This window comes from Streptomyces sp. PKU-EA00015 (assembly GCF_013387495.1).
Lineage (GTDB): Bacteria > Actinomycetota > Actinomycetes > Streptomycetales > Streptomycetaceae > Streptomyces.
The window spans coordinates 1-111,005 of the sequence record NZ_JABZEE010000044.1 but is presented as its reverse complement, the minus strand read 5'-3'; the positions used below and the strand labels follow the sequence as shown (position 1 = coordinate 111,005).

The window sequence follows — 111,005 nt, the reverse complement described above, 5'->3', positions numbered from 1 at the left end:
CGCAGTCTCACCGCGCTGCTGCGTCGCCGCGGCGGCGGCGACCGGCTCCTCGCCTACTGGGAGCGGCGCTCCTGGCACGACGTGAGCGGCTCCGACGTCAACGCGTACCTCAGGGAGCTCGCCGGCCTGGAGATCACCGCCAAGGACTTCCGCACCTGGCACGCCACCGTCATGGCCGCCGTCGCGCTGGCCGTCTCGCAGTCCGTCGCGCGCAGTGAGAGCGCACGCAAGCGCGCCATTGCCCGCGCCTGCCGTGAGGTCGCCGGCTACCTGGGCAACACCCCCGCCATCTGCCGGGCCTCCTACATCAACCCGCGCGTGATCGAGCTGTACGAGGAGGGCGTCACGGTCGCCGGCGCGCTGCCGCGCCTTGGGGACGAGGGCGCGTACGGCATCCCCGCCACGCAAGGGCCCGCCGAACGGGCCGTCCTGCACATGCTCAGGACGGATCACCCGCCCCAGAGCGTCTGATCACGGCCGGGTTGGTCACCTGCTGCGGCGGATGCGCGCTGTCTGCACCAACGCTGTGTGACGTCGTGATCGGGACGCAGCCCGAGCCGGAAGCGCTGGGGAGGTCCATGCGCTCGAGTCTGCATCACGTCGGGCACAGCTCCTCGCCCAGACGGATCAGCGGCCGCCCTCAGCGCCGGCACTGGCGCCTCTGCCGACGACCAGCTGTGGTGGGGGACGGTGCAAGGGCCGACATGGTCGAGGGGCCGCTGGCAGACTTGACCGCATGTCCGAGCAGCTTCCCGGCGCAGCGCCGAACGATCCTCTGCACGAGTACGCGATGCTCTATCCCGAGGTGGTGCGGGCGGGTTCTCTGCAGAACGCTCTGCAGGTCGTGGCCGACGGTGCGGGCTACGGGCTCACGGTCGAGCTGACGTCCTCACCGGGTTGGCGTCACGTGGCGGCACAGGTGGCAGCCGACGGTTTCTCGGCGAATGTGTTGATGGCTCGCGGGGAGCGCAGCTTCTCCGTCGACTGCTCGGCCGGTGGAATCCGCATGGCCACCGGCAATATCGACGGCTTGTCCGAGGTTGCCGGGGCGATGCACTCCTGGCTGCAGGGGCCTCGGGTGCGTGAACTCGTCGCACAGTGGCCCTTTCTGCGGACCTGGGAACTCGCAGAGGCCCATGAGCGCGGCGAGGCTGTGCCGGTCCGGTGGCGCCAACTGCGCGCGGCTTCCGCCCGCATGCAGGACACCGCGCTGCACGAACTCGTCGAGGCCGCCTTCGAGCAGCCGCGACTTCGGGTTCTGTCGCCGGGGCGGAGCATGTACTGGCTCACCTTCAGCCGCCGGGCCTCGCCGCCCATCTGCCACGACCTGCCGCGGGCGATGCCGCTCGGGAACGGCCGCTACCGGGTGCGGTTCGCCGACGGCCGAGTGCAGGACGTGGACGGTGCGGCAGAGGCCGTCGCGGTGATCCTGGACCGCCCCTCAGCCTCGACGCCCAGCCGTGTGAAGTCGCACGCCGCTGGTACAGCTGCTTCGCTGGAGAAGAGGGCCGATGCGGTCGTGCCCGCAAGCATGAGGAGTGACTATGGCGGTCTGTGAAGTGTGTGGCAATGACTACGCCTTGTCGTTCGAGGTTCATACTGCAGGCGATGCGGTGCACGTCTTCGACAGCATCGAATGTGCCGCGCATCGTCTCGCGCCCATCTGCGATCAGTGCGGATGCAGAATCCTGGGCCACGGGTCGCAGGTTGCAGGGCAATTCTTCTGCTGTGCGCACTGCGCTCGACTTCACGGTCATACGGAACTGGCTGACAGCGCCTGAGCCCGCATACGCCGCTGACGAGCAGAGCAGACGGGCAGGGCTCGATCGCGAGTCCTGGAACGGCATGATGGCCTTCATGAAGTCGCCGCATCTGATCATCTGGCGCACGTTCCACAGGCCAGATGGGCCTTGGCCGGCTATCCGCCTCGCTGATCCTGAAGGGGGTCGCTGGCCGTGAAGGCACAGGGCACAGGAGTCAGCCGGGGTGCGGCCTGAGCCGACCCGGGCCACGGCGACGCCGGCCGCGGACCTCCTGTGGGGCGTGTGCTCCCTGAGGCGAGCGCGCGTCCGTGGCTCCCAGCCGAGTGAGGTGATCAGGCCGTTGCACGCCTGCTCGCAGTTCGTCGGCAACGGGCAGCCCGTTGTTGTCGGCGCGCGGTCCGCAGCCCGCTCCGTCATGGTGGTTACCCGTAACGAGCGCGGAGGACGTGATGACCGAAGCCGTCGGCAGGGACGAGGTCGTGCCCGGAGGTACCGAACGGATCTACAGGTGGTTGTCCCACGACAATGCGGACTGGTTCGACCAGCAAGGCGAAGCGATGCAACGCCGTCTCCTGGAGCACCTTGTGGAACTGGTGAGCAGGATGCCGGGTGGTGGCATGGGGTCGGAGGCAGCAGAGCAGGCGGTCAACGAGTACATCGCGGAACGTCGACGGCGTTGATCCATCGCCGCATGCATCCGGCCGGCTGTCTCGCACCGGTGCCGCGGGTCAGCGGCCGTCGGCCTGTGAGCAGGTCGCGGGCGCGGGCGCGGGCGCGGTCGACGAGGTCGGCTCCGGGTGCGAGGAGTTTGTCGACCGTGTCGGATCACTGTCCGTTCAGCCGACGTACCGTCGGGCGGTGGAGTGCCGTTGCGCCGTCTCGAGGAGCTTGAGACGCCGCTCGACGACGGGTGGCACGACTCGCTGTTCGCGCAGTACCCAGGGCATTCCGGCGAGGGCAGCGCCGAAGGCGCGCAAGGACGCGCGGTCGCGGGGAACGGTACGGGCGTGGTGCACGGTCATGGACTCCTCGTACGCGAGCCACCAGCCGATAGTGGACAGGTCCGCGGCCAGAAGCTCTTCCTCGCCGCCCAACCAGAGCCGCTCACTGAACCCGCCGGCTGATCCTCGTGAATCGAGCCGACGTGGAGCGGTGGGTCGGGGGTGATGCGGCATGCCGCCGCGGCTGTTACGGAATCACTGTTCCAGTTCATCCTCGACCGGTGTTAGTGCTTTGTTAGGTGGTGTCGTAGGGCTGCCATGGCACGGCCTGTTGGCAGGTGGGGCAGGTGCCGGTCCAGGTGGCGATGAGGTGTTGGAGGAGGTCCAGGGCCTGGTAGAGGGTCAAGCCCTGGCAGGGGCTTTTGGGCAGGTCCGCTGTTCGGTCAGGAACAGGTGGGCGGCGGTGACGAGGGTGACGTGCCGGTACCAGCCGGTGAACGAGCGGCCTTCGAAGTGGTCGAGTCCGAGCGTGGACTTCAACTCGCGGTAGTCGTGCTCGATGCGCCACCGCAGTTTCGCCAGCCGGACCAGGTCACGGGCAGGGATGTCGGCGGGCAGGTTGGATATCCAGTACTTGACCGGCTCGTCCTGGCCTTCGGGCCACTGGGCAATCAGCCGGCTCAGCGGGATCGTGCCGTCCTCGGCGGGTTTGGGCCGTCGCCCCGCGAGACGGACGCGCACGAGCACGAAGTGCGAGCTCATCGCGGCTTTGGAGCCCTTGCGCCAGGTCAGGGCCCGTCCCTGGTGTCGCCCTGCGGCCAGTACGTGTTCGCGCAGCGACACCGGCCGGGTGCGGTAACGCGGGAGGGGCCTGGGTCCGAGACCGCCGTAGGGCGGCTGGTGGGGTTGTGCAGCCTCACCATGGGCGGTCATTTCGGCCTTGGCCTGCAGGACGTAGGCAAGACCCCGGTCTTCCAGGCCGTGGCGGAAGTCGGCGTTTGCTCCGTATCCGGTGTCCGCGACCAGCACGGCGGGTCTGAGCCCGGTGCCGGCCAGTTCGTCGAGCATGTCCAGGGCCAGCTGCCACTTGGGCCGGTGATGCTCGTCGTCGGGGATGCGACAGCGTTCCCGTCGGGAGTCCGCCGCCGGCGTGTCCCAGCTCTCGGGCAGGAACAGCCGCCAGGACAGCGGGCACGAGGCAGTGTCGGAGGCGGCATGGACACTGACGCCGATCTGACAGTTGCCGACCTTGCCCAGCGTGCCGGAGTACTGCCTCGCCACCCCCGGCGAGGAGATGCCGTCCTTGGGAAAGCCGGTGTCGTCGACCACCCACACCTGAGGACGGACGACCCGCACCGCCCGCCATGCCAGCCGGGCCCGCACCGCGTCATAAGCCCAGGTGGAGGAAGTGATGAACTGCTGGAGCTGCTGATGGTCCACTCGGAGGCGCTCGGCCATCGGCTGCATCGACTTGCGTCGGCCGTCCAGCAGCAGACCCCGCAGATAAAGGGCACCCTTCTCACGTTGATCCCGCCGCACCAGCGGCGCGAACACCTCGGAGGCGAACTCCTCCAACCGGCTCCGACACGATGCGAGTTCCCCAGCCCTCATACGTCCAGAGAACTGCCAGACTCCCAACGTGACAAGGCAGCTAACAAAGCACTACTAGCTAGTCCTCCGCCCGTTGGGTGACGGGTGCCTCGGTGCGGTCTCCTGGGAACTCGTACCACCGGCGCTGTAGGCAGACGTACCGAACATCGGCTTCGACCAGGCGGAGGAAGGCCGCGACGGTCTCGGCAAGGCGCTCCTGCAGGCCGGAGTCGGTGAGCATGCCGTCCTCGGTGAAGCCCCGGTGAGCCTTGGCAAGGCTGAACATGTCCGGAAAGACGCGGGTGCCGAGGTGTTCGAGAGGAACCCTCAGCGCCCAAAGCCCGCGGTTGCCGCCGACCAGGGACGGGGATGCGGAAACGAGCAGCGCGTGCTTGGTCTTGAACGGCTGGGGTTGCACGCGGGAGACCCAGTCGATGGTGTTCTTCAGGACCCCGGGCATGGAGGCGTTGTACTCGGGGGAGGAGATCACGAAAGCGTCGCATCGCTCGAGCCGGTCGCGCAGCGCGAGAGCGCCCTCAGGCAGCCCCTCGGAAGCCTCTACATCGCCGTCGTACGGGGGCATGTCGAAGTCGCGCATGGTGGCGAGGTCGGCGGTGACGCCGGTGTCGGCGATCATGCGGGCCACGAGGGAGGCGAGGCGGGCGTTGGTGGACTCAGCCCGCAGGGCGGCGCCGAAGACGAGCACACGCAGAGGGCCGGGGTGGGCGTCCGTGGGCATGGGCGATGTCCTTCCGGCGTGAGGGTTCGCCCAGCCAGGGCGCTGCGGACCAGTGTGGTCCGCACAGGGCCGCCTCGCGACAGGGAGGGGCCTTCTGGGTATCACACTTGGCGCCCCGGCCCGCCGCGCACTTACGTGGCGGGCCGTGTTGTCCGCCACGGCGCCCAGCAGCTCCGGATGAGCCAGCGGCCGGCCACCGCGTCCGTCCCCAACCGCCAACCCCTCGACGAGCACGCCGCCGAATCGGTCCGCGCGTACGCGGCCGACCAGCGCGCCAGGTCGACATCATCGCCCGCGGTGCTGAGGGCATCGCCACCGACGGCTACCCGGCCCCGGAGTCCGGCGTGCTGTGGGAGGACGCCTGTGATGCCCACCTGGAGCGCCTCGCCGGCGAGCGGTCCCGTGTCGCCTGACCACACGCTGCGGCGCGCCCCGCGTCGCCCTGGTGGAGCCTGAGCTCACCCGGCTGTCGAAGCTCGCCGCCTCGGGACGCTCGCCTGAGCGTCCGACTTGGCGAACGGTGCCCACTCGCGTGCGCAATCACAGCTACAGCGGGACGTGGATGTCGAGGACGGGTCCGACGGTGCGAGGGGGTGGTGCGTCCAGGCTCTCCAGGACATGGAGCATCGGTACGTTCTGCGCGGCGACCGCCGCCGTCAACGTGTGGTGGCCCGCCCGGCGGGCCACCTCGGCCGCGTGTGCGGCCAGGGCGGTGCCCAACCCCTTGGACTGCCAGGCGTCCTCAACCAGCACGGCGAGCTCGCCCACCCCTTGCCGGTCGGTGCGCATCACGTTCGTCATGGCGATGATGTGGTCCGTGCGCTGGGCCGGGGTGGTCACCAACGTGGTGCCGCGCCCCGGGTCGGACAGCAGTCGCCATCCTGCGGGAGAGAGCTGGGGTTTGCCCGCGTGGTAGCGCAGGGCCCGGCTGCTCGGCGAGCAGCGGCGGTGCAGTGCCTGGATCGGTTCAAGATCCGCGGGGGTCACTTCGCGGGTCTGGGTGGCGGTACCGTCGGTCAACGTGATCGGGTGCGAGGTGTCTCGGCCGACGTCGGGCATGCGATGGTCTCCTGACAATGGCATACGTGACGGGCGTGCGGGCGGACCCCTCTCGGCGGGTGTCCGCTTCGGCACACGAGCAGTCTTTTGCCACTCCCCGCCCAACTCAAGGCGGGTTTACGCCAAAGCGATTACGCTTCGCACTTAGTACATCACTCAACGGAGTCAGAACGGTCAAGGAAGATCGCAGCCGACTGTCACCGCTCCACCATGGCGGTGCCCTCGCCGGCCGTCCGGGCGGCGGGGATGCGAGGAGCCCGGCAGGCCTGTTGCAGATCACCGACATCGACGTGGCGGCCCGGACGGTCGGGCTCGAAAAGCGACCCGACCGTCCCGGACGCCTGCCGGCCCTGCCGAAATCTTCTCGCGCAACATCCAACCGAACGTGAGGATCGACAACCGGTGTCCGACGCTCAGTGAAGGGAAAGCAACATGGTCGGTCGGGTGGAATTGCAGCAGATGGACGAGGGGAGCCTCGAAGTACTCCTCGCGGTGGCCGTCGACGACGCAGCACCCGAGGAGGTCATGCCTCCCGTGGCCGGTCCACCAGGGTGGACGCCTGAACGGCAAGAAGCGTTCCGGGCCTGGCACCGCGCTCGACGCCCTGGACTTGCCGGCCCACTCCGAGAGACCACCTTTGCGATCACCCACCATGGGAAAATCGTGGGCGCAGCCCGCCTGGCTGTCCGCGACAGCCACGAAGTCCTCGAAGCGGGCGTGTGGCTTGCCCGTTCCCAACGCGGCCGCGGAACAGGTACCGCCGTACTCCGCGTGCTGCTCGACGAAGCCGCCAGGTCCGGTGCGCGGGCCGTAGTCGCGGACACCAAAGCTCACAACACAGCGGCACTCACAGCGTTGCGTCGCAATGGCGCAACGCTCATCACAAGCCAGGACACCGCCGATGTCCACGCTGAGTTGATGCCGAGGATGATGCAGTCGCCTCCCACTTCCACCGTGAACCCGTGAAGATTCACAACACCTTGCACGGTTCACCGGAACGTCCGCGTAGGAGGACTTGTTGAAGGCGATGGCGACGCTGCTGGCGGGGCCACGGGATTTGAACTGCCGACGTTTGCTGCTGTTGGTGGCTGAGGCAGGATCCCCCGTTCCTGGGCTACTGGGCAGCCGTCAGGGAGGATTTCTCGGTGGCCTCGCTTCGTGCGTGTAGGGGATGCTGACCGGATGGTTGAGCGAGCGGACGCGGTCCGGGCAGTCGAGGCCTATCTGGGGGACGAGGAGCTGCGGCGCCTGGCGACGGGGGCTGACCCGCGGCGTGTGCTCCGGCTTGTTGTGGCGGACGTTGAGGAGCATGAGCTTGTCTGGATCGTCCGTGTGCGGTCACGGACGCCGGGCGAGGTTCTGGTGGGGGGTGGGCCGTATCTCGTCGACCGTGTCGATGGTGGGCTCCACGAGGTCGGCGTGGTCTCCTGGGTGACCGGGGCCTGGGAGGCGGATTACCGGGAGCGGATCCGGGGAGCGACCCGGCGCAGCGCAGTGGACGAACTCCATGAACAGCTGCGCGACATGGTGGCCGCGCGAGGAAGGCTGTATGCCGTGCGTCTGCTCCGGCAAAGGGTGCCGGCGTTGGATCCTGCTCAGGCGTTCGAGTACGTGCATGCTCTGCAGGGCGGCGACCTGTCGCCGGACCTGCCTGCCCTAGCCGTACGAGCACTCGTCGAACCGGTCGAGCATCACGTGGACACCCTTCGTCGCGGAAAGCTGCCCGTACCCAGAGGCCGCCTCGGAAGAAGCGAGTTCGGCTGACGCTCCGCGAGTACGGCCCCGGCCGGGGCGGTGCCACGGAACCACATGCAGCCTTTCCTGGAGGCGATCGGCAACCCACCGGGGCCACGGTGGCACCCGCCCCCTGTGCGGTCCGTGCGAGAAGCGGGCCGTCGCGGCCGACCAACAGGCCGACGGCGAGCGCCAGGAGCAGCCGGACTGGTCGGCGGCACACCTGACACACCGAGGATGAGCCACCGCCTTGCCGCACTGACCCGATGCGCCGGCTGACCGGCGATCCTCCACTTGCGACCCGGGGATCTTGGAGGGTTCCACCACCGCGCGGGGCAACCATGTCCGCCGACCGGCACCGCTCCAAGCGATGCCGCTCAGCCTCATCTGAAACGGCGGATGCTGACCGGGCGGTCCCTGGTGATCGCTCCGTCGGTACAGGTCAGGCTCAGCTCCAGCTCGGCGAGGGTTCGTTCGGATGGCCGTATGGCACTGGTCGGCCCGTGTACGCGTCGAGCAGGACTCGGTCGTGCACAGGCCGCTCCAGCTTCACTGTCACGTGCTTCGTCTTCGCCTGCGCGGTGCAGTTACCCGTCTTCGGGTCTTTGACGGAGGCTGACAGCACTACGCTGCCGCGTGTTTCCAGGACATCCACGGCGGGGCCGTCGTCGCATGCTCCATGAATGGCGATCACGGTCAGGGATCGCCGGTCTTCCTCGATCTGGACCAGCCGGTCGAGCGGAGCCAACTGGCCGGCGGGGATGTCGCGGGCCGGTCTGATCGGCGATCCGGGCAGCTTCGACGGGTCGGCAGCGGCGATCTTGAGGGGGGCGTCGTAGCCCCGCACAGTGAAGAGCCAGGCGGGGACCGTCGCGGGTCCGCGGCTGGTGGCCAGGGTCATCTCACCCAATTGTGCCCCGGTCACGGTGAGGTGCGGTTTTGCCTCGACCCGGGAGCGGGCCAGGGCCGTGTAGGCGGTCTTTGCCCCCAGCAACGGCCGCGTCAGCGACGTACCGCCCGCCCACGTGACTCGGCCGTCCTTCGGCCATGTGGTGGGCAACTCGCCTTGCAGGAGGAGGTTCTGGGCCTCGTAGGCGCGTTTGTCGGCCTGGCTTCGCAGGCCGCCCAGCGGCAGTTGGACCGCCCCTCCCATGGGGTAGTAGCCGGCCCGCCACGCGTCAGCCGCCTGTGAGCCGTCCCAGGCTGCGGCGACCTGCCGGGCGCGGTTCCCGGCTATCTCTGCCGTACTACCGGCCTCCCTCTCGCTGCCACAACCGAAGACGGCGCCTGTGCAGAGGGTCACCAGAGCAAGCAGGTCAGCGGCGCGTGATGTGCTGATGTGCATGTCATCTCCTGGAAGGACGGTGACGTGGCGGGATGTGCTGTTCTTCTGACGCGGCTGTCCCAGCACAGGTTTCATCAGCTGAGGCAGATGCGGGGGCGCGGCGTCAGTGGACGTGAAGGCCGCGTTCGTCCAGCACGTCTTGGATGTGATCGCACCCATGAACGCTTGCGGCATGGGCGGTGAGCAGACGTCTGGGGTCCTCAGGGGCCGGAGTGGGGGTCGGCGAAGCGGCAACGGTCGCGCGAACTTCCTTGCGATTGGTGGTCCTTGTCGCTGCCGTAGGTCGCATCTGCCGATGGGTGAGACGGGCAGGACGGCCGGGACAGAACCGACGGGCAAGGACGGTCAGCCCCAGGCCGGCAACATCGCAGCAGCGCCGCGGGCGATCTCGTCGCCCGGTACAGGGCCGGTGTGAGTCGGACGGCGAGCCCTGGTTCGCAAACTCCTCTGTCGTCCTGTGGGTGCAATGCCTGCACCACTACGGTCTGCGCGTCGACACCTGCGACCTGCTCCTCAACGCAGAGTTCCACGAGGAGGACGCCGTCCTTGCCGAACTCGAAGAACTCGCTGCCGAACTCAAGGAGTGCGACCCGGCCGCATTCGCCGGCTACCAGGGATTCATCTGGCCAGAGTTCCTCGCCCGCTGGCTCTGGTAGGAGGTGTCGGCCCGTAGTCCCGCTGAGCGTTGTCCCGTAAAAGATTTCCTCCAGCCGGTCGTCAACTCTGCTCTGGTGGCGTATCAAGCCGGTCGGCTCGTTCGGGGTGGAAGACGGTGTTCCAGGCCGCGGTCAGTACCGTGGCGGCATTGCTGTCCACCACGTGCGGCGCGCCGTACGCCATCGCAGTGTCGAGCAGTGCGCTGAGTGCTGAGGACCACGGCTCGGTAAGGACTCGTTCATCGTCCTCGTCCACGGTGAACGAGCCCGCGCTTCCGCGGTGTTCGGCGCTGTTCGTGACCATGTGCCAGATCAGCAGGAGGCCGTGCCCGACCGGAGAATCCGTCGCGCCGGCGCCGGTGATCGCCAGGGTCGAGGTGTGATCCTGGTCCTGGTAGTGCGCGAATTCTGGCTGCTGGGCGAGCCAGCGGTTCCATGCCTTGCTGTACTCGCGGTCGGCGGCGGGATGGCGGGCGGACGCGAGTTCGCTCGCGATCTGCTCGTCCAGGGCAAGGCCGCTCTCGATGACGCGGATCACTTCGTCGCCGTGGGAGCCGAAGAGCACCGACGGGGACAGCTCCTCCAGCACGTCGACGGCGATGGCACGCGTGTAACTCGCATCAGGCAGCAGTTCCTTCGAGGCACGTGCCATCGCCGCACGCTCCTCGTCCGACGAAGGCAGCGCCACCCTCACCCACAGGAGCCGCCCGGGCCACCGGGAGACCAGCACTCGCTCCACCGTGTGATGGACAACGATCCACGGCGGCGCAAGCACCGGCAACGCCACCCGCATCCCGACTCTTGCCGCCTGCAGGCAGTCAGGAGACCTCTCGCTGACGAAGACGAACCCTGTGACAGACGAATCTGTGAACGCCCCCACCCAACCACACGTGCCTTCACCGCTAGTTACGTCTCGACGACACGAACCTACTACTGGCCGTCTTTCAGACCTTCCCCACCTCAAGCTGTCGTCCTGCGCCACGGTCCCGCCCGTGGAGGGACAGTCGAACCTGCAGGTCTCATGAAGGTGAGAGGAGGCACAGGGCCACGCCGGGAACTGGCGGGGCCCTGTGCCTGAGGAGGAGGTTGTGTCGCAACTCTTCCCGCCTCCGACGTACCAGGCTGGTGGGAAGTCGGCCGGCGGACTGCCAGCCGGGAGGCGGGGGAGGGGCGGCCCCGAGCCCTGGCCGGAGACCAGTCAGCGAACCAGCCGGGCCCGGTGGATCTGCTGGGTCAGCAGGCAGGCAGGAGCTTCGTTCCCGCCACCCGAAAGACCTGTGAGGCTTCGCCGATGCTCACACCGTCGATCTCGGCCTCAAACCTGAGTTCTAAGTAGGGGCCTAAGTCTTCCAGCCCGTTTGGCGAGAACTGCACGTTGACGAGCTCGCCGCCCGCCAGTTCCAGTCCCCTGGACGACACGCGGATTCCGGCCCAGCCGTGCTCGCCCTCTTCCCATTTCTTGACCACGTGCCGGCCCCACTGCGAGCCCTGAACGTTCAAAGACGTCACGCGCAGTCCCGCCCTCCCCCAGGCCGTGCGGGGCCACATGCAGCGGCAGACGCGCCGGCGAGGGTGGAGACGGTCGTGCCGGTGCGCACGTATCGCAAAGGTGACCTCGGGGATGCCCCGGCGATCCGCGGGCTCGTAGTGCACATGGACATCGGCCCCTGCGGCCCTGCCACTGGCGTACATGCGGATCGTGTGCCCCAGGACGCTTGACAGCTTCAACACGGCTTCGCGTACTCCTTCATCGATCGGTTCACCCGCCGGAGGGGACCAAGCCAGGCTGATCACCCCTCAAGATGAAACCTCAGGAATCACTGGCCGCCGGGTTTGGCATGGCGAGAGTTGGCTCATACAGGCGCCGCTTACGGGCATCACGCTCCGGCCCCTCACCGATCCGGGTCTGTGTGCGCAATGGATCTCGTGACCGGCGTTGATGCCCTGGCCGCGTAGACGATCGGCGCGGGCGGGCGGGCCTTCCGCACCGCCTTCCACGCCTGCCCGCGCCCGAGGTCCGGTAGGTGTGCGAAGACGGTTCCCCACTCGGCGGGCACGGCCCGGGACGTCATCGGCTGCCGGCTGACGATGCGGCTGGGGGCGGCCTGGCCCGGCGGCCCCCGGGTGCAGGACGAGAACATACGGCGGCGTGGGGCTGATGAGGCGAAGCACGATGATCGGCACCACGACCTTGCGGACCACGACGACCGCAGCTGTGATCAGGGGACCTGCGATGGCCAGGCCTGCGACACCTTCATGAAGTTCTGCTGGGCCGGACGGTCGGCCGATCCGGCGGCGTTGGATCAGCGCTTCGCCGTCAGGGATCGCCACCAGGGGCTCGTGCTCGCCGCCGGCGCGGGAGCCGGGGCGGCCGTCGGCTCGGCCGGCGGGGCGACGGGTGGGAGCGGCTGAGCCGCCGTGCCGGCGCTTGTGGCGCCGGGCTCCATGCCCAGCGATCGTGGCGGGGTGAAGCGTACGGGCAGAGTGGCGGGCCGACGTGGCCCGACGGCCGCGCACGGCGGGTCTTACTGGGCATGACAAACCGGGCGCCGTCGTCGACCGTCCTTACCGCTGCGGGTGACTCTCACCAACAAAGCTTGATGCGGCGCGGCGCTGAACGGGTGTCATCGGCCGGCCGACAGAGGACACGGTCCACGGCGGCGCGCCGTGGAGCAGCGCGTTGCGGGCCGCCCTCGCGAACATCGGCGATCCTTGTGCGGCCATGTGGATGCTGCTCTTGGCCGTCGTGGTGCTCGCGGCCGCGAACGCGCTCAACGTTCTGCTCGCGCCCGGTTGGTACGTGCCGGTCTGTGCAGTTGCGGCCGTGCTGCTTGTGTTGATCGCCCGCCGGTCCGGACTCACTTGGGCCGATCTGGGGCTCGGCAGGGCGTCGGCCCGCCGTGGTCTGCGCTGGGGCCTGGTCCTGGCCGTAGCCGTTCTCGTGGTGTTTCTCGTGGGCGTGGCACTGCCGTTCACCCGGGAGGCGTTCCAGGACGAGCGGGCCGCGGGCCTGTCTGTTGAAGAACTGGTGTATCGCGTACTGGTCCGCGTACCGCTCGGCACGGTGCTGCTTGAGGAGATCGCATTCCGCGGCGTGCTGTGGGCCATGGTTCGGCGACGGTGGGGGCCTGTATGGGCCACCGTCGTTTCCTCGGTGCTCTTCGGGCTCTGGCACGTACAGCCGTCACGCGGGCTCACACGCGCGAACGCGGCGGCCCAAGCGGTCTTCGGAGCCGGCCAAGCCGGCGTCGCCCTGGCAGTGACGGCGGCGGTCGTCGGCACCGCCCTCGCCGGTGTGCTTCTCTGCGAGCTCCGCCGCCGCTCCGGCAGCCTCATCCCACCCGTGGCGCTGCACTGCGCCCTCAACAGTGCGGGTTACGCAATCGCCTGGGCGGCGAGTCGCTGGTGGACCTGATGGGCGCACGTCGGCGTCGTCAACGGGGCACCGACGCCCGTAGGAATCCGGACCAGGTCCACGAGTACTGGGGCCCGCGATGCAGGGCAAGGGCAGCGACCCCGCGTTGCATCGGGCGGTACACGCGAACGTGCACAACGCGCCATGGCCGACCTTGCGGGAGTGTCATGGACTGGCATTGCTACCTCGGCCGAGGTCCTCGAGGAACTGTCGTTGGCCGTCGAGGAACCGGTCCGCGAAGAGCGAGCGGGGGGAGAACAGCGCGGTGAGCGTGGTCTTGAGGTCCGACTGTTCGATGGACTGCTTGAGCAATGAATGGGCCGCGTCCGGGTAACGCTCGACCGTCAATGCACCGCCTGCGTCCAGCACCTTGCGGTAGGTGCGCTCCGTGTCTGCGGTGTCCACGTTGATGTCATGGCCTGCGAGGGCCAGAAGCACCGGTACGCCGCGCAGGGCGCGGAGGTCTTGCGTGGCGTCCGCGGTGTAGTTCTTGGAGATGAAGCCCCAGCGATCGGCGGTCATGCCGTCCGCGTCGCCGCCCATCGCCCTGACGTACTCCTCGAAGGTCGCGTGGCGTGCCAGCAGCCGGCGGGTGGTGTCGCTCTTGGCGATCTCGGCCTTGGTGCGGGATGCCGATGCGCCGTCGGCGCGCAGCTCGGCGAGGAGGTTGTAGCGGCCCTGCCGGAGCCAGTTGATCGCGGGCGAGACGGCGATGACGAAGCTCACGGGCGTCTTGGCGGCGACTTTCGGCAGGACCCAGCCCGCCTGGCTGGCGCCCCAGAGTCCGATCCGGTGGCCGTCGATGTCCGGGCGGGCGCGCGCCCAGGCGACGGCGGCGACTGCCTCGTCGGCCCGGTCGTCCATGGACTGCTCGAGCCAGTTGCCGGGTGCGCCCGCGACGCCGGGCTTGTCCCACGACAGGGAGGCGTACCCGGCCTTGGCGTTCGCTTCCCACAGGGGCTTGTAACCGTCGTCGTGAGTGGCGTCGACGGGGCCGTCGCCGTGGATGTACACGACCAGGCCGTGGCGCTTGCGGCCGTCCTTGGGGGTGGCCAGTACGCCGTTGAGGGTGTGGCCGCCGTGGCGTATCGAGACCCGCTGCTCGTCCATGGCGTAGGAGTTCTGCCACAGGACCACACCTGCGAGACCGGCGGCCACGACCAGGACCATGACGAGTGACCACGCGGCGATGCGAAGCCCGCGCCGTCGGGGCCGAATCTTCGGACTCATGAGATCTGACCGCCTTTGCTCGGGGTCCATGAAGCTATCATTGTCAGAACGATCGTTGCACGAATGATAGTTTTGAGCGAGAGACGACAAGCGCGAGGGGAGCACGGCATGGGACTGGACGAGACGGGCGCCGGTGGACCGGTGACGGTCCGGCGGGGCGTTCCGGCCGGAACCGAGCGGCGGGCGGCCGAGCTGTACTGGGACGCCTTCGGCCGCAAACTCGGCCCCGCCCTGAACCCGCCGGACAAGGCGGTGCCCTTCCTCGCCGCCCACCTGAACGCCGATCGCGCGGTCTGCGCGCTCCTCGACGGGCAGCTCGTCGGCCTCGCCGGCTACCAGCTCGGCGGCCGGGCCCTCACCGGAGGTTCGGCCTCCGAAGTGCTGCGGGCGTACGGACACCTGCGAGGACTGCACCGACTCCTGCTCCTCGCCCTGTTCGAACGCCACCCGGCCCCCGGGCAACTCGTCATGGACGGCATCGCCGTGGACCCCGGCATGCGCGGCCGCGGCGTCGGCAGCCTGCTCATAGAGGAAGTGGCCGCCGTCGCGGTGGAGCAGGACTGCCGGGAGATCAGACTGGATGTGATCGACACCAACCCGCGGGCCAGGGCGCTGTACGAGCGGCGCGGCTTCACGGCCGTACGGACCGAGCGCACGCCCTTTCTGCGCGGGCTGCTGGGGTTCGGCGCGGTGACCACCATGCGTCGCGCCGTCGGAACGAGGGGAGCGACAGAACTGTGAGCGCCGAGACGGACCGCGTCGAGGTCCCCACCCGCATGCTCGTCCACGCGCTGATCCGCGAGGACGGCACCGTCGGTGCGGACGAGCTGTACACCGTCGCCAACATCCTGGGCATGAGCGACCAGCAGGTGCGGCTGTGCGTCAAACGCCTGGTGGCCGAAGGCCGGTTCACCCACGAGGGCCGAGGCCGCAAGGCGGAGCTGCACGCGACCGCGGACACCACGCGTGCCCTCGCCCCCAACGCGGACTTCCTCCGGCACGCATTCCAGCAGGACGCCGGGCTCGCGCCCTGGGACGGTGTCTGGCACCTGGCCGCCTTCGCGGTGCCCGAATCGTCGCGCACGGCCCGGGACTCCCTGCGCGAGACGCTCGTCCACCTGGGCGGCGCCCCGCTCCAGGGCGGACTGTACGTCTGCGCCAACACCTGGGAACCGTACGTCGAAGAAGCTGCCCACCGCCTCGGCGCCCATGGCTCGCTCACCCTCCTCACCACGACGGACCTGCGCAGGGGCGACACCCGAGAGCCTGCCGAACTCGCCCGCCGCCTGTGGCCCCTGCAGGAGATCGCCGACCGCTACCACCGCCTCAGCCGCATCGCCCAGCCCCGCCTCGCCCGGCTCACCGGCCCTGCCGGACTCACCCCAGCCGCACTCCTCACCATCGCGGTCGAGCTGGCCGCCGAACTCACCCGCGCCATGGAGCCCGACCCACTGCTGCCGCCTCAGCTCCTGCCCCAACCCTGGCCCGGCACGCAGGCCCGGGAGCTCATCGCCCGGTGCTGGGCGGCCCTGCACGAACGAGAACGCGGCGAAGCCGGCCCTGCCCTCTTCCGCCTTTACGCCGACATCACCCGGGAAGCAGCAGATCGCGCCGCGCGCTGAGTGGCGCTACAGGTGACCAGCTTGGTGCTGCACCCTGCTGAACGCACGGATAGCCTCCCGGAATGGATTTGCGACTGGCGGCATACGCCGTCTGTATCGAGGACGGGCGGGTGCTGCTCGCTCATGCCGTGAAGCCGGACGGCAACAAGACGTGGACTCTGCCAGGCGGCAGGGTTGAGCACGCGGAAGATCCGTTCGATGCGGTGATCCGGGAGGTCGCTGAGGAGACCGGCTTGGACGCTGTGGTTGAGCGCCTGCTGGGCGTGGACTCAAGGGTGATTCCCGCGTCGGAGCGCCGACTCCCTGGTCGGCCCGAACTCCAGAATGTCGGCATCTTCTACCGGGTCCGCATCACTGGCGGCCAACTCCGTCCTGAACCGAACGGCGAAACCGCCGAGTCGGTCTGGACGCCGATCAGCGACGTCGCGCACCTCGGCCGCTCTTCGCTGGTCGACGTGGGCCTCGCCTTGGCTCAGTCCGTTCCAGCAACCGGCCACGTTGCCCCGGTCCCCATCGGCGGTCTAATCCAGCACTGAAGCCACCAGCAGCATCACAGGGAATCCGTTCCTCCCGGCTTCTTCGACCAGTCGGTGCGGGGGTCTCGCCGGGTGAGCCTGCGGGACATCAGTGTGATGAGCGCACGGGTGCTGCGTGGTCCTGCCGGCCCGGCCCACCGGTCAGCGACGGCGACCGGGTGCGGCATCTGCGAGGCGTCGAGGGGGAGAGGGCTGTGCCCAGTGTTCTCCCGGCCGCCGCTGATCTCGCGGTGCGAGGCCTGGACTCATTTGGTGAAGAGGGAGTTTGCGGCATTCCACGCGCGAGGAAGTCCGAACTCGGCCAGGCCGCGGATCAGGTCGCGAAGGGTTTCGTCGGTAGCGCCGTTCGCGCGTGCGAGAGCGGCGTGCAGGCGCATGGATTCGCCCAGGGTTTGATAGAGGACGTCCACGGTCAGGCAGGCGATGGCCCGTTCGCGGGTGGTCAGGTGCGGGCGGGCCCAGCGTTGGGCGAGTTGGTCTTCGGTGAAGGCGGCCAGGCCGGGATCCACCCCTTCCAGATCGCGGACCAGGTGGGCCAATGGCCCGGTGAGGGGTTCGGGTTCGACTGGCGTGGTGTCCTTTGCTTCGGGGAGGCCGAGTTCGGTCAGGCGCTGGAACGCGGAGACGAGGATGGGGTAGCCGACGTAGGGCGCCAGGTGGCGGTAGAGCTCCCTGACGGCCTCGGGTTCGACCCCGTTGGCCAGGGCCATCTGAACGTGCATGGCCAGGGGCAGGTCGAGGTGGGGGTGGCACAGGTCGGCGGTGAGGCAGACGAAGGCCTTCTCCCGCATCGTCAGGTTGGCCAGGCCCCACAGGTTGTGGCCCGCGCCCACGGCGAGCTGGGCGAAGACGGGGTCGAGCGCGGTCAGGGCCTCGGCTCCGGCGAGCTGGGTCATCGTGTGCTCCGTTCAGGACAGGCCCAGCACGCGCAGGCGCAGGCGGTCGAGGGCGTACTGGGGGACGACGCGGCCGAGCGTGCTCATCAACCGCGACTTCTTGCCGACCGGATAGCGGGCACGCGGCTTGCGCGCGGTCAGGGCGTGCAGGACGGCGCGGGCGACCACGTCGGGACTCGAGCCGGAGCGTTCCTCCTTCAGACCGCTGGTGACCATGGTCCGGTAGGCGGTGCCGTACAAGCGTCTGCCCTCGTCGCCGATGGCCTCCAGTCGTGGCTCGACCTCGCCTTCGAGCTTGTCGACGGCGGAGGTGTGGATGGAGCCGGGCTCGATGAGGACCGCGCGGATGCCCCAAGGTCTGACCTCCATGCGCAGCGCGTCGTTCAGCGAACGGATGGCGTGCTTGGACGAGCAGAGCGGACCCCCGAACGGGAGGGTGATCCAGCTGCCGACGGAGCCGACGGTGACGACGCGGCCTTGGGAATCGCGCAGCTTGGGCAGCATCGCCTGGGTGACCGCGATCTGGCCGAACACGTTGACCTCATACTGCCGGCGCAGCGTGTCCAGGGAAACGAACTCCAAGGGGCCCGTGACCCCGATGCCCGCGTTGTTGACCAGCGCGTCCAGGCGGCCGATCGCGTCCGCCGCCGCCGCGATCCGACCCGGGTCGGTGACGTCCAGCGTGATCGGCGTGACAGTCGCGCCCAGGGCGACGCCGTCGGAATCCTTGCGTACTCCCGCGAAGACGGTGAAGCCCTCGCGCGCCAGCATCAGTGCGGTGGCCCGGCCGATTCCGGTGGACGCGCCGGTGACCAGCACTGTCTTCGATCGTTCGGTCATGGCCGGAACCCTAGGAAGACCGCCATGGTGTGCGCGTCCGTCACGTGACTGATGAGTGTCCTGCGCACATCAGTCACCCGACGCAGACGGTCCGCAAGCCCTCTGGCCCGGCGCCTCCACCATCAGCTGATCAATGATCGGACGGCGGACGTCTCTTCGTGCTGGCGTGTGGCGCACGGACATCAGTCAGGTGACGGAAGCGGCGAGAACTCCCCCCAGGCTAGCGTCGGCCGCATGGAGCTGATCAACGATCACCTGGCCGTCAAGGCGCGGGTGCTGCCCACAACCGACGACGGCTTTCTCGTGCTGGCCGGCGAGGTCGGCGCCTGGCGCGGCCACCTCGCCTCCCCTCCCGCGCGGCTGCCCGCCCAGCTCAAGGCCCTGACCGCGAATGTCGAGGCGCGCGAGGCGAATGTGTTCCGCGCCGTCCTGCGCACGCCCGGTGAGGGCGACGAACTGCTGGCCGCCCGAGGCATCCGCCCGGCGCGCTATGACGTCGTCGTGCTGATCCGCACCGAGTCCGTGGACTCCTTGCGGGCACTGCGCGAGAGCGCCGCGTACAAGGAGCTGGCCGAAACCATGAGCGCGGCGGCGCGCAGGACCCACCAGTTCGCCGCGGGCAACGCCGGACGGCTCGGCGACGTGGACCATGGTCAGGACCATTGCTTCCTGTTCAACTACTTCTACGCCGACGATCGCGAGACCCTGCTGAAGGTGTGGGAGTACACCGCCGGGTGGTTCCAGGCCAAGACCGCGCTGCCCAACTCCGCGTTGATGCGGCCGCTGGAGGGCGAGCCCGCCGATTACGGGCTCGTCAACCACGCGAGCTGGCCGAATTGGCGGGCCTTCCTGCCCAGCCTGATATTCCGGCCCACCTTCCGCCGGTTCGTGCTGGCCAATTTCAAGGCCAATGGCATCGCCGCCCAGCCCATCATCTACCGCCGGGTGTGATCCGCCGTTCGTTATGCCCGCTCGCAGGTCACACCGGCTCTCAGGTCACACCCGGCAGCCTGATCAGCTCGGCGCGGGAGGAGACGCCCAGCTTGGGGAACGCCTTGTACAGGTGCGACGCGACCGTGCGCGGGCTCAGGAACAGCTGCGTGCCGATCTCGCGGTTGGATGCGCCGGTCACGGCCAGCCGTACCACCTGGAGCTCTTGGGGTGTCAGCACGGACAGCGGATCTCCGGTGGTCGAGCGGTCGGACAACGACTGGCCGGTGGCGCGCAGCTCGGCGGCCGCGCGGGCAGACCAGGGGGCCGCGCCGAGCCGGTCGAACGCCTCCATGGCGGCCTGGAGCTGGGAACGTGCCTCCGCGCGCCGTCTATGGCGGCGCAGCCACTCCCCGTAGGCCAGCCGGGTCCGTGCCTCCTCGAAGGGCTGCTGCCCCTCGGCGTGCACGGCCAGCGCCCGCACGTAGAGGTCCCCGGCGGCGCTCTCCTTGGCCAGGAGTGCGCGGACCCGGTGGAGGATGGCGAGCGGTGTGGGCTGGCCGGTGGCTTGCGCCCACTCGGTGTAACATCTCAGCCGATTTCGCGCACGCTGCGGATGCCCCACCCGGACGGCCGCCTCGATGTAGTCCGGCCAGGCATACCGCCACAGGAAGGCATGCCGTGTAGGGCCGGAAATCGCCCGTTCCATCCGGTCGAGCACTGCGTCGTAGCGGCCCAGCCCGAAGTCGAGGGTCGCCAGTGCGCACGCCGCCCAGCAGGCGGCCGGCATCCACCGGTGGTGATCGGCGCCCTGGATCGCCTGCTCCGCCATGGCCTCGCACTCCTCCTCGTTGCCGGCGACCGCCGACAGCCAGGCATGCACGCCCGCCGCGTAGTCGCGCCACATCGGCTGGCCGACATCGGAGGCCAGGGTCATGCCCGTGGTCACCGTGGCTCGCGCGGACTGGTGCCGGCCATCGAGGAGCTGGGCGATGGAGAGGAGCGTCAAGGCCTCGGGCATACGTCCCGGTCGTCCCTCTGCCCGGCAGTCCTCGGCGAGCCTGGCTGCCTCGTCGTGCATGCCTTTGTGGTCGGCGCGGGAGAGAGCCTGGAAGGTGACAAGGAACCGCAGCTCACCCGGCATGCGCTCGGCCTGCTCAGCAATGGGGTAGGCGATCGTCGTCACGTCGTCGCCTTCCAGAATCAGGCGGAAGGCGCGGTTGATCGTGCGTATGACCGACGGCAGCCCCTCGCCGTCCGGGCACAGCTCCTCGGTACGGCGGGCCAGCGCGGGCTGGTCGGGGTGTGTGGCACTGGCCCAGGTGTAGTAGCCCGCGAGACCCAGCAACGACAACTTGATGGGTAGGGCATCGGCCACCACGGCCCCTTCGTGCAGCAACCGCACGGCTTGCAGCGGGCGGCCCGCCTCCACCTCCAGCTTCGCGCGTACGTGGGCGAGTTCGCCCATCACCGTCCCCGGCAACGTCAACGCCTTGGCCCGTTGCCGCGCCTTGTCCACCAGCTCACCCGCGCGTCGCCACAGACCGGCCTCGGCCGCGGCCAACGCGGCGGCCGTCCACCGGCGTACGGCCTCGGCGGGATCGACGGACAGCTCGGCGGCACGCGCGAAGGCCGCCGACACCGCCGTCTGCCCGCCCCGGCACCGCGCGCGAACCGCCAGGCTCTCCAGCTCAGCCGCGACGTTCTCGTCCGGCCGCAGGGTGACGGCGGCCAGGTGCCAGGCGCGGCGGTCGTCGTCGGACGCCTCGGCCAGCGCCCGATGCGCGGCCATCCGGTCGGCGATGTCGCAGGACACCAGCACCGCGGTACGCACCAGCGGGTGGTGGAACGTGACGCCGCCCGGACCCACCCGGGCCAGACCCGCGCGTTCGGCGTCGGCGATGTCGGCCAGCGAGGCGCCGAGCAGACCGACCGCCCGCGCGAGCACGTCCAGCCCGTCGTGGTGATCGAGCGCCGCCACCAGCAGGCAGGAACGGGCGGCGGGGGAGAGCGCCGCGACCCGATCACGGAAACCGACCAGCACCCGATCCGTCACCGGCTGCGCCGTACCGAGGGAGAAGAACAGCGGCAGGAGGACGCCCTTGCGCTGCTCGGGAGTGAGCATGCGGGGCAGTTCGATCAGCGCGAGCGGGTTGCCTCGGGCCTCGGTGACGAGCTGGGCGCATACGGCGGACGGCAGGTCCGCCGCCCGTTCGGCGAGGAGTTTCTGGGAGGCGTCGGCGTCCAGTTCACCCAGCCGCAACTCGGGCAGGCCTCGCGCGGGAAACTCGCCCTCCCGCGCGGCGAACAGGACGGCGACGGGCTCGGCGTGCAGGCGGCGCGCGACGAACAGCAGTGCGTCGGCCGACTCACCGTCCAGCCATTGAGCGTCGTCCACCAGGCACACCACCGGGCCCTCCGCCGAGAGCTCCACCAGCAGGCTCAGCGTCGCGAGCCCGACGAGGAAACGGTCTCCCCGGGTACCGCCGCCGAGGCCCAGCGCTCCTCGCAACGCCTCCGCCTGCTGCGGCGGCAGCACCTCGATGTGATCGAGAACGGGACGCAGCAGCAGATGCAGAGCGGCGAACGGCAGGTCGGCCTCCGACTCGACACCGGTCACCCGCAGCACGCGGGCCCGTGCGTTCGTGGCGGCGTACTCCAGGAGCGCCGACTTGCCGATCCCCGCCGCACCGCACACGACCAGAGCGCCACACCGGCTCTCCAGCAGCTCATCGACGACGGACTGCTCCACCTGACGCCCGTACAGCATGGCACTCCTACGCGTATCCGTCATGACGTGCGAAGACAGGGGCCGCTCGCATTATCGATACCGTCCGCCGTGCTCAGCATCTGACCGGCTACGACCTGTCGACATCGGCTTGAAGGATGAGTTCGCCCTCGATGTGGCGATGCCGGTCACCCTCGCGCAGTTCGAACAGGTCGACCCGGCACGAGCGATGGCCGGCGGCAGCACCCGCAAGCCCCGTTGTGAACGCCGCGGTTGCTCGGTGGCCTGTGCACAGAACGCCGGCACGGCCTGGGCGATCTGTTCGGGCTGTTCGGCGACCATAGCGTGACTGGCGGCCAGTTCGAGCACGCGCAGGTGCGGCCGGTCGGCGGTGAGGAGGGTGCGCGCCGGTCAGCAGCGGTGCGACCGCGTCCCAGTGCAGCAGGGTGCCGCCCAGTCCGTGCAGCAGCAATACGGGAGTTCCGTGGCCCCGATGGTCGCGGACGGCGAGCTGGACCGGAATCGGGCCGAGGAGCTCATCAGAAGCCAGCAGGATCTCCAGCGGGTCGAGAATCCGGGTCTCCAGTATCTGGACCAGCTCGGTCACCAGCTCGACATGGTCATCCGTGGTCGCCACTTGACGGAAGACAGCAAGTACTTGCCCCCGAGTGTCAAGTAGTGCCGCCTTCCATGCGTCTGACAAGCGGGTGCTGGCGGTGGTCTCGGGCCAAGTACAGCTAGGCGCCGCGTGCGGCCTTGACCACGTCGGTGTTGCCTCGGCCCCAGGTGGCGGTCATGACGACCTTCTCGATCTTCCAGGTGCCGTCGATGCGGAGGACTTCGAAGCGGTAGTTGCCGCCGATGGTCCACAGCGGGTCGCCGTAGGGGTCGGATCGGCGGTGGGTCGAGTGGAAGGCCGCGGTCAGCGTTCCACGGTCGCCGTCGGCCTCGACGAGGTGATTGCCCAGCAGGTGCTGGGTCGCCTCGAATTCGGCGAAGAGGGGCGCCCATGCCTTGGTCACGTCGGGTGGGGTGACCACGTCTGGTTCACCGCCCCAGAAGCTGGTGAAGTCGAGGGTGACCCTGGGGGCGAAGACGGTCTCGAAGGTCTCCCAGTCGTGGGTGTCGACTGACCACATCATCCGGGTGCACAGGTCGATGATGTCGGCGCGGTCTTGCAGGTTCATGCTCGTACTCCTTGGCCGATGGGGGCGATGGGGTCGATGGGCAGCAGCCCGTGTTGGTCGAAGACCTGGCGGGCGATGGACATGGCGGCCAGCACCCGGGGGAAGCCGGCGTAGGGAACTGCCTGGATGACGGCTTCGACGAGCTCGGCCGGTGTGATCCCGGCGGCAAGGGCCGAGTTGAGGTGAGCCCTGATCTGTGGCCCGGCGTCCCCCAGCGCGATGAGAACGCCGAGGATGACCAGCTCGCGCCGGCCGGGATCCAGGCCCGGCCGGGCGTGGATGTCGCCGTAGGCGAACTCCACCGCCAATCGCGACAGATCGGGTGCGATGTCGGCGAGCTCGTCATACACCTGGCGCCGGGTTTCGCCCGGCCCGCCGAGCTCGGCCTGGCGCGCGGCGCCTCGCAGGTAGCGTTCGTTCACAAGGAAGAGCCTGCCGCCTGGCTGTGGTGTTCTCCCAGGCCCGGGTTGTACGGGTACTGCCAGTACCATCCTCAAGGGCATACTGGCCCGTATGGACCAGCTTGGGGAGTTCCTGCGGAGCCGCAGGGCGCGCGTGCGCCCTCAAAGCCTGGGTTTGCGCGGCGGAGCACGCCGCCGGGTGCCCGGTCTGCGCCGTGAGGAACTGGCCCAGCTCGCCGGGATCAGCGTGGAGTACTACCAGCGCCTGGAACAGGGCCGGGCCGCCAACCCCTCGACGGAGGTACTGGACGCCATCGCCACGGCGCTTTCACTGGACGAGGTGGAACGCGCGCACCTGGGAACTCTCGCGCATCCGGTGCGCGGCCGGGACGCGCGGGCTGCCGCTGAGGTCCGAAGCGAGCTTCGACGCATGCTCGACCTGATGGAGCGGATCCCAGCCCTGGTCATCAACGACCGCTTCGACCTGCTGGTCGCCAACCGGCTGGCGAACGAACTGTTCCCTGACGTGGCGAACCTGGCCCGGCATCTCTTCCTGGATCCCGCCGCCCGTTCGCTCTACCTCGAATGGTCCGACGTCGCGGCGGCGACGGCGGCTCAGCTCCGGCTCACTGCCGCTCGCTACCCCGCGGACCGTGAACTGACGGCTCTGATCGAGGAACTCAAGCGCTCCAGCGACGCGTTCGACACCTACTGGGCCAGCGGGGACGTCGAGATCCGTTCCTCGGGCACCAAGCGCCTACGCCATCCGTCAGCGGGCGTGCTGACGCTCAGCTACGAGAATTTCGATGCTCCCGGCGATCCCCGCCAGCGTCTGGTCGCGTTCACCGCAGAGCCTGGCAGCCCGACCGATGCCACCCTGCAACTCCTCAGAACCCGCCCGGCCATCGACTCGTGACAGGCACCCAGAACCGGGAGCACTCGACCGGCCTGACACCCTCGTCGGGCAGGGCGGCGCGCTGGCAGGCCGTCACCGGGGTCCGGTGAAGCGGATGCAGGACCGCCCCGACGGTCCGCAATACGAAACCGGCCGGGGCGGCGGGGCGTACGAAGAGGCCCTCGTGGGTCAGCAGTCGACCCTGTACGCCGTGGACGGCGAGATCGAGCCCAGGACACGAACCGCTGCTGGAGTACTAACGCCCGCCGTGCGCTGCTCAGTTCTGGCCGGGCGTCTGTGAGGGTGAGGCAGATGGGAAAGATGTGACGGCCTCGACCAGGGCGTCGCACCCTTCCCAGTTGAGCATGTGGCCGGCGTCGGGCACGGTGATCAGTCGTGCGCCGGGAATTCCGGCGGCGAGGCGCCGGGAGTGGATCGGCGGGGTGGAGCGGTCGGCCGAGCCGACCATCACGATGCTCGGCACCCTCACGTCGGCCAGGCGCGGGTAGCGGTCCTCACGGGCGAAGGCCCGCAGGATCGGCAGCAGCGGGCGATGGTTCTGGCGAAGGAACACCTCCCGGTAGACAGCGATCATTGCCGGCGAGGGCCGTTTGCCCGACTGCATGGCTCCGAACAGCACCCCGCCGGTGCGGGTACGCGCCCACCGCTGGAGGAGGCCGCTCTCCAGCAGGGGTATCTGCAGCCGGTTCTGCGGCGCCCCGTCGTAGATCCGCCCCGCCCACGTCGCGAACAGCACCAGGCCGCGAAGACGTGGAGCGAGACGGGGATGGTCGAGCAGCGCGCGGATCGCGACGAACCCGCCCATCGAGTGGCCGACCAGCACTCCGTCCTGTACGTCGAAGTGCTCCAGAACGGCCGCATAGTCCCCGGCCATGGCCCGGGAGCCGGCGCCGTCGTGGCCGAGCGTGGAGCCTTCATGACCGCGCTGGTCGAAGACGATGACGCGGCGCCCACGCGCGCGAAGCGCTTCAGCGACGAGGTTCCACTCCAGCAGCGACACACCGTACCCATGGGCGAGCACCACGGGCGGGCCCTGCCCCGCGACAATCACGCGGAGCACCGTCCCGTCAGGGCGACGAACGGACACTTCTTCACCCTCGGGCTCCCGCGAGAGCCGCTCGTAGGGGAAGGGATCCGGCAGGCGTTCGATCTCCGTGGCCACGGTACGCGCAGCGAGACCGCACCCCACGGCTGTGGCGGCCAGCGTGGCACTTCCCGCGAGTAAGCCCCTCATTGTTCCTCCTGTCGGCACTGATCAATTCCCGCACCATGCGTGTTCGTGCCCATGGTCCCCGCTTGAACCGCGGTTCCGCTGCGCGCAGTTCAGCCCTCTGTCGGGGCAGGAGCCCGCCGACCCTATCGTCAGCCGCAGACGCAGTGCCGGGCGCGGCCACGTGATCTGTGTCGCCGTTTCCTTCGGCTCGCGGCGCTGCGCGCCCATGGGGCGGCGTCGTGGCCCGCACAGTGCTCCGCGCACGGGGCCGGCAACCCGCTGCGAGCAGGGGAATGCCGCCGAGTCGGGACCGGGGCTGGGAACTGCGGACAGGTCACGGCTGCTCGCCGGCGCCCCCGAGGGCTTCGATGACGTCACTGACCTGATCGTCCTCGATGACATCGAGCGGTGCGCCCCGGCGCTCGAGTCTGCTGCCCAGGCGGGTACCTGCTCGTCCAGGACCGAGCCAACCCTGGGGCGCCGACGACCTGCTGATGGGTCTGTTCGATGCCGTCGGGCCCGCACCATGCCGCACACGGCTTCGGTTCTTGGCACGGACGACGGTTTCGATCACCACTTGTCGGCGGCGTACGGCTGGAGCCACAGCGCGGTCTGCAGCGTCACCGACTTGAACCAAGCTTGGTACATGCGCTCCACAGTCCCTTCGTCGTGGCCCTTGTTCGCCAGGAACGGGCGGATCGTGGCAGTGATTGGGTAGATGAACGCCACCATGTAGCGCAGGGGGATATGACGTACGGATGCGGCTCCGTCGGTTCGGTTCTTCTTGTCGTGTGTGTGGCGGAGTCCGATCTCGTGCGCGTAGGAGAGCCACTCCTCGTCGTGGGGACGATGGCAGGTGTCCATGATCCATTGGCCGAATCGCTGCCGTACACGCGCCAGGTAATCGTCCAGGACGCTTCCGTCCGGGGTGGCGAAATAGGCTACGAGGTGCGGATGCGAGGCCACGAATCCGTACCAGACGTCCAGGATGTCCTCAACCTGGTCCTCCAGCACCTCTCCCGCCATGCGCAGGTCCTGCACGTCATCGGCGGTGAACAGAACAGTCGCTTCCAGCTTGGCCAGCTCATCCCTCGAGACGGGACTGGGCGGAGTGGAGCCGTAGGCGTAACCGGCTGGTGGTTGCGTGGTCATGCGGATCACCTCTCATGTCCGTCGTGGTCCTATTGAATGCGTTGTCACACAGGGGATGGAGAACAGCCACCCAGTTGCAGCGTGTCGGACGACCTATTGACGCCTCCTGACATGGCGATGCGTGCCTCAGGTGGTCAGGTGATCAGGCGGCCGGGTCGTCGCTGGGTCTGACGCCGGGCCGTCGAAGGCCGGCCCGGACGGGGCGACGATTCGTCCGCAGCGTCTGCGTCAGGCCTACGCGAATCCGAAGGATCGCGCTGCTGTGGGACTGCTCGGGCTCGCCGCGGGCGTGGCTCTGATCGTCGCCGGGGCGGTCGCTTCAGTCGCTCGACGCCTACCCCACACAGTGACCCGGGCGCACTTGGTGGCCTTGTCGACCGCCGGCAGGTCACGTGGCGCTCCGCAGCGGCAGCCGCTGCCGGGTAAACCATCGGGTGCGGCAGGCAACTCATGTGGCGGGGCGTCGCACTGCCGGGCGTCCTGCCGTGTGAGCTGAAGGGATGTGCTGTGGAAGCGAATTCCGCGAAATCACCGGTTGATGCCGAGCCCGGCCGGCGGCCGGCCCCGGTCACCCGTCGCAGATTCCTGGCAGGCGCCGGGGCCGCCGCGGTGATGACGTCGTTCGCCGGCCGGAGCGCCGGCGCGGCTGTTCCCCGGACCGGCAGCGACGGCGGGCTGCGGCTGGGTGCGGGTACCACGTTCGGGGCGCGGCTCTCTCCGGACGGCCGGTGGATCGCCATGGACCTGCTGGGCGTGCTGTGGGTGCTGCCGGCCTCGGGCGGACAGGCGCGGCGGCTGACCAGTGACCTGTTCGACATCGCTCAGCCCGACTGGTCCCCGGACAGCAGCCAGTTGGTCTTCCAGTCCTACCGCGACGGCGTCTTCAACCTCTGGACGGTACGGCGCGACGGCAGCAGGCTGCGGCAGCTGACCACGGGCCCCTTCGACCACCGGGAGCCGCGCTGGTCGCCGGACGGGCGCACGATCCTGTTCTCGGGCGACGCGACGGGCAGCTACGCGATCCATCAGTACGACGTCGGCAGCGGACGCGTCGACGTGCTCGTCGACGGACCGGGCGAGGAGTACGAGCCGGCGTGGTCCCCGGACGGCAGCCAGGTGGCCTTCGTGGTGGGCAACACGCGCATCGACGTCGTGGACCGCGTGACCGGAGCGCGCAGCACCCGCCTCACCGTGCCCGCCGGCCAGGTGATCCACCAGCCGGAGTGGACCCCCGACGGGGCCGACGTGGTCCACCACCTGACGCACGACGGCCGGTGCGACCTCATGATGTCGAAGGCCCCGCTCGTGGACGACGAGGAGACGTTCCCCTTCCGCGTCTCGTGGCTCGACCACGAGCGCTTCCTCTACACGGCGAACGGCGAGATCCACGTGCGGTCGCTCACCGCCCCGGGCACGAAGACCGTCGGCTTCTCGGCCGCCGTCACCACCACACCGGCGAAGTACACCAGACGCCGGACGGACTTCGAAAGCACGCGGCCCCAGCCGGTGCGCGGGATCGGAAGCCCCGTGCTGTCGCCCGACGGTGAGCGCGTCGCGTTCCGCGCGCTCAACGACATCTACGTCATGAGGATCGGCCGTGCGCCGCAGGCCCTCACCAAGGACCACTGGTGGAAGTGCGATCCCGCCTGGTCCCCCGACGGCGGGCGCCTGGCCTACTCGACCGACCGGGGCGGGACGCTCGACATCTGGATCAGGGACCTGGAATCGGGGCGGGACCGGCAACTGACCGACCTCGGAGCCAGGGCGGCGCTGTCATCGGCCTGGTCGCCCAGCGGGAAGGAGATCGCCTTCCTGGACCAGGACGGCGCCCTGTGGACCGTCGACGTGGCGAGCGGCGACGTACGGCAGATCTTCACCGCGACCTTCGAGCCGGGCAGGCCGACCTGGTCGCCCGACGGCGAAACGATCGCACTCGCCGCGGTGAAGCCGTACTCGGCGCGATTCCGCGAAGGACTCAGCCAGATCCTCCTGGTCGACCGGACCACGGGGCAGGGCAGATACGTCGAGGCCGTGCCCGGCCGCTCGATCCAGACCCGGGGGGACGACGGACCGGTCTGGTCGCCCGACGGGACCCGGATGGCCTTCGCCGTCGCGAGCGTCCTGTACACCGTGGACGTCACCGAGGACGGAACGCCCACCGGGGAACCCCGGCAGATCACCGACGAGGTGAGCGACGCCCCGTCATGGAGTGCGGACTCGCAGCAGCTCCTCTACCTCAACAACGGCCGGCTGCGCCTCGTGCCGGCGAACGGCGGACCTCCGCGCACCGTGGCCGTGCCGCTCACCTGGACCAACGTCGTACCGCCCGCGCGCACCGTGATCCACGCGGGCCGGATGTGGGACGGCGTCCGCGAGGAGATCCGGCGCGACGTGGACATCGTCGTCGAAGGGCACAGGATCACGGCGGTCGCACCGCACGCCGCGGGCCGGGCGGGCCGACTGGTCGACGCGCGTGACCGGCTGGTGATGCCCGGGCTCATCGACATGCACCACCACAGGGAGATGCAGGGCTACGCCTACGGCGACCGGCAGGGCCGGCTCTGGCTCTCGCTCGGGGTGACGACCACGAGGTCTCCGGGAAGCCCCGCCTACCACATGGTCGAGGAGCGCGAGTCCACCCGGTCCGGCGCCCGGATCGCACCGAGGTACTTCGCGACGGGCGAGGCCGTCGACGGCCCCCGGATCTACTACAACTTCATGCGCCCCACCTTCACCGACGCACAGCTGAAGCTCGAGCTGGAGCGCGCGAAGAGCCTCGAGTACGACCTCGTGAAGTGCTACGTCCGCCTGCCGGTGGTGTGGCACAAACAGGTCGTCGCCTTCGCGCACGACATCGGGATCCCGGTCACCTCGCACTACCACTATCCGGCCGCCGCCTTCGGCGGCGACGCGATGGAACACACCGGCGCCACGAACCGATTCGGCTACTCGCGCACCGTGACGCCGCTCGGCACGGCGTACGACGACGTCACGGACCTGTTCGTGTTTTCGGACATGGCTCGGACACCGACCCTCTTCGGCTCGACGACCCTGTACCGGGAGGACAGGTCCCTGGTCGAGGACCACCGCGTGCAGACACTCAATCCGCCGTGGCGGATGTCTGCGCTGCGGGCCGCCGCGGATGCCGCCGGCGGGACCGACCAGACGGCGCGCCGCGAGAACCTCCGGGCACAGGTCCGGCAGGCCCTGCAGATCTTCCGGAGAGGCGGCCGGATCGTCCTCGGCACCGACGCGCCGATCGACCACGCCGCGGTGAGCCTGCACATGAACCTGCGCGCAATGGTCGCCTACGGTTTCACCTCGTACGAAGCCCTGGTGACCGCGACCAGCCTGGCGGGCAGAACCCTGGGCGAGGACCTGGGCAGGATCGAACCCGGGATGTACGCCGACCTCGCCGTGATCAACGGGGATCCCTTCGCCGACATCAAGGACGCCGCCAACGTCGAACAGGTGCTGGTGTCGGGGGTCGCGCACACCGTCGACTCGCTGATGCGGCCGTTCGACCGCACGTCTGATGCCGTCCCCGGGAAGCGGAGGGCCAACGCCGTGCTGGCTCCCGTCCCCGACCATCCGGCCAACAGCCCCTTCTGGTGGCACGGGCACGAGTACGTCGAGGAGGCACGGCACGCCTGCTGCAGCGGGTGAGGTCTCGCCCACCGGCCGGCGCCGGACCCGGTGACCGGCCGGGCGGTCACCGCCCGGCGTCGATGCCCTGGCCGGCCTGGACCACGTTTGCCGAGGTTCTCACGCTCTGCGCGTCGATCACGGCCGCGGTCGACTGCGGGCTGCGGCCGTGGGCTCGGCGGGTCTTGTCGCGTAACAGGTCGTGGACCTGCTGGGACCGCCATGCGCTTGCGCCCAGATCTGCTCGGTGGTGCGGTGGAGCCCCGGGCGAAGCCGGTCGCTGCCATGATCGGCAGCCAGGTGAAGCGCTTTGGCGCGCGGACTTCCGCGGACCCACTTACGATGATCCTGGATCACTCGGGGGCCGAGCGACGGGCCGGTCGAGAGAGCCGGCAGGAAGCAGGCTCACATGGCTGAGCGGCTCAAAAGGCTGGGGTTGGTCGGCGAAATGTCGTCCGAGTTCCTCGGCACCATGATTCTCATCCTCTTCGGTTGTGGCGTGGTTGCCCAAGTGGCCGCGGGCGGAGCGCTCACGGACCCCGCGGGCGGTCTCGGTGACCACGACAGCATCGCCTGGGCATGGGGCCTCGGCGTCACCCTGGGCGTCTATGTGGCAGCACGGCTGAGTGGTGCTCACCTCAATCCCGCGGTGACACTGGCCCTTGCCGCGTTCAAGGGCTTCCCGTGGAGCAAGGTGGCGCCCTACGCGCTGGCCCAGACGGCGGGTGCCTTCGTGGCGGCGCTGCTGGTGCGGTGGAACTACACCGAGGCGCTGGCGAAGGCGGACCCCGGCCACACCATCAAGACGCAAGGTGTCTTCTCGACGCTGCCCGCCAACGGCAACACGAATCTGCCGGTCTACGAGTGGGGCGCGTTCCGGGACCAGATCATCGGCACTGCGATCCTGCTGCTGCTGATCCTGGCGATCACCGACCTGCTGAACACACCCCCGGGCGCCAATCTGGCACCGTTCATCATCGGCCTGGTCGTCGTGGGCATCGGTATGGCCTGGGGCACCAACGCGGGCTACGCGATCAACCCCGCCCGTGACTTCGGTCCGAGGCTGGCGAGCTTCCTCACCGGATACGGCGGAGCGTGGCGAGATCAGTACGGGAACTTCTACTTCTGGGTGCCGATCGTCGGACCGCTGATCGGCGGTCTCCTCGGAGCCTTCATCTACAAGTTCTTCGTCGGCCGGTTCCTGCCGACCGCGGAGCCGGAGCCGCCCGGACGAGTTCCCACCCCCGAGGGGTGACAGGCCTCGCGTGAGCCCGGTCACTCCAGTCCATCCAGGAGAAGAGGCGAGATGCCATGGCGGACTTCGTCGGCGCGGTGGACCAAGGAACCACCAGCACCCGGTTCATGATCTTCGACCACGTCGGCAACGAGGTGGCGAGGCACCAACTGGAGCACGCCCAGATACTCCCTCGGTCGGGTTGGGTCGAACACGACCCGGTGGAGATCTGGGAACGCACCAACTCGGTGATCCAGAACGCACTCCGGCACGGGAACCTGTCGCCGGACGACCTGGCGGCGATCGGCATCACCAACCAGCGGGAGACGACCGTCGTCTGGGACCCCCGCAACGGCCGTCCGTACTACAACGCCATCGTCTGGCAGGACACCCGCACCGACTCCATCGCGGCCGCCCTCGAGCGTTCGGGCCGGGGCGAGGTGATCCGCCGAAAGGCGGGACTGCCGCCGGCGACGTACTTCTCGGCCGGCAAGATCCAGTGGATCCTGGAGAACGTCGACGGTGTCCGCGAGGCCGCGGACCAGGGCCACGCCCTGTTCGGAAACACCGACGCGTGGGTGCTGTGGAACCTCACGGGCGGGCCCGACGGCGGCATCCACGCCACCGACGTGACCAACGCCAGCCGCACCATGCTGATGAACCTCGAAACCCTCGACTGGGACGACGAGTTGCTCGGGTTCTTCGACATCCCGCGGTCGATGCTGCCCACCATCAACCCGTCCTCCCACCGAGAGGCGTTCGGTGTGACCCGCACCTCCCGGCCGCTGCGGGCCGCCATTCCCATCACGGGGATGCTCGGCGACCAGCAGGCGGCAACCGTCGGGCAGGTCTGCTACGCACCCGGCGAGGCCAAGAACACCTACGGCACCGGCAACTTCCTGGTCCTGAACACCGGCACCGAACTGGTCCGCTCCGAACACGGCCTTCTGACCACCGTGGCATACCAGTTCGGCGAAAATCCCGCGATCTACGCCCTCGAGGGTTCCATGGCGGTCACCGGGTCCGCGGTGCAATGGCTGCGCGACCAGCTGAAGATCATCAGTGACGCCGCCGACAGCGAGCGTCTGGCCGGCACGGTCGAGGACAACGGCGGCATCTATTTCGTCCCCGCCTTCTCGGGCCTGTTCGCTCCGTACTGGCGTTCCGACGCCCGCGGCGCGATCGTCGGTCTCGCCCGGTACAACGATGGCGGCCACTTGGCGCGGGCCACTCTGGAAGCCATCTGCTACCAGAGCCGCGACGTGGTGGAGGCCATGGAGCAGGATTCTGGCGTCCACCTGGACGTACTCAGGGTCGACGGCGGTGTGACGGCCAACGACCTGTGCATGCAGATCCAGGCGGATGTCCTCGGCGTACCGGTCAGCCGGCCCGTCGTCGCCGAGACGACCGCGCTGGGTGCCGCGTACGCGGCAGGTCTTGCCACGGGGTTCTGGCGGGACACGGATGAACTGCGTACCCACTGGCAGGAATCCAAGCGCTGGGAGCCCCAATGGTCCGAGGAGCAGCGCGCGGAGGGATACGCGGGCTGGAAGAAGGCGGTGGAGCGAACGCTCGACTGGGCCAAGGTGGAATAGACCCGCCGCCCGCGACTGGGCCTCGGGTACGTCCCAAAGCACCCTTCCCGACGTGCTCTGGACCGCAACGGGTACCGCCCCGCAACCAGAAGTGCACTGGCGGCGGGGCGGTCAAACACGAGGCTGTACGGCTGCTACCCGTCTGACACGGACTCGGCCGGCGTTCTGCTGTGGACCGACCACGAACTCGCCGCAACGCGGAACAACGACATGGTCTGCCTGCACACCGGCTCCCTCGCGCTGATACGTCAGCCCGGCGGCGGCCGCATCGAGGAACACTGGCATCACTGACCGGCGCCTGCGACCGGGAGGCGTGCCGGCCCGCAGAAGCAGACCATCGTCCAGAATCTGGGCATGGACGTCCCCAGGCTGCTGGAAGCAGCTTCCCTGCTGGTCCCGGAAGAGATCGCCACCGAGAACGACATCACGGTGAACGACGTCTGGGAGTACCTCACCCACGACGAGTGGGAAGTGGCTCTCGGTCTGCTGGAGGAAGTCGGTGATGTCCACCCGCTTCCGCTCACCTTCTGGCAGTCCCTCGCCATCGCCGCCGAGCAGATGCGGCTGGCGAGGAGCGCGGCCTGGTGCCACTGGCGCTGCTACGAAACCCGACACGGCGTCATCCGAGCCGACCTCACCCTCACACCTGCCGAGGCGGCCCGCCGACAGACAGCCTTCTCGGGAGCCGGCGTCCTTCGACCGATGTGGAACATCGGGCGTCGAACCGCGACAGACGAACCGGACCTCTGTATTGCCAGGCTTTGGGTGGAGTTCGTGCCGTTCATGGAGCCTGGCGGGCGGGCCACGGTGCGTCTCGCCCCACTCTGCCCGTCGAAGTGGCAGCACCTTCGGACCGGTCAAGTGATCACCATGCATGAGGACCGGACGGTCGCCGGAACGGCGGTCGTCCTGGACGTTCAGCGCCCTTCAGCCACGGCGGCCGCATGACAAGAGCTGCCCCAGTCCCAGTCTCACGCCGGTGGGTGCTGGGCGTCGATGACGTCGCCACCCGTCGTGGACAGCGCTACGGCACCGTGCGGCGGTCGGGTGTCAGCCCGCAGGCCCTGATCCGCCCGGGGCGTCAGGCACAGCCTCGAAGTCCTCGAGTGAGTCGGTTGCCTGGTACAGGCCCGGGACTCCCATCCGTGGACCACGGGGCGAAGTACGGGGTCTCCATGGTCAGCGCGCTGGATCGCGGACAGGAGTCCCAGGCCTAAGTGGTGGGTCCTCCGGTGCGGTCGTAGCGTCGATACAGGAGCAGCCGTTCGAAGGGGTCGGGAGCGCCTGTCGGGATGCGCTGCGAGGTGTGGGGCGCGCTGGGCGGTAGAGGTGCGTGTGGGCGTTGGGCCAGGTGGCTCGGGGAGAGACGGCTGGGAGCAGACATGAAGAGACGAAAGCTGAGGACCGCGGCCGTGATCTTTGCCGCGACGTCGCTCGCAGTAGGCCTTGCACCGGCAACCGCCTCGGCGTCCCCCTCCGTGGCGGCACAGCCCGGTGACCAGGTCGTGGTCGTGGACTGCTTCATGAAGGCGCAGGTGCGCCCGCGCGAGTTCCTGATCGCCTGCGGGGACGGCAACAGTGGGCTGACCGAACTCACGTGGTCGTCGTGGGGGCCGACGTCCGCTGTGGCCACCGGGCTGAACGTGGTCAACGACTGCAAGCCCTACTGCGCCGCGGGCACGTTCCACTCGTATCCCGTGAACGTCAGGTTCGAGCGCCCGGAGGGGTGGGAGAAGAACCCCGATCAGCAGCGGTACGGGCAGCTCCACCTCAGCTTCCCCGGCAGCAGGCCCGAGCACATGCCGCCCGAGGTGACGTACAGGCTGTGGGACTGACGGACGGCGAGGTGCGTTCCTACGCGGGGCCGGTCTGCGCGGTCGCGTCCGTGCCGCTGCGTGACGCGTCGCCGCCGGGACGATGTGCGCGCGGTGGAGGTGTACGACGAGGGGCTCGTGGGGTCCGAGGTGGGCCCCGGACTCCTGTCCGTGCTCCAGCGCGCTGACCATGGTGCCAGCCTGTGGCGGAGCAGATGGGTGCCTTGGGCCAGGCGACACTGCTGCCGGCAGATCGACTGGAAGCCGTCAGAGAAGCAGTGCTCAACGGCCCAGCCGGTGCCGGACGTTGGCCGACTGGGCGGCATCTACCTCGATGCAGTTCTCGTCGAGACCGTTGGCGATACGGAGGCGTCCCGCATCGAAGACGAACTCCACCGCTACAGTTCCAGCTGCCAGGTCAGGGCCTGATGGCCGCCAATCGAGAAGCGTGACCTCGCGCAACTCCTGGTCGACGAACGGTTCGAGCCGCTTGTCGCTGCGCGACCACTCGGGCGTGAACTCCGACCACTCCCATCCAGTGATCATCGCCGCGGTGTCGATCGTGTCCCAGCCGATCGAGAGCTCGTCGAGCTTCCAGTGGCATAGCTCCGCCTGGATGCCATCGAAGTCCAGGACCACCGGGCAGTCGGCGAACCACTCCCCGTCCTCGGCGAAACGCACGAGGGCAAGCCCCGTCAGCCGCCGGCCGACAAGCGCCGCCAGGCGTGTCCCGTGCGCCTCCCGAATCGCGTCGATCCCGACCAGGAAGGACGGCTCGAAACCAGAGATCCCCATGCTCACAGCAACCGAGTCTTGCGGCCATCAGCTCAATCGGCCAGCACATTCCCGAGGCAGAACCCCGTAACGGCGACGGCCGCCGGCGGTGGGCCCTCATCCGTCCTTGAAACGCCAGGCGTGCACGTCGACGAGGTCAGGGAACAGTCCGAGGAGCTCCACGAGCGGTTGCGGCACTCGCATGACCGCCTGTGTCGGCCTGGCGGCCCATGTAAGAATCCCCGGCTCCTTGACGACTTTGCGGGCCCGGCCCCGACCTGCCTCGCCCCGGCCGGGTCCGCCGCGGCTCAGCGCACGCCGTTCCAGCCCCATCGCGGGGTCGGACCCGGGTCGCCGAGGTCCGTGCCGGCCGGGTCCGCGGAGACCTCGCGGGCGATCTTCGTACCCCAGTCGAAGTACTCCACCACCCGGCGGCGCAGCACGTCGTCGTCCGGCAGCTCCTTCTCCACCGCTTCGGTCATCAGCTCCATCCAGCGCAGCCGCTGCTCCTCCGTGATCGAGAGCCCGAGGTGTACCCGGAGCAGCCTCTGGTGGCCGCCCAGCGCGGCGGTGAAGTCGGCAGGTCCGTCGAAGACCTCGGCCAACCAGACGGCGACATGCTCGATATGGGTGGAGGTGAAGTCGGCGAAGACGGGGGCGAGCAGCGGATCGGCGAGGACCGCCTCGTAGAAAGTGTTGCTCAGCCTGCGCAGCGCGTTCGTGCCGCCCACGGCCTCGTACAACGTCTCGGGACGCCCGTCGGGCCCGCTCATGACGACACCTCTTTCGTATGGAGTGGTGCTGCAAAGTGGTGCTCCGTCCCAGGATTGCCGCGGCACGGCGGGTGGCCCAAGCGTTTCTGCTCTCGGCGGAAGGGCGCCCAGCCCCCCGGCGGGGAGCCCCTGTCCTCCGGTGGAGCGCGGGAAGGGGCAAGAAAAGCGCGGCGATCGCGGCCGCCGGACCGTTGGCCACAGGGTTCCACCCGGGCGCGTTCCCGGGCGTCCGGGCAGGCGTTCCGGCAGGAGGTGACGGGGCCGCGCTCCCATTCCGTCCGCTGTGCCCCGGAGTCAGGTGAGTGGTGCGGCAGTTGGTACGGCCCTGTTCCCGGACGGGAGCGTGAGCTGTACGAGACGGTGTACGCGGCGCTGGAGGCGGCGTACCGCGAGGCGGCCCTGCGTCAGGTGGCGTACCGGCGGTGGCTGGTGCGGCTCAAGAGGCCGCTGCTGCAGCGTCCGTGGCGTGACCTCGAACGACGGTGGCACGGATCGGATAGGTATCGTTCCGCGCGTGTTCGGCCGCACAGGGCGCCGTATGCGGAGGGGGAGAGGCTGTGGCGACAGGCAGAGAACGTTCCCGAATGATTGCCACCGATGACAGTCATCGGGTGACGCCCGCTGAACTGTTCTTCGACTTGGTGTTCGTGTACGCGATTACACAGGTCACCGCGCTGATGGCGGCCGACCCGACGCCACTGCGGCTGCTCGGCGCGACCGTGGTGCTTGCCCTGCTGTGGTGGTGCTGGTGCTGCTTCGCCTGGCTGGGCAATGTGGTGCGGGCCGACTCCGGCGCGATGTTCACCGTGCTGGTCGCGGTGATGGTGGTCGTGCTGGTCGTCTCACTGACCGTGCCGGAGGTGTACGCGGACTTGTCCGGCGGCTTGTACGCGCCGCTGGTGTTCGTACTCTGCTACGGCGCGGTCCGGCTCCTCCACCTGGTCTCCTACTGGATCTCCAGCCCCGGTGACGACGCACTCCATGCCACACTGCGCCGGACCGCGCTGCTGTCCGTTGCACCGCCCTTCGTACTGCTTCTGGTCGGCAGCACCCTTACCGGCGTCGCGCAGACCCTGGTCTGGCTGGGCGCGGTCTTGATCGACTACTGCGGCATCTACGTCACGGGAGCGTCGGGTTGGCGGGTGGCGTCGCCCGCGCACTTTGCCGAGCGGCACGGCCTGATCGTGATCATCGCCCTGGGGGAGTCGATCGTCGCGATCGGAGTGGGCGTTTCCGGCCTCCCCGTCTCCGTGCCGGTGCTGGCTGCGGCAGCCGCCGGGGTGATGGTCGTCGCCGGACTGTGGCGACTGTACTTCCGGCAGATCAGCGAGAGGGCCGAGCACCGGCTGACCACGCTGCACGGCGACGCCCGCACGCGGCTGGCACGCGACGTCTACACCTTCCTGCACCTGCCGCTCGTCGCGGGAGTCGTACTCACTGCGCTGGGCATGAAGAAGGCGCTCCACCAGGTCGCCGACAGCAAGCACTACGACCTGTCCGAGCCGCTGCACGGGCTGGTGGCCTGGGCGCTCGCCGGGGGAGTGGGCGTGTTCCTGCTGGCGGCGGCGGCGATCCTGCTGCGCACCGACGGCCGCAGGTCCGCGGGCCTGGCGATCGGAGGGTTGGCCTGCTTGTGCGCGGGCGTGGTGGTCGTCCTGATCCCCGCACTGCTCGCCCTGGGGCTGCTGGCGGCCGGGGTGACGGGAGGGGCGGTCCGCTACAGCCGGAGGACGGGCGGGACTCTTCGTACGCCCGCCTGACGAGCTCGTGCATGGTGGGCGGTGGATCATGGTTTTCGTGGTGGGGGGACTCATGCGCGTGCAGCAATGATCCGGAGCCGGCGGATCACGGGCTTGTCGCCGGATGTGATTGCTGAACTCGTCGCCGGTGTCAGCCCGTTGTGGCACGAGCGGCACCAGGCCTCGCTCTCGTCGAGGCCGCGGCGCCGGGCGCTCGGGGCGTGCGCCGCCCGCCACCACGGCCGCCGCGCGCACATGACCGACACCGTCCAAGCCATCGCCGGACTGCTGTCACACCAGCAGACCGCCACCTCTCGGGGCCGGTCAGCGCATGTGAACACTGGGCGGAACGACACCTCACGACGCGCCGACCGCAACCATGCACGAGCTCGTCGGCCTCCGATCCGGCGGCCGTGCACGCCGGCCGCCGACGGTGCCTGACTGCCGCCCGGCTGCGGGGCCTGCGGGGAGTGGCGCGTGGACGAGCGCCCGTCCCCTTACGGCGTGTTGGTGAAGGAGCGGCGGTAGGAGCGGGGCGGCACTCCCCGGCGGCGCACGAACTGTTCGCGCAGGACGGCCGCGCTTCCGTATCCGACGCGGTGGGCGATCTCCTCGACCGGCAGGTCCGTGGTCTCCAGGAGTTCCTCGGCGCTGCTCAGGCGCAGGCTCCGCAGCCAGGCGTGGGGGGTGGTGCCGGTCGCGGCGGTGAAGCGACGGGCGAAGGAGCGTTTGCTCATCACGGCACGCCGGGCCAGTTCCGCGACGGGAAGCGGCTCATGGAGGTTCTCGCGGGCCCACGCGAGTACCTCGGCGAGGCGCTCGTCGCGGCAGTCTTCGGGGACAGGGGAGGCCAGGTACTGCGCCTGCCCGCCGTCGCGGTGGGAGGGCAGCACCACGTCCCGGGCAACAGCGTTGGCCATCGCGGCTCCGTACTCCCGCCTCAGCAGGTGCAGGCAGAGATCGAAGCCCGCGGCGGCTCCCGCGCCCGTGATGATGCGTCCTTCGTCGATGTAGAGGGCGTCGGGTTCGACGATGACGTCGGGGTGGCGGCGGGCGAGCAGTTCGGCGAACCGCCAGTGGGTGGTGGCCCGCCGGCCGTCGAGCAGTCCGGCGGCGGCGAGCGCGAAAGCGCCGACGCAGTGGGCCGCGACCAGTGAGCCGCGCTCGTGTGCGGTCGACAGCGCATCGAGCACGGCGGGAGCGGGTGGTGTGCGGAAGCCGGCCCATGGCAGGGCGATCACCAGATCGGCCAAGGCGAGCCGATCCAGGCCGTGCGTGATGGTGAGCGGCACGCCGAGGTCAGTGGGGACCGGCCCGGGCCGGTCGGTGCACAGGGCGAAGTCGAAGCCGGGCAGTGTCTCGCCGTGCGGGCCGAAGACCTCGGTGACGATGCCGACGGCGAGCATGCCGACTCCGGGCGGGGTGTACGCGGCGACGGTCACGAAGGGGGGCACACGTGCAGTGTGGCACTAATCCTGCGATCAGCGGCAGCTGTGCCACTCGTGAACGATCGGCCTGCCCGGAAGGATTGAGGCCATGACAGACGCACCGCTCGGCCGCAGCGCCGTGTACACGATCCTGACCACCGGATATGTCGGCTCCACCGGCCCCGGAGTCGCCGCCACCGTCTCCTACGTGTCCGACGCCGGCCGGCATGTGATCTTCGACCCGGGCATGGTGGCGAGTCGTGACCGCATCCTCGCCCCGCTCGAGGAGTTGGGGCTCGGCCCCGACGACATCACCGACGTGGTGCTCAGCCACCACCACCCGGACAACACCATGAACGTGGGCCTGTTCGGACGGGCCCGGGTGCACGACCACAACGTGGAGTACCTCGGTGATCAGTGGAGGAACCGGGATGCGGAGGGTTACGAACTCACCCCGTCGCTACGGCTGATCCGCACTCCGGGCCACAGTGCCGAGGACATCACACTGCTGGCGGGCACGGACTCGGGCGTGGTCGCCTTCGCCGGTGACCTGTGGTGGCACGCGCACGGCCCGGCGGACGACCCGGTAGCCCCCGACCGCGCGGTGTTGCGCGCCTCCCGGCTGAGGGTGCTGACCGCCGCGGACCTGATCGTGCCCGGCCACGGCGGCCCGTTCAGGGCCGACGACACCACGCCACGCTAGCCGCTCTGTCCGGTGTGGGCTGCGCAATTGCGTCCGGTCAGGCTTCGGCGACACCAACTGCCCGGTCATCGCACTTCGCTGACAAACAGTCATTACGGCCTGCGTGAGCTTCGGTCCTGCGCTGAGAGCCTGCGAGTCTGCGGTTTGCTGTCACTGGGGGAGGCGTCTGTTGTCACTGATCATGGAGTGTCGTTTCGTGCTGACGAGCTCGGCGTGGTGGAGCTGTTGACTTCTGTGAACCAAGGCCTGTCCCGCCTCCCGGCCCGTCCTTCGGGTCGAGGTCGGTGAGCGCGGTTCCCAGTCGACGTGCGCCTTCCGTCAGCTCGGTGTGGTCGGCGGTCGCGGCGAACCCGATCCGCAGGTGAGCGGCCGGCGGCTCGGTGGCGAAGTAGCGGCTGCCGGCGCTCACGGCGACGCCGCGTTGCCGGGCGGCGCTGGTGAGGACGGTGTCGTCCACGCCCGGCGGCAGGCGAATCCACAGTTGCAGTCCGCCCGTGGGCATCCCGGCCAAGGTCGCATCGGGGATCTCCTGGGTGACCGCGGCGGCCAGCACGGCGCACCGCTCCCGCAGCGCCGTACCGAGAGAGCGGAGGTGGCGCTCCCAGGTCGGGGAGCTGAGTACCTCCAGCGCGGCTTCCTGGAGCGGGCGTGTGACGAAGAAGTCGTCGACCAGGCGCACCGCCCGCATGCGTTCCATGACCGGTCCGCGGGCCACCAGTGCCCCGATCCGCAGACTCGGTGCGGCGGGCTTGGTGAGTGAGGTGACGTGGACGACCGTGCCGTCGCGGTCGTCGGCGATCAGCGGTCGCGGCACGGTGCCGCCGTGTCCCAGGTGCCGTGCGAAGTCGTCCTCGAGCACGAACGCGCCCGAGGCGCGCGCCACGTCGAGGACCTGGCGGCGCCGTTCGGGCGCCAGTACGGTGCCGGTCGGGTTCTGGAAGGTCGGCTGGCAGTACAGCAGTCGCGCGCCGGTCATCGCGAACGCGTCGGCCAGGAGGTCGGGCCGCAGGCCGTCGGCGTCGAGCGGTACCGGAACGGGCCGCAGCCCCGCGGCGCGGGCGGCGGCCAGGGCCCTGGGATAGGTGGGGGACTCGACCAGGACCGGGCTGCCGGGCCCGGCGATCGCCCGGAACGCGATCGACAGGGCGCTCTGCCCGCCGGCGGTGACCAGCACGTCCTGCGGCGCCACGCTCCCGCCGACGATGCGGGCGAACACGGTGCGCAGGGCCGTCAGGCCGCCGGCCGGGGCGCGGTCCCAGACGTCCGGACGGCGCGCCGCCCGCGCAAGTGCCGCGCTCAGGGCCCCGGTGGGCTGGAGCGAGCGGTGCACGTAGCCGCCGTCCATCGTGATCGTCCCGGCCGGTGGCGGGCCGAGCGGGTCGGCGATCAGGTGGGTGTCGACGGCGCGGTCGGTGAGGGCGACCGTCTGCCAGTCGGTATCCGTGTCGCTGCTGCCGACTGTGTCGCGGAGCCGCTGCGCCGCGAAGGTCCCGCTGCCCGGACGGGTCACCACCGCGCCCTCGGCGGCCAGTGCGGCGATGGCTCGCGCCACTGTCGCCGGTCCGACCCGGTACTTCTTGATCAGCTCCCGGCTGCTCGGCAGCCGGTCGCCGGGCGACAGCCGGGAGACCAGGGCTCGGAGACTGTCGGCCAACTCCACAGAAGTGCTACCGTCGTTCATGAGAGATCACAGTAGCGCTTCTGGTGCTGGTCGGGAAGCACTTCAGCTGGACGTCGCCGCTCTGCGGGCCGACACTCCGGGATGCCGCAGCGTCATCCACTTCAACAACGCGGGCTGCGGACTGCCGGCAGCGCCCGTGACGGACGCGATGGTCGGCCATCTGAACCTCGAAGCCCGGATCGGCGGTTACGAGGCGTCGGCCGCCCGGGCCGCCGAAGTCCGCGCGTTCTACACGGAGACAGCCGCCCTCATCAACACCGGGCCCGACAACATCGCCTTTGCGGGAAGCGCCACCCACGCCTACGCCAACGCCCTGTCCTCGATTCCGTTCCAGGCCGACGACGTCATCCTCACCACCCGCGACGACTTCATCTCCAACCAGATCGCCTTCCTGTCCCTGCGCAAGCGTTTCGGCGTACGCATCGTCCACGCGCCCAACACCCCGGAGGGCGGGGTCGACGTGGAGGCGATGGCCGCGCTGATGCGGACCCACCGCCCCCGCCTGGTGTCCGCCACCCATGTCCCCACCAACTCGGGCCTCGTCTCGCCGATTGCCGAGATCGGCCGGCACTGCCGTGAGTTGGACCTGCTCTACCTGGTCGACGCCTGCCAGTCGGTGGGCCAGTTCGTCATCGACGTGGAGGAGATCGGCTGCGACCTCCTCACCGCCACCTGCCGCAAGTTCCTCCGCGGCCCGCGCGGCTCCGGATTCCTGTACGTGTCCGATCGTGTCCTGCGCGCCGGCTACGAACCGTTGTTCATCGACATGCACGGCGCCCGCTGGACCGAGCCGGGCGGCTACGAGCCCGTAGCGACGGCGGCCCGGTTCGAGGAGTGGGAGTTCCCGTACGCCACGGTGCTCGGCAGCGCCGCCGCGACGCGCTATGCCCGCGAGGTCGGTATCGAGGCCATCGAGCAGCGCACCCCTGCGCTCGCGGCCCGGCTGCGCGACCGGCTCGCACCGATCGCGGGGGTGCGCGTGCTCGACCGCGGCCCGCGTCTTGCCGCGCTCGTCACCTTCGGCGTAGCGGGCTGGCAGCCGCAGCCGTTCAAGGCGGCCATGGACGTCCGCGGCATCAACTCTGCGCTCAGCTTCCGCGAGTTCGCACAGTTCGACTTCGGGGACAAGGACGTCGACTGGTGCCTGCGCCTGTCGCCGCACTACTACAACACCGAGGAGGAGGTGGACCACGTCGCGGACGCGATCGCGGACCTCGCCGGCCGGGGACGGCGATGACCGTCACGCAGACACGCACCGAGGAGCCGTCCACGGACAGCCTGTGGCGCAACGGCGACTTCCTCAGGTTCTGGCTCGGCGAAACCCTCTCGCTCCTCGGCACCCAGATCACCAACCTCGCCCTGCCGCTGACCGCCATCATCGCCTTCAACGCCACCGACGAGCAGGTCGGCATCCTGCGGTTCCTGCAACTCCTCCCGTACCTCGGGCTGGCCCTGGTCTTCGGGGTGTGGGTGGACCGGGCCCGGCGGCGGCGGATCATGCTCGGCGCCAACCTCGTCCGGATGATCCTGCTGGCTCTCGTCCCCGTCCTGTACTGGACGGGCGTGCTCGACATGGGCTCGCTGCTGGTGATCGCCTGCGCCGTCGGCGTCGCCTCGGTGCTGTTCGACGTGAGCTGGATGTCGTACGTACCCACCCTGGTGCGCGACCCCAAGCACTATGTCGAGGCCGGCGCCAAGATGGGGATGAGCTCATCTGCGGCCGATGTGGCGGGACCCGGGCTCGCCGGTGTCCTGATCGGCGCCCTCACCGCACCGGTGGCGCTGATCGTCGACGCGTTCTCCTATCTGGTGTCCCTGGTCTCACTGCTGCTCATCCGCTCTCCCGAGCCCCGCCCTCAACCTCCGGCCGTACGGCGGCACCTGCCGACCGAACTCCGGGACGGCCTGCGCTGGGTCCTGAAGAACCCGGTCCTGCGGTCCCTTGCGCTCATCGGGTTCTGCTGCAACTTCTCCATGGTCGCCGTGTGGACCATGTTCCTGCTGTACGGAACACGCGACCTGCACCTGGACGCGACCACCCTCGGCGGCATCTTCGCCACTGCCTCCGTGGGCGGTCTCATCGGAGCGGCGATCTCCCGCAAGGTCATCCGGCGCTTCCGGCTCGGCCTCGTCTACCTCGTCGCCCAGTCGGCCCTCCTCATCGGCCCGACGCTGATCGTCCTGGCCACCGGCCCCCGGCCGGTGATGGTGGCGATGTTCGTCCTCTCCTTCTTCACCACCTACCTCGGACTCGGCGTCGCCGGCGTCATCATCGTCAGCCTGCGCCAGGCCAGTACCCCGCAGTCGATGATGGGCCGGATGACGGCGGTCTTCCGCACTCTGCTGTTCGGCGGCGGCGCACTCGGCGGCCTGCTCGCGGGCCTGCTGTCCGGCCGGATCGGCGCCCGAGGGGCATTGACCGTGGCGGCGATCGGCTCCGCCACCGTGCTGATCGCGCTTGTCCTGTCCCCGGTGAGCCGACTACGGGGCCTGCCGACGCCACCGGAAGAACCCGTCACGACGCCGGACGGGCAGGCCGCCGGCTGAGACGCCAGAACGCCGAAGGGCCCCACCACAAGCGGTGGGGCCCTTCGACAACGCGCCCGGCGCTGCACTGGTGCGGATTCGAGATGTGTTCCTCCACGTCAGCGCGGTCCTCTCGCGTGACCGAAACCACCGAGACTTCCGGCGGATCAAGGGCCGCTGAATCCGAGACCTGTTCGCCAGCTGGGATCTGCTGCGCCGGCATCCGCCGCCCGAGATTCGATACAGCCATGCCCGCGTACCGAGCTCCACCGCCGCTGGGCTTGTTCTTCAGCCTCGATCCGGTCAGGTGAGCGAGTTGTTCAGCCCAAGGGGGATCGTTCCCGCCTGTACAGCCTCGATGGCTGTCGTCGCTTCCCAGCCCAGCTCGATGAGGGTCCGCGCGATGACGAGGCCGAAGCGGTTGTAGCCGGCGTTGCGGCGGACCAGGACACCTGAGTTGCGCAAAGGCCGACGGCTTCGTCTTCCTCAAGGTCACCGGCGGGGAACCCGGGGGGTACTGCTTGGCGCAGTCCAAGGCGACGAAGCCGATGGGCGTCCTTTCGAGGGGTGGGTGAGGGCGGTCGTGCGCAACGGGCCGCACGTCGAGCGCGGCGGCCATCGCTACGGGGTGATGATGTGCCCGGTGCGCGGCGAGGTCCGTCCCGACTGGACCTCGTGCCAGACCCGCTCGAGGCTCTGCGGGCCGTCGCTGTGCACGATGTCGACCCACCCCTCGGCCACGGGCAGGAACTCCTTCCACGCCTCGGCGAAACGGTGGTCCAGCCCTTCTCGCCCCCAGTCGCCGATCCGCTTGCGCATCTGGTCGGGGGCGAAGAACATGCCCGGCCCCGTCTCCGCAAGGGTGCCGGCGGGCGCGGGTTCCTGGTTGGTGATGCCGACGACCACCTCGTGCACCAGGGAGTCGCCGAGGTGGGCGCCCAGCCGGGCGGACAGCTGCTCGTCGCCCGCGAAGTCGGCGTACAGCGTCTGCGTGCGCGGGAGCCGGGAGACGTCCTCGTAGGTCAGCACCCGGTCGTAGCAGCCGAGGCCCTCGGTGAAGGCGAGGTTGCGCGGGGAGGTCAGGCCGACCACCTCGCACCCCTGCCCCTTGAGCAGGTGGGCGGCGCCGTAGGCCGTCTTGCTCGAGGCGGACGACAGGACGACGGTCTTCGCGCCCAGCCAGGCGTTGTCGACGAGCCAGTCGGCCAGCATGAAGGAGGTCCAGAACAGCGGGCGGTACAGAACGTGAAGGTCCTCCCGGTCGGCCTCGTAGGCGAGGTCGCCGGTGGTGAGGGCGTAGGCGTTGTAGGGCCGGGGCAGTGGTCGGCGATGGGGGCTGGCCTCGCGGAAGCCGCGCTCGTCGACGCGGTCGGGGCGCACCAGCAGGTGGCTCGCCGACGGGAAGTAGCCGTAGTAGCGGCTGCCGGTCTCGATGCCGTCGGCCCGGGAGGCAACGACGTCGGCGAAGCCCCAGAGGGGGACGATGCCCCAGCCGGCGCGGGGCGCGGGGAAGAACTCCCAGTAGCGGAACGAGTCTCCGAGCGCGGCGTAGGTGACGTTGTTGGCGGTCAGACCGACCCGGTCGACACGCAGCAGCGCCTCGCCGTCCCGCACCTGCGGGACGGGGACGTCGGTCAGTTCCGCGGTGGACAGGTCGTCGCGGCGGACGAGCAGGTTCCAAGCGGTGGCAGCGGTGGTGTTGTCCATGTTCGGAACCGTACTTGAATCCGGATTCGGATTCAATCCTCCGCTAGGATGCGCACATGGCCTCTCCTGACTCTGGAATCGATCAGCCCGCGCAGCCTCAGCCGGCCGCGACGCGTACCCGGCGCGGCATGCGCACCCGTGACGCCCTGGTGGCCGCCGCCCGGCGGATCTTCGAGCGGGACGGCTATCTGGACGCCCGCATCGTCGACATCGCGGCCGAGGCGAAAGTGGCCACCGGCAGTTTCTATACGCACTTCGCGTCCAAGGAGGACGTGTTCGCCGCCGTCCTCGCGCGGCTGCAGGACGAGATGCTGCATGCGGGGGTCAGCGACGGCGGTGGCGACGACGGCGACGGGGGGCGCAAGGGCCTGTGGCGAGGGGTCGAGGAGGCCAATCGCGCCTATCTGGAGTCCTATCGCCGCAACGCCGGCCTGATGGCCGCCATGGAGCAGGCCGCCGCCGTCGACCCGCAGTTCGTGCGCGTGCGGCTGGAGCGGTCGCGCGTGTTCATCGACCGCAGCGCCGCCGCCATAGCCCGCCTGCAGCGCTCGGGCCTCGCGGACCCGGAGCTGGACCCGGAGATCACCGCCCGAGCCTTGAGCGCGATGGTCAGTCGCCTGGCGTACGCGACCTTCGCGTTGGGTGAGTCCGTGCCCTTCGACACGCTGGTCGAGACCGTCACCCGACTCTGGACGAACGCGCTGTGCATGCCGCAGGACTGAGCCCGGCATCGGCCGCGCCCTGTGATCCGACTCATAGCGGGGCCGCCGCGGCCGGTGGTTGACGGCGGCGCTGCGCACCCGCAAGGTTGACCGCCAGTACATGGTGAGCAAGCGCTTAATCAGTGATGAGAGGTGACCGACCATGAAGCGCCGCATGTTCGAAGCGGATCACGAGGCCTTCCGGGCTTCCGTACGGGAGTTCCTGCACCGCCACGTCTACCCGCGCACCGACGAGTTCATCGAGGCGGCCGCGATCCCGCGCGACCTGTGGATCGAGGCCGGCAAGCAGGGCCTCCTGGGGCTGGAGATCCCCGAGGAGTACGGGGGCGGTGAGGCGCGCGACTACCGGTACAACACCGTGCTGGCGGAGGAACTGGCCAAGGTGAATGCGGCACTCTCCTCCTGCCTGGGCATCCACACCGACATCGTCGCCCCGTACCTGGTCGATCTGACGACCGAGTGGCAGAAGCGCCGCTGGCTGCCCGGCTTCTGCTCCGGGGAGATCGTGACGGCGATCGGGATGACCGAGCCCGGCGGCGGCTCAGATCTCGCGGCCCTGCGCACCACCGCGGTACGGGACGGTGACACCTGGGTGCTCAACGGATCGAAGACCTTCATCACCAACGGCTACTCGGCCGATCTCGTCGTGGTCGCCGCACGGACCAGTCCTGAGAAGAAGGCCCACGGCATCACCCTGTTCGGCGTGGAGACGGGGATGGAGGGGTTCACCCGGGGCCGCAAGCTCGACAAGGTGGGGCAGACCGAGTCCGACACGGCGGAGCTGTTCTTCGACAACGTCCGGATACCGCACGCCCATGTCATCGGCGAAGTCGATCGGGGCTTCGTTCACATGATGGAGAGACTGCCCCAGGAGCGCCTCGGAGGGGCCGTCGCCAACCTCGCGCACGCCGCGCAGATCCTCACGGAGACCATCGAGTACACCAAGCAGCGCAAGGCGTTCGGCCAGCCGATCGGCTCCTTCCAGTACAACAAGTTCCTGCTCGCCGAACTGGTGACGCAGATGGAGGTGGCCCAGGCGTTCGTCGACCAGGCGGTCATGGCACACAACGACGGCGAACTCACCGCCGTGGACGCGGCGAAGGCCAAGTGGTGGTCCGCACAGGTGCAGAACGACGTGCTCGACGCCTGCGTCCAACTGCACGGCGGCTACGGCTTCATGAACGAGTACCGGGTGGCCCGGGCCTGGCGCGACGCCCGGGTCACCAAGATCTGGGCCGGCTCCAACGAGATCATGAAGGAACTCATCGGCCGCGACCTCGGTCTGTGACCGCACCGCTTACAGGGCCGGTCGAAGGTGCCCGCATGACGTTCGGCCGTGCCGCAGGTCTGGCGGAGGCCGCCCGCGCGCCGGCCGCCGGGGAGGTGAGGGCCCGGGGCGCTCGTCGAGCGGACCTGGCGCGGATCCGGGCAACGCGGTCCTCCCTCAACGCCTTCCGGATCGTCCGTGCCAGACCGCGCTCGCCGAAGCGGACGCGGCCGAGCGGAAGTCGTCCGCCGGGGTGGGGCGGCCCTTGCTCGGGCCGCTGGTCGCGGTCTTCGGCATGCGGCTGGTCTTCCCCATCGTCATCGTCGCCGTCAGTGCCGAGGCCGGGCCGATCGACGCGGTCCAGCCGGCCATGGACCAGCCCAGCAGGTACGAGGACCTGGTCACCGACGCACACGCCGCGTTCGCCGCGTTCGGTGGCATGTTCCTGCTGATGATCTTTCCTCGACTTGATCTTCGAGGAGCGCGAGCACCAGTGGCTGGACCGGCTCGAGCGGCCGCTGGCCAAGCTCGGCAAGGCCGGCAAGGTCGGCATGCTGTCGGTCTGCATCGCCCTGATCGTCCTGCTGCTCACCGCCATCACCTTCGCCACCGACGCGCACACCAGCACCGGCCACGCCGACAAGTCGGCCACCGTCCTCTCCGGCGCCGCCGGCCTCATCACGTACCTCGTCGTCGGCGGTCTCTCCGGCTGTTGGGCACCGGAAGTCGACTTTGGCCCGGCGTGTCTCCCTCCCGCCGCGGACCTGTCCATGAACCGGTCGGTTGCTGAACAACCTCCTCCTTCGTGGCAGCGCGGCCACGCGCAGGCGGCGAAGCGCGCTGGGCTCCACTGAGCCCAGCACGGATTTCAGTCACCCTCTTCCCTGGTGGCTGATTCACGTGCATGCTGTGCAGACCCCGCCCGGTCACGTCGGGCGGGGGCCAGCCCCCTCCCGGCTCCACACGGGAGGGCAGGCACATGTCCGCCGTGTCGATGGGGCCCGGCGCGCGCGGTGCTGTGCCCGTTCGTGGTGGCCCGCCGAAGAACCGCCAGCGCCTGCCCCGATTGGCGGCGCGGCGAGGGATTCACGTGCTCCATGGGACGCTTCCTGTTCACCGGCTGCCTGGCGGTGCTCGCCGCCGGTCTTGCCTCAGACATCGCCGGCGGGCTCATGCACCGATGACCGCCGCCCCGCCCTCTGTCGGCCTTCGTGCCCCTGGGGGCAGTGGCCTCCCCGCTCAGCGGAACGCCCGCCCCTCACGAGGGGCGGGCGTTCGTTCGTGCTACATGGCTTCCTGCTGCCGCTCCTTCGCCTCGCGGATGTCGCGCACGCTGGCGGTGAGGGTGCCGTCCTGCTGCTCGTAGTGGGAGAGCGCCAAGCCGAGGCCGAAGAACGTGGGCGCCCATTCGCCGACGAAGATGCCCCATCGGTCGGCGCGGTCGAGGCCGGCGCCGGGTTCGACTTTGAGGGACGCGGCCCAGGTGAAGATGGAGAAGCCGATGGACATGAAGGCTGCGGTGTAGGCGTGCTCGCTGCGCAGGCCCTTCTCGTGCAGCATCTTGATCATCACGTGTCTCCCTGGGGTGTGGGGGTCAGGGCACTTTCCTCAGGGTCACCCGGCTGGCGGACAGTCGCATCTGGAGGGCACGGAACACAGATGCCGCAAGAGGGGGCCCTCGCCCTTATGCCTCCGATCAGCACCGGTCGTAGGCCGGCCCTGCTCGGGGCTGTACCGGAGGTCTCGTCCTGCCCCGCCCATCTGGCCCGGCGCGATCAGCTGCGGCCTGGTCACGATCCCGATCAAGGTCGTGAACGCGACCGAGAGCCACGACATCTCCTTTCGCCAGATCCGCCTGGAGGACGGCGGCCGGATCCGGTACCGGAAGATCTGCGAGCTGGACGGAAGCAGCTGTGGGACGACGAGATCATCAAGGGCCTGCAGGACGAGATCCGCTCCTCCGAGGAGCTCGCGCCGCCGGCTGTGGAGCTGGCCACTCGGAGGGCGACGAAGCCCTGCGCCTGATGGACGCACTGTCCGAGGACCACCTGCCCGAGTACACCGACCACTACCGGGACGCCCTCGATGAGGTCATCACGGCTCAGGCCGAGGGCAGGAAGGTCGAGCCGGCCGGGGAGGCGCCGCAGCCGGCCGGGCAGGTCGTCGGCCTCATGGCCGCCTTGAGCGCCTCGGCGAAGGCGCCAAGGAGGCCCGCGGCGAGGAGCGCGCCACCGTTCACGACAGGTTGCGCTTGGTGGAGTCACCGCTGTCTGGCACTGTTCGATTGCGGCAGCAGAACTCGCGCTTCAACCTCCGCAGGTGCCGCGCCGGCCATTGCGCCCTTCCGTGCTGTCGAGCACGGTCTGGCGGGAGCCGGATGCGATCCTGCATGCATGAACCATCTCGGCGACGCGCACCTGCGCACCTGGACACTGCGCTTTATGGCCCTCCTTGCAGCCGAGGCCCAGGATCAGGTTGCCTGGCTGGGCGAGCGTGAGTTGGAGACGGAGTCCGTCGTCGAAGAGGTGGAACTCCTCTGCCGCATCTCCGAAGGACTCGCGGGGCGAGGAGCCTTCGCATCCAAGGATCTGAGTGGTCTTCAGGCCATCCGCCGTCGTCTCGGTGAGATCGATGCCGCCTGCCGCGCCGGTCTTTGGGGCAACGCCCTGGCCACAGATCCAGCGTGGGACGAAATACGTCCTCTCGCCCGCCAGTTTCTCCTCACGACGCTTGGCGACTGGCGTCAGCCACTGCCACGCCCCGTGCCCGATCCAAGAGATGGGCAACGGCTCGCTCAACGTCGCCGGGGCCCTTCCGCTCCGGGCACCCTCGGATGACTGACGCACGAAGACGCCCTGCCGTCCGCAGACGACGGTGCGGCGCCCTACTTCGCCCGGCGCGCTCAATGTGTGTCCCACCGACAACGAGCACGGGCGCTGGTATTCACCGTTGTGGGCGTCATGACCGCTCACTTCGCGATGCGGCGACGGCGAACTCGCCCGACCCCCTGACCAGGCCGCCCGGTAGGGCCGGGCGGCTTCCGTACGGCTGCAGGACGGCGCGAGGCCGCGACCGGCCTCCCGTTCCGGTCGCCTGGTCGGTGTGAAGGTCGGTCATCGTTCAGGTCAGCAGCAGCTGCCGGCGGTGACGGAGTCGCGGGGCTCGGTGTCGGCGTTGGTCGGGCTGGAGCAACACGTGCTGCCCTGTTGCTTGCTCAGGGTGTCCGCGTCGGCCTTGACGACGTACACCTCCCACGGCTCCTGGCCGGGGCCGTGGACCCAGACCTTGTCCTGGAGGGCGTAGCAGCAGCTGGTGTCGTTCTCCTCTGCTGTCGCGAGGCCCGCCTGGCTCAGGCGGGTGGTGGCCGCGTGGACGGCCTCGGTGCTGTCGACTTCCACTCCGAGGTGGTCCAGGCTGGTGTCCTCGCCCTCCGAGCCTTCGATGAGGACGAGCTTGAGCGGGGGCTCGGCGACGGCGAAGTTGGCATAGCCGTCACGGAGCTTGGCCGGCCCGGTGCCGAAGAGCTTCGTGTAGAAGGCAACGGACGCGGCCAGGTCGGGGACGCGCAGAGCGAGCTGTATGCGGGACATGACGGTCCTCCTGCTCGGGTGGGTGGTTGAGCGGCAGCAGCCGCCGGAGGTGGCCGGGGCGCCGACGCCGGTCTGGAGGGTGGCGGGGGCCGCGCAGCAGCCACCGCCGTCGGCCTGCGCGGTCTCGGGCTCGTCAGGGCGGTAGCCATGGGCGAGCTCCTGTTTCGATGTGCGTCGATGGCTTGTGTTATCAGCGTCCCACCTGTTTCGATGAGCGTCAACATAGACATTCATCTAACTTGGAGGTCTGATGGAGTACGTCGACGTCGCGCGCTGCGCGGCGTCAGCCGGGACGTCGACTTCGTCATCCCGCCGCTCGCCGCCCATGTGCGCAAGGCCCCGGCCGCCGCCGGGCTCTGACACGTCGACCCACTCGGCGCTCGGGTGATGAGCCGCGGCGCCGCTCACCATCCCTGGCCCATTGATTCGACCTGTGTCAAAATAGATGCATGTCGAAAGTTGCGATGCTGCCCGTGGTGGAGCCCGAGTCCGTGGTGCCGTGCTGCCCACCGCTGACCGAACGCCCCATGAACGCGGAAGAGGCCGACAAGGCCGCGCGCATGTTCAAGGCGCTCGGCGACCCCGTGCGCCTGCGCTTGTTCTCGGCGGTCGCTTCCCATGAGGGCGGCGAGGCGTGCGTGTGCGACATCTCCGACGTCGGCGTATCGCAGCCGACGGTCTCCCACCACCTGAAGAAGCTCAAGGAAGCCGGACTGCTGTCCTCCGAGCGGCGCGGCACGTGGGTGTACTACCGGGTCGAGCCGTCCGTCCTTGCTGCGATGGGCCGGCTTCTGGCAACCGCATCGACCTGATCTTCCCTCCAGTGACAGCAGCTCGCGCGCGGCACGGCTGGTGCGTCGAGGGTCGTGTCTCCGGACCATGAGCAAGCTGACGCGGTCCTCGGACGGTGTGTGGTGCGACTGGCTTCGACGCGGTGAGGCTGTCCTTCGGCCGACGGGCTGCTGCGTAAAGCGGCTGGTCCCGTTTTCCGTTCAGTCGGGCTTGCCGATGGTCAGCTGGCGGTGGTGGAAGTCGAAGTGCTGGGTGGGGTAGCGGTAGATGTCCGCGAGGGACATGAAGTCTTTGAAGAACGGGTCCCACCGGACCGGGTAGCGCATTCCGCGGGCGAGGTCGGCTTCGGCTGCAAGGCTTCGCTCCAGGGAGGCAATGACCCGGTCGAACACGACGCTCATCCGCTGCGGGCTCATCACCTTGACCGCCCCGCACGGGCCGAGGTAGTTGACCAGGTCGAACGGCTGGGTCGCGGCGTCCAGCAACCGGGCGAAGCCATTGCTCAGCTGTCGGGGCAGCCGGCTGAAGGCGCGCGCGAGGACCAGCAGGACGCGGGCGATGATGTAGCCGAAGAGCATGTGCCACAGCAGCTGCCGATTGGTCCACCGGGTGCCGTTACTCGGACGCGCGAGGTCGGTCGGCGAGGCGGTGTCCAGCAGTGTGTGGAACGTCTGCCGTGCCCGCTCGTAGTCCTCACGCACGGCCTGCCGGTCCATCGCTGGATGCTGATCCATGATGCGTTCCTCCGCGCGCCGCTCTGCCGGGGATTGGATGATGCCCGGTCCGGCGGTGCAGAACCGGTTCTGGCTGCCTGCTCGTGAGGGACAGCGGTCGGTGACCGGCGGTGCCTGCCGGCGGGCGGTGTAGGGCCGGCGGCCGGCGTCAGCAGCATCCAGGCGGTGAGGTAGGTGAATGCTGCCGTCGCAGAAACAGTGGTCCACAAGATGCCCGAAATCGCGGAAGCGGCCAGATTGCCTGGTGACTGCACGGTGGCGAGCAGGCCGAATGCCGGGCCCCGCAGGTCCCTGGGTCGGCGTGCAGGGGGCGATCGAACCCGCGAGTGTCACCGCCTCGTCTACGTCGATCAGTCCGCAAGAAAGGCCGCGACCTCGCGTGCCGCGTCCCGTGCCGGCCTGCCGACGCCGATCAGGGTGGCGGAGGCGGGCCCGGTCCAGTCGCCGTACCCGACCAGGTGCAGGCGGGGCTCGGCCACGGCGCGTGTGCCGTTGGTGGCAATGCGGCCGCGCGGCCCCCTCAGCCCCAGCGGGGCGAGGTGGGCGAGGGCGGGCCGGAAGCCGGTACACCAGATGACGGCGTCCGCCTCGGCCGTGGTGCCATCGGCCCACTTCACGCCCATCGTGGTCAGCTGGGTGAACATCGGCTTCGCCTGCAGCAGGCCGGCGTCGCGGGCTTTGCGTACGGGCGGTACGGCGACGATGTCGCCCAGCGAGGCGACGCCTCCGGTGTCTGTGCGGCCCTCGTCGAGGGCCCGGCGGCGGGCGGTGGCGACGTCGAAGAGGACACGGCCGTCGATGTCGTCGGTGAGATACCGGGGCGGGGGCTGGGTGACCCAGGTCAGGTCGATGCCGGCCAGGGCGAGGTCGGCGGCGATCTGCGCGCCGGAGTTCCCGCCGCCGACCACGACCACCCTTCCGCTACGGCTTCGCCCTGGGGGGATCCCCAGCCCGGCGAAGTCCTGCGGCCGCCGGTAGGCCACCGTGTGCAGCTGGCGGCCGGTGAAGAGGTCCCGGCCGGGGACGGCGGGAAGGAAGGGCCGCGACCAGGTGCCGGTTGCGCTCACGACCGCCCGCGCCGACCAGTCACCCACGTCGGTCTCCACGCGGAGCCGGCCGCCGTCGCGGTGCACGGCTTGGGCCTGGACGCTGCGGTGGACGGGCAGTTCGTAGCGCTTCTCGTAGTCGGCGAGGTAGTCGACGACGTGCTGCGCGTCGGGGTACGTCTCGCCTGGCTGTGCGGGCATGATCCGTCCCGGCAGGGACGAGTACGCCGCCGGGGAGAACAGGTGCAGCGAGTCCCACGTGTGCTGCCAGGCGCCGCCGGGCGCGGACTCGGCGTCGAGGACGACGAAGTCCACGCCGAGGCGGCGCAGGTGGTAGCCGGCGGCGAGCCCCGCTTGGCCGCCGCCGACCACCACCGCATCGGCGCGCTGCGTCATGCCGCGGGCGTCCCCGGGGCCGTCTTGCTGCGCATGAAGACGACCGCGACGAGGGCCAGGCCCACGGCCGCGCCGACCAGCTGCATCGCGATGAACGCCGGGACGGAGGCGGGGGCGATGCCCGCGAAGGTGTCGGTGAAGGCGCGGCCGATCGTGACCGCGGGGTTCGCGAAGGAGGTGGAGGAGGTGAACCAGTAGGCCGCGCCGATGTACGAGGCGACCGCGACCGGCGCGAAGCGGAGCCGGTCGGTACGGGCCAGGCCGAAGATCAGCAGGATCAGGCCTGCGGTGGCCACCACCTCGCCGAGGAGCAGGTTCCCCGCCGACCGGTCGTGCGCGGACCACTTCACCAGCGGCTCGCCGAACATCGCGTCCGCCACGACCGCGCCCGCGATCGCGCCGACGACCTGCGAAGGCACGTACACCGCGAGCTCGCGCGCGTTCACGCCCGCGCCGCCGCGGCGGGCGGTCCACCACTCGGCCAGGGTGACAGCGGGATTGAAGTGCGCTCCGGAGACCGGGCCGAGCAGGGCGATCAGGACGCCGAGCCCGAAGACCGTGGCGGTGGAGTTGGCGAGCAGCTGCAGCGCGACATCGTCGGTCAGCTGGGTCGCCTGGATGCCCGAGCCGACGACGACCGCCACCAGGGCGGCGGTTCCGACGAGTTCGGCGGCGGCACGGGCGACCAGCGGCGTACGGGGCGGGGTGGCGCCGGGCGCGGGCTGCGGCGAGGCGTCGGCGGCTATGACGTCACTCGCGGCGGGCTCGGTGGAGGGCAAGACGGGGTCTCCTCGGGCAGGTGAGGCGAGAGGCTACGGGCAGGCTCTCTTGGTGTCGGCGGTGGCGCGGGCCGTGGCGGCCAAGTCGGAGAACTGGCCCGCGAGCGATTCGATGACCTCAGGGCGCAGCCGGTAGTAGATGTACCGTCCGCACGGCTCGGTCTCCACGACCCCGGCCTCGCGCAGCACCTTCAGGTGGTTGGAGAGGTTCGTCTGCTTCGCTCCGGTCTCCTCGACCAGGTGCGTGGTGCAGAGCGTCTCCCGTGCGAGCAGGGTCACGATCCGGAGCCTGAGAGGGTCGGCCAGAACCCGGATCAGATCAGTGTCGACTGACGTCATCATGGGCTGATACTCTCACATCACCCGGAGCTGACACCAGCCTGGGCTGACCTCTTTGAAGCCAGGGGGTTCTCTCCATGACCGCGTCCCCGCACCCGGTCCTCCCCGACGAGCGCCTCGCGGCCGGCGTCGCCCGCCTCGCCGTGCGCCACCACGGCCGGTACTCCGTGGAGACGGTACAACGGCTCATGGTCGACTCCTACGAGCGGCTCGCGGACGCAGCGCAGGTGCGCACGCACCTGGTCGTGCTGGCCGAACGGTTCACCACCGAACGCCTCGACGCACTGGCCCACGTCGAGAGCCCGACCGGCGGCGGACGGCCGCGGGTGCTCTTCGTGTGCAGTCACAACGCCGGCCGCTCGCAGATGGCGGCTGCCCTGCTGGCTCACCGGGCCGGGGCGGCCGTGATCGTTTCCTCCGCCGGCACCCACCCCTCCGGCGCCGTCGACCCCCACGTGGTCCAGGCGCTCACCGAGGCGGGCATCGCACTGGACGAGGCCTACCCCAAGCCGCTGACCGACGAGGTCGTCCAGGCCGCCGACGTCGTGATCACCATGGGCTGCGGCGACGCCTGCCCCGTGGTGCCTGGCCACCGCTACCTGGACTGGCCCGTCGCCGACCCCGACGACGCCCCGATCGCCGTTGTGCGCTCCATTCGCGAGGACATCGACGCCCGGATCACCGACCTGCTGGACTCCCTGTCGCCCAGCACCTGAAGTTTCCCGTCCCCGCCCACACTCATCCCCGCCATGAAAGAAGACCGATGACCACCGCTCCGCTCGCCTCCGTGCTCTTCGTCTGCGTCCACAACGCCGGCCGCTCCCAGATGGCCGCCGGATTCCTCAACCACCTGGCCGGCGACCGGATCGAGGTCCGCTCCGCCGGCTCCATCCCGGGCGACCAGGTCAACCCGGCCGCGGTCGAGGCGATGAAGGAGGTCGGCGTCGACATCTCCGCTGCCACACCGAAGATCCTCACCACCGAGGCCGTCCAGGCGTCCGACTACGTCATCACCATGGGCTGCGGCGACGCCTGCCCGATCTTCCCCGGCAAGAAGTACCTCGACTGGGCCCTCGAAGACCCGGCCGGCAAGGGCGTCGAGTCCGTCCGCCCCATCCGCGACGAGATCAAGACCCGCATCGAGGCACTGATCGCCGAGATCGACTCGCAGCAGGAGGCGTGAGCCCGGTGACCGACCCGACCGCCGCCACCGGCGACGACGTGCGCAACGTCATCGTCATGGGCTCCGGCCCCGCCGGATACACCGCAGCCCTCTACGCCGCCCGCGCCCAGCTCGAGCCGCTGCTGTTCGGCAGCTCCGTCTTCGTCGGCGGCTCGCTCACCACCACGACCGAGGTCGAGAACTTCCCCGGCTTCCCCGACGGCATCGACGGACCGGTCCTCATGGAGAACATGCGGGCCCAAGCCGAGAAGTTCGGCGCCGAAATGATCGACGACGACATCACCGCCGTCGACCTCACCGGCGACATCAAACTGCTGACCGACTCCGCCGGAACCGTCCACCGCGCCAAGACGGTGATCGTCGCCACCGGCTCCGGCTACCGCAAGCTCGGCCTGCCCCGCGAGGACGAGCTGTCCGGCCGCGGCGTCTCGTGGTGTGCGACCTGCGACGGGTTCTTCTTCCGTGACCGCGACATCGTCGTGGTCGGCGGTGGTGACACTGCCATGGAGGAAGCCACCTTCCTCACCCGCTTCGCCCGCTCGGTCACAGTCGTCCACCGCCGCTCCACCCTGCGGGCCTCGAAGGTCATGCAGAACAGGGCGTTCGCCGACGACAAGATCTCCTTCGCCTTCGACAGCGAGATCGCCGAGATCAAGGAGACGCAAGGGATGCTCTCCGGCGTCGTCCTCCGCAACGTCCTGACCGGCGCCACCCGCGAACTCGACGTCACGGGGCTGTTCATCGCGATCGGCCACGACCCGCGCACCGAACTGTTCACCGGCCAGCTTGATCTCGACGACGAGGGTTACATCCAGGTCGCATCCCCCTCCACCCGGACGAACATCCCGGGCGTCTTCGCCGCGGGCGACGTCGTCGACCACACCTACCGCCAGGCCATCACCGCTGCCGGCACGGGCGCCGCAGCAGCGCTCGATGCCGAGCGTTACCTCGCCGCGCTCACCGACACCGCTCCCGAGGCCCAGACGGCAGCCCTTCTGACCTGAACGACTTCTCCGACAGGGGTGGTTCGGCACCTGGGTGCCGAACCACCCTTGATCCGTACGGCGAGCGCAGTGGTCGGCGGGTGTGACGACGACGATCGTCTCCTCGCACGGACCGTCGGCGCATGTCTTCAGCGCGTCCGACTGCTGCACCCAGCCGCCCGCATCACCCGCGGAGGTCGCCGCTCCACCTGCGGATCGCCGCCAGGTGGCCCTGGCGACATGAGCTGGCGAACGCCCTGCCTGGCGGCACTGCCGAGGCCGGCCACCTGGCCAACGGCGCTGCCTCTGCCCACCCACGACCCGAGGAACCCGGAGCAGCTGCAGCGGCTGCGGGACGCCCGAGGAAAGCGTCCTGCAGCCCTACCCCAGCCAGCCGCGTCACCCAGCTGTCCGGACAGCACACCTAGAGGGCCACGGCCACCGTCACGTCCCCGACGGTCGTGGTTGTTCCGGTGGTACCGAGCTCTCGGCGACCGCCATCCACTGGTCCAGGTCGGCCTGGGTGAACTCTGCCCACGGGGGGATCTCGGGGAGCCGGCGGAGGAGATCGTATGCCTCGGAGATCTTGGGGCCGCGGAGGACCGGGGAATGGCAGCCGACGATGACCTCGGCGTTCAGGCGTTGGAAGTCGTCCACGACCGTCCGGAACTTCTGGGTGTCCAGCAACGCGACCCAGGGCGAGACCAGGCGTCCGCCGAAGAATTGGCCGTCGCGGAATTCGTCCGCGGAAAGCGCCGCTATGTCCGGCATCGGGGTGGGTACGTTCGTGGCGAAGGTGTCCACGGCCCACAGGACGTTGGTATTCGGGTCGAAGAGGGCGCGGGTTGTGGGGTTGTCGTACAGGGGCGGTCGTTTGGCGACCAGGGTGCGGTCGCCCGCGTCGATCGTGTCGCCGTCGGTCATGAAGCGGCACCGGTTGAGGGGGGTCTCCCACTCCTCGGCCATGCGGCCGATGGAGAACCATGTCGTCAGCAGGGTCGCGTTCGGGCATTCGGCGAGGACCGCCAGGAGGTTGCCGGCGTGGTCGCGGTCGTCGTGGGTGAGGAAGATCCACCGTACGTCCAGGGGATCCACGACGGACCAGGCTGCCTCCAGCCACTGGGAGCGCACTGCGGGCGCCCCGGTGTCCACAAGGACCGGCTCTGCTCCCCGGATCACCATCGAGTTCATCGGGAAGTGGCCGACCGGCGGGGCCTCGAGGGCCCACGGGATGACGAACGTCTCCTCGGCGATCTTGTACGGCTGCAGAAGATTGAACGTTTCCATGGTTGTCATCGCTGCTCTCCCTAGAACGGAGTCGCGCAGCATCCATGAATCCAGTGCAGCCCCGTGGCGGGCCATCGTCAAACGCAGAACGTTCATGAGTCCTCGTTGGTGTGCCGACGGGGACCCTGTGTTTGCGAGGTGCGGCCCTTTTTCGGCGCTGGGGCAGGGTGACGGCCCGGTTGTCGCGTCGGGTGGGCGCCGGGTTCCACTTTCCCGGTGCGGTGGTGCGGATCGTTGGGGCGGTCGGTGGGGCGGGTCAGCCGGGGCTCGGCAAGGCGTTGAGCCGGTCGATTGCCCGGGTGATCTCGTCGGTCCAGGGCCATCGGGTCGTGAAGCGGAGCCGGTGGCGACGGCCGGTGGTGACGAGCTGGGCGGCGGCGGAGAACGGCCGCAGGCGGAGCTTCTTGGGTTCCCAGCGGCGGGTCTTGCCGGTCAGGGCGAGCATCGGCATCCAGGCGAGGAGGTCGAGTGCCAGGGAGACGTTCTCCAGCCAGATCCGGTTCTGTGCAGTGTCGTGCAGGGGCAGGTTGCGCAAGCCGGTGTCGCGGGCGCCTCGGATGCGGTCCTCGCAGCGGGCCCGCCTGCGGTGACGCAGTTCGAGATCGGCGAGTTGGCCTCCCTTCGTGTTGGTCGCGAAGCAAGTCAGCCGCAGCCCGTCGACGTCGGTAAAGCGCAACTGGGCGCCGGGATACGGCCGTTCCTCGCGGACGATCAGCCGCATACCCTTCGACCACGTGCTCAGGCTGCCCCAACGCCACGGCTGCGGCTCGGTGCGGATCACCACCGAGACCAACGACGGTTGGACAACAGCGGCCCGGTCTCCACGATCGTGGAGACCGGGCCTGGGCAGGTGACCGCCTCAGAACTGCAAGAGCTGCGGCACCTTTCCTTCCATCAGACAGCGGTTGGCGAAGGTCTCCTCATAGGAGAGGCGGCGGCCCTCCCACACGCCGTCGACCGTGACGGTCACCGGGTCGTAGATCTGCGGACACAGGCGCTCGTTGCTGTCCTCGATGAGCAGAGCCGGCCGGCCGTCGACGCTGCGCAGCTCGGCACAGGCGGCACGTGCGTCGGGGTGGTCCCCGCCGGGTGCCGGACTGCACTGCAGCGTCACCGCCCGCTGCATCGTCGCTGCGGCCGCGTTCTCTCCCTTCCCGACGGCCAGCACCATCGCCGAGGGAGCGTACAAGCTGCTCGGTCGTGCCGACTCGGCGTGGGCCGGACCCGCAAGGAGGACGGTCGAGCACGCCACCAGCCCTGCGGCTGCCGTGGCCTTTCCTACGAGGTGTCGCATGGAGCACTCCTTTGCTCGAAGGCGTCTGCCGATACGAGCAGCGTTGCGTACGCATGAGTCAAAAGCACACCGCAGGCCGCTATTTCGGACGCGCGCTGTGGGCATGCCCTGTCTGATTCGCGCATCGTTGCAGCTCACCAGCACAGCCAGCTCCTTCGATCCACGGGGCCACAACTGCACCACCTGCCTGACGCCTTGCCGCCCTGTTCTTCCTACCAGCAGCGCAAGGGGCACATGCTCGTGCACCGGCTGACTCACCTCGGCCGAAAAGTCCCCCTTCGCCTCTGCCGGCCGCTGCCCCCGACGGCCGTGCGAGGCTCAGGTGCGGAAAGCCGCTCCGACCGTTGACGCTACGAGCGGCTCGGGTCTCCTCACCACAGCGGCCATGATCCGCGGAGGTCAGGGGCTGGTGCTTCATCTTCCCTCGCTGCGCGCCAGCCGTTGGGTGCATGTCCCCTCGGACCACGCACAGTTCTGCATCTACGACGGCGCCGGCTGGACGGTCCGGACGATCAGCGCGTCGGTATCGGCTACCAGGCCGGCGGCGCGCGTCGAGGCTGTCGAGTTGGCTGTCGAGGAGGTCGTCCCGCTCCAGGGCCCTGCCCGGTCGGCGGTGTTCAAGGCCACCCGGCCGGATGCCTCGGCAGCTGGGCCGCCCGGCAGCTCACCCGCTGGACTGCCCTCGAGTCCGGCCGGCACCAGCTCCTCAAGACCCTCGGCGTCACCCCGGCCGCCACGAGCCTGGTCCCGCGCGCCACGACCCGCACCTTCCCCCAGGCCGTCCAGCTCCTCGAGCTCTTCCTCCACCGCGAACGCCGTGCCCCTCGGCCCGCGAGTCGATCACTGTCGACGGCGCACGGTCGAGATCTGCCCATGGTTCGCCAAGGCCCGCACCAAGCACCGCGCCGGGCAGCTCGAGCCAGAGCACGAACGCCTCGTCGCCGCCCTCTTCAACGTCCACTGGACCAGCGAGGATCCCGCCCCCGCCTTCGTCTGACTCTCGGCCGCGCGGATCATCAATGCCGGGCGGGCGGCTGCTCTCAGCCCTGGGCTTCGATCCCGGCATCGGCGACGGCGATGGCGATGCCGAACGCCGTGGCGATGTTGCCCGCTGCCGTCATGACGCGGGCGGTGCCCACGATGGGTGCGATGGCGACCAGGACGTCCTGCAGTTGTTCGGCGGTCAGGCCGCTCCTGATCGCGGGGTCGATATGGGCCGCGTAGGAGATGGGCGGGGCGTCCGAGGCGGCGAGTGCCGCGATGCGCGTGAGTATGAGCATGTCCGGAGCCAGCCCGCATCGCTCGATCGAGTCGACCGTCATGGCGGCGAGGGTGTCCAGGACAGGGGTGTCGGATGCAGTGGACATAGCGTATGCCCTCCTGGTGAGTCTCGAGCCCGAGGGGTGTGAGGCGGAAAGAACCGAGTTCCGCAAATGCGGGGCCTCCCCTCAACCGTAGAACCCATCCGCGCCTCCCGCATGGCGCGCGCATGGTTCGCCGCGCCATGCGGGAGGCGCGGAGCGCGGGGAAGGCCGGGGCCTGATGGAGGCCCCAGTCATCCGGGTTGACGGTGCCCGTATGCCGAGCCGACAGGTCCCGCCCGTTCCGGCGCCGGCGGCGCGGCTTCGTGGCGCAGCGCGTGCGCCGACGACTTGCAGATGACCGTAAGGGATGTCGTCCACAGGCGCCCAAAGCCGGCTGCCGTGATCGGTCAATTGCATGCAAGCACCACGACATCACGCCGACTTGCGCGAACTGTTCATCGACAACCGCCCATCGAGCCCCCCGACGTGCGCAGCGAACCCGAGAGGACGAGATTGGAGGTAACCCCCCGGCCGAACGGGAACGGGCGGTCGTGCGGGGCCGTTCAACACGAAGGAGCCGGCGATGGCCTGTCAGGTGAGGCTGGATCCATCCGATCACGACGTGGTCGTCGCCCTTGCGGGTGCCGCTTTGTTCCAGGCGCCACCCGGGCCAGGATCGTCGGCGGCCGGCCTGGCCATGCTCGCGAACTCCCTTCGGATTCCCTACGCGCGGTTCCGGGCCGTCGTCCTGACCGCGATCAACGGCTCCGTGATCTGGGCACTGTGCACCGCTCCCAGTCCGTTTGAGCGATGAGGCAGGGGACGACCTGGCAGGGCGGCCCGACACCCAGACCGTGTGCGGATCGGAGACACCATGAAGGACCTCAAGTACGAGCAGAAGCGCTCCGTGTCACGCCTCGAGGCGGCTGACCAGCTCACGGCACTCGCAGCCGCGCTGAGGGAAGGCGGGGACGCCGAACTGGAACTCAGCCCCGGAACGCTGAGCCTGCGGATCCCCGACGACCTTCGCAGCGAGATAGAGGTCGAGATCGGTGGTGGGGAGATCGAGCTGGAGATCGAGTTCAAGTGGCCGACCGCCCCGACCCGGACAGCGCCATCGCGGACGGCCGCAGGCACGGAGGAGGCCACAACGCGCAAGGATGTGCCCGCAAAGCCAGGGCGTAGCGGTACGAGCACCAGCAGGACCAAAGGCACCAAGCGGTCCGTCACGAAAAAGCCCTGAGTCACGCCAGGCCCCGCGGGCTGACCAACACGCCCTGTTCGGCGCGCAACCGAATACGGCCGATCACCGCGACCGACGACTGCCGAGGTGACCGAGCCCGCGATCCGCTGATGCGTCACGCCGGTTGTGGGGCGAAGGGATGCAACTCGTCGGCTCCGGCATGTACGACGCCGTAGCTGCTCTCGGGCACCTCGTTCCAGGCACCCGGCAGATCACCGAGGGGCTCGGACACGATGAGGCGGGTCTCGTCGGACACTTCCTGCAGGAACGCCATGTCGGGGTGCAGCTCTCTCAGTGTGTCCACGCGGGTGCTGTAGAACAACGACCGGGAAGCGCCCGCGCTCGAGTAGCGGAATGCCCATACGCATTCGCCGTCGGTCACGGCGATCGTCATCTGGAGCGGGAACTCCGCACCGTGGTCGCGGCCGCTGCGCTCCACCACTCCCACCATCCGGGCCACGGCGCCCGGCGGATCCTCGTCCAGGCCGAAGGTGACCGCCAGGTAGAACATCATCTCCGAGTCCGTCGTTCCTTCGATGTCGGAGTACAGCCCGGGATCGACGAGCAGGGACAGCTCGCGGCGTATGAGAGGGAAACCTGCGATGGCACCGTTGTGCATCCACATCCAACGGCCGTGCCGGAACGGGTGGCAATTCGTCTGCTGCACCGCCGTGCCGGTCGACGCCCGTATGTGGGCGAAGAACAACGGGGAGCGGACATGATCCGCGATCTCCCTCAGATTGCGGTTGTTCCAGGCGGGGCCGATGTCCTTGAGCAGGGCCGGGGTGCCGATGCTTTCCTGCGCGTACCATCCGACGCCGAAACCGTCGCCGTTCGTCGTCTCGACCCCCAGTCTCGAGTGGAGGCTCTGATCGATCAGCGAGTGGGCCGGTTTGTAGAGGATGGTGTCGAGCAGCAGGGGTGTTCCCGAGTAAGCGAGCCATCGGCACATGAGCGATCACCTGTGTTCCTACCTGGCACCCGCGGGAAATACCTTGATGTCCCGCTGGCGGATTTCCGGAGCCTTCAACCAGTCCGCCGGTCACCTGGCTGCTGCACCCCACTGCCCCGTCGGCTCGGCTTCCAGCGCGCTGTGGACGGACTGCCGCATCCCCAGCGCTGAAGGCGACGCCGTGTCCGCTGATCGGATGGCCCCTATCCGGCTCATCCCATTTTCGCCTCCCCCGCCGCGCATCGCCATGCGGGCACGGATCGAACGGCCATCGCTCCGAGTTCGGGGCGATGGCCCGGCCCTTGATCCGGCCCAGCTGCACAACAGCTCCCCGTCCGGCCTCGGCGCCCGGCCGAAAGCACTGGCGTGGCCCCCGGCAAGGGCCGACCCGCACAAAACCGCACCAGCGTCATGCGGAGACAACTCACGGGGGTTCGTGCGACGGAGAAGGAGTGGTCCTCGAACCCAGGCCCCGGGGGAGGAACACCGCGGCGGCGAGGCCGACGAGACCGAGGACCGCCAGCGTGATCATCGCGGCACCGTAGGCATGGGCGGTGAGGCCGGCGACGAGGATGGTACCGGCGACCGCGGTGCCCAGTGAGGAGCCAAGGTTGGAGACGCTGCGTGACAGCCCGGAGATCTCGCCCTGCTGCTCGTCAGGGAAGCTCGCCTGCACCACGTTGACCGATGGGGTCAGACTCAGGCCGAGGCCCAGGCCGATCAGCAGCAGTCCGGGCGCGAAGGCCCAGGCACTCGGAGAGCCGCTCGCCATGGCCAGCAGGACGCCGACTCCGGCGATCGCCACGACGAAGCCCGTCACGATGAGGGCGCGCTGCGCCCACCGCCTCGCCAGACGTTCGGCGGCCAGTGACGACACGAGCAGGCCCAGCGTGGCGGCCGTGAAGATCACGCCGGTCTGGATCGCGTCGTATCCGCGGACGACCTGGAGATAGGTCGCGACGACGAACGACGTCCCCATCAGCAGGAGCCACTGGATGTTCTGCGTGACGAGACCGAGATTGGAGGTGCGGTTGCGGAACAGGATCGTCGACAGGAGTGGCTCTTCGCCGGCCCGCTCCTTGGCCCGTACCGACCGGAAGAACCACAGCAGCACGAGTCCACCGAGGGCGATCAGGCCGATCATCAGCCAGACGTTGTTGTCGGCTGCCAGGATTCCCGTGACGACGAGGATGAGACCGACGGCTGAAAGGATCGCTCCGGCCGTGTCGAAGCGGCGCGCGGGATCCGGTGGCAGAGGATCCTTGATCCGGCGGCTCAGGATGATGATCAATGCGATCACCAGGGCCTGGAACACGAAGGCCGCCCGCCAACTGATGGCGGAGGTGATGAGCCCCCCGATCAGCGGCCCCGCGGCGGCGCCGATGCCTCCCAGCGCCATGACGGCCCCGAACGCGCGGGCACGTGAGGTCACTTCCGTGAACAGGAGCGTCGTGAGGATGTACACGGGCGGAATGAGCAGCGCCGTGCCGACACCTTCAAGGATCGAGTTGCCGAGGATGAGGACGCCCAGGCCCGGGGCGGCCGCGCTCAGCAAGGCACCGACGCCGTACACGGCGAGACCGGCCAGGAAGCACCGCCTGCGGCCGTAGCGGTCGGTCAGCTTGCCGCCGGGGATCATCAGCGCGGCCATGACCAGGAGAAAGATCGTGATCGCGAGCTGCACTCCCTGCACGCTCGTGTCCAGGTCCTCGCTGATGTCGTTGATCATCACGTTCATGTTCGAACCGGCGAAGCTGCAGATGAACTGGGCCAGGGCGAGTGGGGCCAACACGCCGCGCATCGCACCGGGCGGGCGTCCCGAGGCATCCGCTTCAGCCACCGGCGCTGCTCCCTTCCGCCTCGTCGAGGGCGATAACCGCGGCGATCAACGCGTAGGTGCGTGAACGTACGGCGCGGTCGATCGTCTGCTCGGACGACACCAGCGCGGCAGTCTGAAGGTCGCCGACCATCCTTTGATCGGCGATAGGCGGGTAGGCGTTCATGGAAGGCTCCCTCGCCCGATCGGGCGCGGCTCGTTCAGCGTCTTGCCGGCCCGTGTTCCAGTCCCGTCCGCGACAGCCCATGGGTGCCTGGGCTGCCCGCCGGTTCCGGGCTGCCACTGTGGTTCCCCTTGTCTCAAGCCTGCGCCGCGGTCGAGCTCACCGCACTCCGAGCAGGGACGCCGTTCGAGACGCGTCGGGCAGCACTCCGATCAGGGACAGGCCGTCAGCGGCACCGGCTCCTCGACTTCCAGCTCCGGCGGGGACAGGGCCACGACTCGCCGCTCCAGCAACACCTCGGCATCCCGCAGCCCGCCCAGCGCCTGTTTCACCTCCCCGCAGCCCGGAAGGACGAGGACGACAGCGTGCCCCGGAGTCCCTGTGCTGACTGAGCATGCGGCCAGTACCCCACAACACAGGGCGCGGTGACAACGTGAGCTGCGGGCACTCGTGCATGCTGAACTGATGACACGTCATGAACCGGAATCGGCGGAAGCAGCTTCGCGGAACTATGCCGGGGCGGTCTATGGCTCGCTCCTTGCGGCCTCCGTTATCGCCACAGCAGGAACGCTGGGCTCCTTCCCCCGGCTTCAGCTTGTGATCATGCTGCTCACCACAGGTTTGGTGTTCTGGATGACGCACGTCTACGCCCGGCTCGTCGGCGAGCGAGTGGCCCGCCACGCGCCGTCGTGGAAACGGATCCGCCATGAAGCACGCGTGGAGTCGCCGATCGCTGAAGCCGCACTCCCGCCGGCCGCCGCCGTGGCTCTGAGTCCCCTTCTGGGGCTCAGCCCTGGCGGCACCGCTTGGCTGGGGCTTGCCGTCGCCATTGCCGAACAGGTCGTATGGTCCACGGCAGCCGTTGTAAAAGCCGGCGCTCCTCGCCGCCTGGTCGCCGCCAATGGTGCCGTCAACCTCCTTCTGGGGCTCGCCCTCGTGGCCGCCAAGGCTGCAGTCCCTCACTGAACCCCGGGGCGGCTCCCCATCGTTTTCTCCCTGCCGCCCACCGGCGCCTCAAAGGCCCCTAGGCGACGTACACTCCGCAGGCCCGACGCGGTTCCGAGACACGTGCGGCTCATGGCCCACCTCGCTGTCACCGGGTCGGCCCTACTGCCCCACGAGAACCGGCATATCGTCAGCCGCCGCGGACGGCTCGGCACTCTCACTCCATCGGCCTCGCGGTCCATTCAGCGCACAGTAACTGCGTCCTCTCTTGCTCGAGTGGCTGAGCGAAGACCCCGGCGTGGCCGTGCGCATCGAGGGAAAGGCGCGGCCTGCCTGGACGCTGTCGTGCACAGGACAGGTACTCACGGGGCCTCAGGGCAACGTGACGGAGCGCGCACCATCGGTCGGGATCAGGGCGTCCAGCGCCTGGTCGAGGACGGTGAGCAGGTGCTCGCACTCCTGTGGGGCGTACAGCATGCGCAGTGCCAGACCGTCGGACAGTGCGATGACGGCGTCGGCGATGGCGACCGCGTGGGCCTGGTGTCCGGCCGACTCCAGCCAGGCGGCGAGCGCCTGGCGGACCTCCTGGTCGACCTGTCGCCGGATCGCGGCGAGGCGCGGATGGTGTGCCGCGTGGACCGCGAAGGCGAGTTGCACGGTGGCCTCTGCGCGTCGCTCGGCGTCCACGGGGAGCGTGGTCATGATCAGTTCGAGCAGCGCCTGACGCAGGGACGGTGCGGTGTTCACGTCGGCCATCCTGCGCTCGATGCGTTCGCCGGCCAGCTCGGCGGCGAAGACGAGCATCTCGTCCTTGGTGCGGAAGTACTTCTGCACGGCGCCGGGAGAGCGGCCTGCGGCGGCGGCCACGGTGCGCACGCTGACCTCCTCGAGGCCGCGTTCGGCGACGAGTTGGAGCAGGGCCGCACCGATCTGCCGGCGCTGCTCCTCCCTGTCGACGGTCCTGGGCATGGATCACGCTCCCACCTATAGAATACGGTCGTATTCTATAGGTGGCTCAGGCGCCTTGCGCCGAAGGGGGAGAGTGATGGATGACCGATACGAAAGCGCCCTGCCTGCCGTGCGGGTCTCGGACCGTGATCGCGACGACGTGCTAGCCGTGCTGGCAGCGGCGCTGGCCGAGGGACGAATCGACCCGCACGAGCATGAGACCCGTTCTCAACGCGCCCTGCGGGCGCGTACCGCCGATGAACTTGCCGTGCTCACGTCCGATCTGCCCGCACCCGTGCCGACGAGGGCGGAGCAGGACCTCAAGGACCTCAAGGAGTGGCTGGCCGAGTGGCGCTACTGGCTCGGCGGCGCAGTGATCATGTCCGGGATCTGGGGCGCCAGCTGCGCACAGAAGGGAGACCTGACGTCCTTCTGGCCACTGACCCCGCTCGGCGTGTGGGCGGCCGTTCTGATCGCCATCGCCATCTGGCCGCGTGATGCAGACAGCACCCGTGAATAGGACGGTCCGCACGAATCTCGCCGGTGGAGGCGCCAGCGCTGCCGCACGGTCTGTGATGAACGGGGTGATGCACTCCACCTTCCCCACGCTGATGGTGAAGGAGCCGGCCGCTCGGGCGGGCCTGCGCCGAGCCTCTCTTGCGTGGGCGCCGCCCACAGGCCGACCTGCGAGCCGTACGAGCGGGTCCCGATCTGCGGTATGGCGGTGGGTGACCGCTCCAGATACGCACGCCTGGGGGCGTTGCTTCGCTGAGGTGCCCGCTCTTCCTCGGATCAAGGATCGGCTGGCCTGGCTGCTGACCGTGCGAGTGTCCTGCCAGTAGCCCCCGGGCAAGGTCGCGTACTGCTCCGCGTCATGACGGGGAGAAACCATCTCAGCCAACGGGCGCGCCAGGGATGGGCGTCGGTCCGCTCAACGTCGCCAGGGACTTCTACTCCTGAGCCCCTCGTGACGGCCACGCGGTGGCCGCGGTCGAGGCATCAGCCCCGGCATGACCGAGACTTCCTTCTGGCAAGACGACAGCGCCACGCGGACTACGAGAGTCCCCGATCCCGTTCCTCAGCCCCGCGGACTGACAGCAGTGGGACAGGGCAGGACCGCAATCACCATCTTCCCAGCGGAGCGGATTTGGACCCGCACGTCGACCGACAGCTCCTGTACCAGATGCCGGCCGAAGCCGCCCGACCTGCTGGCGTCCAACGGCAGAGGCCGCGGGGTCGGGCTGACTGCCACGGTCACTGTCCCCGGCCCTCATCCGCGCTGCGAGGTGGTTTCCGCGTGGGTCGGTGCCTGTTGCCTGGTGGTTCGGACCCGGGCCTCCGTCACGGCCCGATGGAGGAGCCGGGACAGGCGCTGGTCGGCGTCGGGGGCGGTGAGCAGGACGCGGAGGGCGTGTTCGAGGTGGTGGTGGCCGGGGCCGTGCCACCACAGCATGTCGGCGATGCGGGCCGGTGTCGTCCTGGTACGGGCTCGGGCGAGCCGGTGGGCCCGGGCGTGGCAGGCCGCGCTGCGGCACTTCAGGCGCCGAGAGTCGGGCCGCACGCGGCGGGCGGCGTCCACGACCGTGCCCACCAGCAGCGGACCGTAGGCGCGGTCGGCGGGGTGCGCGTTGGCGAGATCGGCGGCCAGCGGCCACAGGGTGTGGCGGGTGGCGTCGTCGACGGCATCGTTGACCGCACGGGCGAGCGCGGCGAGTACCGGATGGGTGCCGGTCGGTCGGTCGGTGAAGCAGCCGGTGGCCAGCAGGGAGGCCGCCTCCATAAGGCAGGCGCCGTCGTCGGGGTGCAGATGGGTGAAGCGGCCTGGCACGGGGAGGCCGTCGGGGAGTCCGGCGCGTGCTGGCCTGCCTGACTTGGGAGTGGGTGTGGTGGGCATCGGGGGCCTCCGCTGAGGTCACAGGCCAGTGATGGCGTCCAGGATCAGGTAGAGGGCGGCGGCGGGCAGCCCGGCTCCGGGGAAGGTGAGGATCCACGCGGTGCCGATGGAACGGGCCACCTGCCAGCGCACGGCCTTGATGCGCCGGGTCGCGCCGGCGCCCAGGATGGCCGCGGTGATCGTCTGGGTGGTGGAGATCGGGGCCTTGAAGACGAACGCGGTGGTGTAGAGGACGGCCGTGGCAGCGGTCTCGGCGGCGAAGCCGCGCGGTGGGTCGAGGTGGACGATGCGCCGGCCGAGGGTGGTGATGATGCGGCGCCCTCCGCTGTAGGTGCCGGCGGCCATCGCCGCGGCCACGGCCGCGATCACCCAAAGGGGTACGGAGAAGTCGTCCTGCCATCCCGCCGTGACCATCGCGAGGACGATGACGCCCATGGTCTTCTGTGCGTCCTGCAGCCCGTGTCCGAGGCCCATAGCGGCGGCTGACACGGTCTGCGCAATACGGAAGCGGCGGGTCACGGGGCGCGGGGCAGAGCGGCGGAACGCCCACAGGATGATCGTGTGCAGTGTGTAGCCGAGGGCCACGCCGACCAGCGGGGACAGCAGCATGGGCAGCAGGACCTTGTCCACAATGCCGGTCCAGTGCACGGTGGCGGAGGCGGCGAGGGCGGCACCGACCAGTCCGCCGATCAGGGCGTGGGACGACGAGGTCGGCAGCCCCCGCCACCAGGTGAAGATGTTCCAGCCGATCGCGCCGATGAGCGCGCACATCACCAGCAGCAGGCCCGACAGTTCCTCAGGTGCACCGATGATGCCGCTGCCGACGGTCTTGGCGACCTCGGTGCCCAGGAAGGCGCCGAGGAAGTTCATCACGGCGGCCATGGCCAGGGCGATGCGGGGCGTGAGGGCCCGGGTGGAGATGGAGGTGGCAATCGCGTTCGCGGCGTCGTGGAAGCCGTTGGTGAAGTCGAACGTCAGCCCCACGATGATGATCAGCACCACCAGAGTGAGCTCCATGGCCGGATCACCTTTCGCCACGTACACGGTCCTGGACGGCCACAGGCGCCTGGCCCTGTCTCCATCCTGCCGCGAAACCCCCGCAGGAGCCCGGCACGGACACGCGACACGCACACGGCCGATGAACGTCGCTCTGCACTGACTAGGTGGGACGCTGCCGGTTCTCCTCCTCGACCTTCCCACCGTCATCACGGCCGCCGCCGACGGCGGCAACGCGCGCCGTGCGCGGACTGACGGCGCCGGCGACGAGGACGGTGGCGATGAGGATGCGCAGCCATTCGCGGTCGGGAGCGGGCTGAACGCCCTCGAACTGGTCCTGGTTGAGCAGCGCTCACACTCTGAAGAGCTCCGGCCGGACGTCCTGCGCCCGGGACGGCTGCCGGGGCTCGGAGAGCAGCGCGCCCGGCTGTCCCGCATCGGCGCCGCCGAGCAGCCCCTGTTCCTGGCACAGAGTTCGCCGTCGGCCGCACCGGTACACCCGCCCGCTTAGCTGCCGCCCGCTTCAGGCGGTCTTCTCTCCCGAAGGGTTGGTGGAAGTCCACCCCTGCTGATGGAGTCGTTCGAATCCGTCCAGGAGGAGGTCCAGCGCGAACTCGAACTCGAACTGATCATCACAGCCTTGGCCCACGACGGATTCCTCGTCGTGGGTGACTGCCATGGCCAGCTCCGTCACGTAGGGGAACTTTCCGGCGTCCGCAGGGACCACGACCGCCTGCGCCTCCGGGTCGAGGCTCGGTGAGGCGTCGAACAGCTCCTGGGTGAACCCCAGCATCCGGCTGCCCAGGGCGTGCATCACATGGTGCGTCAGGTCGACGGAGAAGCCGCCGGTCCGGAACATTCCGATCACCGAATCCATGTACGCGAGCACGGTCGGCGTCGGGCGGGCTCGCGATTGCACCACTTGCGCCGCCCAGGAGTGGGCCAGGAGAGCTCGTCGCGCCGAGAGGATCCTCTGTCGGACCGCGCTCTTCCAGTCGGACCCCGGCGCCGGAGGGTCGATCTCGCCGACGACGACATCGACCATGCCGTCCAGGAGCTGGTCTTTGTTGGCGACGTGCTTGTAGAGGGCCATCGGCACCACACCCAGCTCCTGCGCGAGCTTTCGCATGCTGAGCGCTTCGATCCCGATTTCATCGGCAAGCGCGACGGCGGCGCGCAGCACTCGGTCCCTGCTCAGAGGCGCCCGGCGCACTGCCTCCGTCTGCTGGGCCATTTCCGATCAGCTCCCTGATTGATCCGTCGTGAACCGGATTCCCACCTTGACGAGTGTACGGCGTACACCTACCCTGGGCCACCGGTGTACGCCGTACACCATTCATGGGGTGGAGGGTCCAGGTGGACTCAACAAGAAAGACCGCTGTTGTCGCGGGTGTGTTCTTCCTTCTCACCGAGGTCTCGGCGATCGGGGGGCTCGCGCTGTACGGCCCCGCTCTGGACGGCGCCCAGTACGTCGTCGGCTCCGGCGCCGACACTCGGGTGTTGTTGGGGGCGCTGTTCGAGATCGTCCTCGTGACAGCCGTCATCGGCACCGGGGTCACACTGTTTCCGATCATCAAGAGGCAGAACGAGGGTGCCGCGCTGGGCTATGTCTGCGCTCGCCTTCTTGAAGCCGCCGTCATCGTCGTCGGCATCATCAGCGTCCTGTCGGTCGTGACGCTGAGGAGAGACTTCGCGCAAACGCCGGGCGCCGATACCGGGTCTCTCGTCACGGCCGGCGAAACGCTCGTAGCGATCCATGACTGGACGTTCCTTGTCGGGCCCAACTTCATCCTGGCGGCGAACTCGCTGGTTCTGGCGTGGTTGATGTACCGCTCGGGGCTCGTGCCACGGTTCATCGCCGTCCTGGGACTTGTAGGAGGCTCGTTGATCGGCGCTTCGGCGACCGCTGTGATGTTCGGGCTCTACGAGCAGGTCTCCCTGGTGGGGTCCGTCATGGCGATCCCCGTATTCACCTGGGAAGTGACACTTGCCGTCCGGCTCATCACCAAAGGATTCAATCCAGCGCCCCTCACATCTGGTGCCGAGTAAGACGCAGAACGAAGAAGTCTGGGTCGACCACCTCGACGGTCTCACCGTGCTGGCCGGGCGTGAGTCGTGGTTGCGCGATCAGTGGTCGCTGCCCATCCCGGACACCTCGCCGCGGCCCAGGCCAGCGGGCGCACCGGGGTCTTCGCCGCATGGAAAGGCCGCGTACGGGCCGCGCTCGAGGTGGCGGACACGGTGAAGCCGACGAGCGCGCAGGCGGTCGCCGATCTCAAGCAGCTGGGGCTCACCCCGGTTCTGCTCACCGGTGACAATTCCGCTGTCGCCCGCGCGGTGGCTGCCGAGGTCGGCGTCGCGGAGGTCATTGCCGAGGTGCACCCGGGGGACAAGGTCGCTGAGATCCAGCACCTCCAGCGGGGCGGCCGGGCGGTGGCCGTGCTCGGTGATGGTGTGAACGACGCCGCTGCTCTGGCTCAGGCTGATATCGGCCTGGCCATGGGCACGGGCACCGACGCGGCGATCGCCGCCTCCGATCTCACCCTGGTGAGCAGCGACCTGCGGGCCGCGGGCGATGCCATCCGGCCAGCCCGCAGGACTCTGCGGACCATCAGTGCCAACCTGTTCTGGGCCTTCGCCTACAACGTCGCCGCGCTGCCTTCGGCCGCCCTCGGCATGCTCACCCCGATGATCGCCGGATGCGCCATGGCGTTCTCCTCGGTCTTCGTGGTCTCCAACAGCCTACGGCTGCGGCGCTTTATGCCCCTGAACCGCTGACGGCTGACGGCCACCCACGGCCTGCTTTCTCCAGCGCCCCGCTTCTGTGTTCTGCTGGAGGAACGGGGCCGACTCGTCAGGGCCCGGCCAGCCGCCGTTGATACCGCCCGTCTCCCGTGGTGAGCGTCCCACGGTCGCAGCAGAGACAGGACTCTCGGAGGAGCGCCATGCTGCACGTCCGCATCACGGCCCCCGAGCCGGCACAGTCCGGCAACCTCCTGCCGCGGCGTGATCTGGCTGCCGCGTGGATCCTCATGGTCCTCCTCGCCGGGCTGGCATGGGTTCTCACTGTGGCCCAGTCCCAAGACATGGGCATGGAACCGGGAACGATGGGGCTGGCGCTGCCGCTGTTCCTGCTGCTGTGGGTGACCATGATGGTGGCGATGATGTTCCCGTCGGTGGCGCCGGTGGCCATCGCCTGGGCGCGGGCGATCGGCCGGCAGTCGGCCGGCGTCGCGCGCGCTGCGCGCATCGCCCAGTTCGCCGGAGGCTACCTGCTCTCCTGGACGGCATTCGGTCTCTTCGCGTACGGGGCACTGGCGGCGACCGGGAGGCTGGTGGACGACCATCCCGGTGTCGGCCGCTGGCTGGGCGCCGCTGCATTCCTGCTCGCGGGGCTGTATCAGTGCGGGCCGCTGAAGCGGATGTGCCTGCTCCACTGCCGCAACCCGCTGGCGCACCTGATCCAGTACGCGCGCTGGCGGCCGTGGGCCCGAGATCTGCGCGTGGGCACGCACCACGGGCTCTACTGCGTGGGCTGCTGCTCGGGCCTGATGATCGTCCTTCTCCCGCTCGGTGTCATGAACGTGGCGGCCATGGCCGGGCTGGCGGCGTTGATCTTCTTGGAGAAGCTGTGGCGGTGGGGGCCGTGGCTCACCTGGGTGGTCGGCATCGCCTTCCTGGTCCTGGCCGCACTCGCCCCGTTCCATGACGGGCTGCTGCCCGGCCTTCAGATGTCCGAGTCGATGTAGCCGTTCGCTTCCTGGGCCGGTGAGGCGCACGCTGGAAAGGAGGCCGCTTGCTATCCCGGGAGCGGGCTCGGCGCGCGGTCTCACCACTCCAAGTGAGCCCCCATGGGCTCAACGGGAGGGAAGCGACATGACAGAGCAGATCGCTAGCGATACGCGGTGGCACCTGGCCGGCGACTGGTTCGATGTCTGCAAGTGCGCCATTCCGTGCCCCTGCACGTTCGCACAGCCCCCCACCTACGGCGACTGCGAAGGCGTGCTGGCCTGGCACATCCGGGAAGGCAACTTCGGCGACGTGCGGCTCGACGATCTCAACGTGCTGATGCTCGGCTCCTTCGTCGGCAACGCCTGGGCCCGCGAGCACACCGACGCGTACGCCGCGGTCTTCTTCGACGAGCGCGCCGACGACCAACAGCGCGCCGCCCTCCAGAGCATCTTCGGCGGTGAGGCGGGCGGATGGCCTGCAGAATTCGGTGAGATGTTCGGCCCCGAGATGCGGGGCATGGAGTTCGCTCCCATCCGAGTCGAGATCGACGAGGACCTGGGCGCATGGCGCGCGGAGATCCCCGGGCGGGTAGCGGCAAGAGCCGAGGCGCTGACCGGGCCGACCACCCCGGACGGGGCACGGGTACAGGTGCACAACGCGCCCGGTGCCGAGGTGGGTCCGGGCCAGGTCGCCACCTGGGGCCGGGCCACGACCGACCGCGCCGACGCGTACGGCTTCTCCTGGGACCGCTCGGGTAAGTCGAGCAAGCACTTCCCCTTCGACTGGAGCGGTCCGCATTGACAGCGGAGCGCGGCCCGCGCTCGGGGCAGCGTCACACCGTGGCGGCGAAGGGTCCCTCGAGTCCTGTGTGGAATGCCCGGACGCGCGGCGAGGTCGCAGCCTAGCGGCGCGAATCCGGCCGCGGCGCCCCTACGGAATGGGAGCGGGCTTGCGGGCGGCGAGACGTTCGACGATGCCGAGCTTGAGCCGGTCCTGCTGTTCGATGGGCTGGCCCGTCGCCTGGATATGCCGGAGCGGTCGGCGCAGCAGGTGCTCGCCGCCGAGCGGAACGGTGATGACTTTGATGAGCCGCTGAAGTGCGCGGACGGGCCAGAGGGAGCTGGGCACGCGGTCCAGGAGGAGGAACTGGCCGCCGGGTTTGAGCACGCGGCCCATCTCGGCGTTGGCGCGCTGGTCGTCGGGGATCGCGCACAGCGACAGGGTGCACACCACGGCGTCGAAGGAGGAGTCGGCAAAACGGCAGGGCCTGGGCGTCGCCTTCGCGCAGTTCTGCGGTCCGGCCGAGCTCGTCGGCGCGGCGCCGGGCGAAGGTCAGTCTCGGTCTTCGTCTTCTTGCGGCTGAACAGGCTCACTGTCGGGGTCCTTCTACTGGAAGTCGATGGTGCCGGTCCGCTTCCATGGCGCAGGAGAAGCGTAGAGTGCCCGCCTTGCGGGCGCCCAGGCCGACCTTGGTGTCGCCGTTGCGTCTGACGATCGCCTGGACGCCGAGCTCGGGGATGGTGAAGGCGCGGGCGCAGCCGCCGGAGTCCTTGCCGCGGAGCAGCTCGCGCTGGTGTGAGCGCCGGCCGGGAAGGGCCTTCCGCTTTTCCTCGCGGTGCGGGTGTTCGGGGGTGGGGCAGGGCCGGCGGCCGGCCCCGCGGGAGGAGGCTGCCGGGCCGCTGTCAGGGGCCTGCTGTTCGCCGCACCGCTGCCGAGCTGTTCGCCGGGTCGCTCGGCGGCCCTCGCCCCCGGCGCCCTTCGAGAGCCCGCCGCCGTTGGCGTTTTGTCCGCGGGGGATGACCTGTTCGACTCGACCACGGGCCGGCGCGCCCAGGAGCGAGTCCTGCAGGGGCATTCCCGTCCCGCCCGGGGGTTGGTAGGCCCAGGTCTGCACACGGCGGTCCCGGGAAGAACCGACGAAATGCGCTGGTCAGCGCCTACGCGCAGCCAGCGAGGATCGTTCCCCGCGCATGGGTTGGTCGTTTCCCACTATCCAGGTGGGCCGGTCATCGCGCCAGGGCCGTAGCGCTGGTGCGTGCCGCTTCAAGCGCAAGCGGTCGTCATCGTGGCTCTTGACCGCATGTAGCTTGGCCCGGCCGCAGCGGCAGCTGAATGCAGCTGGGTGCGCGAGCCCAGCTGCCCCACTCTTCCGGCAGGCCCCAGGCTCAACCCGCGTACGTGAATTCGTCGGCCGGGCCGGTAGGCGACGTGGCCACGCCGACCGTCACGGTGACGTCGACCGTGTTCGGGTCGGGCAGCCGGGACGGCACCGTCGCCGTGATCGCTGTCGGGGACACGACGGTAACCGGGTCAGCCTTCTTGTCCTTGAACCACACAGTCGCCCCCGGGGCGAAGCCCGAGCCCGTGATGGTGACCTGAGTGCCGGCCTTCCCGCTGCGCGGGGCGACTGCGCTGACCACCACGGGCGCGGGTCCGTTGTCGTAGGCGAACTGCCCCAACGGAACGGCGGGCGACGTGCCAAGCATGGTGGTGACACGCACGCCGACGAGGCCGGTCCCGTCGGGCGCGACCGCGGTGATCTGCCGATCCGAGTCGACGTGAAAGTCGGCGCACGGGATCGGCCCGAAGTCGACGACGCTGTCCCCGCCGAATCCGCTGCCGTTGATGATGACCTGCGTACCGCCCTTCCCGGCGGTGGGTTGCACCGCGGTCACCACCGGCCCGGCAGAGACGACCGGAGCGCCCAGCAGGGTCAGATACGTGGAGTTGGCGTGCTGGAACGCGACCTGGCCCAGAAAGTCGCTGGTGGTCTTGTTGACGAGCTCCTTGTCGTACATCGAGTAGTTGGCGTTCACCGTGCTGGGGGCGCTGGGCTGGACGTAGACGTTGGCCTTCCGGAGCAGGTCGATCACCGTCAGCAGAAGCTTCACCTCTTCATTGGCCGACGGGCCCGGGGCCGGGTACCAGCCCTTGGGCGTGGACAGATCGGACCAGGCCCGCGGTACCAGGTCGTACGCATTGACGTGGCGCTCGTTCAGACTCCACGGCCGGGAGTCGACGTAATCGGCGAAACTCTTCAGGCCGGCGGTGGGGGCGGCGAAGGTGACGAGTGCGAACTGCGGCTTGTTCACTGTCCAGGTCTGGGCCTGAAGGTATGTGGCCAGCATGGTGGCGATGCAGCCGCCGAGGCTGTGACCGGTCACGTACACCGTCGGCTGGGGCGTGGACGGTACGGCCGCGAGGAGACCGGCGAGTGCTTGTGTGAAGGTCGCGCCCGACGGGACGACGGTGTCCGGCGCGCCGGGCTGGCCCTCCGGTGCCTGCTCGACGGGCATATCTGTGATGCTGCGCGCGGTGGCGACCTGAGTGAACGCGGCCATGGCGCCGGCCGAGACGGCGGCGTCCCGCGATCCGCCGGCGGTGAACGGCACCACCGTGCCGACGTCGAGGTCCTCCATCATGTCGGTCGGATTGTCGATCGTGCCGCGGACGGCCACGGCGAACTGGTTCGAGCCGTCGGAGTTCCAGGCGATGTACGCGAGGTTCGCATTGTCCGGGCTGAGCGCCAGCCACTTCAGCCGCCACGTGCCGCGCGTGGCGAGCGTGGAGTCGTTCAGTTGGGCAGTGACGCCGCGCATGGCGCGCAGGGACTGCTCTTGCAGGGTTTCACCCGACGGGCGCGGGGTCGCCGCCGTGGCGGCGATTGCGGCGAGGGTCATGGTGACCTGGGCCGGGGTCGGGTTCGACTGGGTCGCCTTCGTCATCGTGCTCCTTGCATGTCACCGGGGCGAAGTGGGCCGCGGCGGGCCGCTCCGTACGGGCCTCGAGGGGCCTCGGCCTCCGGGCCGCTGCCGGTGGGTGTGCGCCACTCCGACTGTCGCTTTGATCGTATTCATACCGTTTCGCGGTGCCCGGCCGTGCGATGCTTTGCGGCTCTGCGGAGCTGCGGATTTCAGGCTCCTGGCCCAGCCCCGGGCCGGGCAGCGCCTCCGTCTACGGGGACCGGTCACCCTTCGGGCGGGGCACCGACCGCTCCGGCGATGGTGACACGGAGGTCGTGAATGTCCCGCAGCACCTCGATGACGGCCGGAGTTCAGACACATGCACTCAACGGTGTCCGCTCAGCTCCTACGGCGCGACGGCCGCATCTGGCTGACTCCCATGAGGAGGAGTCCGGAGAACATGAGGGCATTCGTGCCAAAGAAATGGAACTCCCAGGATGGGCTTGGCGCGAAGTGGAAGTAGAACAGCCCTTGTATCACACAGGGAGCGCCCACCAGCAGAGCTCCGAGCCCATATATCCGGGGGCGGGTGACACGACGGCGCACGCCGGGCAGAGTCCAGCCGGTGCGTATCGACGCCATCCCCAGGGCGATTGCCAGCAAGCCCAGGAACATGCCACTTCCAACGACCCATTCCATGGGCCCCTCCCCATCGCCTGAGCCCGCCCGCACCTCGCGAACTCGCCCCGCCGATCATCCATGCTGATCGAGATCATTACCAGACTTCAAAAACAAGCTTCTGGGGGTGTCTCACGTGGTGATCTGTCTGGCGGGCACTTCGCATGGCCGGCGCTTGAGTTACCGTCAGCGTGGCTGTTGCGTGCGGGGCGGGAAGTGGCTTGTTTGACCCTCACACCGTGTCAGGTGCTGAACTCGGAGACATCATGTTCACCATCGGAGACTTCGCCCGGCACGGCCGCGTATCGGTCCGCATGCTGCGTCACTACGACGCCACTGGACTGCTACGCCCGGCCTACGTCGACCCCGCCACCGGCTACCGGTACTACTCGGCTGCCCAGCTGGCCCGCCTCAACCGCGTCATCGCGCTGAAGGACCTCGGTCTGACCCTCCAGCAAGTCCAGCAGATCCTGGACGAGAAGGTCACCACCGAAGAACTGCGCGCCATGCTGCGGCTGCGGCGGGCCGAGTTGGAGGCCGCAATGGCCGCCGCGGGGGCGCGGCTGGTCCAGGTCGAGGCGAGGCTCCGGTCGATCGAGAGCGAGGGGCACATGCCCACCAACGACGTCGTCATCAAGAGCATCCCGGCGATCCGGGTGGCGGAGCTGACCGCGACCGCCGCGAGTTTCGAGCCCGAGGACATCGGCCCGGTCATCGGGCCGCTCTACGACGAGCTGTTCCGGCGCCTGGACACGGCCGGGGTAACGCCTGCGGGGCCCGGGGTCGCCTATTACGAGGACGCCCCGGAGGGTGGTGGCAGGATCAGCATCCACGCCGCCGTCCAAGTCGCGGCCCCGCTCCAGGACGGCGCCTTCCAGGTGCTCGACCTGCCGCCCGTCCACCAAGCGGCGACCATCATGCACCGGGGGTCGATGGACACCGTGCTGCCCACGGCCCAGGCCCTGGCCTTCTGGATCGACGAAAACGGGTACCAGTCAGCCGGATATCCGCGGGAGATCAGCCTTGAATGCCCGGACAACCGCAACGACTGGGTGACCGAACTCCAGGCGCCGGTGATCAAGCCCTGAGACCCACGGCCATCGTCCCAGGGCAGGCCCCCACAGGCTGGAGCGTCACGGCCGGGCTGTCGGTGGTCGCAGTTGACCGCGGCTGCCCGACAGCAGTTTGGCGAGCTGCTTGTAGCAGGTCAGTGCGGCGGCGAGACCAGATGACGGCTCGCCACACGGGCGCGGGATCCTGGACGTGACCGTACGGCCAGCAGAGGGGGACACGTCCACGGTGCGGAGCAGCAGCCCAGCAGGGCCCGGACACGTTGGTCGTGCGCAAACTGCGGCCCGATCAGCGGCAACGCGCCCGCCCCGGCCGCGGCCGCGGCCGCACTATCGTCCTCGGCATGAGCGCGCGACGAGACACCCCGCCGCCGGCCGTCGCCCCGCAACCGCCGGTGGATGAGGGGCCCAAGATCACGCGTACGGATTGCGACCGGTGCGGGACCCAGGTGGCGGGGATCGATGGCCGGTACGCGTGCGGGGTGTGCGGCTGGGTGAACCACTGGTCCGAGGGGCACCGGCCGTTGCCGACCGCGGAGGCGGACGTCGACTGTCCAGGCCGGCCCGGCGCCGCCGCCCAGCGTGACCGGTGAGCAGCAACGCAGAAATGCGATGTCGCTGCTTCACCTGGAGGGGCCGCCGGCAGTGGTTCAGGCGGCCGAAAAGTTCATCACGGCCCTGGCGTGGGCGATGTCGGATGAAGGGCCAGCAGACGCGGAAGATGCCAAATTGCTCGTGTGGACGGACGAGAGACGGTTCCTTCAGGCAGCCAGGACGGAACTGGGTATCACGCGAAGTCGACGGAGTGCAATGCCCACTTGGGCGGAGTGCAGCCCGTCGGCCTGCTCCCGTACGAGTTCGTTGAGGAGCCGGTAGTACTCGGCGCTGGATTCCCCGCTCATGCCGCCGATCAGGCTGATGGTCTTCATCCGTTCACGTTCTCATGCCCGCGTAACCCGCTTTCCGGGAGCAGTTGATCCGTACGAACCGGCCGGTGCCGGCATGCGCCCCCGATGCCGCTCGTCCCCCTCCTCTCCCGCTGGGCGTCTGCTCCGGACGGGTGGTTGTGTCCGTGATCTTGGTGAATTCCGGTGGGGGAGCGGCGCCGGGCTGCCATTGTCTGCGGGCGATCAGCACCGCCCGCCGGTCGCTGGACCGGAAGGAGAGGGATGAGCAGAGCCAGACAGGGGTACGCATGCTGAACAACCGCAGGCAATGGCGTGCCCTCACCATCGTCAGCAGCATTCTTCTCGTACTGCAGGCGCTTGTCTTCGTCGGGCCCGCCCCCGCGTGGGCAGGTCAGGACCAAGCGCTCGAGACGGGCTTCGAGCCGCACAACGCCACGGCAAATCCCCGCAAACCATCGCAGGTCGCCGTCATGCGGGGATGCACCGTCCGTATCGACAACAACTTCGGCAAGGACGGCTTCCCGATCACGCGGACGTCGACCCTCCCGTGCTCGGGAGACCCGTCCCTCGCTTTCGACTCGCAGGGGCGTCTGTTCGTCACCCATCTCTCGACCAGCTTCAACACCACCCCCAACCGGTTCGGAGTGGGGGTCGGCCAGATCAACGACCTGACGACGACGGGGAACCAGACCTACACACCCGTCCAGGTGAGCGCGAACAGCCCGAACAACCAGGACAAGCAGTGGCTGGTGGCCGATGCCAACCCCACCAGCCCCTACCGGGACAACCTCTACGTCGTCTGGTCGGACCTCGGGACCCCGTGGGAGATCCAGTTCTCCCGCCTGGAGAGCGGCACCACGAACTGGTCGGCGCCGCAAGTCCTCTCCACGGCCGGGGACGGGAACTCCTGGCCCTCCCACGCGGCTGTCGGTCCGAATGGCGACCTCTACGTCGCCTATCACGCCAACATCTGCGACGAGGGGACCGACGGGGCGCCCGGGGCGGGCACAGTACAGCTCCTCCGCGACGGCTCCGGCGGGGCCGACTTCGCCGCCGGTACCGTTCCGCAGCGAACCTCCGCGTTCGGCCCCGGACAGGCGAGCGTCTCCTGCAACGTGCAGGACAACTCGGGGGGTGAGATCCCGGGGACCGACTTCTGGCTCCAGGGCTCCATGCAGCCGTGGGTGCTGCCCGACCCGGCCCGGCCGGGCAACGTCTACGTCGTCGCCAACGACGACCCCAACGACAACTTCGGGAACGGCGACGACGGTGACGTCCGCATCGCCCGCTCCACGGACAACGGCGTCTCCTTCGGCCCGCCCACCAGGGTCGACCACGGACCGGGCCAGACCCTCGCGGTGATGCCCACCGCGCACCTCGACCAGGACGGGAACATCGTCGCCCACTGGTACGACACCCGCAGCGGCGAGCGGAACGGCGGCACCGGGCCGAACGGGAACGACAACTTCCTGCTCGAGGTCTACGGCACGACGAGCCGGGACGGCGGACTGACCTGGTCGCAGGACTTCAGGATCAGCGACGCCCCGTTCGACCCCGACCTCAACGCCCGGTGCCGCTTCGGGCCGACCTGCCCCGCCCGGCCGGCCGACCCCGAGCAGACCCTGCGCATCGGCGAGTACAACGGTGTGTGGACGGTCGACGGCATCGGCTACGCGACCTGGACCGGTAATGCCACCCCGCCGACCGGCGGCAACCCGGCCGCCGGAAACCAGACCACGTACTACGACACGTTCTCGCTGGTCGGGGCCTTTCCCGACACGTTCGAACCGAACGAGTCCATCGACACGGCCGTCGCCGCCGCGCTCGGCTCGGACGACCGGTTCAACGGGGGCCGGCTCAGCCTGCACAGTGCGACCGACGTCGACTTCTTCCGGGTCGTACCCCGCCACACCGGGCACCTGGCCGCCGACATCGCCTTCAACGAGGTGATCTCCGGGCTCCAGGTCCGCGCGTACGACAAGTTCGGCAACAAGGTCTCGACAGGCACGGTGGCGACGACCAGGCCGGGCAGCTCGACCAGCAGGCTTGCCATCCCAGTCGTCGAGGACGAACCGTACTTCATCGTGGTCAGCGACAGCGGCATCACCGACCCGACCAAGCCGGGTGACGCCTCGCCGACCGACCCACCGCAGGCGACGTACGACCTCTCCGTCGTCAACCGCGAGGCCCCCGAACCCTTCGGCCTCGACCTCAAGCGCGAGTCCGACTCGGGCCGGTTCGACAACGACGACGTCACCTGGACCAACGGGCCGGAGCTCTTCCTCCGGGTCGACGACGCGGACCTGCGGGCCGCGAACGTCCCGCTGTCGCCGGAGAACGGCACGTCCACCCTCGTGGACGACGCCCCCGGCTTCAAGGTGGCCGTGGAGCGCGCCGGCGAGCGCGTCGGCTTCGCACAGCCCGTGAACCCGGTCACCAAGCCGGGGCTGTACGCCATCGACCTGGACCCCGTCCTGACGGAGGGGGAGAACCTGATCACCGCCGAGGTAATCATCGTCGACCCGTCCGACGACCCGGCCGTCCCCGGCACCGCCCACGTCGTCGGCTCGGGCCCGGAGAGCGCGCACCGGCTGGGGATCACGCTCGACACGACCGCACCGGCCGCACCGGCCGCGGCCCCGGACCTGCTGTCTTCGAGCGACACCGGCGGCAACAGCATCGACAACATCACGACCATCACCGAGCCCGCCTTCCAGGGCTCTCCGGTCGAACCGAACGCGGTGGTGCGGCTGACGGCCGACCCGCCTTCCGCCACCGGGCCCACCGTGGTCGGGAAGGACACCGTCACCTCGGCCGGTGAGTACGAGGTCGTCAGCGATCCGCTCGACGACGGTACGTACGACGTCGCCGTGCGGCTCGAGGACCTCGCGGGCAACGTCAGCGCCCCGTCACCGTCCCTCGCGGTGACCATCGCCAACCAGTCGCTCACGCTCGCGGGCGCCACGGCCGACCTCGTCGTCGACATCGACCAGAACACCGTGACCGGCTACCCGGGCACCCCCGGCGGCTTCGTCGGCATCCGCGGTATCCCCGTGGTAAACCTGGACGCGGCCGGCCACGAGGTCGCCATTCAGGGCGGTGCGGGCGACGAGTCGCTGACGTTCACCCCGACCAGCGCCAACAGCGGGCGGCTGACCCGGTCCAACTCCGCGCAGGTGCTCAACTTCTCCGGAGTCACGGGCGACGTGACAGTCAACCCCGAGGGCGGCGACGACGAGGTCACCATCGTCGGCACCACCGGGGCCGACTCGGTCTTCGGCACCGTGGACCTTCTGACCTTGCTCCGGGTCCAGGGTCTACTGGGCCTCGAGATCACCACCGACCAGACCGAGCGGATCGGCGTAAGCGCGCGCGGCGGCCGGGACACGGTGGACATCACCGCCATGGACACGGTCAGCGCCCTGCTGTCCGTCAACTCGGGTCCCCCGAACACGGCCGCACCGCCGCAGGGTGACACCCTGATCGTTCGCGGCGGCTCGCCCAAGGACCAGCTGGCCAACGCCCCCGGCGGCCCGTTCTCCGGCGAGGGCTCGGCCTTCGTCCGCTACCCGCACACGACCGGAGCCGAGACGCGCATCGACTACACCGAGACGGAGCGCGTGATCCTCGACCACTCGTAGAACACGGAGGCGAACACACCGCGGCGCCCTTCCCCGCAGCACCGGAGAAGGGCGCTGTCGCGTTGTCAGAGGTGTTCTGCGGGGACCTTGCCGGGAACTTAGGCAGCCACCGCGCCCCCGCCGCCACACCTTCGTGACCAGCGGGACCCCCGGGCGGTACGCGAGGTGGACGTGCGACGGGGCGTCGGAGGGAGAGAGGTCGGCACGGGCGACTGTTCTCCTTGGTTGCCAGGCGACCAGCTCCCGCAGAGGTCAGGCAGGCACGGTTGGAAGTTGAGGCGCGGCTGTACGCCCCTCTGAGGGCCTGCGGTAGCTCCCGCCGCCCTCTTCATACAGGCCACCGCGAGATCGGCCGTGCAAACCGCTGTTCCGGGGGCCGGTTTTCGGCGACTTGTGAATCTTGTGGCTGTTCACGAGCCTGGGCAGACTGTGCTGTCCCGTCGGACTTGGCCGTTCTCACCGAGTTCGACGACCTTCCTGTTCGTCTCATCGGAGCTCGATCACCCTTAGCGGGTGTGGATCAGGCCGCGTACCCTCGGCTCTGTGCCTCGCCGTTCGAAGAAGCCCCGCCGATTGGTCGCCGACGGGCGCGTGTACATGTGGACGATGCGCCACAGTCACCGTAGGGACGGCGACGGCCGGTCCGTGGACTGCCGCCAGACCCTCACCTTGTCCCCGCAGCCGGCCGGCAGCGGAGGCCCGCTGCGCATCGTCTTCGCCGACGGGCCGGGCCGGTACGTCCCGGGCGGGGCCCCCATGGGCTCCGGGGACGTGGGCCTCACCCGGGGCGAGTCCCTGAACCTGCACGCGCCGGGCGCTGTCCGGGCCCTGCTCGACGTGGCGCTGGCCCGCGGGTGGCAGCCGGGGGAGCGGCGGGCGGTGGAGGTCGACGGCTGGCTCCTGCTCGAGGCGGCGGCCGCCGTGCGAGCCGGGGAGGCCGACCTTGCAAGCCCATAGGGACCCGATGGCGATCCGCACCCGGCTTCATTGATCCTCGGACCGGCCCACCGCGGCGCGAGCAAACTTCGGTGGGACTGGGCAAACTCGGTTGAGACGGGACCAGTTCTGGGAGGAGACCTCCGACACCGCGGAGAACCTATCCGTACCAGCAGCGTTCGCCCTGGCCGAGCATCTGACCGGCATCCGCATCACGCCAGAACTCCTTCAAGAAACGACCTTCACCTGCGGCAGCGCAAAGATCAGGTCGTCCCGACTGACCGCTCTCCGCATGCCTACGTAGAGATGTGCGGGATTCAGGCCCGCGAGTCTTACGACAAGCGCAAGGCGATCAAGCAACTGGGGCCAGTCGTCGCTGGCCAAGGTGCTGCAGGTGTTCGACGAGCTCGCCAGTACGGACACCGACTCGTCCAGGGCCAGCGCCCCGACCGGCTCCCCGATCATCGCCATCTCCGGCCGCAACTCGTCCGGCGCGCGGCAGCCGAGCGTCAGCCCGCACCGTGTTCGAGCTCGGGGACGGCGGGCGCATGGACACCCTCCACACCGCGCTGCAGCTCGCCGAACTCCGCGCACAGCGCGCGGCCCTCGCCGACCAGGCCGCCAACGTAGTCCGCCTACCGGCCGTGTCGCTTGGCAGTAGCCGAACCCCTCGGCACCAGGCCCGGCCCAACCTCCCCCCGGCTTCGGCGGGGCGGTGGGTCTCGAGATCACGTTCGATCTGGACAAGTTCTCCAAGGCCGCGGGAGACGCCGCCGAGTTCGTGGGTGACATGGTGGACACCGTCGGGACAAGGCCGGCGACTTCGTCGACTGGTTGACGGACTGATGTACTTCTCCTTGGAAGGAGGGCCCCGAATGCCCACGTCACTGCCGGTCCCGATCGAGTTCCGCCTGCCCGGGGGCTGGCTCCAGGCCCGCCCGGAGGGCGGCGACCCGGGCGTGGCGTTCGCTGCCGTGCATCCGGAGCCGGACGCCAGGTTCGCTGCCGACATCACCATTGAGGGCGGTTTCCTGCCGGAGGCACGGACGCCGGCCGAGCTCGCCGCCGAGTCCGTGGAGCGCCTGGGTGAGGCCGCCGAGTCGGTGGCGGTCACAGACCGCCGCGAATTCGGCAGCACCGACGCGCCCGGCCTGACCCAGCGGCTGACCTTCTCGGCCGTCGCGGACGGCGTGCACCGCGACCTCGTCCAGTCCCAGGTGTACCTGTCCCTCGTCGATATCGAAGAACCGCGCAGGCCTGCGGTGATCCGGCTGACCCTGAAGGCAACGGCCGCCCAGTACGACGGCGTTGTGGGCGACTTCCAGGAGTTTCTGCGAAGCGTGCGTCCGGACAGCGGGAAGGCTGCGTAGCTGTGGGCCGCCTGTGGGACAAGTGGATGGGAACCCGTCGCGCCGACGGAGGCACCAAGGCGATTCCCACCCAGGAACTGCGAGCCGCACTGCTCGCGCTGAACGGCACGGGCGTGCCCTTTCGCATCCGCGAGGCAGGCACGGGCGGGGCGGACCTGCTGGCGGAGTGGCGGTTTCTGGAGCCGGCCTGGGGCTCCGGTGCGACCCGTAGGCAGGTAGAGCGGACCCTCAAGGTCTGGATGCGTCTGTGCCCCGGCGAGCGTGAAGTGCGAGCCATGGACGAGCAGTGGGAGGTGACGCGAGCCGGCTCCCCGCCCGGCCGGACCGTGGCGCGCGCACACGGCCGCGGGCCGATTCGCGGCATCCAGAAGGAATGGGCCCTTGAAAAGGGGCCCGACGGCCGTCGGCGCAGGGTCGAGACGTTCAGCTTCGACTCACGGGAGCTGAAGGACCCCCTTCGGAACACGGTCCTCGGGGCGGGGTGGTCCTGGCGCGGAGTGTACAAACTGTGACCGAAGGGCTGGTCGGCAGCGGGGCCTTTACCTGGCCGCGTTCGCCTCGCTCTCCCAGTCCGAGTCACGCGCCTACTACGACCGCAAAGAGGGGAAACACCACATCGCCGCCCTCATCGCACTGGCATGACGCCGCGTCAACGTCCCCTTCGCCATGCTCCGTGACGGCACCTTCTACCAACCACCCACACCGGCTACGGCTTGACGAAAGCCATAGAGGCACCTTTCAGTGACCGACGTCGTGGTCGCCGGCTTCGACAAGTCCGCTCTCATAGGTGAAGATCACGGCTCGGCGATGATGCTGCGCCGGCCCATGCCAGGACGACCGCGGGGGCCTCCCGTCGCCCTCGGCCGCCGCGGCGAACCTTCTTTGGTCTGTGAGCAATCCGACACACCGTCTCCCCACAGCCTGCCGCCCCGCCCTTGCCGCACGGGACCCGACCTGCGCAGATGCTCGCCCCGACTGTCACCGGGGTGATGCCGCCCACACCCGTCCGGAGACGCAACGCGCAGAAGTAGTGGCGATCAGGACCGAGCAAAACGGCGGTCGCGCACGTACTGGACGTACAACCGGGTCGGACCGGAAGTTCGGACGAAGGACGAAGGCGATGACGCCAATCAGCTGGGGCCGGTGGCCCCGACCGACACGCAGGAGCGTTGCCCTGGTCACCTGCGGGGCGCTGGCCGCGGCCGGGCTATCGGCCGCTGGTGCGGCGATGCTCCAGCCACAGAGCGCCACGGCATCGAGCCACCGGGAGGCCCCGTTGATATCGGGGCAGCCCCAGTTCGACAACACGGACGTGTACGCCTTCGTCAGCCCGGACCATCCCGACACGACGACGATCGTGGCGAACTGGCTGCCGTTCCAGGAGCCTGCGGGCGGCCCGAACTTCTTCCCGTTCGCAGGAGACGCCCGCTACAGCATCCACGTCGACAGCGACGGTGACGCGCAGGACGATCTGCTGTACCGGTACACGTTCAAGGACCACCGAAAGAACGAGAACACCTTCCTGCACAACACGGGTGTCGTGGAGAGCCTGGACGACCCCGACCTCAACTTCACCCAGACCTACGACATCGAGCTCCTGCGGCTGGAGCACGGCAAGGAGGTCTCCTCGCACCAACTCGCCAAGCAACTGCCGACGGCTCCCGCGAACGTCGGCAAGGCGTCCATGCCCGACTACCAGAAACTGCGTGACCAGGCCGTCCACAAGATCCCGGGCGGGCTGAAGACCTTCGCAGGCCAGGCCGACGACCCGTTCTTCCTCGACCTGCGCGTCTTCGACCTGCTGTACGGCGGCGACCTGTCGGAGGTCGGCAACGACACGCTTCGGGGTTACAACGTCAACACAATCGCCCTGCAGGTCCCGAACGCCTTTCTGCGGGAGTCCGAGGCTCAGCCGGTCATCGGCATCTACTCGACGACGGAGCGCCAGAACGCCGAAGGGCACTGGACCCAGGTGTCGCGGCTCGGCATGCCGCTGGTCAACGAGGTCGTCAACCCGGTCAAGGACAAGGACAAGTTCAACGCCTCGTCGCCCGAGAACGACGGTGACTTCCTGAAGAATGTCACCGAGCCCGAGCTGCCGAAGCTCATCGAGGCGATCTACAAGATCAAGGCTCCGGCCGAGCCGCGCCAGGACCTCGTCTCGGTGTTCCTCACCGGCATCAAGGACGTCAACCAGCCGCCCGGCGGTACACCGTCCGAGATGCTGCGGCTGAACACGGCAGTCAAGCCGACGGGTGAGCCGAAGCGCCTGGGCGTGCTGGACGGTGACAACGCGGGCTTCCCCAACGGGCGACGCCTGACGGACGACGTACTCGACATCGCGCTCCAGGTCGTCGAGGGCGAACTCGTCGGTTCCGAGAACGACTTGGGCGATGCGGTGGACGCCAACGACAAGGAGTTCGGTCACTCCTTCCCCTACGTCGCCCTGCCTGCCTCCGGGTCGGACACCCGGACAGCCGCCGACGCCAAGACGAAGAGCGCCACCGGCCTGACGGGTGGAGCCTCCGGCCTCACCGGATCGTGGAGCGACAGCACCGTGCTGGCCGCGGGAGGCGCCGGAGCCCTGCTGGTGGCCGGATTCGGAGCCTTCTGGCTGCGATCGCGCCGCCGCACCGCGCGCCGCTCCTGGCTCGGCTGACCCGACGGGACACAGGGCACTCCGAACGGCCCGGCGGCTCCGTCCGCCCCCCGCGGCGCCGCCGGGCCACCTTTCTCTTCGACCGGACCGAGGAAGTTGACACACATGCCCGTACGGAAGCCGCTTCTCGCGCAAGTGCGTGAGCGGGGAATCGGCCCGCACCTGCGGATCGCCACCGTTGCGGCCGTGGCCCTGGGACTCACCGCCGCCTCGGTGGCCCTCGGTGGGGACGCTGACTCCGGTCGCCCGGCGCGGAGCGCGCCCGTGCTCGCCGCGGGAGTCCCCGTGGAGCGGCTGCCGGCGGACGATCTCGCGCGGGGAACAGTTGCCCTGCAGAAGCACCTCGACGCGCAGCCCAAGAACGCCACCGGGTGGGCGACGCTCGGCGTCGCGTACGTCGAACAGGCAAGGATCAGTGGTGATCCGACGCTGTATCCGAAGGCTGAGAAGGCGTTCGCGCGTTCACTGAAGCTGCGTCCGGCCGCCGAGAACGATGCCGCGCTCGCGGGGCAGGCCGTGCTGGCCGCCGCCCGGCACGACTTCGCGTCCGCGCTGGACCTCGCGGACCGTGCTCTGCGGGTGAACGGGTACAGCGAGCGGGCACTCGCCGGCCGGGTCGACGCGCTCGTCGAACTCGGCCGGTACGACGAGGCGTACCGGGCCGTGCAACTCGCCGACCGCCGCCGCCCCGGCATCCCGGTCTTCACCCGCTACGCGTATGTGCTCGAGCTGCGCGGCGACACGGAAGGAGCCAGACGTGTGCTGACGCGGGCCCTGAGGTCCGCGACGGCTTCGGCGGACCGGGCGTACGTCGCCACCGCGCTCGGCCAACTGGACTGGAGCCAGGGCCGGTACCAGCAGGCCCTCGACCACTTCGCCGAGGCACTGCGCGCCGATCCGCAGCACTTGCCGGCCCTGGAAGGGCGCGGACGCACATATGCCGCACAAGGGGAGGAGCGCAAGGCGCTGAGAGCTCTCGAGGAGGTCGCCCGGCGCCAGCCGCTGCCGGAGCGGGTGGCAGCGCTCGGGGAGCTGCACGAGGTGGCCGGGGACCGGACCGAGGCCGCTCAGCAGTACGAGCTGGCCGGCACATGGATGCGGCTGGCAGACGCCAACGGTGTTGCCACTGACCTGGAGTCGGCCCTCGTCGCCGCCGACCACGGAGATGCCGCCGAGGCACTGTCCTCGGCGCGCGCCGAGTGGAAACGCCGCGAGACCGTGCACACCGCGGACGCGCTCGGATGGACACTCCATGTCAACGGCCGACACCGGGAGGCCCTCGTCTACGCGAGGAAGGCGACGGCACCCTCGCCCGGATACCGCAACGCGTCGTTCCTCTATCACCTGGGCATGATCGAACGTGCCCTCGGTGACGACACACAGGCCGCGCGCCATCTGCGCGCAGCGCTCGATCTGAACCCCGGCTTCTCGCCCGTCGGTGCGCGCCGGGCCGAATCCGCGCTGAAGGCCCTGCCGGACCCGGCGGGCCCGAGCGGGCGGAGCGCGTCATGAGGTGCCGCAGCGCCGTCGCGGCCCTGGCTGTGCTCTTGACGGGCACCGCGCTCGCGTTGGTGCCCGCCGGGGCGGCCGGGGCGCATCCCCTGGGGAACTTCACTGTGAGCCAGTACGACGGCATCGTCGTCTCACCGGGCCGGTTGCGCGTGGACCATGTGGAGGATCTGGCGGAGATCCCCGCCGCGCAGGAACTGTCCCGCATCGACACCGACGGGGACGGCCGTCCGGCCGAGGCCGAACTGTCGGCGTGGGCACGCACGCGGTGTGACGTGGCGGCGCGCGGAGCACGGCTCGTCGTCGGTGGAGGAGAGCGGACCGCCGTCACGGCCGGCCGGGCGCGCGCCGAGGAGCGTCCCGGGCAGGCCGGACTGAAGACACTGCGTGTGACCTGTGAGCTGACGGCACCACTGGCACGCGGCGAGGACATCCGTATCGCGTACCGGCCCGCGGATGCCTCGAACGTGGGAGGCTGGCGGGAAATCACTGGGCGCGGTGACGCAATGACCCTCCATGGCTCGGACGTGCCGCAGCGGTCCGTGTCGCGTCGGCTGAGCACGTACCCCAACGACCTCCTCTCCTCTCCGCCCGAGCACACGGCCGCTGCCTTCACGGTCCGGTCCGGTGGACCGGCCCTCGCGGACGGCGGCAGCGAGGCGACCAGGAACGGATCACCGGCGGCGGGTGTGCTGCCGCGTGGCGCGGACCGCTGGGCCGAGGCCCTGACCGGGCTGGTGGCCCGTCACGAGCTGACCGTCGGCTTCGCCGCGTTCGCACTCGCCGTGGCCCTGTGCCTCGGCGCCCTGCACGCGCTGGCACCGGGCCACGGCAAGACGATGATGGCTGCCGCCGCCACGGCCGGCGGCCGGACCTCGCTGCGTGATGTGCTCACGCTCGGTGCGTCGGTGACCCTGACGCACACGCTGGGCGTCTTCGCCCTGGGGGCGCTGATCACCGCGGGCTCCGCGGCCGCGCCCACGGTGGTCTCCTGGCTGACGGTGGCGAGCGGCGGGCTGGTGGCCGTCGCGGGGCTGCTGCTCGTCCGCAGGGCATGGCGACGGCGCCGCGAACCACACGACCACGGGCACGGGCACCGCCACGAGCTCGGCCATGACCTCGAGCATGTTGATGCTCCTGCGCAGGCCGCCGGATGTACGAATACGCCCGCCGCGGAGCGGGTGCCGGCACTGGCCGCGGCCGGTGCCGGACACGGCGCTGCGGTGAGTCCGTCCGCCGCAGCGCCCGTACCCACAGGCACCGGCCACCACCACGCCGGCGACCGTGGGCGGGGGGAGCCCCGCCGTCACGAGCACGACGAGCAGCAGGGGCACCAACGGCACCGGAGCGGCGACACGCACGGTCACCCCCATGGTCACGACCACCACGGTCACGACCACGCGCACGGGCACTCGCATGTCCCTCCCGCTCCCGGCCTGCGTGGGGTGGTCCTGATGGGTCTCGCCGGCGGACTGGTGCCGAGTCCCTCGGCCGTCGTCGTCCTCGTGGGGGCGGCGGCTCTCGGCCAGGCCTGGTTCGGGTTCCTGCTGATCGTCGCCTACGGGGCCGGACTCGCGCTCACGCTCGCGGCAGCCGGATTCGCGGTGGTCCGCCTGCGTGAGACCACCACGCGCAGGCTGGCGCTGCGACCGCATGGTCCGCTCTTCTCCCTGGTCGGCCGAACCGCACCGATGGTCTCGGCCGTGGTCGTCCTGACGTTGGGATGCGGCCTGCTGCTCAGGGGTGTTGCCACGGTCTTCGGCTGAGAGCCTGGCGGGTGGCTGATCAGGCGCGAGGCGTGACGGTTGGGTTCTGCCCTCCGGGCATGGCGAGGGCCCCCGGAATGATCACGTGGTGTGCGCCAGTGCAACAACGCGGGTCTTCAAAGTTGAGCGGTGTGGAGGTGTCCGCGGGCTCGGCGGGTGGTGACACAGCGTGTGCGTAGGCGTTGGTTCTCGGCGTTGCGGAAGCCGAACGCGTTGTGGGCGACGAGCTTGATCACGCGGTTGATCCCTTCGCTCTTGGCGTTGCTGTGTCCGGTGTCGATGAACGCGGCGATCTCGGGCCACCAGCGGTCGGCGGTGGCGGCGAGCCGGCGGACTTCGGGGATGTCGGAGTCCGCGCACCAGGTGAGGAACTTCCAGCGGGCGTGGCCGACTTGGTGGCGGTCGGCTCCGGTGCGGGCCAGGGGGAGGAGGGTGCGCAGGTTCTCCTTGGCGATCCAGGCTGTCAGCAGCGTCTGCCCGATCTTCCCCTCGCCCAGGAGGGCGATCCACATGGTGGCGAACTGGTCGTCGGTGAGGTCCTCGCGGTTGCGTAGAAGCCGCCGTCTGGCCTTCCACTCCGGGTCGCTCGCCCGCCGCGCCGACCGCGGGTCTCGGCGGTGGTGCGGCGCATGACCATGGACAGCATCTTGTCGGCGAGCTGGACCACGTGGAAGTGGTCGACCACGACGGTGGCGTGCGGCAGGCCGATGTGGATCGCGGCGCGGTAGGTGGCCGACATGTCGATGGCGACGTAGCCGATGCCCTTTCTCCAGTCCAGGTCGGTGGTGGCGAGCCAGGCCAGGACGTCGGCGATGGTGCGGCCCTCGACCTGTCCGAGCAGTCCGCCGTGGCCGAGGGCGTCGACGAAGCCGGTGTGCCACTGGTCCCGGGTCAGATGCCACTTGTCAGTATCCGCATCCTGTTCCCAGCGGGGCCGTCCGCGGCGGGTCTCGTCGATGCCCAGGACTGCGACCCGCGGCAGAGGTGCCTCAGTGACGTCGCGGGCTTGCGTGCGAAAGGCTTCCATCGCGGTCGGCCAGGACAGATGCAGATCCCGCGCGGCCTGGATGACCGTGGAGCCGGCATCCCGTATGCGGCGCCCGGCCGCACCCCGCAGCCGGGTGGTCAGTCTGGCACCGGCCGGGATCTGCGGGATCTGCTCGGTGAAGGACCGGCGAGGGCAGTCGGCCTCGCGGCACCACCAGCGGCGCTTGTGCCAGGGGAACTCCAATCCGCTCTCGCCGTAAGGGAGATCGCGCGGCCGGGTCACCGCCGAGCCCTTCACCCGGGTGGCGAAAACCCCGCAGGCCGGGCAGGCCCTGGCCCTCTCGTCGGCCGTGACCAGGTGAACTCGGCGCCTTCCGGTCGGCCAGCCGCTCAACCCGCGCGACGGACACCCCGTCGAGGTCGAGCAGCAACGTCGTATCGGTGACCAAGCTCGTGGCTCCTGCATGATCGTTCTGCGTCGAGAACAGAAATGATCACGCAGGTCCACGGGCATCCTGCATCCGGGGCCGTGCCCGAATGCGTCATCACAATCGGCCGGGTGTGGTTCGCTGCTGGGGTGACTCAGGACTTGGAGATCGTCGCATTCGAATCCGCCGAGGCGTTCGAGGCATGGCTCGGTGAGAACCACGCCGTCTCGCCGGGCATCTGGCTCAAGCTTCGTAAGAAGGGCCCCGGAATCGTCGCGCTGGACTACGCCCAGGCGCTCGACGTGGCACTCTGCTACGGCTGGATCGACGGCCAGAAGGGCAAGTTCGACGACCAGTGGTGGCTCCAGCGATTCACCCCGCGCAAGCCGCGCAGCAAGTGGTCCAAGGTCAACCGGGACAAGGTGGCCGCCCTGATCGAGCAGGGCCGGATGCGTCCGCCGGGGCAGGCCGAGGTCGACCGCGCCAAGGCGGACGGCCGCTGGGAGGCGGCCTATGACGGCGCGAAGACCGCCACGGTGCCGGACGACCTCGCGGCGGCCCTGACCGCCGACCCGGGCGCGGCGGAGTTCTTCGAGACACTGGACCGGCAGAACCGCTACGCGATCCTGTACCGGATCCAGGACGCCAAGAAGGCCGAGACCCGGGCGCGCCGGATCGAGAAGTACGTAGCGATGCTGGCGAGGGGCGAGAAGCTGTACCCGTAGTCACGGAAAGGGGACCATGGCCGTGTGGTGCCCTGGGGGTCCCGGCGCGCCTGCGGCCCCGGCAGCAGCCACCAAATGCCCTCACCGAGCGTAACGAAACGCCAAAGGTCCTGAGCAGGCACACCGCTCAAGATCGAAGACCCGACAACTCGAGGCCGTCAGCGGCCCATGCTGTCGGTCCAGCCTGACCGATGAGATGTGGGAGATCATCCAGCCGCTCAACCTCGCGACCGGCAGGCCGGATCCGCAGGGCCACGAACCGCGAGTACATCCGGTTGAAGCCGCTGTGGCCGGTACCGGGCCAGGAACCCGCACGCCACTGCAGGGGCCTTGCCGCCTTCCGCTGCCCATCGGTGAGCAGGCCCCTCAGAAGGACATGCAGCAAGTGGAGGACCTTCGGGCGGAGTTGGCCGAGTTCCTGGCGGATGTGTTCGCGTCGGTGCCGCGGCGGGACATCCCTGGTCATACCCGTCGTTTGACAGACCCGAAGGTTGAAGAGGAATACGGCTCGCGCACCTACGGTCGTCCCCCGGAGATCCGCTCTAGCTTATTGATCTGTGCGGTCATCAGATCGTCAGGCAGCTCGGCCGGTGCGCCGGTGCCACTCGCGGTGATGAACAGCACGACGGTGGCACCAGAGCGTACGACGGCGATGAGGTCCGGCTGCGATTTGCCCTCGGTGTTGAGTTGGAAGGCCAGCGCATCGTCGCCGGCGTCGGGTGCGGCCACGGCTTGGACGGCGGTGCGGGCGGGCACACCGCCGTCGTAGGAGGTGCATTTTTTGAGGGAGGCATGGAGTCCGGAGAGGATCCGCTCGGCGCCGGACCGGTCGTATGCCATGAGGCCGATAGTGGTGGCAGAGCCGGCCGAAGGGCCAGATGTTGCGTAGGCCACTTTGCCGACCATCGCTTTGGGGGCCGGGGCGGGATAGGCGATACGCATGTTCTCGACCGGCTGGCAGACGGTGGGCTCGGCTCTGGAGCCGCCGCGGCTCCTCGCAGGCCAGTCGGCGATCTGAAAGTTGTCCACGGTGCCTGACAGTGCGGCGGACTCCAACCGGTCGGCGCTGAGCGGGCCGGAGGAGGCGTCAGTCGGGGGCTGCGTCCGGCTCCGCTCGGCTGACGGGGACCCCTGTGAGGCCTGTGGCGGGCTGGGGTTGCTCTTCGCTTCCCCGTCGCTGCCGCATCCGGCAATGAGGGCCGCTGCGAAGAGCACTGACGTAGTCACCTTGACCCGCACTCGCTGACTCCTTGCACTGGGCATTGGTTCAATCATTCCAGGCGGGAGATCGGGGCGTATCAGCAATTCGTAATCCTGGGCGGTTTCCCTTCGACGGGACAGGGCGGAGGGAGTTGTAGCACGCCCGTGCTCAGCGTAGTAACCACCGACGGTTCCGAGGGGCCCGGATCCCTGATCGACGACATCGTGCGCGCGGAGGCGCACCTCCCGCGCCGCCGCTTCCCGAACTCCCGGAGTGCGAATGTCCGTCCACGCCCCCGGCGTCCCAGCTCGCCCCCGCCCGCAACGCGACTCGCCGGCGGGCGGCGTAGAGGGCGGCGGACACAGCCATGCCGCAGAGGGCGGCGATGACCCGGTGCGGCGGGGGTGGGCGCCCCGTGCTTCGCCCCTCGCCGGTGCAAGGAACGCTCCCGGTTCCCGGTCGAGTTCACCGACGGCGACGGCCACCATGCGGTCCTGTCCTGGGCGGAGTTCGACCCCGACTTCGGCAACAGCCCCGTTCGCCGGAACATGTGCGCTTTGCCGAAGGACTCGTTGGATGGGATGGCGAGGCTGTTCTTCTCCTCGCGCCCGGTCAGGACCTGGAAGAGGAGTTCGGCGCGGTGACGGTCGGGTTCCATGTAGCCGAGTTCGTCGATGCAGAGGAGATCGACGCGTCCGTAGCGGGCGATGGTCTTGTTCAGCTGCTTTTGCGGTTCTGGGCGTGTCGGCCCGTGCACGCCGCCGCGCGGGTCAGGGCCGCGGCGGTGGTGACGAGCGGGCGTAGGCATGACTCCCATGGCCTGGCCTGGGAGAAGTGGCAGATCATGGCGTGCCGGAGAACTGGATGCGTCCGGTTCGTCTACGCGTAGTCGGCAGGCGGGTACGGCCATCGAGGGCGGCGGCATCGGCCATTGGACGGTGGTACAGGACGAGATCTGGATGCTCCCGCACGCCGTGCGGTCGGCCCTTGCCCACAGCCCTCCCCGGGAGAAGAGTCGGGGCCCGTAACTGAACAGAAGCATTGCGGAACCGTCCGCGTGGCGTCCCATGGAGGATCTCCACCATGAAAAGATCGCGCCCCAGAGCGTGGCTCCTGGCAGTCATCTCGTCCATGCTGGCCGGCGGAGTCGCCTTATCACCCGGGCAGACTGCTTCGGCCGAGCCCGCCGGTGTCGAACGCACCCTCGACTGGGAACAGTCGGCCGACCGCACTCTCCCCGCCGCCGCACCTCCCAACCTCATCAAGCAGTGGGCCACGTCGTACGGCGCCACGAACGTCACCAGCCCCACACGCGACGGCTCCTACGCCGCCCGCTTCGAGCTCCGCAAATCCGACCCGCTCGTCTCGAGCAGCAAGCGGGCGGAGATATCGCAGCGCGACGAGCAACCAGCAAATGCCGAGCGGTGGTACGGCTTCAGCATCAATCTGGCGACGACATGGGCCCACGACACCTCGGCCGAGATCGTGAGCCAGTGGCATCAGTGTGACGTCGGCTGCCCGGGTGGCTCACCGCCCTTGGCACTTCTGACCGACGAGGGGCGCTGGAAGATCGACTTCCGCGGCCAGTTCATCGATCTCGGCCCGTACAGCACGGGTGCCTGGGTCGACTGGGTCTTCCACGTGACCTGGCGTACGGACAGCACCGGCCTGCTGCAGGTCTGGAAGAACGGCGAACGGGTCGTGCATCGCACAGGCGCCACCCACGACGGGGGCCCGCGATCGCCCTACTTCAAGTTCGGTATCTACAAATGGGACTGGAACACCGGCGCTCCTTCCAGCACCAACCAGCGTGTGATGTACTACGACGCCCTGCGCCTGGGTGACGAGCGTGCCGTCCACAGGGACGTCGCACCCCAGAGGACCTGTACGCGAATCCCGTCGGTGGCCTCCGCGTCCGCCACCACGTACGAGCCGGCGAACCCGCCCGCCAACGCCGTCGACGGCAACCTGTCGACCCGCTGGTCCGGTCAGGGATTCGGCGCCGCGCTGATCCTCGACACCGGTGCGCCACGCCAACTGTGCGGCGCGACGGTGGCCTGGCACCGCGGTGACCTGCGGTGGAACGACTACACCATTCATTCTTCGCAGGATGGCATCTCCTACACCAAGGTGTGGGAAGGCCGTAGCTCGGGGACGACCACCGCACCCGAGACGGTGCTCTTCACCACGGGATCCCTGGACGCCCGCTACCTCAAGATCTCCTTCTGGGCGAATCCCGAGAACGACTGGGCAAGTATCACCGAAGCCAGGCCACTCGGCCTCTGACGACTGAGCGCGCACAGCCGGCGTGCGCATCGTCCTGGTCGAACCTCCACCCCGTCGTCGCGGTGACCGGCGGGGTGGACGGCAACAGGCGTAGACCTGCACACCGTACGACTCGGGGGAGCGGGTCTCCGTGGGCGGTGGCCTGAGTTCCCCGCCTGGGTGGGTGATCACGCGACATGCCGCTCCGGGCCCGGGGCACTGCCCCGCCGCGCCGTCGCCGGCCGCTCCCCGCCGGTCACGCCCATGCGCCTGCCGGTGGCCAGAGCCCGGTCACCGGCCGGGCCGTGCTCGGCCCTGTGACGGCAGCTCATCTTGCCCTTCTTGCAGCAGTGTTGTCAGTGGTGGCCGCTAGTGTCGGGGGTGCTGGAAGGGCCGTTTCCCGACAGGAGTGGACGATGACCGAAAACCGTGTGAAGCCCGCGCTCCGGGTGGTGCTGACCGACGTCAACGAGCAGGTGGTGGAGGCGTGGCGGGCGGCGTTCGCCGACACTCCCGAAATCGAGATCCGCAGGGGCTCGATCCTCGACGAGGACGTCGACGCCTGGGTCACCCCGACCAACTCCCGGGGCCGGATGGACGGCGGGCTCGACGCTGTCATCAAGCGGCACCTCGGAGCCGGCATCCAATTGCGCGTGCAGCGGGCGATCCGCGACCGGTTCACCGGGACCCTCCCGGTCGGCAGCGCGGTGTGCGTCCCGTCAGGGGCGACCGTCCCGCGGTACCTGATATCCACGCCGACCATGGTGCAGTCCTCGCAGAACGTGAGTGAAACGCTCAACGTGGCCCTGGCGTGCGCCGCCGCGTTCCAGGCCGTCCACCGGCAGAACCGGCAGGTGTCGGGCAGCATCCGCTCGGTGGCACTGGTCGGGATGGGCGCGCAGACCGGCCGGGTGCCGGCCCGGGTCTGCGCCAACTTGATGTGGACCGGCTACACGCTCTTCCACGACCACTGGTTCGAGAACGACGACGAGCTGCGCGCCACGATCACCGCGCAGCTCGACGGCATCGAGAACGCGCCGGTCGCGAAGCGGGTGCGCATCGTGCCGCCCAAAGGGCATTCCTTTCGCCCTTGATCCCATCCACCCCGCCGGCCACCTCCATCCCTCAGGTACGACGACCGGGAGCCCTTCCCCCATGAGTGACGCCACCCCCACCCCGGCCCAGCCCGACGCGAACGACCCGCTGGCCCTCACCGAACTCTTCAAGGGCGGCGGTGAACCCTGGCTTCCGCTCCTGAAGCCCGTCATCGAGGCGCAGGCGGATGCCGCCGAGTTCATCGGCCAGGGCCGCAGTCCGGAGGTCGTCCCGGTCCGGGAACTGACCTTCCAGGCGCTCAAGCCCAACCCGCCGCACAAGTGGAAGGTCGTCGTCTTCGGTCAGAACCCGTACCCGCGGCCGGAGAGCGCCACCGGCATAGCCATGTTCGACAACACCTTCAACGACTGGAAGGACAGCCAGTTCGGCAGGGTCGTCAGCATCCGCTGCATCATCAAGGCGGCGGCCATGTGGAAGTACGGCATCGCCAAGAAGACGCCCATCGCCGATGTCCGCGCTCTTTTGAAGGAGCGAGAGACGGTCCAGCCGCCGGAGTGGTTCCAGGCGATGCTCACGCAGGGCGTGCTGCTGCTGAATGCTTCGCTCACCGCCAGCGGCGACGGCGCGATGGGGACCGACCGGCACACCGCGTTCTGGCGGCCCGTCGTCGAACGGATCGTCGAGGAGATCCTCAAGGCCAAGCAGGACGCCGACGAGGAGGACCGCGGCGTCGTCTTCGCCTGGTGGGGGGCCCACGCACGCAACCTGAAGAAGGTCGTCCTGCGGCTCCAGGAGAAGTACCCGGACGTCGAGGTCCGGCACATCGACCACGCCAACCCCGCGGCCCAGGGCGACATCTTCTGCGAGGGTGACCACTTCGCCACGGTGAATGCGGCACTCGCATCGCTGGGCGCTGAGGACATCGACTGGCTGCCGAGCAAGGGGTGGAACGAGAAGGCGGCCGGCACCGACGGTACAGACGGCGACGTCGCGGCACGCATGGGCGCCTTCATCGCGTCGACCATGGAACTGCACCAGCTGTATCTGGAGCGGCTCACCAGCGTCAAGGACGAGGGGCTCGTCCTCCCGGCGATCACGGGTGTGTTCGACACCCCGCTGATGGACTTCCAGGACGCCGTCGCCCCGGTCGCCGAGGTGCTGTCCGGTCTCGGCCGGCACATCGACCGGTCCCGGGAGTTCGGCAAGCGGCGGGCGGACGAGACGGTCAGCGGCCTGTCCGCCGACGCGATCGCCGCGCTCTACCTCTACACCTGCGAATCCGCCTTCTACCGCGAGATCAACGCCGTCCTCCGCTCCCCGGACCGGACCAAGGTCGTGCCCTACCTCCCGTACCTGCGGCTGCTGTTCTCGGCGGTCTCGGGGCTGCCTGCCCGCACCCAGCCGCTGTGGCGCGGTGTGTCGCTGGACCTCCGGGCGCAGTACCCGGTCGGGCAGACGGTGACCTGGTGGGGCGTGTCCTCGTGCACCTCCGAGCTGAGCGTGGCTCGGTCATTCCTGGGGAGCCGCGGCAAGCGGACACTCTTTGAGGTGACCCCAGCGCGGGCGGTGGGGATCAGGAGCTTCTCCGCCTTCACCGGGGAGGAGGAATACATTCTCGCACCGGGCACCCAGCTCAAGGTGACAGACGTGAAGAGTGAGCGCGGCGGCCTGTGCACGGTCAAGCTGACCGAAGCGGACGCCGCCCACCTCGTCTCCTGACCACCCGCCCGCCGGCCCTCGAACCCCGGCTCGGGCGCCCAGGCCGCGGCGGAACGCGATGGGCAGCGGGCTCGCGGCGGCTGCCGGTGCAGGGACGGGCCGCTCGGCAGGCCACGTCCAGCCCGGACAGCCGCCGTTGCTGCTCTTCGGGGCTCTGGCCGTAGTTCCGTGAACCCACGAAGGACGCGTGTGGACCGGCGGTGCGTGAAGTTCAGAGAGCTCCGGGGTGGCCCGTGGCGACGAACTGTTCAATGACATCGCGACGTTGCTCCAGGAAGTCGCCCAGAGTGACGGCCACGGCATAGAACTCGTCGTTCCAGGATGCAGTCCTGGACTTGTGGACCGTGCCGCTGGCCGTGAGAGCGAAGAGATTGCCGCCGCCGTCGCTCCCGAAGACGATTCCATGCTCGCCATTCTCGACGGGAACCGCGCCGTACTCGTCCAGGTGCGCAGTCACGGTAGAGGGCGGGTGGATGAAGTACCCGTTGCCGATGTCGGGCAGAGACACGCCGTCGATCAGGGCGAAGAGCGACAGCAGGGCCACACATTCCGGCCGGTGGTTCGGCAGGAGGGTGACCGCGGCCCCCCGGTCGTCCACCAGAGGCGATGGCCGCGGTCAGTCGGCGATTGCTCCGAGTCGGTGGCCTGAGCCTCGGCGAACGTGCCAAAGTCGGTGGACGGGTCGAGCAAGGTGATCGCCTCCGGATTGGTCAACCGCAGGCAGCGCAGTCGTACTGACGAGCATTCAGAAAATGGCCCGGGGCACAGCCCGGAGACGGGAGCCCTGTTGGTCCCGGCGGTTGAAGCCAGGTACGCAGCGGGTCCCGTGCCGACTGGCTTGCGCAGCTGCCAGTGGAGGACCTGCACGCAGCTGAAGCGCGGTTGCCCGGATCCCTGGGAGTCGTACGTCGTGCCGGATTTCATCCTGTTCCCGGACATCACCCCGAGGCCGCGCCGGAGCGGGCGGCGGCTCGCTCCGGCGATGCCACCCGCCTCCACTTCCAGGCCCGGTCAGCGCCGCTCGGCCGGGCTGAGGTGTGAAGGGGGAGGCAGTGGCGGTCATGACGGCTTTCCTGATGGGCTCGGGGATCAGCGGGCGGCCGGTCGCAGGCGTACGGGCAGGGCCTGGTGCCCGTTGCTGATCAGGGACGGCAGCGGCTTCAGTTCCTCGGCGGGCACGGCGAGTTCGATCTCGGGAAAGCGCTCGAAGAGCTGCTGAAGGGCGGTAGCGACTTCGAGGCGGGCGAGCGGGGCGCCGAGGCAGAAGTGCACGCCGTGTCCGAAGGCCAGGTGCTCCTTCGACGGTCGGGTGAGGTCGAAGCAGTCGGCGGATTCCCCGTGCCAGTCGGGGTGGCGGTTGGCGGCGGCATAGGAGGCGAGGATCGCCTCGCCCTGGGCGATCGTCTGCCCGTCCGGCAAGGGGATGTCTGTGAGGGCGTAGCGCAGGGGCAGGTGCTTGACCGCGGGCTCGTGGCGCAAAGTCTCCTCGACGACGCTGCTCCAGTCGGCGCGGCCGGACTGGAGGTGGGCGAGCTGCTCGGGATTGGTCAGCAGGGCGGTGACGGCCTGGTCGATCACGTTGACGGTGGTCTCGTATCCGGCGGAGATCATGAGCAGGAGCGTGTCGCGCAACTCGTTGTCCGTGAGTGCGCTGCCGTCGCCTTCGTTGTCGCGGGAGGCGATGAGGAGGGAGGTCATGTCGTCGCCGGGCTCGGCCCGTTTGACTGCGATCAACTGGTCGAGGGCCTCGTACAGGGCAGCTGTGTTCGCGGTGGCCTGTTCGGTGGTGAGGGTGGTGTCGAAGACGCCGTCGACTTCGGCGCGGAAGCCGTCGCGCTGTTCATCGGGGACGCCCATGAGCTGGCCGATCACCTCGATCGGCAACGGGTAGGCGAGGTGTTTGCGCAGGTCGACCGCTTCACCGGCCGGCTTGGAGTCGAGGTCGTCGAGGAGTGCGGTGATGACCTTCTCGACTGCGGACCGCATGGCCTGGATGCGGCGGGCGCTGAACGCCGGCGCAACCATACGGCGAAGCCTTCGGTGGTCGCCGCCGTAGGCGGTGAACATGTTGTTCACGGCGATCCAAAGGGCGAGGGGCCAGGTGGAGACGGTCTCGGCGAAAGCCGGCCAGTGGGCGCGGGCGTCCTTGGAGACCTGCGGGCTGGTGAGGAGTTCCTTGAGGAGAGAGGGATCGGTGACGGACCACGCGGTCACACCGAGGATGTCCACGCGGGTGGCCGGACCGCGGGTGCGCAGGGCCTGGTGCTCCGCATGGTGGTCGGAGCCGGAGGGGTCCAGGACGAGTATCGGCTGCTGAGACACTGCGTTCTCCTTCAGCGGGGCAGTCGGCAATGGACGGGGAGGGCTTCCAAGTCGCGGTGGACGGGACCGGGCTGCCAGCCGCGGCTCAGCGGCGGGGCCGGCGAGGTCTGTTCCGGACATGGCATCGATCAGGTAGCTGATCGCGCTCTCGGCGACGAGGTAGGTGTCGGAGCGGGGCGGGCGGGTGTGGGGCCCATGCTCCAGGCCAGGCGGCGCGGTTGCCCCGCAATTCCGCCCCGGCGTTGGGTCACTTCGGGATCGTTGTTGCAGGCTGCCACGGAATGACGACGGGCTGTTGCGTCGGGAACAGGACGGCATCGATGTCCGCGGGGTAGGGGGACATGTGATGCAGTGGTTCGCCAGCGGCGAGTTAGTTAGAGGAGGGTACCGAGAGCGTCCCGCACCGTGGTCCGGTCTGCGTGCAGGCTGGCTGAAAACCGTCTGCGGGGAGCTTCCCCCGCCTGCGCCAGTTCGCCACGCAGCTCAAGGACAAGCTCCTCGAGGCCGGCACCACCAACGCGGCCACGATGGGAGTACAGATGGCCGACCAGGCCCTCGCCGCGCTGGTGCAGTAGCCCTTCCCACAACGCCACGAGCCCCGGGGGATCGGCCATGACATCCCTGGGCCCGCCTCGGGGGCCGCAACGTCCAACGACGCTGCGGCCCCCGCCGTCACGCCGGGCGGCCAGCCGGCACGGGGCGCGCGTGCGGAATCTGCCGGTCCGCAGTCGGTGGTCTGCTGGTGTGGCGGGGGAGTGAACGCAAGCCCTACCCGAGTGACTTATCGGACGAGCAGTGGGCTCTGATCAGAGCCGGTGATCACCGCATGGAAGGACCGGCACCGCTCGGTCAGCGGTCACCAGCGCGCCCACGAGATGCGGGAGATCACCAACGCGATCCTCTACCAGGGCCGGACGGGCTGCCAGTGGGCCTACCTGCCGCACGATCTGCCGCCGAAGAGCGCGACGTATTACTACTTCGGCGCCTGGCGAGACGACGGAACCGACCAGGTCATCCACGAGCTTCTACACTGCCAAGTCCGAGAGCGGGCCCGGCGATTAGAGGACCCGACCTTGGTGGTGCTGGACACCTAGAGTGTCCATGTGGCCGCCGGGGTCCCCGCCACCACGGCCTACCGGGATCCGGCGAAGCGGGTGCCGGGCCGCAAGCGGGGACTGGCCGGGGACGTACTCGGGCTGGTCTTGCCGTCACCGTGCTGGCCGCGAACACCCACGACAACGCCGCGGGCATCGCCCTGCCGGACCAGGCATCGACGTCGAGATCGTCGAACGCAACCCGCAGCAAGCGGGGTTCGTTCCGTTGCCGAAGCGGTGGAGGGTCGAGCAGACCTATGGGATCTTGATACTGCACCGGCGTCTGGTCCGCGACTACGAGCACCGCCCGCCCTCCTCCGCTTCCCGCGTCTCCTGGGCGATGACCCATGTCATGACTCGACGCCTCACCGGCGCGAACACTCCTACCTGGCGCGATGCACAGGCGGTGGCAGCGTGAGCGTCGAGCCCCTACTCGACGCACTCGGCCTCCAGGAGGATGCCGCCCGGGCTTTGGCCGACGACCTCCGCACCCAGATCATGGAACTGCAGGGACGACTGCGCGAGGCCGAGACCCACCTCGAGCACCTGGCGATCACCCGGAAGACCGTCACCGCCCTCGCCGACCGGCTTCCCGCTGCGGCCGCCTCACCCGAACTGCCCGACCACCCGGACTACCCCCGCATCCTCGCCGTCTTCAACGAGGCCAGTGGCCCGCTGCGGGCCCGTGATGTCTGCGAAGCCCTCGACCACGAACTGCTGCCGAAGAACATCGAAGGTACCCGGGCCAAGCTGAAACGCCTGGTCAAGCTCGGCATCCTCGCGGAGATCGACACCGGCAGCTTCGTCAGGAAGCAGTAGCCCCATGCCCCCTTGCTGTCCAGCGCAATGGTCGAGGATGGATTCATGGCAAGGGACGAGAGCGAGATCGCTCTGAGTAAGCAAGACCTTCGTGAGGTCACCGCGTTCGCTGCGGCGTGCGCGGAAGTGGTGCTTGAGGTATTCGAGGCGGATCAGCCGGACGACTCGCGGCCTCGAGACGCTATCGGTGCCGCGTGGGAGTTCGCTCGGGGTGGTGAGCGAGGGAAGTCTTTGCGCGACACAGCGTGGGCGGCCCTCAAGGCAGCGAAGAGTGCGGATACTGCGGCTGCGCGCGAGGCAGCTCGGGCAGGGATGTCTGCGGCAGGCGCCGCCTACTTGCATCCGCTGGCCAAGGCCACTCAGGTTAAGCACATTCTCGGAGCAGGCGCTCACGCGGCCAGAGCAGCCGAACTCGTGGCTGGCGACAATCCGAGCATTGGTGCCGAGCACGTTGAGCAAGTAGTGCATCGTGCAACACCGGTCGTCGTGGAGGTGCTCAAACGCTTCCCAGCGGCACCAGGTGGCGGTGGACGGGTTGGTGAATTGATTCGCATGCTGGACACTCACCTTCGTTCGCTCACCCTCAGTGACTGACATTCAGCATCCGGATGACGCCGCCCCCTTGATCACGGAGCTCAGTCCTCATCAGGCAGCGGTCGGCGCTGGTTTCCTCGGCCAGCTGGGGGTGGCTCCCTTGCGGGTGAGGCACCGGGTCCAGGGCCGGTCCACATCGAGCAGCGGTGCGCCGCGTGGCGCTTCCTCGCAATCCGGGGGTGCAGGACTGACCGGGCCGGGCCGCGGCCGTCACAGCGTGTCAGTGGGCTCTTACCTCACGGGCGACGATGTGGCCCACCCCGCCGGTGCCCCGCACCGCAACCAGGCGGGGGACCGGCGGGTGCAGGGAGAGGATGGAATGCTCTGGGTCAGCTGGCGTTCGCGCAGATGATGTGGAATTCCATTTCAACGAGCTCATCGGTGCCGTTGAAAGCACGCCCTGCCATCCCCGTGTCGCTAATCGGTCCGCCCCGCTGCATGGTGATTTCCGGATCCGTGTTGCCGGGGATGAAAACCTCCGCCAACACGACCTGCCCAGGATTCGGGCAAATCAGCGTCGAGAAGCAGGTGCCACCGGCACCGCCCTTCCGCCCCTCACCACCGCTCCGCCGCTCCTGGCGGCGCTGATCACCGAGTGCCTCTTCCGGGCCCCGCAGGGCCGCCGGCGGCCGGCAACGTGCTCGCCCGGCTGGGGCAGATCCCCGCGGCACCGCTCTCCGGCGGGCCGGCCGCACTCGCGCAGGCCAACCAGGGCGCGGTCGCGCGTCAAGGGCGAAGCTGACCGTCGGGCTTCGGCACACGCCACCGAGGCCGACCGCCGCAAGGCCCCGGGGATGAGCATGCACCAGGTGGCCTGGCCCCTCACCCCGCTCGTCATCGGGGACCTGGACGAGTTCATCAGCCGGTGGGCCGACTGGCTCGCCCAGGCGGCGACCGGCCAACTCGCCCACCCCAGCCGCATGCCCGAACGCGACCCCCAGGGCTCCTGGAGGCGATGACCACACGGGGCCGCCTGGCGGCGGCCCCGATCCACGCGGACGTGGTTGTTCTGCATGACAGCACCGGGGCCCCGTGCGGTGCCGGGGAGGCGCCCGCTCAGCGACGCGGCGGCCCCGCCGTCACACGTGTGCAGGCTGCGGCACCTCCAGTGCCCCGGCGACCTTCCGCGCGAGCGCTGCGACGTGGGGCGGCAGGTAGCTGTCCAGCGCGTCGATGTCGTCACACAGCCGGGCCCGCAGACCGTGCAGACACGCTTCGGTGAACAGCCGCTGCTCATCGGTCTCGGCCATCAGCCCTCCTTCCGCATACCCCTGGCCGCACGAGAACCGCATCCGCGCGTCGGGATCGTCCTCGAGGGGAAGTGGCGTCCCGAGCATCCCGGCGACTTCATGTCGGTCGGAATCCCTCGGGCCGGCCGCCCTGTGCGTTGCTGCCGGGTCTGGAGGTATGACACGAGGGTTTCCATGGCCATGCCGGTGCGCTGGCGTAGGGCAGCGATCAGCATGGAGGCCATGTCCCTCGTGTCGGAGGCGTCCGTGGCACGGATCAGCGTCATTCGCTTCCAGTCGCGTGTGGCTCTGTACACGGGAAGGGAATGGGAGTCGTTTGTCGACGACTTCGGGAGTCGCTTCGTGTGTTGCAGGCCTGATCATTGTCGATGAGTTCGGGCGTCACTTGCAGCCCAGCGGGCGTTGTCCCTGCCAGTACCCAGCCGCCTCGCACGAGCCCGCTACCGGTTCTGGTCTGAACCCGGTCTTCGTGGGTCAGCGGGCGAGGGAGACGGCGAAGGGCTTGAAGCCGTGTCGGCGCAGGATGTGGGGCACGATCAGGATCATGGCCTCGGTGGCGCGGGCTGTGGTGATGTCGCCGAGGTCCTCGATCCGTTCGGGCTGCCAGCCCAGGTCGCCGAGCAGGCCGGTGACGGTCTTCTTCGCGTGTTCGTCGTCGCCCGAGAGATAGGCGGTCGGCGGGGTGGCCAGGGTTTCGGGGGCGGTCATGACCATGAACAGCATGGTGTTGAGGGTCTTGACCACATGGGTGTCGGGGAGCGCGGCCTGGAGCTTCTCGGCCAGGCTGCTGCCGGGATAGCACAGGGCGCCGGGCAGGCCGTCACCGTCGTCGCGGGTGGCGTTGGAGACGTCGATGAGGATCTTGCCGGAGAGCTCGGTGCGCAGGTCGGTGACGCGGTCCAGGGAGCTGTCGCCGGGCGTCGCGTTGATCACGATGTCCGCGGTGCGGGCAGTGGTGCGCTGGTCGGCGAAGGCGATCCGCGGGGCGAGCCCGGCGGTGCGGGCGGCGGTGTCTTCGGGGCTCCGGCCGCCGAGGGTGACATGGTGTCCGGCTGCGGAGAGCTTGCCGGCGAGGTTGGTGCCGACGCGGCCGGCGCCCAGGATGCCGATGCTGGTCATGCGGTGATGCTCCTTGCGGTATCGGGGTGGGGAAGAGCGGAGACTTCCGGTCAGGCGATCGGCGAGAGGACCTTGAGGGCGGCGCCGTGGATGCCGGGGGTGGCGGCCAGGAAGTCGCGGCTGCCGGTGTTCCAGGGTTCGCCCGCCAGGTCGGTGACGGTTCCTCCGGCCTCGGAGACCAGCAGGGCGCCGGCGACCAGGCCGGAGCGGACGTCGGAGAACTGCCAGAACGCGTCCATGCGTCCGGCGGCGACGTGAATGAGCTCCATCGTGGCGGGAACGGACACGCGCACGACCAGGCCGTTGATGAGCATGGCGGTGACGGAGTCACCGATCCGCCGGAAGGTGCGCTTGTTCTCGCCGGGCTTGGCCTGGCCGGTGCCGATGAGCGCGGCGCCCAGGTCGGTCTTGGCGGACACCTTCAGGGGCCGGTTGTTGAGGCGGGCACCGCCGCCGGCGACTGCGGTGTAAGTGTCGCCGGTCAGCGGCAGGTGGACGACAGTGAGCACCGGCTGGTTGTCGCGGACCAGGGTGGCGGTGACGGCCCAGCCCTCCATGCCGTGGACGTGGTTGATGTTGCCCTCGGCGGGGTCGACGACCCACCACTCCCCGGGCGGGAGCGCGCCGCCGGCCAGCTCGTCCTCGGCCCACTGCGACCCTGGCCGGGCCCGCAGCAGCGGTTCCCGCAGCACGTCCAGCACCGCGTCGTCGTTCGCGTGGATCTCGCCCACGACCTCGACCAGACTCACGCCCCGGGCGTGCGAGGTGTAGCGATCGCGCAACGTGACGCCGGCGGCCTTCACCGCAGCTGTCACGTCGGACAGGAGCGTCGTACCGGCGTCGAACGGCATGGCTGTGCTCATGGTGGGCTCCCTGGGATCGGTCGCAGCGGGGCGGTTGTCTCGCCCCCGCACTTCGAAGGTAGGCCGCCCCGTGACTAACAACAAGTGCATGCTTGTCACTTGTAGAGTTACTGCCATGCAACTGGATCTGAACCTGCTCACGGCCCTGGATGCTCTGCTGGAAGAAGGCAGCGTCGCCGGCGCGGCAGCACGCCTCCACGTCACCGCACCGGCGATGAGCCGCTCCTTGGGCCGCATCCGCAAGGCCACCGGTGACCAGATCCTGGTCCGCACCGGCCGCAGCATGGTCCCCACCACCCGCGCGCTGGCCATGCGCGCCCAGGTCCACGCCCTGGTGCAGCAGGCCCACCAACTTCTTTCCGCACAGCAGGAACTCGACCTGGCAGCTCTCCACCGGGTGTTCACCGTGCGCTGGCACGACACCCTGACCGCCGCATGCGGCACCGCACTGACCACGGCCGTCCACCATCAGGCCCCTGGCGTCCGGCTGCGCCTGTCCGCCGAACCCGGGACGGACGACGCCGAGCTGCGCCGGGGTGAGGTCGACCTCGAATCAAGCTCCAGCGCTCCGACGCTCCCCGACATCCGCCACCGCCTCGTCGGCAAGGACCGGCTCGTCGTCGCCGTCCGACCGGGCCACCCGCTCACCGCAGGCCCGCTGAGCCTTGAGCGCTACGCAGCCGCCGAACACCTCACCGTTTCGCGGCGCGGAAGCCTGCGCGACCCGATCGATGACGCCCTGACCACACGCGGCCTCGAACGACGCGTCGTCGCCGCCGGGCCCACCGCCGCCTTCGCACTACAACTCGCCCTCGACACCGACCTGGTCGTCACCCTCCCCGAAGCGGTCACCCGCACGCCCCGCGAACAACTCGGCCTGGCCACACTGCCGCCGCCACTCCCGCTGCCCGACGTACCCCTGTACCTGCTGTGGCACCAGCGCTACGACAACGACCGCGCCCACACCTGGCTGCGAGAGCTGGCCACCGAAACCGTCCAGGCACTATTCACACCACCGACCGCCGCTCAACAGCCCCTCACCAACCGGACCGAACAGTGACGGATACGCCCGGGGAAAGGCCTGCGGCAGCTGACTCCCGTTCTCGCGGCCATCACCTATTCGTGACTGTGCGACTCCCAATCTCACGTAGAGAGGACGTCATAAGTCGCGTACACAGCCAGGATGCCGAAGCCGATGGCCTGCACGGCGTTCGGGAGGTGGTGATGAGGATGTCCGAAGATGGCTCCGACCGGCGGTTCCGTGACGGGGTACTCCCACCAAGCGGCGAGCCGACTGAGCGTCTGCCCCCTGCCCGCCTCCGTCTCACTCGCGCTCGGCTTCGATGGTGCATCTCTCTCGCCCGCTAGGCAGTTTCGTGTGGATCATCGGTCGGACCAGAGGAAGA

Annotated in this window: 109 protein-coding genes and 10 pseudogenes (1 of these 119 running past the window's edge); 61 read left to right on the top strand and 58 right to left on the bottom strand. The window is 69.3% G+C overall.

All coding sequences use genetic code 11. The features are described 5' to 3' along the window. The 4 genes from HW130_RS25535 to HW130_RS25525 all read left to right on the top strand — a co-directional run. A protein-coding gene (locus tag HW130_RS25535) for a DNA topoisomerase IB (RefSeq protein ID WP_177152038.1) crosses the window boundary here: on the top strand, positions 1-471 show its end. The gene continues 564 nt to the left of window position 1, outside the view; the window shows 471 of its 1,035 coding nt (coding positions 565-1,035); the start codon falls outside the window, past its left edge; it ends in the stop codon at positions 469-471. A gap of 265 nt (positions 472-736) precedes the next feature. Beyond that, a complete protein-coding gene (locus HW130_RS25530) occupies positions 737-1,558 on the top strand; it encodes a DUF6193 family natural product biosynthesis protein (RefSeq protein WP_177152037.1) in 822 nt (273 codons plus the stop codon). Beyond that, positions 1,545-1,781, top strand: coding sequence for a hypothetical protein (locus HW130_RS36215; protein WP_256356331.1), 237 nt, complete (start codon positions 1,545-1,547; stop codon positions 1,779-1,781). The genes HW130_RS25530 and HW130_RS36215 overlap by 14 nt, the downstream gene beginning before the upstream one ends. Positions 1,782-2,212: 431 nt before the next feature. After that, positions 2,213-2,443 carry a hypothetical protein gene (locus HW130_RS25525; RefSeq protein WP_177152036.1) on the top strand — a complete coding sequence of 77 codons (231 nt, stop codon included), beginning with the start codon at positions 2,213-2,215 and terminating at the stop codon, positions 2,441-2,443. A 156-nt stretch (positions 2,444-2,599) separates the two neighbouring features. Here HW130_RS25525 and HW130_RS25520 read toward each other — a convergent pair. From HW130_RS25520 to HW130_RS25505, 4 genes and pseudogenes are all read right to left on the bottom strand, one after another. Further along, positions 2,600-2,905, bottom strand: a pseudogene (locus HW130_RS25520) (glycosyltransferase family 2 protein); the annotation flags it as partial. Positions 2,906-3,106: 201 nt separating this feature from the next. Further along, complete coding sequence (locus tag HW130_RS25515) at positions 3,107-4,315, bottom strand: IS701 family transposase (RefSeq protein ID WP_177152034.1); 1,209 nt, start codon at positions 4,313-4,315, stop codon at positions 3,107-3,109. 58 nt (positions 4,316-4,373) lie between these two features. Next, positions 4,374-5,033, bottom strand: a complete 660-nt coding sequence (locus tag HW130_RS25510) for an NADPH-dependent FMN reductase (protein ID WP_177152033.1) — start codon at positions 5,031-5,033, stop codon at positions 4,374-4,376. Between the two features lie 546 nt (positions 5,034-5,579). Further along, positions 5,580-6,092, bottom strand: coding sequence for a GNAT family N-acetyltransferase (locus HW130_RS25505; RefSeq protein ID WP_177152032.1), 513 nt, complete (start codon positions 6,090-6,092; stop codon positions 5,580-5,582). 432 nt (positions 6,093-6,524) lie between these two features. Between HW130_RS25505 and HW130_RS25500 the strand changes: the two genes are divergently transcribed. Together HW130_RS25500 and HW130_RS25495 are read left to right on the top strand one after the other, a co-directional pair. Continuing rightward, positions 6,525-7,058, top strand: coding sequence for a GNAT family N-acetyltransferase (locus HW130_RS25500; RefSeq protein WP_177152031.1), 534 nt, complete (start codon positions 6,525-6,527; stop codon positions 7,056-7,058). 216 nt (positions 7,059-7,274) lie between these two features. Then, a complete protein-coding gene (locus HW130_RS25495) occupies positions 7,275-7,856 on the top strand; it encodes a YrhB domain-containing protein (protein ID WP_177152030.1) in 582 nt (193 codons plus the stop codon). 418 nt (positions 7,857-8,274) lie between these two features. Here the strand turns inward: HW130_RS25495 and HW130_RS25490 are convergent, their stop codons facing one another. After that, complete coding sequence (locus HW130_RS25490) at positions 8,275-9,171, bottom strand: hypothetical protein (protein ID WP_177152062.1); 897 nt, start codon at positions 9,169-9,171, stop codon at positions 8,275-8,277. 179 nt (positions 9,172-9,350) lie between these two features. Between HW130_RS25490 and HW130_RS25485 the strand changes: the two genes are divergently transcribed. Beyond that, positions 9,351-9,827 carry an SUKH-4 family immunity protein gene (locus HW130_RS25485; RefSeq protein WP_309140571.1) on the top strand — a complete coding sequence of 159 codons (477 nt, stop codon included), beginning with the start codon at positions 9,351-9,353 and terminating at the stop codon, positions 9,825-9,827. Positions 9,828-9,888: 61 nt separating this feature from the next. Here HW130_RS25485 and HW130_RS25480 read toward each other — a convergent pair whose 3' ends face one another. Both HW130_RS25480 and HW130_RS25475 read right to left on the bottom strand, forming a co-directional pair. Beyond that, on the bottom strand, positions 9,889-10,620 hold the full coding sequence (locus tag HW130_RS25480) for a hypothetical protein (RefSeq protein WP_177152028.1): 732 nt from the start codon (positions 10,618-10,620) through the stop codon (positions 9,889-9,891). A gap of 440 nt (positions 10,621-11,060) precedes the next feature. After that, positions 11,061-11,336, bottom strand: a complete 276-nt coding sequence (locus HW130_RS25475; RefSeq protein WP_177152027.1) for a hypothetical protein — start codon at positions 11,334-11,336, stop codon at positions 11,061-11,063. Positions 11,337-11,951: 615 nt separating this feature from the next. Between HW130_RS25475 and HW130_RS25470 the strand changes: the two genes are divergently transcribed. Both HW130_RS25470 and HW130_RS25465 read left to right on the top strand, forming a co-directional pair. Further along, positions 11,952-12,239, top strand: coding sequence for a hypothetical protein (locus tag HW130_RS25470; protein ID WP_177152026.1), 288 nt, complete (start codon positions 11,952-11,954; stop codon positions 12,237-12,239). A 268-nt stretch (positions 12,240-12,507) separates the two neighbouring features. Then, positions 12,508-13,242: a CPBP family intramembrane glutamic endopeptidase gene (locus HW130_RS25465; protein ID WP_256356329.1), complete on the top strand. Its 735-nt coding sequence runs from the start codon at positions 12,508-12,510 to the stop codon at positions 13,240-13,242. A 165-nt stretch (positions 13,243-13,407) separates the two neighbouring features. Here the strand turns inward: HW130_RS25465 and HW130_RS25460 are convergent, their stop codons facing one another. Next, positions 13,408-14,472, bottom strand: coding sequence for a S9 family peptidase (locus tag HW130_RS25460; RefSeq protein WP_177152025.1), 1,065 nt, complete (start codon positions 14,470-14,472; stop codon positions 13,408-13,410). 108 nt (positions 14,473-14,580) lie between these two features. Between HW130_RS25460 and HW130_RS25455 the strand changes: the two genes are divergently transcribed. The 3 genes from HW130_RS25455 to HW130_RS25445 all read left to right on the top strand — a co-directional run bounded on the left by HW130_RS25455 (position 14,581) and on the right by HW130_RS25445 (position 16,630). Further along, a complete protein-coding gene (locus HW130_RS25455; RefSeq protein WP_177152024.1) occupies positions 14,581-15,213 on the top strand; it encodes a GNAT family N-acetyltransferase in 633 nt (210 codons plus the stop codon). A 35-nt stretch (positions 15,214-15,248) separates the two neighbouring features. Beyond that, positions 15,249-16,094 (top strand): PaaX family transcriptional regulator C-terminal domain-containing protein, encoded by an 846-nt coding sequence (locus tag HW130_RS25450; RefSeq protein WP_177152060.1) that lies wholly within the window; start codon positions 15,249-15,251, stop codon positions 16,092-16,094. Positions 16,095-16,156: 62 nt separating this feature from the next. Then, complete coding sequence (locus tag HW130_RS25445; RefSeq protein ID WP_177152023.1) at positions 16,157-16,630, top strand: NUDIX hydrolase; 474 nt, start codon at positions 16,157-16,159, stop codon at positions 16,628-16,630. 245 nt (positions 16,631-16,875) lie between these two features. On the opposite strand, the gene HW130_RS25440 is transcribed toward HW130_RS25445, so the two are convergent. Together HW130_RS25440 and HW130_RS25435 are read right to left on the bottom strand one after the other, a co-directional pair. Next, on the bottom strand, positions 16,876-17,526 hold the full coding sequence (locus tag HW130_RS25440; RefSeq protein ID WP_177152022.1) for a carboxymuconolactone decarboxylase family protein: 651 nt from the start codon (positions 17,524-17,526) through the stop codon (positions 16,876-16,878). A gap of 12 nt (positions 17,527-17,538) precedes the next feature. Then, positions 17,539-18,366: an SDR family oxidoreductase gene (locus HW130_RS25435; RefSeq protein WP_177152021.1), complete on the bottom strand. Its 828-nt coding sequence runs from the start codon at positions 18,364-18,366 to the stop codon at positions 17,539-17,541. A 234-nt stretch (positions 18,367-18,600) separates the two neighbouring features. Between HW130_RS25435 and HW130_RS25430 the strand changes: the two genes are divergently transcribed. Further along, on the top strand, positions 18,601-19,317 hold the full coding sequence (locus tag HW130_RS25430) for a hypothetical protein (RefSeq protein ID WP_177152020.1): 717 nt from the start codon (positions 18,601-18,603) through the stop codon (positions 19,315-19,317). A 40-nt stretch (positions 19,318-19,357) separates the two neighbouring features. On the opposite strand, the gene HW130_RS25425 is transcribed toward HW130_RS25430, so the two are convergent. The 4 genes from HW130_RS25425 to HW130_RS25410 all read right to left on the bottom strand — a co-directional run bounded on the left by HW130_RS25425 (position 19,358) and on the right by HW130_RS25410 (position 23,633). Further along, positions 19,358-22,066 (bottom strand): LuxR family transcriptional regulator, encoded by a 2,709-nt coding sequence (locus HW130_RS25425; protein WP_177152019.1) that lies wholly within the window; start codon positions 22,064-22,066, stop codon positions 19,358-19,360. An 88-nt stretch (positions 22,067-22,154) separates the two neighbouring features. Beyond that, positions 22,155-22,661: a hypothetical protein gene (locus HW130_RS25420; protein WP_177152018.1), complete on the bottom strand. Its 507-nt coding sequence runs from the start codon at positions 22,659-22,661 to the stop codon at positions 22,155-22,157. A gap of 100 nt (positions 22,662-22,761) precedes the next feature. Continuing rightward, on the bottom strand, positions 22,762-23,211 hold the full coding sequence (locus HW130_RS25415) for a nuclear transport factor 2 family protein (protein WP_177152017.1): 450 nt from the start codon (positions 23,209-23,211) through the stop codon (positions 22,762-22,764). Beyond that, positions 23,208-23,633, bottom strand: a complete 426-nt coding sequence (locus HW130_RS25410) for a carboxymuconolactone decarboxylase family protein (RefSeq protein ID WP_177152016.1) — start codon at positions 23,631-23,633, stop codon at positions 23,208-23,210. The genes HW130_RS25415 and HW130_RS25410 overlap by 4 nt, the downstream gene beginning before the upstream one ends. A gap of 91 nt (positions 23,634-23,724) precedes the next feature. On the opposite strand from HW130_RS25410, the gene HW130_RS25405 reads away from it, so the two are divergent. Further along, entirely contained in the window at positions 23,725-24,528 is an 804-nt protein-coding gene (locus tag HW130_RS25405; RefSeq protein WP_177152015.1) for a helix-turn-helix domain-containing protein, read from the top strand. Positions 24,529-24,784: 256 nt separating this feature from the next. Here the strand turns inward: HW130_RS25405 and HW130_RS25400 are convergent, their stop codons facing one another. Together HW130_RS25400 and HW130_RS25395 are read right to left on the bottom strand one after the other, a co-directional pair. Next, complete coding sequence (locus HW130_RS25400) at positions 24,785-25,579, bottom strand: alpha/beta fold hydrolase (RefSeq protein WP_309140570.1); 795 nt, start codon at positions 25,577-25,579, stop codon at positions 24,785-24,787. 732 nt (positions 25,580-26,311) lie between these two features. Further along, the gene (locus HW130_RS25395) at positions 26,312-26,893 is read right to left on the bottom strand and encodes a protoglobin domain-containing protein (RefSeq protein ID WP_177152013.1); all 582 of its coding nucleotides are present in this window, start codon (positions 26,891-26,893) and stop codon (positions 26,312-26,314) included. A 507-nt stretch (positions 26,894-27,400) separates the two neighbouring features. Between HW130_RS25395 and HW130_RS36795 the strand changes: the two genes are divergently transcribed. From HW130_RS36795 to HW130_RS25370, 5 genes are all read left to right on the top strand, one after another. Beyond that, on the top strand, positions 27,401-30,559 hold the full coding sequence (locus HW130_RS36795; RefSeq protein ID WP_218183963.1) for an amidohydrolase family protein: 3,159 nt from the start codon (positions 27,401-27,403) through the stop codon (positions 30,557-30,559). 388 nt (positions 30,560-30,947) lie between these two features. Next, complete coding sequence (locus HW130_RS25385; RefSeq protein ID WP_177152012.1) at positions 30,948-31,793, top strand: MIP/aquaporin family protein; 846 nt, start codon at positions 30,948-30,950, stop codon at positions 31,791-31,793. Positions 31,794-31,849: 56 nt separating this feature from the next. Next, positions 31,850-33,367, top strand: coding sequence for a glycerol kinase GlpK (gene glpK / locus HW130_RS25380; RefSeq protein WP_177152011.1), 1,518 nt, complete (start codon positions 31,850-31,852; stop codon positions 33,365-33,367). Between the two features lie 354 nt (positions 33,368-33,721). Next, complete coding sequence (locus tag HW130_RS25375) at positions 33,722-34,315, top strand: hypothetical protein (protein WP_177152010.1); 594 nt, start codon at positions 33,722-33,724, stop codon at positions 34,313-34,315. A 434-nt stretch (positions 34,316-34,749) separates the two neighbouring features. Beyond that, entirely contained in the window at positions 34,750-35,202 is a 453-nt protein-coding gene (locus HW130_RS25370; RefSeq protein WP_218183962.1) for a hypothetical protein, read from the top strand. Positions 35,203-35,463: 261 nt separating this feature from the next. Here HW130_RS25370 and HW130_RS25365 read toward each other — a convergent pair whose 3' ends face one another. Beyond that, on the bottom strand, positions 35,464-35,976 hold the full coding sequence (locus tag HW130_RS25365) for a hypothetical protein (RefSeq protein ID WP_218183967.1): 513 nt from the start codon (positions 35,974-35,976) through the stop codon (positions 35,464-35,466). Positions 35,977-36,263: 287 nt separating this feature from the next. Further along, positions 36,264-36,728: a group II truncated hemoglobin gene (locus HW130_RS25360; protein WP_177152008.1), complete on the bottom strand. Its 465-nt coding sequence runs from the start codon at positions 36,726-36,728 to the stop codon at positions 36,264-36,266. 611 nt (positions 36,729-37,339) lie between these two features. On the opposite strand from HW130_RS25360, the gene HW130_RS25355 reads away from it, so the two are divergent. Next, positions 37,340-38,488 carry a low temperature requirement protein A gene (locus HW130_RS25355; protein ID WP_309140569.1) on the top strand — a complete coding sequence of 383 codons (1,149 nt, stop codon included), beginning with the start codon at positions 37,340-37,342 and terminating at the stop codon, positions 38,486-38,488. 476 nt (positions 38,489-38,964) lie between these two features. On the opposite strand, the gene HW130_RS25350 is transcribed toward HW130_RS25355, so the two are convergent. Then, the gene (locus HW130_RS25350) at positions 38,965-39,873 is read right to left on the bottom strand and encodes a GlxA family transcriptional regulator (protein WP_177152057.1); all 909 of its coding nucleotides are present in this window, start codon (positions 39,871-39,873) and stop codon (positions 38,965-38,967) included. A gap of 130 nt (positions 39,874-40,003) precedes the next feature. Here HW130_RS25350 and HW130_RS25345 point away from each other — a divergent pair, with 130 nt between their 5' ends. Beyond that, complete coding sequence (locus HW130_RS25345; RefSeq protein WP_177152006.1) at positions 40,004-40,597, top strand: MBL fold metallo-hydrolase; 594 nt, start codon at positions 40,004-40,006, stop codon at positions 40,595-40,597. 172 nt (positions 40,598-40,769) lie between these two features. Here HW130_RS25345 and HW130_RS25340 read toward each other — a convergent pair whose 3' ends face one another. Further along, positions 40,770-42,278, bottom strand: a complete 1,509-nt coding sequence (locus tag HW130_RS25340; RefSeq protein WP_256356327.1) for a PLP-dependent aminotransferase family protein — start codon at positions 42,276-42,278, stop codon at positions 40,770-40,772. Here HW130_RS25340 and HW130_RS25335 point away from each other — a divergent pair. Both HW130_RS25335 and HW130_RS25330 read left to right on the top strand, forming a co-directional pair. Further along, complete coding sequence (locus HW130_RS25335) at positions 42,277-43,515, top strand: aminotransferase class V-fold PLP-dependent enzyme (protein WP_177152005.1); 1,239 nt, start codon at positions 42,277-42,279, stop codon at positions 43,513-43,515. The genes HW130_RS25340 and HW130_RS25335 overlap by 2 nt on opposite strands. Next, the gene (locus tag HW130_RS25330) at positions 43,512-44,825 is read left to right on the top strand and encodes an MFS transporter (RefSeq protein WP_177152004.1); all 1,314 of its coding nucleotides are present in this window, start codon (positions 43,512-43,514) and stop codon (positions 44,823-44,825) included. Before HW130_RS25335 ends, HW130_RS25330 begins: the two co-directional genes overlap by 4 nt. A 282-nt stretch (positions 44,826-45,107) precedes the next feature. Here HW130_RS25330 and HW130_RS25325 read toward each other — a convergent pair whose 3' ends face one another. Next, the gene (locus tag HW130_RS25325; protein ID WP_177152003.1) at positions 45,108-45,269 is read right to left on the bottom strand and encodes a hypothetical protein; all 162 of its coding nucleotides are present in this window, start codon (positions 45,267-45,269) and stop codon (positions 45,108-45,110) included. A 156-nt stretch (positions 45,270-45,425) separates the two neighbouring features. Further along, positions 45,426-46,511, bottom strand: coding sequence for a DUF2855 family protein (locus tag HW130_RS25320; protein WP_177152002.1), 1,086 nt, complete (start codon positions 46,509-46,511; stop codon positions 45,426-45,428). A 128-nt stretch (positions 46,512-46,639) separates the two neighbouring features. On the opposite strand from HW130_RS25320, the gene HW130_RS25315 reads away from it, so the two are divergent. The 3 genes and pseudogenes from HW130_RS25315 to HW130_RS25305 all read left to right on the top strand — a co-directional run. Next, complete coding sequence (locus HW130_RS25315; RefSeq protein ID WP_218183961.1) at positions 46,640-47,233, top strand: TetR/AcrR family transcriptional regulator; 594 nt, start codon at positions 46,640-46,642, stop codon at positions 47,231-47,233. Between the two features lie 142 nt (positions 47,234-47,375). Beyond that, positions 47,376-48,521 carry an acyl-CoA dehydrogenase family protein gene (locus tag HW130_RS25310; protein ID WP_177152000.1) on the top strand — a complete coding sequence of 382 codons (1,146 nt, stop codon included), beginning with the start codon at positions 47,376-47,378 and terminating at the stop codon, positions 48,519-48,521. Between the two features lie 247 nt (positions 48,522-48,768). Next, a pseudogene (locus tag HW130_RS25305) lies at positions 48,769-49,210 on the top strand (DUF475 domain-containing protein); the annotation flags it as partial. 574 nt (positions 49,211-49,784) lie between these two features. Here the strand turns inward: HW130_RS25305 and HW130_RS25300 are convergent. Further along, positions 49,785-50,069 (bottom strand): hypothetical protein, encoded by a 285-nt coding sequence (locus HW130_RS25300; RefSeq protein ID WP_177151999.1) that lies wholly within the window; start codon positions 50,067-50,069, stop codon positions 49,785-49,787. Positions 50,070-50,085: 16 nt separating this feature from the next. Here HW130_RS25300 and HW130_RS37065 point away from each other — a divergent pair, with 16 nt between their 5' ends. Beyond that, positions 50,086-50,589 carry a Ku protein gene (locus HW130_RS37065; RefSeq protein WP_375256585.1) on the top strand — a complete coding sequence of 168 codons (504 nt, stop codon included), beginning with the start codon at positions 50,086-50,088 and terminating at the stop codon, positions 50,587-50,589. Positions 50,590-50,601: 12 nt separating this feature from the next. Here HW130_RS37065 and HW130_RS37060 read toward each other — a convergent pair whose 3' ends face one another. From HW130_RS37060 to HW130_RS25290, 3 genes are all read right to left on the bottom strand, one after another. Then, positions 50,602-50,739 carry a hypothetical protein gene (locus tag HW130_RS37060; protein ID WP_375256584.1) on the bottom strand — a complete coding sequence of 46 codons (138 nt, stop codon included), beginning with the start codon at positions 50,737-50,739 and terminating at the stop codon, positions 50,602-50,604. Positions 50,740-50,806: 67 nt separating this feature from the next. Further along, entirely contained in the window at positions 50,807-51,298 is a 492-nt protein-coding gene (locus HW130_RS37055) for a hypothetical protein (RefSeq protein WP_375256583.1), read from the bottom strand. Positions 51,299-51,625: 327 nt separating this feature from the next. Beyond that, complete coding sequence (locus HW130_RS25290) at positions 51,626-52,090, bottom strand: ArsI/CadI family heavy metal resistance metalloenzyme (RefSeq protein WP_177151997.1); 465 nt, start codon at positions 52,088-52,090, stop codon at positions 51,626-51,628. A 210-nt stretch (positions 52,091-52,300) separates the two neighbouring features. Here HW130_RS25290 and HW130_RS25285 point away from each other — a divergent pair, with 210 nt between their 5' ends. After that, positions 52,301-52,450, top strand: coding sequence for a hypothetical protein (locus tag HW130_RS25285; protein WP_177151996.1), 150 nt, complete (start codon positions 52,301-52,303; stop codon positions 52,448-52,450). Positions 52,451-52,539: 89 nt separating this feature from the next. Then, positions 52,540-52,902 (top strand): helix-turn-helix transcriptional regulator, encoded by a 363-nt coding sequence (locus tag HW130_RS25280; protein WP_177151995.1) that lies wholly within the window; start codon positions 52,540-52,542, stop codon positions 52,900-52,902. A 180-nt stretch (positions 52,903-53,082) separates the two neighbouring features. Here the strand turns inward: HW130_RS25280 and HW130_RS25275 are convergent, their stop codons facing one another. The 4 genes from HW130_RS25275 to HW130_RS25260 all read right to left on the bottom strand — a co-directional run bounded on the left by HW130_RS25275 (position 53,083) and on the right by HW130_RS25260 (position 56,179). Continuing rightward, positions 53,083-53,616 carry a DinB family protein gene (locus HW130_RS25275; protein ID WP_177151994.1) on the bottom strand — a complete coding sequence of 178 codons (534 nt, stop codon included), beginning with the start codon at positions 53,614-53,616 and terminating at the stop codon, positions 53,083-53,085. Positions 53,617-53,966: 350 nt separating this feature from the next. Then, the gene (locus HW130_RS25270; protein ID WP_177151993.1) at positions 53,967-55,058 is read right to left on the bottom strand and encodes an ArsO family NAD(P)H-dependent flavin-containing monooxygenase; all 1,092 of its coding nucleotides are present in this window, start codon (positions 55,056-55,058) and stop codon (positions 53,967-53,969) included. Next, positions 55,055-55,837 carry an MIP/aquaporin family protein gene (locus HW130_RS25265; RefSeq protein ID WP_177151992.1) on the bottom strand — a complete coding sequence of 261 codons (783 nt, stop codon included), beginning with the start codon at positions 55,835-55,837 and terminating at the stop codon, positions 55,055-55,057. The genes HW130_RS25270 and HW130_RS25265 overlap by 4 nt, the downstream gene beginning before the upstream one ends. A gap of 33 nt (positions 55,838-55,870) precedes the next feature. Then, the gene (locus HW130_RS25260) at positions 55,871-56,179 is read right to left on the bottom strand and encodes a helix-turn-helix transcriptional regulator (RefSeq protein WP_177151991.1); all 309 of its coding nucleotides are present in this window, start codon (positions 56,177-56,179) and stop codon (positions 55,871-55,873) included. Positions 56,180-56,253: 74 nt separating this feature from the next. On the opposite strand from HW130_RS25260, the gene HW130_RS25255 reads away from it, so the two are divergent. The 3 genes from HW130_RS25255 to trxB are packed head-to-tail and all read left to right on the top strand — an operon-like array spanning position 56,254 to position 58,363. Beyond that, complete coding sequence (locus HW130_RS25255; RefSeq protein WP_177151990.1) at positions 56,254-56,892, top strand: arsenate reductase ArsC; 639 nt, start codon at positions 56,254-56,256, stop codon at positions 56,890-56,892. Positions 56,893-56,939: 47 nt separating this feature from the next. Next, positions 56,940-57,359 (top strand): arsenate reductase ArsC, encoded by a 420-nt coding sequence (locus HW130_RS25250; RefSeq protein WP_177151989.1) that lies wholly within the window; start codon positions 56,940-56,942, stop codon positions 57,357-57,359. A 56-nt stretch (positions 57,360-57,415) separates the two neighbouring features. Beyond that, entirely contained in the window at positions 57,416-58,363 is a 948-nt protein-coding gene (gene trxB / locus HW130_RS25245; RefSeq protein ID WP_177152056.1) for a thioredoxin-disulfide reductase, read from the top strand. Between the two features lie 423 nt (positions 58,364-58,786). On the opposite strand, the gene HW130_RS25240 is transcribed toward trxB, so the two are convergent. The 4 genes and pseudogenes from HW130_RS25240 to HW130_RS25225 form a co-directional block, all read right to left on the bottom strand. Then, positions 58,787-59,638 carry an MBL fold metallo-hydrolase gene (locus HW130_RS25240; protein WP_256356326.1) on the bottom strand — a complete coding sequence of 284 codons (852 nt, stop codon included), beginning with the start codon at positions 59,636-59,638 and terminating at the stop codon, positions 58,787-58,789. A gap of 247 nt (positions 59,639-59,885) precedes the next feature. Further along, a pseudogene (locus tag HW130_RS25235) lies at positions 59,886-60,371 on the bottom strand (transposase); the annotation flags it as partial. Between the two features lie 117 nt (positions 60,372-60,488). After that, positions 60,489-60,923, bottom strand: a complete 435-nt coding sequence (locus HW130_RS25230) for a subtilase-type protease inhibitor (RefSeq protein WP_177151988.1) — start codon at positions 60,921-60,923, stop codon at positions 60,489-60,491. Between the two features lie 480 nt (positions 60,924-61,403). Next, a complete protein-coding gene (locus HW130_RS25225; RefSeq protein WP_177151987.1) occupies positions 61,404-61,730 on the bottom strand; it encodes a hypothetical protein in 327 nt (108 codons plus the stop codon). 10 nt (positions 61,731-61,740) lie between these two features. Here HW130_RS25225 and HW130_RS25220 point away from each other — a divergent pair, with 10 nt between their 5' ends. After that, positions 61,741-61,920 carry a hypothetical protein gene (locus HW130_RS25220; RefSeq protein ID WP_177151986.1) on the top strand — a complete coding sequence of 60 codons (180 nt, stop codon included), beginning with the start codon at positions 61,741-61,743 and terminating at the stop codon, positions 61,918-61,920. Positions 61,921-61,963: 43 nt separating this feature from the next. Here HW130_RS25220 and HW130_RS25215 read toward each other — a convergent pair whose 3' ends face one another. Continuing rightward, positions 61,964-62,290 carry a carboxymuconolactone decarboxylase family protein gene (locus HW130_RS25215; protein ID WP_177151985.1) on the bottom strand — a complete coding sequence of 109 codons (327 nt, stop codon included), beginning with the start codon at positions 62,288-62,290 and terminating at the stop codon, positions 61,964-61,966. A 520-nt stretch (positions 62,291-62,810) separates the two neighbouring features. Between HW130_RS25215 and HW130_RS25210 the strand changes: the two genes are divergently transcribed. Further along, complete coding sequence (locus tag HW130_RS25210; RefSeq protein ID WP_177151984.1) at positions 62,811-63,041, top strand: hypothetical protein; 231 nt, start codon at positions 62,811-62,813, stop codon at positions 63,039-63,041. Positions 63,042-63,101: 60 nt separating this feature from the next. After that, positions 63,102-63,470, top strand: a complete 369-nt coding sequence (locus HW130_RS25205; protein WP_177151983.1) for an amphi-Trp domain-containing protein — start codon at positions 63,102-63,104, stop codon at positions 63,468-63,470. Positions 63,471-63,585: 115 nt separating this feature from the next. Here the strand turns inward: HW130_RS25205 and HW130_RS25200 are convergent, their stop codons facing one another. The 3 genes from HW130_RS25200 to HW130_RS25190 all read right to left on the bottom strand — a co-directional run bounded on the left by HW130_RS25200 (position 63,586) and on the right by HW130_RS25190 (position 66,425). Further along, on the bottom strand, positions 63,586-64,422 hold the full coding sequence (locus HW130_RS25200) for a class II glutamine amidotransferase (protein ID WP_177151982.1): 837 nt from the start codon (positions 64,420-64,422) through the stop codon (positions 63,586-63,588). A gap of 424 nt (positions 64,423-64,846) precedes the next feature. Then, positions 64,847-66,223, bottom strand: coding sequence for an MFS transporter (locus HW130_RS25195; protein WP_177152054.1), 1,377 nt, complete (start codon positions 66,221-66,223; stop codon positions 64,847-64,849). Positions 66,224-66,254: 31 nt separating this feature from the next. After that, the gene (locus tag HW130_RS25190; protein WP_177151981.1) at positions 66,255-66,425 is read right to left on the bottom strand and encodes a hypothetical protein; all 171 of its coding nucleotides are present in this window, start codon (positions 66,423-66,425) and stop codon (positions 66,255-66,257) included. 447 nt (positions 66,426-66,872) lie between these two features. On the opposite strand from HW130_RS25190, the gene HW130_RS25185 reads away from it, so the two are divergent. Further along, a complete protein-coding gene (locus tag HW130_RS25185) occupies positions 66,873-67,388 on the top strand; it encodes a hypothetical protein (protein ID WP_309140568.1) in 516 nt (171 codons plus the stop codon). Between the two features lie 351 nt (positions 67,389-67,739). Here the strand turns inward: HW130_RS25185 and HW130_RS25180 are convergent, their stop codons facing one another. Beyond that, entirely contained in the window at positions 67,740-68,336 is a 597-nt protein-coding gene (locus tag HW130_RS25180; protein ID WP_177151980.1) for a TetR/AcrR family transcriptional regulator, read from the bottom strand. Positions 68,337-68,412: 76 nt separating this feature from the next. Here HW130_RS25180 and HW130_RS25175 point away from each other — a divergent pair, with 76 nt between their 5' ends. Next, entirely contained in the window at positions 68,413-68,835 is a 423-nt protein-coding gene (locus tag HW130_RS25175; RefSeq protein WP_177151979.1) for a DUF1707 domain-containing protein, read from the top strand. Between the two features lie 750 nt (positions 68,836-69,585). On the opposite strand, the gene HW130_RS25170 is transcribed toward HW130_RS25175, so the two are convergent. From HW130_RS25170 to HW130_RS25160, 3 genes are all read right to left on the bottom strand, one after another. Beyond that, a complete protein-coding gene (locus tag HW130_RS25170; RefSeq protein ID WP_177151978.1) occupies positions 69,586-70,209 on the bottom strand; it encodes a hypothetical protein in 624 nt (207 codons plus the stop codon). Positions 70,210-70,227: 18 nt separating this feature from the next. Further along, positions 70,228-71,226: an inorganic phosphate transporter gene (locus HW130_RS25165; protein ID WP_177151977.1), complete on the bottom strand. Its 999-nt coding sequence runs from the start codon at positions 71,224-71,226 to the stop codon at positions 70,228-70,230. Between the two features lie 502 nt (positions 71,227-71,728). Next, entirely contained in the window at positions 71,729-72,439 is a 711-nt protein-coding gene (locus HW130_RS25160; protein WP_177151976.1) for a TetR/AcrR family transcriptional regulator C-terminal domain-containing protein, read from the bottom strand. A gap of 158 nt (positions 72,440-72,597) precedes the next feature. Here HW130_RS25160 and HW130_RS25155 point away from each other — a divergent pair, with 158 nt between their 5' ends. The 4 genes and pseudogenes from HW130_RS25155 to HW130_RS25140 all read left to right on the top strand — a co-directional run bounded on the left by HW130_RS25155 (position 72,598) and on the right by HW130_RS25140 (position 75,738). After that, on the top strand, positions 72,598-73,254 hold the full coding sequence (locus HW130_RS25155) for a DUF4386 domain-containing protein (protein ID WP_309140567.1): 657 nt from the start codon (positions 72,598-72,600) through the stop codon (positions 73,252-73,254). A 31-nt stretch (positions 73,255-73,285) separates the two neighbouring features. Further along, a pseudogene (locus tag HW130_RS25150) lies at positions 73,286-73,983 on the top strand (HAD-IC family P-type ATPase); the annotation flags it as partial. Positions 73,984-74,150: 167 nt separating this feature from the next. Further along, positions 74,151-74,954: a DUF2182 domain-containing protein gene (locus HW130_RS25145; RefSeq protein WP_177151973.1), complete on the top strand. Its 804-nt coding sequence runs from the start codon at positions 74,151-74,153 to the stop codon at positions 74,952-74,954. A 127-nt stretch (positions 74,955-75,081) separates the two neighbouring features. Then, on the top strand, positions 75,082-75,738 hold the full coding sequence (locus HW130_RS25140; RefSeq protein ID WP_177151972.1) for a DUF1326 domain-containing protein: 657 nt from the start codon (positions 75,082-75,084) through the stop codon (positions 75,736-75,738). A 129-nt stretch (positions 75,739-75,867) separates the two neighbouring features. On the opposite strand, the pseudogene HW130_RS25135 reads toward HW130_RS25140, so the two are convergent. The 3 genes and pseudogenes from HW130_RS25135 to HW130_RS25125 all read right to left on the bottom strand — a co-directional run. After that, positions 75,868-76,206 (bottom strand): annotated as a pseudogene (locus HW130_RS25135) (class I SAM-dependent methyltransferase); the annotation flags it as partial. 100 nt (positions 76,207-76,306) lie between these two features. Continuing rightward, the gene (locus HW130_RS25130) at positions 76,307-76,792 is read right to left on the bottom strand and encodes a hypothetical protein (RefSeq protein ID WP_177151971.1); all 486 of its coding nucleotides are present in this window, start codon (positions 76,790-76,792) and stop codon (positions 76,307-76,309) included. A gap of 310 nt (positions 76,793-77,102) precedes the next feature. Further along, positions 77,103-78,662, bottom strand: coding sequence for an IPT/TIG domain-containing protein (locus tag HW130_RS25125; RefSeq protein ID WP_177151970.1), 1,560 nt, complete (start codon positions 78,660-78,662; stop codon positions 77,103-77,105). Between the two features lie 902 nt (positions 78,663-79,564). Here HW130_RS25125 and HW130_RS25120 point away from each other — a divergent pair. Beyond that, positions 79,565-80,386 (top strand): MerR family transcriptional regulator, encoded by an 822-nt coding sequence (locus tag HW130_RS25120; RefSeq protein ID WP_177151969.1) that lies wholly within the window; start codon positions 79,565-79,567, stop codon positions 80,384-80,386. A gap of 326 nt (positions 80,387-80,712) precedes the next feature. After that, positions 80,713-80,961 carry a hypothetical protein gene (locus HW130_RS25115; RefSeq protein WP_177151968.1) on the top strand — a complete coding sequence of 83 codons (249 nt, stop codon included), beginning with the start codon at positions 80,713-80,715 and terminating at the stop codon, positions 80,959-80,961. Between the two features lie 197 nt (positions 80,962-81,158). Here HW130_RS25115 and HW130_RS25110 read toward each other — a convergent pair. Further along, positions 81,159-81,297, bottom strand: a pseudogene (locus tag HW130_RS25110) (aspartate/glutamate racemase); the annotation flags it as partial. Positions 81,298-81,563: 266 nt separating this feature from the next. On the opposite strand from HW130_RS25110, the gene HW130_RS25105 reads away from it, so the two are divergent. From HW130_RS25105 to HW130_RS36205, 3 genes are all read left to right on the top strand, one after another. Continuing rightward, positions 81,564-84,917, top strand: coding sequence for an Ig-like domain-containing protein (locus HW130_RS25105; protein ID WP_177151967.1), 3,354 nt, complete (start codon positions 81,564-81,566; stop codon positions 84,915-84,917). A 543-nt stretch (positions 84,918-85,460) separates the two neighbouring features. Next, entirely contained in the window at positions 85,461-85,874 is a 414-nt protein-coding gene (locus HW130_RS25100) for a hypothetical protein (protein ID WP_309140566.1), read from the top strand. Positions 85,875-85,965: 91 nt separating this feature from the next. Beyond that, a complete protein-coding gene (locus tag HW130_RS36205) occupies positions 85,966-86,157 on the top strand; it encodes a DUF6461 domain-containing protein (RefSeq protein ID WP_256356325.1) in 192 nt (63 codons plus the stop codon). Here HW130_RS36205 and HW130_RS25095 read toward each other — a convergent pair. Next, entirely contained in the window at positions 86,082-86,324 is a 243-nt protein-coding gene (locus HW130_RS25095) for a hypothetical protein (protein WP_177151966.1), read from the bottom strand. The genes HW130_RS36205 and HW130_RS25095 overlap by 76 nt on opposite strands. 404 nt (positions 86,325-86,728) lie before the next feature. On the opposite strand from HW130_RS25095, the gene HW130_RS25090 reads away from it, so the two are divergent. From HW130_RS25090 to HW130_RS25070, 6 genes and pseudogenes are all read left to right on the top strand, one after another. Further along, positions 86,729-87,223 (top strand): hypothetical protein, encoded by a 495-nt coding sequence (locus tag HW130_RS25090; protein ID WP_177151965.1) that lies wholly within the window; start codon positions 86,729-86,731, stop codon positions 87,221-87,223. A gap of 26 nt (positions 87,224-87,249) precedes the next feature. Beyond that, positions 87,250-87,735, top strand: a complete 486-nt coding sequence (locus HW130_RS25085) for a hypothetical protein (RefSeq protein ID WP_218183958.1) — start codon at positions 87,250-87,252, stop codon at positions 87,733-87,735. Between the two features lie 16 nt (positions 87,736-87,751). After that, a pseudogene (locus tag HW130_RS36200) lies at positions 87,752-87,940 on the top strand (IS110 family transposase); the annotation flags it as partial. Positions 87,941-88,343: 403 nt separating this feature from the next. After that, entirely contained in the window at positions 88,344-89,882 is a 1,539-nt protein-coding gene (locus tag HW130_RS25080; RefSeq protein WP_177151963.1) for a DUF4331 domain-containing protein, read from the top strand. Positions 89,883-89,987: 105 nt separating this feature from the next. Then, positions 89,988-91,394, top strand: coding sequence for a lipopolysaccharide assembly protein LapB (locus tag HW130_RS25075; RefSeq protein WP_177151962.1), 1,407 nt, complete (start codon positions 89,988-89,990; stop codon positions 91,392-91,394). Then, positions 91,391-93,157, top strand: coding sequence for a nickel transporter (locus HW130_RS25070; RefSeq protein WP_177151961.1), 1,767 nt, complete (start codon positions 91,391-91,393; stop codon positions 93,155-93,157). The genes HW130_RS25075 and HW130_RS25070 overlap by 4 nt, the downstream gene beginning before the upstream one ends. A 116-nt stretch (positions 93,158-93,273) precedes the next feature. On the opposite strand, the pseudogene HW130_RS37050 reads toward HW130_RS25070, so the two are convergent. After that, positions 93,274-93,690: pseudogene (locus HW130_RS37050) on the bottom strand (transposase); the annotation flags it as partial. Further along, complete coding sequence (locus HW130_RS35410; RefSeq protein ID WP_375256582.1) at positions 93,621-94,610, bottom strand: transposase; 990 nt, start codon at positions 94,608-94,610, stop codon at positions 93,621-93,623. The pseudogene HW130_RS37050 and the gene HW130_RS35410, both read right to left, overlap by 70 nt. Positions 94,611-94,703: 93 nt before the next feature. On the opposite strand from HW130_RS35410, the gene HW130_RS25060 reads away from it, so the two are divergent. Further along, a complete protein-coding gene (locus HW130_RS25060; protein ID WP_177151960.1) occupies positions 94,704-95,297 on the top strand; it encodes a YdeI family protein in 594 nt (197 codons plus the stop codon). A 516-nt stretch (positions 95,298-95,813) separates the two neighbouring features. Here the strand turns inward: HW130_RS25060 and HW130_RS25055 are convergent. Further along, positions 95,814-96,326, bottom strand: a complete 513-nt coding sequence (locus HW130_RS25055; protein ID WP_256356324.1) for a hypothetical protein — start codon at positions 96,324-96,326, stop codon at positions 95,814-95,816. A gap of 731 nt (positions 96,327-97,057) precedes the next feature. Next, positions 97,058-97,228: pseudogene (locus HW130_RS25050) on the bottom strand (ATP-binding protein); the annotation flags it as partial. 353 nt (positions 97,229-97,581) lie between these two features. Between HW130_RS25050 and HW130_RS25045 the strand changes: the two are divergent. After that, positions 97,582-98,784 carry a heparin lyase I family protein gene (locus HW130_RS25045; protein WP_177151958.1) on the top strand — a complete coding sequence of 401 codons (1,203 nt, stop codon included), beginning with the start codon at positions 97,582-97,584 and terminating at the stop codon, positions 98,782-98,784. Between the two features lie 167 nt (positions 98,785-98,951). Here HW130_RS25045 and HW130_RS25040 read toward each other — a convergent pair whose 3' ends face one another. Beyond that, positions 98,952-99,095 carry a hypothetical protein gene (locus tag HW130_RS25040; RefSeq protein WP_177151957.1) on the bottom strand — a complete coding sequence of 48 codons (144 nt, stop codon included), beginning with the start codon at positions 99,093-99,095 and terminating at the stop codon, positions 98,952-98,954. Between the two features lie 84 nt (positions 99,096-99,179). Here HW130_RS25040 and HW130_RS25035 point away from each other — a divergent pair, with 84 nt between their 5' ends. Both HW130_RS25035 and HW130_RS25030 read left to right on the top strand, forming a co-directional pair. Next, a complete protein-coding gene (locus tag HW130_RS25035) occupies positions 99,180-99,857 on the top strand; it encodes a macro domain-containing protein (protein ID WP_177151956.1) in 678 nt (225 codons plus the stop codon). 61 nt (positions 99,858-99,918) lie between these two features. Beyond that, the gene (locus HW130_RS25030) at positions 99,919-101,538 is read left to right on the top strand and encodes an ADP-ribosyltransferase domain-containing protein (RefSeq protein ID WP_177151955.1); all 1,620 of its coding nucleotides are present in this window, start codon (positions 99,919-99,921) and stop codon (positions 101,536-101,538) included. 211 nt (positions 101,539-101,749) lie between these two features. Here HW130_RS25030 and HW130_RS25025 read toward each other — a convergent pair whose 3' ends face one another. Both HW130_RS25025 and HW130_RS25020 read right to left on the bottom strand, forming a co-directional pair. Continuing rightward, positions 101,750-102,136 (bottom strand): hypothetical protein, encoded by a 387-nt coding sequence (locus HW130_RS25025; RefSeq protein WP_177151954.1) that lies wholly within the window; start codon positions 102,134-102,136, stop codon positions 101,750-101,752. A 491-nt stretch (positions 102,137-102,627) separates the two neighbouring features. Beyond that, positions 102,628-103,860, bottom strand: coding sequence for a cytochrome P450 (locus tag HW130_RS25020; protein ID WP_177151953.1), 1,233 nt, complete (start codon positions 103,858-103,860; stop codon positions 102,628-102,630). Between the two features lie 742 nt (positions 103,861-104,602). Here HW130_RS25020 and HW130_RS36790 point away from each other — a divergent pair. From HW130_RS36790 to HW130_RS25005, 3 genes and pseudogenes are all read left to right on the top strand, one after another. Then, positions 104,603-105,372: pseudogene (locus HW130_RS36790) on the top strand (transposase). Then, positions 105,369-105,773: a hypothetical protein gene (locus HW130_RS25010; protein ID WP_177151952.1), complete on the top strand. Its 405-nt coding sequence runs from the start codon at positions 105,369-105,371 to the stop codon at positions 105,771-105,773. Before HW130_RS36790 ends, HW130_RS25010 begins: the two are co-directional and overlap by 4 nt. Positions 105,774-105,818: 45 nt before the next feature. Then, positions 105,819-106,367, top strand: a complete 549-nt coding sequence (locus HW130_RS25005; protein WP_177151951.1) for a putative immunity protein — start codon at positions 105,819-105,821, stop codon at positions 106,365-106,367. A gap of 329 nt (positions 106,368-106,696) precedes the next feature. Here HW130_RS25005 and HW130_RS25000 read toward each other — a convergent pair whose 3' ends face one another. Further along, positions 106,697-106,855, bottom strand: coding sequence for a hypothetical protein (locus tag HW130_RS25000; RefSeq protein WP_177151950.1), 159 nt, complete (start codon positions 106,853-106,855; stop codon positions 106,697-106,699). A 306-nt stretch (positions 106,856-107,161) separates the two neighbouring features. On the opposite strand from HW130_RS25000, the gene HW130_RS24995 reads away from it, so the two are divergent. Then, the gene (locus HW130_RS24995; protein ID WP_177151949.1) at positions 107,162-107,326 is read left to right on the top strand and encodes a hypothetical protein; all 165 of its coding nucleotides are present in this window, start codon (positions 107,162-107,164) and stop codon (positions 107,324-107,326) included. Between the two features lie 120 nt (positions 107,327-107,446). On the opposite strand, the gene HW130_RS24990 is transcribed toward HW130_RS24995, so the two are convergent. From HW130_RS24990 to HW130_RS24980, 3 genes are all read right to left on the bottom strand, one after another. After that, complete coding sequence (locus tag HW130_RS24990; protein ID WP_177151948.1) at positions 107,447-107,617, bottom strand: hypothetical protein; 171 nt, start codon at positions 107,615-107,617, stop codon at positions 107,447-107,449. Between the two features lie 474 nt (positions 107,618-108,091). Then, positions 108,092-108,790: an NADPH-dependent F420 reductase gene (locus HW130_RS24985; protein WP_256356334.1), complete on the bottom strand. Its 699-nt coding sequence runs from the start codon at positions 108,788-108,790 to the stop codon at positions 108,092-108,094. Continuing rightward, a complete protein-coding gene (locus HW130_RS24980; protein ID WP_177151946.1) occupies positions 108,787-109,599 on the bottom strand; it encodes an inositol monophosphatase in 813 nt (270 codons plus the stop codon). Before HW130_RS24980 ends, HW130_RS24985 begins: the two co-directional genes overlap by 4 nt. Positions 109,600-109,714: 115 nt before the next feature. On the opposite strand from HW130_RS24980, the gene HW130_RS24975 reads away from it, so the two are divergent. Beyond that, entirely contained in the window at positions 109,715-110,659 is a 945-nt protein-coding gene (locus HW130_RS24975) for a LysR family transcriptional regulator (RefSeq protein ID WP_177151945.1), read from the top strand. Positions 110,660-111,005: the final 346 nt, after the last annotated feature.

What these genes read in the sequence shown, in the direction of transcription:
- HW130_RS25530 (WP_177152037.1), top strand. Translation starts at nt 737, where the DNA reads ATGTCCGAGCAGCTTCCCGGCGCAGCGCCGAACGATCCTCTGCACGAG.
- HW130_RS36215 (WP_256356331.1), top strand. Translation starts at nt 1,545, where the DNA reads ATGGCGGTCTGTGAAGTGTGTGGCAATGACTACGCCTTGTCGTTCGAG.
- HW130_RS25525 (WP_177152036.1), top strand. Translation starts at nt 2,213, where the DNA reads ATGACCGAAGCCGTCGGCAGGGACGAGGTCGTGCCCGGAGGTACCGAA.
- HW130_RS25515 (WP_177152034.1), bottom strand. Translation starts at nt 4,315, where the DNA reads ATGAGGGCTGGGGAACTCGCATCGTGTCGGAGCCGGTTGGAGGAGTTC.
- HW130_RS25510 (WP_177152033.1), bottom strand. Translation starts at nt 5,033, where the DNA reads ATGCCCACGGACGCCCACCCCGGCCCTCTGCGTGTGCTCGTCTTCGGC.
- HW130_RS25505 (WP_177152032.1), bottom strand. Translation starts at nt 6,092, where the DNA reads ATGCCCGACGTCGGCCGAGACACCTCGCACCCGATCACGTTGACCGAC.
- HW130_RS25500 (WP_177152031.1), top strand. Translation starts at nt 6,525, where the DNA reads ATGGTCGGTCGGGTGGAATTGCAGCAGATGGACGAGGGGAGCCTCGAA.
- HW130_RS25495 (WP_177152030.1), top strand. Translation starts at nt 7,275, where the DNA reads ATGGTTGAGCGAGCGGACGCGGTCCGGGCAGTCGAGGCCTATCTGGGG.
- HW130_RS25490 (WP_177152062.1), bottom strand. Translation starts at nt 9,171, where the DNA reads ATGCACATCAGCACATCACGCGCCGCTGACCTGCTTGCTCTGGTGACC.
- HW130_RS25480 (WP_177152028.1), bottom strand. Translation starts at nt 10,620, where the DNA reads ATGCGGGTGGCGTTGCCGGTGCTTGCGCCGCCGTGGATCGTTGTCCAT.
- HW130_RS25460 (WP_177152025.1), bottom strand. Translation starts at nt 14,472, where the DNA reads ATGAGTCCGAAGATTCGGCCCCGACGGCGCGGGCTTCGCATCGCCGCG.
- HW130_RS25455 (WP_177152024.1), top strand. Translation starts at nt 14,581, where the DNA reads ATGGGACTGGACGAGACGGGCGCCGGTGGACCGGTGACGGTCCGGCGG.
- HW130_RS25450 (WP_177152060.1), top strand. Translation starts at nt 15,249, where the DNA reads ATGCTCGTCCACGCGCTGATCCGCGAGGACGGCACCGTCGGTGCGGAC.
- HW130_RS25445 (WP_177152023.1), top strand. Translation starts at nt 16,157, where the DNA reads ATGGATTTGCGACTGGCGGCATACGCCGTCTGTATCGAGGACGGGCGG.
- HW130_RS25440 (WP_177152022.1), bottom strand. Translation starts at nt 17,526, where the DNA reads ATGACCCAGCTCGCCGGAGCCGAGGCCCTGACCGCGCTCGACCCCGTC.
- HW130_RS25435 (WP_177152021.1), bottom strand. Translation starts at nt 18,366, where the DNA reads ATGACCGAACGATCGAAGACAGTGCTGGTCACCGGCGCGTCCACCGGA.
- HW130_RS25430 (WP_177152020.1), top strand. Translation starts at nt 18,601, where the DNA reads ATGGAGCTGATCAACGATCACCTGGCCGTCAAGGCGCGGGTGCTGCCC.
- HW130_RS25425 (WP_177152019.1), bottom strand. Translation starts at nt 22,066, where the DNA reads ATGCTGTACGGGCGTCAGGTGGAGCAGTCCGTCGTCGATGAGCTGCTG.
- HW130_RS25415 (WP_177152017.1), bottom strand. Translation starts at nt 23,211, where the DNA reads ATGAACCTGCAAGACCGCGCCGACATCATCGACCTGTGCACCCGGATG.
- HW130_RS25405 (WP_177152015.1), top strand. Translation starts at nt 23,725, where the DNA reads ATGGACCAGCTTGGGGAGTTCCTGCGGAGCCGCAGGGCGCGCGTGCGC.
- HW130_RS25395 (WP_177152013.1), bottom strand. Translation starts at nt 26,893, where the DNA reads ATGACCACGCAACCACCAGCCGGTTACGCCTACGGCTCCACTCCGCCC.
- HW130_RS25385 (WP_177152012.1), top strand. Translation starts at nt 30,948, where the DNA reads ATGGCTGAGCGGCTCAAAAGGCTGGGGTTGGTCGGCGAAATGTCGTCC.
- glpK (WP_177152011.1), top strand. Translation starts at nt 31,850, where the DNA reads ATGGCGGACTTCGTCGGCGCGGTGGACCAAGGAACCACCAGCACCCGG.
- HW130_RS25375 (WP_177152010.1), top strand. Translation starts at nt 33,722, where the DNA reads ATGGACGTCCCCAGGCTGCTGGAAGCAGCTTCCCTGCTGGTCCCGGAA.
- HW130_RS25370 (WP_218183962.1), top strand. Translation starts at nt 34,750, where the DNA reads ATGAAGAGACGAAAGCTGAGGACCGCGGCCGTGATCTTTGCCGCGACG.
- HW130_RS25365 (WP_218183967.1), bottom strand. Translation starts at nt 35,976, where the DNA reads ATGGGGATCTCTGGTTTCGAGCCGTCCTTCCTGGTCGGGATCGACGCG.
- HW130_RS25360 (WP_177152008.1), bottom strand. Translation starts at nt 36,728, where the DNA reads ATGAGCGGGCCCGACGGGCGTCCCGAGACGTTGTACGAGGCCGTGGGC.
- HW130_RS25350 (WP_177152057.1), bottom strand. Translation starts at nt 39,873, where the DNA reads ATGCTCGCCGTCGGCATCGTCACCGAGGTCTTCGGCCCGCACGGCGAG.
- HW130_RS25345 (WP_177152006.1), top strand. Translation starts at nt 40,004, where the DNA reads ATGACAGACGCACCGCTCGGCCGCAGCGCCGTGTACACGATCCTGACC.
- HW130_RS25335 (WP_177152005.1), top strand. Translation starts at nt 42,277, where the DNA reads ATGAGAGATCACAGTAGCGCTTCTGGTGCTGGTCGGGAAGCACTTCAG.
- HW130_RS25340 (WP_256356327.1), bottom strand. Translation starts at nt 42,278, where the DNA reads ATGAACGACGGTAGCACTTCTGTGGAGTTGGCCGACAGTCTCCGAGCC.
- HW130_RS25330 (WP_177152004.1), top strand. Translation starts at nt 43,512, where the DNA reads ATGACCGTCACGCAGACACGCACCGAGGAGCCGTCCACGGACAGCCTG.
- HW130_RS25320 (WP_177152002.1), bottom strand. Translation starts at nt 46,511, where the DNA reads ATGGACAACACCACCGCTGCCACCGCTTGGAACCTGCTCGTCCGCCGC.
- HW130_RS25315 (WP_218183961.1), top strand. Translation starts at nt 46,640, where the DNA reads ATGCGCACCCGTGACGCCCTGGTGGCCGCCGCCCGGCGGATCTTCGAG.
- HW130_RS25310 (WP_177152000.1), top strand. Translation starts at nt 47,376, where the DNA reads ATGAAGCGCCGCATGTTCGAAGCGGATCACGAGGCCTTCCGGGCTTCC.
- HW130_RS25300 (WP_177151999.1), bottom strand. Translation starts at nt 50,069, where the DNA reads ATGATCAAGATGCTGCACGAGAAGGGCCTGCGCAGCGAGCACGCCTAC.
- HW130_RS25290 (WP_177151997.1), bottom strand. Translation starts at nt 52,090, where the DNA reads ATGTCCCGCATACAGCTCGCTCTGCGCGTCCCCGACCTGGCCGCGTCC.
- HW130_RS25285 (WP_177151996.1), top strand. Translation starts at nt 52,301, where the DNA reads ATGAGCGTCAACATAGACATTCATCTAACTTGGAGGTCTGATGGAGTA.
- HW130_RS25280 (WP_177151995.1), top strand. Translation starts at nt 52,540, where the DNA reads ATGTCGAAAGTTGCGATGCTGCCCGTGGTGGAGCCCGAGTCCGTGGTG.
- HW130_RS25275 (WP_177151994.1), bottom strand. Translation starts at nt 53,616, where the DNA reads ATGGATCAGCATCCAGCGATGGACCGGCAGGCCGTGCGTGAGGACTAC.
- HW130_RS25270 (WP_177151993.1), bottom strand. Translation starts at nt 55,058, where the DNA reads ATGACGCAGCGCGCCGATGCGGTGGTGGTCGGCGGCGGCCAAGCGGGG.
- HW130_RS25260 (WP_177151991.1), bottom strand. Translation starts at nt 56,179, where the DNA reads ATGATGACGTCAGTCGACACTGATCTGATCCGGGTTCTGGCCGACCCT.
- HW130_RS25255 (WP_177151990.1), top strand. Translation starts at nt 56,254, where the DNA reads ATGACCGCGTCCCCGCACCCGGTCCTCCCCGACGAGCGCCTCGCGGCC.
- HW130_RS25250 (WP_177151989.1), top strand. Translation starts at nt 56,940, where the DNA reads ATGACCACCGCTCCGCTCGCCTCCGTGCTCTTCGTCTGCGTCCACAAC.
- trxB (WP_177152056.1), top strand. Translation starts at nt 57,416, where the DNA reads ATGGGCTCCGGCCCCGCCGGATACACCGCAGCCCTCTACGCCGCCCGC.
- HW130_RS25240 (WP_256356326.1), bottom strand. Translation starts at nt 59,638, where the DNA reads ATGACAACCATGGAAACGTTCAATCTTCTGCAGCCGTACAAGATCGCC.
- HW130_RS25230 (WP_177151988.1), bottom strand. Translation starts at nt 60,923, where the DNA reads ATGCGACACCTCGTAGGAAAGGCCACGGCAGCCGCAGGGCTGGTGGCG.
- HW130_RS25215 (WP_177151985.1), bottom strand. Translation starts at nt 62,290, where the DNA reads ATGTCCACTGCATCCGACACCCCTGTCCTGGACACCCTCGCCGCCATG.
- HW130_RS25210 (WP_177151984.1), top strand. Translation starts at nt 62,811, where the DNA reads ATGGCCTGTCAGGTGAGGCTGGATCCATCCGATCACGACGTGGTCGTC.
- HW130_RS25205 (WP_177151983.1), top strand. Translation starts at nt 63,102, where the DNA reads ATGAAGGACCTCAAGTACGAGCAGAAGCGCTCCGTGTCACGCCTCGAG.
- HW130_RS25200 (WP_177151982.1), bottom strand. Translation starts at nt 64,422, where the DNA reads ATGTGCCGATGGCTCGCTTACTCGGGAACACCCCTGCTGCTCGACACC.
- HW130_RS25195 (WP_177152054.1), bottom strand. Translation starts at nt 66,223, where the DNA reads ATGCGCGGCGTGTTGGCCCCACTCGCCCTGGCCCAGTTCATCTGCAGC.
- HW130_RS25190 (WP_177151981.1), bottom strand. Translation starts at nt 66,425, where the DNA reads ATGAACGCCTACCCGCCTATCGCCGATCAAAGGATGGTCGGCGACCTT.
- HW130_RS25180 (WP_177151980.1), bottom strand. Translation starts at nt 68,336, where the DNA reads ATGCCCAGGACCGTCGACAGGGAGGAGCAGCGCCGGCAGATCGGTGCG.
- HW130_RS25175 (WP_177151979.1), top strand. Translation starts at nt 68,413, where the DNA reads ATGGATGACCGATACGAAAGCGCCCTGCCTGCCGTGCGGGTCTCGGAC.
- HW130_RS25170 (WP_177151978.1), bottom strand. Translation starts at nt 70,209, where the DNA reads ATGCCCACCACACCCACTCCCAAGTCAGGCAGGCCAGCACGCGCCGGA.
- HW130_RS25165 (WP_177151977.1), bottom strand. Translation starts at nt 71,226, where the DNA reads ATGGAGCTCACTCTGGTGGTGCTGATCATCATCGTGGGGCTGACGTTC.
- HW130_RS25160 (WP_177151976.1), bottom strand. Translation starts at nt 72,439, where the DNA reads ATGGCCCAGCAGACGGAGGCAGTGCGCCGGGCGCCTCTGAGCAGGGAC.
- HW130_RS25145 (WP_177151973.1), top strand. Translation starts at nt 74,151, where the DNA reads ATGCTGCACGTCCGCATCACGGCCCCCGAGCCGGCACAGTCCGGCAAC.
- HW130_RS25140 (WP_177151972.1), top strand. Translation starts at nt 75,082, where the DNA reads ATGACAGAGCAGATCGCTAGCGATACGCGGTGGCACCTGGCCGGCGAC.
- HW130_RS25130 (WP_177151971.1), bottom strand. Translation starts at nt 76,792, where the DNA reads ATGCCCCTGCAGGACTCGCTCCTGGGCGCGCCGGCCCGTGGTCGAGTC.
- HW130_RS25125 (WP_177151970.1), bottom strand. Translation starts at nt 78,662, where the DNA reads ATGACGAAGGCGACCCAGTCGAACCCGACCCCGGCCCAGGTCACCATG.
- HW130_RS25120 (WP_177151969.1), top strand. Translation starts at nt 79,565, where the DNA reads ATGTTCACCATCGGAGACTTCGCCCGGCACGGCCGCGTATCGGTCCGC.
- HW130_RS25115 (WP_177151968.1), top strand. Translation starts at nt 80,713, where the DNA reads ATGAGCGCGCGACGAGACACCCCGCCGCCGGCCGTCGCCCCGCAACCG.
- HW130_RS25105 (WP_177151967.1), top strand. Translation starts at nt 81,564, where the DNA reads ATGCTGAACAACCGCAGGCAATGGCGTGCCCTCACCATCGTCAGCAGC.
- HW130_RS25095 (WP_177151966.1), bottom strand. Translation starts at nt 86,324, where the DNA reads ATGGCGATGATCGGGGAGCCGGTCGGGGCGCTGGCCCTGGACGAGTCG.
- HW130_RS25090 (WP_177151965.1), top strand. Translation starts at nt 86,729, where the DNA reads ATGCCCACGTCACTGCCGGTCCCGATCGAGTTCCGCCTGCCCGGGGGC.
- HW130_RS25085 (WP_218183958.1), top strand. Translation starts at nt 87,250, where the DNA reads ATGGGAACCCGTCGCGCCGACGGAGGCACCAAGGCGATTCCCACCCAG.
- HW130_RS25080 (WP_177151963.1), top strand. Translation starts at nt 88,344, where the DNA reads ATGACGCCAATCAGCTGGGGCCGGTGGCCCCGACCGACACGCAGGAGC.
- HW130_RS25075 (WP_177151962.1), top strand. Translation starts at nt 89,988, where the DNA reads ATGCCCGTACGGAAGCCGCTTCTCGCGCAAGTGCGTGAGCGGGGAATC.
- HW130_RS25070 (WP_177151961.1), top strand. Translation starts at nt 91,391, where the DNA reads ATGAGGTGCCGCAGCGCCGTCGCGGCCCTGGCTGTGCTCTTGACGGGC.
- HW130_RS35410 (WP_375256582.1), bottom strand. Translation starts at nt 94,610, where the DNA reads ATGCAGGAGCCACGAGCTTGGTCACCGATACGACGTTGCTGCTCGACC.
- HW130_RS25045 (WP_177151958.1), top strand. Translation starts at nt 97,582, where the DNA reads ATGAAAAGATCGCGCCCCAGAGCGTGGCTCCTGGCAGTCATCTCGTCC.
- HW130_RS25040 (WP_177151957.1), bottom strand. Translation starts at nt 99,095, where the DNA reads ATGAGCTGCCGTCACAGGGCCGAGCACGGCCCGGCCGGTGACCGGGCT.
- HW130_RS25035 (WP_177151956.1), top strand. Translation starts at nt 99,180, where the DNA reads ATGACCGAAAACCGTGTGAAGCCCGCGCTCCGGGTGGTGCTGACCGAC.
- HW130_RS25030 (WP_177151955.1), top strand. Translation starts at nt 99,919, where the DNA reads ATGAGTGACGCCACCCCCACCCCGGCCCAGCCCGACGCGAACGACCCG.
- HW130_RS25005 (WP_177151951.1), top strand. Translation starts at nt 105,819, where the DNA reads ATGGCAAGGGACGAGAGCGAGATCGCTCTGAGTAAGCAAGACCTTCGT.
- HW130_RS24995 (WP_177151949.1), top strand. Translation starts at nt 107,162, where the DNA reads ATGAGCATGCACCAGGTGGCCTGGCCCCTCACCCCGCTCGTCATCGGG.
- HW130_RS24990 (WP_177151948.1), bottom strand. Translation starts at nt 107,617, where the DNA reads ATGGCCGAGACCGATGAGCAGCGGCTGTTCACCGAAGCGTGTCTGCAC.
- HW130_RS24980 (WP_177151946.1), bottom strand. Translation starts at nt 109,599, where the DNA reads ATGAGCACAGCCATGCCGTTCGACGCCGGTACGACGCTCCTGTCCGAC.
- HW130_RS24975 (WP_177151945.1), top strand. Translation starts at nt 109,715, where the DNA reads ATGCAACTGGATCTGAACCTGCTCACGGCCCTGGATGCTCTGCTGGAA.